This is a genomic window from Streptomyces sp. NBC_00122 (assembly GCF_045160845.1).
In the GTDB taxonomy this organism is placed as follows: Bacteria; Actinomycetota; Actinomycetes; order Streptomycetales; family Streptomycetaceae; genus Streptomyces.
Window position 1 is genome coordinate 1 of the sequence record NZ_CP108191.1, and the last position, 113,421, is coordinate 113,421.

Genomic DNA, 113,421 nt, shown 5'->3' on the forward strand with positions numbered 1-113,421 from the left:
ACGAACGGCCCCGCTTCGCGGGGCCGTGGCCCTTCGGGCCGGTGTCCTTCGCTTCGCTGCGGACTGCTCCGGTTCCGCTTCGCTTCACCGGAGCTGACCTCGTTTCACTCGGTCTGCGCCTTCGGCGTGTTGGGGCCTGCGGGCGCTGCGCGCCCTTGGCGGACAGATCCGCTTCGCTCCTCTGCCTGGCCTTGCGGCTTCGCCTCCAGGCCTGCCCGCTTCGCGGGCGGCTGGCAACAGAGCCGCTGGCTGCGGGGCTTGGGTCGGGTCCGGCCGAAGATGCGCTGGCCCCGGCCGGGGGCCTTGGGCCGGCGTGAGTATCCGGTTCACTCCCCATTGAAATGGCTGGGACTGATCTCCCAAGCTCTGGCCATACGAACACCAAGCCTCAACAATCAGCCCATGGCAGACAACGAAGGCGGATGGCGCCCCCCGGACAGCAAGCACCCCTGGTTACCCCCGCAAAACGGGGGTGAACAGCTCCCACCCCGGAACAACGGCAGTCCCGGCGGGTGGCGACCCCCACAAAACCTCGCCACCTACGTTGCAGTCATCCTCTTCGCCATCTGGACCCTCGGTGCCATCCAATGGAAGAACCAAGACTGTGACCTCATCCCCACCTCCTACCGCCTCGTGATCACCCACGGATACCCAGACATCATGGAGGGATGCGGCACCCAGCACGGAAGCAACGTCGACAACGACTGACCAGCCGCAAGCCGACACCCCGCCAACAACATCCCGCCCCTGCCGAGGCTCCCCCACAAGGGCGCAGCAACCGCAGGGGAGATGACCCCGTGTCACCGGTCCGCGCGTGCGGCCCGTTGGGCGGTCCCGCTCCGCTGCCGCCCTTTCAGTCCTTCCGGCTTCGCCTCCAGGACCACAGCCCGCTCCACGGGCAGCAGCAGCTGAGGTGAGCCGGTCTATCAGCCGGTAGGCAATGTCATGACCGTAGTAACCGGCCAGACGGACCGCGCTCATCCGAGGCCCGGCCGGCAGGTGCAGCAGACTAATGCCGCAGTGGTCACCGCCGACCTGCTTCGCCGACGCTTAAACCAACGAGGAACGGCTGACCAGGCGCCCATTGAGGACGACCTCCAGCCAGGTGTAGCAGTCACCGATCCACAGCCCGACCTCCGCCCCGCATCCCGCGCAAGCCAGGTTCGGCCCCTGGTGCCCGCCTGGCCCGCAGCAGCCGCCCCAGCGGCTCAGGATCTTCGTGGTACCGACCAGGTCGCCTGGGCTCAACAGCAAGTCCACCCCCGGCCCGTGCCCCGCCCGGGACATTCCGAAGCCCTTGGGCAGCGAGCCCCAGGTGATGCGTCCCGGCTGCGGGTCGCGGGCGAACGTGCCTGCCGCCATCCTGGGCGGGCAGGGGGCCACAGGAGAGTCGAGCGGCGTCCAGACCTCGTCCTCCGCCGGCGGATGCACCTCGCGCACCGGCGCGGACAACCGGGCGCCGCACACAGCGCAAGAGAAGACCTCGGCACCAGCGATCTGCATGTCATCCCCCTTGTCCTTCAGTGCCGGTGAAGCTACCCCACGCCGCTGACCCACCCCAGCCGCTACCGATCCCATTGCAAAGAGGAACGGGGTGAGCTACTCCCCCGAAGTCTTTGAAGCTGTCCATAGCGGTCCACGGTTCAGGCGGGTAGGCATCCCGAGGCCTGGGATCCGTCGACGCTACGAGCTCAGCCATACGGAAGAGCCGGTCCCAGTACGCCGGGCAGTCACCATCCCCGAGCACGGTAAGGATCTCGCCGAGCTGGTCCCCACGCCGATGCAGGACCCTGTATCGCCACTCATCCAAAGTGCCGGCATTACTCAGCCACGTATGCACACACCCAGTGATGTCCGAGTCGACCAGGACAAGGTCAAAACCCGCCCGATCAGCACCGGCAAGACCAGGCGGGAAGGGCGCAGAGCGATGCTCCTCCCACAACAAGGTCACAGCGGTTACGGGATCAGTGTCGTGGCTCATCCCCCTGATCCTGACCGAAACCCGCCGAAGAAACACCCGTCTTTCCCTGTTCCCGCAGACCGGCCTCCCTCTGGGGCCTACCCGCTCCGCCTCCAGGACCGCAGCCCGCTCCGCGGGCGGCCGATACCAGAAGGGGTGGCCGTCGTGAACCGGTCCAGCAGTCTGACGGCCATGTCGTGGTTGTAGTAGCGGGCCAGTTCGAGAGGCGTCTCGCCATCGGGCGTAGCCGTCGGGTCTGCACCGTAGGCCAGGAGGATCGCCGTAAGAGCCGAGTCGATCGGCCCGCCCGACTGGAGTGCCCCATCCCCTTCCACATCGATAGCGTGAAGGAGCAGTGTCAGCCCGCAACAGACCTCTTCAGGATCCGCCCCCTCGTCCAGGAGACGGGTCAGCGCCGCATGGTCACCCGACTCGACCGCCTGATGCGCTGGAGTCCACGGGCTCTCGATCATCCAGACTCCCAATCAGAACAGACATGCGAGCAGAAACAGCATGGCAGGGTGTGGGCCATCAAAATCCAGCGCCCAGCCCGGCAGCGTTTCCTGACGCATCCTGTCAGTCAGTTCACCGTCGTCGCCATCCTGATACTCGCTCTCTTCGCGCTGGTCAGCCTCGGAGTGATCTACATGCTCCATGCCATCTTCGGAAGCGCCCGGATGGCACCAACCCTCCGAAGATGACCCCGCTTCACGGAAACGCCGGCTATGGCGTCTTAAGGGGGCGCCTGCTGTACTCCCTGGCCGTCCGGCTTCGCCTCCAGGCCGTGGCCCCGCTGACGCGGGGCCACGCTGGCAGTAGCTAGAGCGCCCTCACCTTGTCGGCCTGAGGGCCGCGCTGCCCCGCGGTGACCTCGAACTCCACCCGCTGGTTCTCCTCCAGGTTCCTGAACCCCGAGCCCTGGATCGCACTGAAGTGAACGAAGACATCCGCACCGCCCTCATCCGGGGAGATGAACCCGAAGCCCTTCTCACCGTTGAACCACTTCACAGTCCCCTGAGCCATACACAACCCCTCGTACGACGGTGCCGAGAACGTGATCCGCATCGGCTGTACGCGCATCCTCCCCGAGCCTCGGGAGGATGAAACCCGGTGTGCATCATTCTATAGTTGATAGACAGCTACTGGCGTCCGGGCTCTCTAGCGCTGCGGCCATCAGGCCGGGACCGGAATCAGGGCCAGCGCCCGGAGCCATGAGAGGCCACGCTTCCAGCGTGCGTGCGTCAGGCTCTGCTGCGCGGAGTCCGGATGGAGATCACCCGCGTGGGTGACCGGAAGGCAGGACGGGACATGGTCCGGATGGAGTTGCGGCCACATCAGCGTGAGGCCGTGGACGCGGTGCTGAAAGCACTGGAGATGCCCGCTTCGGGCCGGGTCCCGGAACAAGGGCTGCGCACCCAGGTGGTCATGGCCACCGGCTCGGGCAAGTCCCTGGTAGCAGCCAGGAGCGCGGCGGAACTGCGGGCCCGCCGGGTACTTGTCCTGGTGCCGTCGCTGGACCTGCTGACCCAGACAGAGGCCGCCTGGCGATCGGGCGGACGCACTGGCGCAGTGCTGGGGGTGTCGTCACTGCGCGAGTCGGAGGCCGGATTCGCGAACACCACCGCCCCGGACGAGCTCGTTCGGTGGACCGCGCACCTGGAACAGACCACGGTCTTCTCCACCTACGCCTCGCTCGGACTCGGCACGCTGGAACGCGCACACTCCGCAGGCCTCCCCGGCTGGGACCTGATCGTGATCGACGAAGCGCACCGTACGTCCGGGCGGATCGGGAAGCCCTGGGCCGTGGTCCACGACAACACCCGCATCCCGGCCGTCCGGCGTCTGTACATGACCGCCACCCCGCGCCTGTGGCAGGACGGGGAGGACGAGCAGGAGCAGGGCGCGCCCGGCGGGCTCGTCGCGTCGATGGAAGACGACGAGAACGAGCCGTTCGGTGCCCGCTGCTACACATTGACGCTGTCGGAGGCCATCGACCGGAAGACCGTCGCCCCTTACCAGGTCATCGCCGTCGACGTCAGCGACCCCGGACTCCAGGTGGCGCAGTTGCTCGGCGTCGAGCAGCGCTCCGACCGGGTCCGCGGAGCCCGGCTCGCCGCCCTGCAGACCGCACTGGTCAAAGCCGCCGCCACGGGAAGATTCCGACGCACCCTGGTCTTCCACCACCAGGTCAAAGAAGCCGAAGCCTTCGCCAGCGGCCTGCCCGACGTCGCCGCCCAGCTCCACACCCTCGACTCCGGGCTGTACCCGGCGTCGGTGTGGGCGGACTGGGTATGCGGCGAACACCCGCCCGCCTACCGGCGGCGAGTCCTGGACGACTTCGCCGCCGGCGTCGCGGCTGATGGCACTGAGGTCGGCAAGACGTTTCTCAGCTCCGTACGCGTCCTCGGCGAAGGCGTCGACACCGCCAACTGCGACTCCGTGTTCTTCGCGGACCTGCGCGGATCGATGCCCGACCTCGTCCAAGCCGTCGGCCGGGCACTACGCATGCAGCCCGGCGAAGGAAAGACCGCATCCCTTGTCGTCCCCGTCCTCCTCGGGCCCGGGGAGACGCCGGACGACATGCTCACGTCTCGCTCCTACGCGGACCTCGTGAAGCTGCTCGAAGCCCTCCGCGCACACGACACCCGCATCGTCGAACGACTCGCCGAACCCCAAGCCCCCAGCCGTTACACCCCCCTCTCCCAGGCGCAGCAGCCCGGTGAGTGGCATCCCGACGCCGATGGCATCAGCGGGCCAGCACACGCCCTCCTGCGGTTCTCCACGCCCCGCAATCCCGCGAAGCTCGCCGCGTTCATCAAGCTGAGGGTGCTGGAGCCGGAGACCACGCACTGGCTGCGGGGGCTGGAAGCCGCCATGGTCTACCGCCACCAGCACGGCGACCTCCGCGTCCCCTTCACCTACCGCGTCCCCACACCCGAACAACAAGACCAGGATCAGGCTCAGGAGCAGCCGGACCGTCGGCGCATCCGCCAGGAGCGGATCGGGCAGGAGCGCATCGAGACGGCACTCGACACACTCGAACAGGCCGTCGCCGACGAGGACCATGACACCGTCGACGACACCCTGCTCGACGCGGCAGAAGACGCCGAGGAACACCCAGTACGGTGGCCGGCCTCACTCGCCCGCTTCCCCCTCGGACAATGGATCGCCGACGCACGCCGCAACCACACCACAGGCCGACTGACCGCAGAGCGGGTCAAGCAGCTCAACGAACTCGACATGGTCTGGTCCGCACGCGACACCGCCTGGGAAGAAGGCCTCACCGCCGCCCACGGCTGGGCCCAGGAACACGGACACCTCCTCGCACCTACCGACGCCACCTGGCACGGCCAGCCCATCGGAATCTGGCTCAAAAACGCGAGAGCCGCCGCACGCCGCACCATCGACAACGAACAACGGGAGGCCGACGGACTGGAGCCGCTGCCGTCGGCGTGGTCGATGCCCCAGGAGCGGCGCGACCAGCTGGAAGAGATCGACCCGGCCTGGTGCCCCGCATGGCCCGTCACCTGGCAACGCTGCTTCACCCTCGTACGCCGCCACATCGAAGCAGGCGGACAGCTACCCGCGGTACCCGGTGACGCCGTAGTCCAAGGCGAAGACCTCGGACAGTGGGTACGCGCGCAGCGCTTCGGCTGGGACAACCTCGCCACCGGGCAGCAGTGGATGCTCGCGAACATCCTCGGACTGGAGCCGGCGAGCGAACGGGAGAAAGCCAAGGCCGTGGGGCACACCAGCCAAGCAGACAAATGGACCATCAACCTCGCCGCCGCTGCCCAGTTCCACCAGCGGGAAGGCCACCTCACCGTCCCCCGCAAACACGTCGAGCCTGTAACCCTCAACGAAGATGGACTACCCGCCGACGAACACGAGCAGGGACGGGTAGAACGCCCGATCAAACTCGGCGCATTCATCGCCAACAGCCGGGCGAGAAGGGCCTCGCTAAGTGACGAACGCGTCGCGCAGCTCGATGCGATCGGCATGAGATGGGCCGGCTGAACCACCCGGAACCTCGGGTCCGCCGTTGCTCCACGGCCCGCGGCCGGATCCTCTCGCCTACCCTCCCTCCCCACGCCTTACGCACTATCGTGGACGGCGCCAACCGGAAGAGGATGCGACCATGACCACCGCCCCGGGGCCCTCCCAAGGAGTCCCTCCGATGCCCGAGCGCAGCATTCCCGCACTGCGCGCAGCAATCGCCGTGCACGCGCCGCAGCTGCTGGCCGACTTCGAGGCCAACTGGCAGGCGAAGATCGCCGACACCTACGACATCGGAGCGGCGCCAGCGTTCCTGGCGCGCTGGTGGGGTGAGTACGCCCTCGCCCGCGATCCCGGGCTCGACCACCACGTTCGTGATCTTGAGCAGCGGGCCGCCGAGAGCGCCGATCCCGACAAGGCCAAGGATCTCCTCGAAGAGGCATCCCGGATCCACCACCAGGTCGCTTCGCTCGGGCCCGGCGAGTGAGCGCAGAGTTCACCGGCCCGCCCTGGGCTGCGGACTGGACCAAGCTGGCCGCCGAGTACCGCGACGCTTTGCCGACCTGCGTGCGAGACCTGATCATCGATGCGGTCACCTAGCTGAAGACCTCCCGCCATCCCTACCGTGACGACCACCTCGACACAGCGAAGGTCAGCATCGAACCGGTCCGCTCCACCGAACCCCGCGGCCCGCACATCCTCTACTTCGACCACGGTCACGGCTGGCTCCGCTACACCTTCACCCACCGCACCACCGACCCACAGATCGTCATCGAACAGATCTTCTGGCAATAACACCCGGCCGCGCTGCCACGCCCCCGCAACCGCTGCGGCCGCCCCGGCGGCACCCGGGCAGCCAGCGCCCCGAGGCCAACCGCCCGGCGGCATTAGGCAGCGAAATACTGGCCGAACCAAGGGACCCCTACACCTCCCGCCCACTTCCTCGGGATCGTTGGCACCCGTACCCCCGGCTCCACCGACGGGGGCACGCTCAGCGGGTCATGACGTAGATGACCAAGGCCAGGGGCCCGGGGCAGGCCAGAGCACCCAGCAGAGTGAAACGGGCCTCGCGCGACAGACGCCGGATGCCAGGAGCGAAGTAGAGCAGAGTGAAGACCGTGCCCGCTCCACCGACGATGCACACCGGCCAGAGCAACAGTTCAGTCATGTCCCCACCCGTCGCCGCACCCAACAGACTGAGCGCGGCCACGACGAAAAAGATCAACCCCACTGCCGACCCGGTGACCGCCCAAAGGACCGCTGCAGCCACCACGAGGGTGCGGTTCGGCACAGCCGTCCTCTGGCGTGCGGATACTGCGAACATGACGGACTCCCTGGCGCTGACCTGTGGTAACGCACCAAGTCTGGAAGGCCGGCGGCGCCACGGGATGAGTGCGGGTACTCAGAACGCGACGGCCGGATGCTCAGCACACCGAGATAAGTACGCCCTCCTCAGCAGGAGACCAACAGCACCTGACACGACGTCACTGCCATCCCTCACTGACACGAACACGGCACATCGCAGTCACACCTTGTAGGGAAACGGGGGGCGGCGGCTACCAGCTCTGCCAGGCCGGGGCGGGGTAGCGGGGTGCGCGCCGCTTGCGGGCTTCGAGCCCGAGGAACATGGCTCCCGAGGCGAGGGTCGCGAGGAACGACACCAGCATGGCTGGCGGCAGCAGGACGCTGGCGGGTTCCCCCAGGCCCAGCCACAGCGCCACCGTACCCATCGCCAGGGCCACCAGCAACGAAACCCTCGCGGTGAGCGACAGCTTGCCGCTCACCGCGACGAAGGCATACCCGACGAGCAGGCCCGGCACGACGGCCGCTATCAGGCCCAGGAACAACAGGAACAAGAAGACGAGCAAGGCGATGAGCGAGACGATGAGCATGTCGTACCGACCTCCGGATCTCACGGCCAACTCGTGCCGAGAGCAGACGGATCCACGTCCCCCTGGTCTGACAGGCCTTTCCGCACGCCATGCTGCCAGATTTTCTGAACACGTTCAACGCCTTCGTGCTCGCCGCGATCCGCAGCACGCCGCTCTCCACCACCACGCGTTCCACCAGCACCGTCACCAGGTGCGGGAACACCAACTCCAGCAAGGTCTCACACGACTGAAGAAGGATCCCCAGGATGACGGAGCGTCACCGGCGCACGGCAGCACGCTCCACTTCACGGAATCCGTGCCTGAACCAAAACACACAGTCGAAAACAGACAGCCCTTAGCAAGCACATGCACCACCCATCGCAGGGGCCATGAAGACGCCGAGCGAGTCATTCCCTTGAGTTCTTAGCGCGGCCGCCCTGCCTCCCTGTAATTCCGCGTCCAGGTGCCAGGCGAGGCGGTCAGGACGCTGCTGGCCATCTCCCGACCAGGTCTGGCAGCCCTCGGGCTCCCGGCACCTGCGGGGATGACCCCCAGTTGTCAGTGCCGGGCAGCTCCACGGTGGCCCGGAACGCGGCCCGTGGGCCGCCCCATGGGTCGGGACCGGTGCCGAGGTAGGCCTGGTCCAGGTCAACGACCCGGGCCGTGTTCGTTTCCTGACCGCCGACCCCGACGCGGAGGCCGCCGGCCCGGCACGCACGCCACGGGTGGTGGCGTTGCTGCCGGGCCGTCAGCCACTCATGTGGTCTCACTTGCCGTGCAAAGCCCTGCGGCGACGTCCGCGAAGCACCAGTGCGACGCCGGCGGCGATGCCCAGCAGGCCACCGAGGGCGCTGTACGTGACGGCTTTGCTCGCCCCGGTGGTAGCCAGGCCGCCGGGCGTGCTGCTCGGGGTCGGCTGGCCGACGCGTGCGCCGATCTCCGCCTGCGCACGGGTGCCGGTCGTGCCGGAGGCAACCGGCGTGGTGGCGGTCGGTGTGGGGACGGGCGTCGGCTTGTCAGCGCCGGCGGTCCCTGACGCGGGCTTCAGCTGAAGGGTCGTGATCGAGTACGGCGGCAGCGTCTGTGCGGCCGCCGTGCCCCGCTCCGCCGTCGTCAGGGCGGTGCCTCCCGTGGCATACGAAACGGTCGTGACCGCCCCTGCGGCCGGGGTAAATCCGGCGTACGAGAGGGACACCTGCGCCGCGTTCTGCGGGTTCTTGTTGATCAGCATGACGTTCAGAGCGCCGTTGGCGCTGCGCACCGCGTGCACGGCAACCGACGGGTCGCCCGAGGACGACTTGACCATGGTGTCGCCGGGCTGCGCCAGTGCGGTCAGCGAGTGGATGCCCCAGTAGGTGGGGAAGGGTGTGTCGCGCGGCGGCTGGCATTTCCCTCCGGCGCAGGTTCCAGCGGAGAGCACGCCCCCGTCCTGGTAGTCGGTCTGGCCGTTGACGGTGGTGGGTGCCTGGTCCGTGCCGTTGTGCAGGTTCCACCAGTCCACGTGGGTGGTGCCGTGCTCGAACCAGCTCATGTAGGTGTCCGGCGCGTACAGGGCTGCGGCCTGGCTGGTCAGGGCTGGCGAGCCGACGGCGTCGGTCTCGGTGACGGCGATCTCCACCGAAGCGGCGCGGGAGCCCGCGTAGGTGGTGATCAGAGAGCGCAGTGAGGACGTGACACCGGCGATCCGGGAGGGGGTGTTCAGCAGGTCGGCCGTGGTGGTGCCGCCCGGATACCAGTGGACGATGACGAAGTCGATCGAGCCTCCCGCGATGGAGAGCACCGTGTGGTTCCAGTCGGCGCTGTCACCGGGAGCCTTCTCCTTGTCCGGCCAGTAGCCTGGGGTGGTGAGCACCGCTCCGATCTTCACCTTCGGGTCCACGGCCTTCATCGCGTTCGCGTAGGCGACCAGGTTCTTCGCGTACGCCGTGGGGCTCTTGTCGGCATGCGTGTCGGTTTCCCAGCCCTTGCCGGTGCCGTAGTGCCCGTTGCCGTAGACCTCGTTGCCGATCTCCCAGTACTTCACGCCGTAGCCTTTTTCGACGTTGGCATACTTGACCCAGTCGGCGGCCTCCTGCGGGGTGCCGGAGCCGTAGTTCGCGGTCAGGATCGGCTGGGCGCCGACCGTCCTCGCGGTGGCCATGAAGTGGTCGAAGTCGGTGTTGGAGGGGATCCAGCCCTTGCCGTCGCCGTAGGTGTGGGTCTTCCAGTGGTACTCGTCCGCGCCGGAGCCGCCGGGAAACCGCAGCTGCCGGACTCCCGCGGCGTTCATCAGCGAGGTGACCTTGGCGTCCCCCATGTGCTCGTCGCCGAAGCCCGTGTTGAGGCCGACACCACTGCTGGGCACCGTGCCCAGGGAGGCACCGGCGTTCACACTGATGTCGACTGTCGGCGCGGCGCCCGCGCTGGGCGCCAGGGCGCCGAGGCCGACCGAGGCGGCGAGCACCGCCACCGCCCCCGCGACGAAGCGCCGGCGCATCCGGCTACAGCGGGGCGTGCGACCGCAGGGCATCGGCTGCTCGGCGGATCTCGGGTCGTCTGGTGACACGTGGGGCTCCGATCGGGTGTTGACACAGAGGGCGCAGCGCCGCTGACCACGGCTCGCCCTCGTCGGTACATCCCTCAGTGGTCGTTAAGTCCGACTTCTCTTCGTTCGTGATCGCTCGATCGTGGTACTGATCGCGGTCCGGCCTGCCCGATGGTCATGTCCATGTTGAGATGCGGGGCGTGAAGAGAGAGCCGTATCTCAGCGACTTGTCGGACGGGCAGTGGGCGTTGATCGAGCCGATGATCACGGCCTGGAAACAGGGCCGGGTGGCGCGGTCGGCGACCGGGGATCCCGGGTCTTGTGACCTGAGGGAGGTCGTGAACGCGATCTTCTATCAGAACCGGACGGGCTGTCAGTGGCGCATGCTGCCGCATGACCTGCCGGCCTGGTCGGCGGTGTTCTACTACTTCGGTTTGTGGCGCGAGGATGGGCTCGACCAGCGGATTCAGGAACTCCTGCGCTGCCAGGTCCGGGAGAAAGCCCGCCGATTAGAGGACCCGTCCCTCGTGATCATCGACACCCAGTCCGTCCGCGCCGCGGCGGGTGTCCCCAGGACCACGACGGGGCTGGACGCGAACAAGAAGGTGTCGGGGCGCAAGCGGGGACTGGCCGTCGACGTGCTGGGGCTGATCATCGGCGTCGTCGTCATGGCCGCCTCGGCGCACGACAACGCCGCCGGCACCGCCCTGCTCGACCAGGCCGCCGAGCGGTGCGGAATGCGCCTGGAGAAAGCCCTGGTCGACCAAGGCTTCAAGGAAGCGGTCATCGTTCACGGCGCACTGCTGGACATCGGCGTCGAGGTCGTCCGCCGCAACCCTGCCGACCAGGGCAAAGGGTTCGTCCCGCAGCCCAAGCGGTGGGTGGTCGAGCAGACGAATGGCACGCTGATGCTCCACCGGCGCCTGACCCGTGAGTACGACCACCGGCCTGACACCTCCGCCTCGCGCGTCTACTGGGCCTCCACCGCGAACATGGCCCGGCGCCTCACCAACCCCGCCCAGGCCTGGCGCGACACCATCGGGCTGGCCGCGTGAACATCACCGAACTCCTGGTGGACCTTCACATCCGGGAGAACGAGGCCACGGCCCGGGCGGACGAACTCCGCAATCAGATCGCGCACTTCACTGCCATTCTCACCGAGACCGAAGCGCATCTTGCGGACCTGGCCACCACCCGCAAGATCATCGCCGAACTCGCACCGACCGGGACCGAACCCGATCCACCTGAGTCGAGCACTGCCTACCAAACCATCGTGAACACTTTCAACCAGCACCCCGACCAGGTGTTCCGGGCCCGCGAGCTGCACGAACTCCTCGGCATGCCCACCGACGAGGCATCCGTCAACATCACCCGCAGCCGCCTCGGACGCCTCACCCGTCAAGGCTTCCTCACCCAACCCGGACGAGGCCGCTACCAGAAACGGACTTAACGCCCACTCAGTGGCCACTCAGAGCGGAAAGGTTGCCGTCTCAATTACTTTTCGCCGAGGCGCGGTCGCACCGTCTCACCGGACCCCGTGACGCGGTGCCCCGGTGACACGCCCGCGCTCCCGGCCAGCCGCTGACCCTGGAACAACTCGCGGCCTCCCCGGGACCCAAGCCGTGGCCGACCTCTCCACCTACCCGGCCGGCTGACGGGCTGCCGCCTGCGTCCCGACCTCGAGAAGCTACGGCTCGCTATGGCCTTACCAACTCCTGTGCAGAGTCCTACCTTTGAGTCATGGACACTCGGCATCCCGGCCCGCTGGCGGAAGTGGTGTTACCTGTGACAGCCGGATGGCGGCTGCTGTTCGTGCCCAACCGGGCCCGCGAGCTGGCCCGCGCGCTCGGCGGGAGCATCGTGATCCCGCCAGTGGTCGCAGCCCCACTTCTGCTGCCCGTTCTAGTCTTCTGAGTCGGGAATTCTGTTCAGATAGCTGGCGAGGCGTTCGAGGATCTCGTCTGCGGTCTTGGTCCAGACGTAGGGCTTGGGGTCGGTGTTCCAGGCGGCGATCCAGTCACGGATGTCCTTCTCGAGGGCCTGGACTGACTTGTGGACGCCTCGCCGTATCTGCTTGTTGGTGAGTTCGGCGAACCATCGCTCGACCAGGTTCAGCCAGGACGACCCGGTCGGGGTGAAGTGCAGGTGGAACCGGGGGTGGCCGAGCAGCCACTTCTTGATGTCCGGGGTCTTGTGGGTGGCGTAGTTGTCGCAGATCAGATGGACGTCCAGGCCTGCCGGCACTTCCTTGTCGAGCTTGACCAGGAACTTCTTGAACTCCTCGGCCCGATGGCGGCGGTGCAGGGAGCCGATCACCTTGCCGGTGGCCACGTTGAGTGCGGCGAACAGGGTGGTCGTGCCGGCCCGGACGTAGTCGTGCGTTGACCGCTCCGGGACCCCGGGCATCATCGGCAGCACCGGCTGGGACCGGTCCAGGGCCTGGATCTGCGACTTCTCGTCCACGCAGAACACCAGCGCCCGCTCGGGCGGGTCCAGATAGAGGCCGACGACATCGTGGACCTTGTCGACGAAGTACGGGTCGGTCGACAGCTTGAAGGTCTCCGAGCGGTGCGGCTGCAGGCCGAACGCCCGCCAGATCCGTGAGACCGAGGACTGGGACAGGCCCATTTCCTTCGCCATCGACCGCGTCGACCAGTGCGTCGCGTTCTTCGGCTTGGACTCCAAGGTCCTGGTGACCACCGCGGCAACCTGCCCGTCCGTCACCGATCTGGGGCCGCCGGAACGCGGCATGTCTCCCAGGCCCGCGATCCGGTACTGCACGAAACGGGCCCGCCAACGGCCGACCGCCTGAGGCGTTGATCCGAGACGGACGGCCACGTCCTTGTTCGAGACACCCTCGGCGCAGGCCAGGATGATCCGGCACCGCAAAGCCCACGCCTGCGGCGTGGAACGACGCCGCACCCACCCCTCCAGTGCGACCCGTTCCTCGTCCGACAGCGTCAACTCGGCCTTCGGCCGCCCCATCCGCGCCATAGGCCAACCCTACACATCTGAACAGAACTCAAGACTCAGAACACTAGGTGCCCTTCCCCTCCTCAGCTCGGGTAGGAGATCGAGCCAAGTGGCGGGCAGGGGATGAGCATGGTGCCGGCGCCGGGACGTTCGACGAAAGCCCGGGCCGCGGCGGCCCGCTCGCGCTGGGATTCCAGCTCGTCGGCGTGCCAGGCGTCGCGCGTGGCGCGGGGGTAGTCCCACGAGTCGTCGATGAGGCTGAGGCTGGTGTTGCCGGAGCTGCGCTGAAAGTCCAATTTCAAGGCGGCCTGTCGGAGTGCGGTCTGGGTCGCGGCCAGGTCGATGCGGGTGATCAGGATGCCGGGGGTGTTCGGTTCGCGGGTCGGCATGGGTGCCTGCGGGAGCAGCGACACCCCGGTGTCGAGGCGGCCGATGTTGTCGACGGTCGCTGTCTCGGCCTCCCTCGACATGATCTGCATTTCCTGGTGCAGCCAGAAGAACTCGTCGAGGTCGGCCTGGGTGATGCGCATCCGCTCATACAGGGCTCGGAAGCGGGGATCGTCGTGCAGCGGACGTATGGGGGCGGCGTGGAGCACCACGCAGTCGTTGAAGCCGGCTGCCACCGCGGCGTCGAGGTGGAAGACGGCCTGGTCCGCCTGTCCGCGTGCGACGGCCAGCACGCTGAGGCTCGCGTGGCCCGCGGCGACGAGCCACGCGCCGTCGGGGCCGAGCGCCGTGGCGCGCGCGACGACGTCGTGGAGGCCCGCGGTGGCGTCGACGCTCTGTGGGGCGCCGCGGAACTCACGCGCGGGCGAGGAGGAGACATCCTGCCCCGGCACCATCGTGGCGGCACCATGGGTCAGGAGCGCCACCAGCAGTTCGTGGACACGGGCGGCCAGTGAGTTGACGGTGTCGACCATGGATCTCCTCGGACTCGGTGCTGAAGAGCGAAAGGGGTGTTACTTCTGTGGCAATCCCCGTGGAAACAACGGGCGGACGGGGTGAGCGGTTCCTGCTCGTCCGCGCCGATCACGTCTTACCGGTCGGGCCGGTAGCCGTCCAGGTCCATGCCCCGGGCCGGGGAGCCGACGACCGCTGCAGGACCTGGGTGACGTGCGGTGGTCAGGTCGCGTAGATCACGGTGGTCACGACGACGATCACGGTGAGCACGGCGCTGACTCCGTGGGTGACGACCGCGGCGACCGGGAAGTTGCGTTCGGCCGCCGCGTCCTCGTCACGGGAGTGGCGGCCGTGGCTCGGCAGCCAGCGGAAGAGCAGGACCGCTCCGAGGGACGCGGCGATCAGGACGAGCGCGGAAGCCGCCCGCCCCGCGGAAGCCACCCGGGCGAAGGTGAACAGCGCCCAGCAGCACAGCCCGGCGACGGCGAGCAGGATGTGCGCGACGATGACGGGCACCGGCAGGCGGGTGATCGCAGCGGCGCGCTGCCGCCGGCCGCCCTCGCGCAGCCAGACCGTCAGCAGATATGCGCCGACGACGGCGGTGAGGATCCAGAAGCCGAGCCCCGGGTACCCCATCCCTCGCTCCTCCCCTGCCCTGCGCCCCTGCCTAATGGCCCATGACAGCAGCCTCCGGTGGCACGTACGGCAACGCGTGAGCCGCCCACCCCTGAAGGGGTGAACTCCGGGGGGCCGACACACCGCTGCGTACTGCTTCTGCTAAGGGCACCGTGGGGGTGGCACCAGCACCACCACCGGAACGGGTCGTAGCGATATCGCGCCAGGACCGGCCGCTCGACGACGCTGGGGACGACCGATCCACCCCAACGGGGAGAACAACACATGCACTTGCTCAGGAAACCGGCGCGCTGGGCCGTGGCCGCCGCTTGCGGGATCCTCGCCGCGACCGCCCTGCCCATGTCCGCCGCGCACGGCGCGACCCCGGCCGGCGCACCTCCCGTACCGGAGCGGTACGCGCACCAGCAGCTCGACTGGCAGCCGTGCAAGGACGGTTCGCTGGAGTGTGCGGCCATGTCGGTGCCGCGCGACTGGTACCACCCCGACGCGGGACCGAGCCTGACGGTGGCGGTGTCCCGGCACCGGGCCGCGGATCCCGCCGCGCGCCGGGGCGTCCTGATGATGGCGGCCGGCGGCCCGGGCGCCTCGGGCCTGGGCCGGCCCGCCGGTCTGGCCTCGTACGCGCCGAAGCTGGCGGCCGCCTACGACATCGTCGGCTTCGACCAGCGCGGCGTCGGGGCCAGCACCAACGTCGTCTGTTCGGACCAGGACACCGTCGACGCCCTGTTCATCAGCGGCGACCTGCGCGACCGGAGCGAGCAGGCCGTCCGCCGCACCCTGGAACGCACCCGGGACTTCGTACGGGACTGCCGGCGCAACTCCGGGGACCTGCTGCCGTACATCACCACCGACCAGGCCGTGCACGACATGGACCTCTACCGCGCCCTCCTCGGCGCCGAGAAGGTCTCCTACTACGGCCCGTCCTACGCCACCTTCCTCGGTGCCTACTACGCGACCGAGTTCCCGCGCCGCGTCGACCGGGTGGTGCTCGACAGCAACATCGGCTTCACCGGCAGCTGGCAGACCTTCATGACCGGCCAGCCGCTCAGCTTCCAGCGCCGGTTCGAGGAGGACTTCCTGCCCTGGCTGGCGAAGAACGACGCCACCTACCACCTGGGCCGGACCCCCCAGGAGACGAAAGCACGCTACGAGGGGCTCCGGACGGCGCTGCGCGAGCACCCTCTGGACCTCGACGGGGCCGTCATCACGCCCAACCACCTCGACGCGGCGGCGACCAGCGCCATATACAGCGGCGGCACCTTCCCCGAGCTCGCGGCCGCCCTCGGTGTCCTGGAGCACCCGGACAGCGCCCCGCCGGCCGCCCGGCAGGCCCTCGCCCGCAAACTCCAGCACCCGCTGGCGGCCGGGTTCGCCGCCGACTTCTTCTCCGTCACCTGCTCGGACACCCCGTGGACCCGCAGCACCGGCTACTGGGTGAGGAAGAGCGAAGCGGACACCCTCAGCCATCCCATGGCCGGAGCCCGGGAGTTGACCTTCGCCTCGGTCTGCGCGGCCTGGCCGCGCTCCACGGCGCCGCACGTCGAGGTGACGGGTGAGGGGCTGCCACCCGTCCTGATGCTCAATTCGGTCAACGACCCGGCGACCCACTACGAGGGCGCCCTGCAGGCCCACCGGGGACTCGCGGGATCGCGTCTGATCACCGTGGGCGGCGGCGACCACGGCGTGTACCAGGCGCACAACGCCTGCGTGGACACCTACGTCGAGGACTTCCTCCTCGAAGGCCGCCTGCCGGCCCAGGACTCCACCTGTGCGGGCAAGCCGCTGCCGGATCCCGCGGCGGGGCCCGCTCCGCGGTTCTGAGGAGTTCGGCGTCGAGCCCCGGTCGGAGTCCCGCGGCCTCGGGTGGATCCGTGGCCGCGGGCCCTGGCGGCTACCCCTCCGCTCCCGTGCGCGTCCGTGTCCATGCACGGGCGAACAGTTCGTGCGGCGGGACCGGGGACAGGAAGCGGGTGAAGGGGCCCTGGGGCTCCGACGCCCCGGCGGACACCAGGTGGGCCGGGAGTTTGGCGGTCTCCACCGGCAGGTGGGGTGCCTTGAACTCCGTCCACGCGCCCGGCACGAAGGCCGTCCGTCCGGCCCGGGCCCGCCTGCCGGTCTGGACGGCGCCCACCGCCACCAGTTCAGCCTGGGCCGCCTTGTGGCGGGCGGGGGTCCAGCCGTTCCAGCGGCGGACGTTCTGGTCGGTGGGCCGGGTCAGGGCCAGGAGCTGGAGGTACAGGGCGGCCGCGTCCGCCCCGACGCCGAGGACGCCCGTGACCTCGGCGACGAGCCCGGGGGTGCTCAGGGCCGGGTTCAGCTCGTGGCCGCCCGGCGGCACCGGGGTCGAGGCCACGCGGTCGACCATCCGGGCGAGCCCCTCGCCGCGCACCGCCTGGATCCGCCGGACGGCCTCCAGCAGACCGAGCAGACCCAGTTCGGCGCACAGCCGCACGGCCCGCTCCACCCGCTCCGGATCGGCCAGTGCGGCCGGCCGCAGGAACACGTCACGACCGGGTACGGAGACCACGAACAGGCCGTCGTCGTAGGCCGTGGACGGCTCCGTGTCCTCCCGGTACAACGGCTCCGGGCAGGGCAGCACGGTTCCCGCATACGGGCTGAAGTCCGGGTCGCCGGCCACCGCGCGGCCCAACGCGAAGTACCAGCCCAGCGGGATCAGCGTCCCGGGGTCGTCCAGCAGCTCCCGCAGCGCGCCGTACAGGCGAACGGCGCCCGCGGCGGCCGGATCACCGACCGGACGCTCCGTCAGCGCCCAGGCCACGACGGACGCGGGCTCGGGGTGGAAGGACCGGCCGGTGATCACCCAGCGGCCGGCCCCGCCGTCCGCCTCGGCGTGGTGCAGGCTGAGCCCACCGCTCCGGTTGCCGACGAGGACGAACCCGGCGCCGGGGAATGCGGCCTCCGCGGGCACCTTGCCGACCGCGAGGGCGCGGGCCCAGCCGTCGCCCAGCCCCAGGTCGGCTTCGAGCGCCCCGGCCAGCCCCTCGTCCACATACGGGGTGGTGCCGAGCAGCTCCGCCCAGACGGCGGCCATCCGCCCGGCCGCCGCGGCCATCCCGCCCGGCGCCCACAGCTCGGCCGGGTCCTCGGGGACGCCCGCCGCGAGCACCGCCCGCCGCCCGGCGTCGCCGAGCCGGTGGCAGAGGTCGCCGTACTCCCTGGCCATGGCCTTGTTCGCCTTGTAGGGGGCGCCCCGCAGCCTCTTCAGGTGCTGGTCGTGGTCCTCCCGGTGGGGCAGCCCGCCGAGTACCAGGGCGGCGATCGACCGCCGGGCGCCCGTACGCCACGAGAAGACGTCCAGCGCGTCGGGCGACAGCGCGAGCGGTCCCCGCTCCGCCACCAGGTGCAGCAGCCGGGGCAGCCGCGCCGCATCGTCCCGGGCGATGGTGAAGGTCGCGCAGTCCTCGGTGCCGGCGCCGGGCGCCGGGTCGGCCGCGGGCTGCACGAAGGGCGCCACGCCGCCGCGTGCGGGGCCGGAGGCCACGAACTGCCCCGCTGCCCGGCACTGTTCCAGTTCCTCCTCGGGTGCCCGGCCGGTGCGCCACTGGCCTCCGCGCTCCGCGAACGGCTGTCCGCTCCAGGTCTCCAGCAGCGCGGCCAGGGCCGCGCGCTCCTCCTCGTCGGTGGTCTCCACGGCGGCCCGCCACGCCACCGCGTCGATCCCGCCGAGCAGCGCGGACCACGCGTCCGGCACCGCGGGCAGGGCCAGGCGGCGTGTCTCGTCGTCGATCCCGCCCCGCAGGTACCGGCCGTCGGCCGCGACCGCCGTCAGTGTTGCGGGCTGCGGCCCGGGTACGTAGGCCTGGTAGGGGCGGACCGGGGGCAGCAGGCCGCCGAGCGCGGGCGCCAGGACGGTGTCCGGGACGGCCGCGCCGAGCTCCACCACCGGCCCCGACCGCATGATGCCCACGCGCCGGGACAACTCCTCGCGCCGCCGCCGGACATCGGCGGCCAGCAGCACGGTGCGCACCACGCCGCCCCCGACGCGCGGCTCGGTCACCTCGGGCAGCACCCGGGCGATCTCCGCGCGTACGGCGGCTTCGGCGTCGGCGGCCGCTCCCCGCGCACCGGCCGCGTCGAGGAGCGCCCGTACGGCGTCGTCGCCGATCGCGCGAAGCGCCTTGGAGGCGTGCTCGTCGCGGGGGGTGAGGAAGTGCCAGTACGCGGGCGGCGGCACGGGGCCCACGCTGTGGGCGGAGGCCCGGTGCCGGCGGTCTGAGCCGGGGAAGCCGTGGACTTCCCACAGGAGCGAGCCGTCCTCGGCGGCATGGCAGCGGATCCTCGACTCGCCCGCGAGTACGGCGTCCTCGCCGCCCTGGGGCATGCGGACGATGCCCCAGGGGCGGCGGCCCGGGCGCCTGCTGCGGTAGCGGGCGCGGCGGCCGTCGATGCCCTCCAGCAGGAAGTCGGTCGGTGAGGGCCCCGCGTACGGCGTGCGGTACAGGACCCGGCAGCCCGTCAGGACGCCGTCCTGGCCCAAGGGTGAGGCCGGCGCGCCGTGCGGCAGGGCCGCGAGGGTCAACTGGTCGCGGAAGAGGGCCGTGCCCGGCGGGGTGTCGGCCGTGCCGTGGACGTCGGGCAGCGTGCCGTCGGTGCCGCGCGCGCCCGTCAACGGGTCGACGCGGGCCCAGCCGCCGTCCGACTGGAAGACCTCCGAGCTCCAGAAGCGGGTGCCGTCGCTCATCTGGAAGTCGTGGTGCCAGATGCCTTCGCGGCCTCCGGGCCGCAGGACCCGCGCGCCGTCGTGCCGGCCGCCGCCGTCCGCCGTCTCGAACTGGTAGCCGAGCCCGCCCTGGATGCTGTCGGCGTACGGCCGCAGCCCGTACCTCTGGTCCGGCTGGAAGACCTCGTCGGGGCTGCCGGACCAGAAGGCGTACGCGCCGAAGGAGTCCGCCGGATCCGTCGTCCAGCTCACCAGGAACTGTCCGCCCGCGAAGTGGACGACATTGCGCGCGGTGTCCTCCGGCAGCCGGTAGGCGCAGGACGCGCGCACGCCCGCGTGGTCGACGGCGACGGCCTTGTGCCGCCCGTACACCGTCAGGACGGGCCAGGTGCACGTCACGCCCGCGATCTCGCCGGGAGCGAAGTCCGCGAGGGCCGCATCGAGGGCCGGCCAGCCCAGCTCCTCCGGCAGCCCCGCCCGCAGGGTCCGCGCGAGCGAACCCGCCAGGTCGAGGGGGGCGAGGACCTCATCGATGCCGTCCAGGGCGGTGGCCGTCGGCCGGTCCAGCAGGTCGCGCAGCTCGTCCACGGCCTCGTCCGCCGCGGCCAGTCCGCCGCCCGCCAGGGCGCCGATCAGGCTCTCGACGCGGCCGTGCACCTCGGCGGCGATGCCCGCGTTCTCGGGGAGCCGGGTGATCGCCGTGCCCGCGCCCCGCAGTGCGGCATGCACGGTGCCTTCCAGACGCGGTCCGAACACCGGGTCCGCCGCGAGGGCCTTGAGGTCGCGCCGCGACCGCTCACCCCAGAAGCTGAGCCTGATCGCCTCTCCCGGGTCCTCCACCGCGAGGCCCTCGGCGAGGCAGAGGTCGAGCAGGTCGGCATCGAGCCCGGGCCAGCGCCAGCGGTCCTCGTGCAGTCTGAGCGGCTGCCCGGCCGCCCGCAGCCGGGGTGCGAACCGGCTCACCAGGTCGAGCAGTTCGGGCGGCATCGGCTGCCGCGACACGCCTCCGTACGGCACCTTGTGGTGGGCGTACGCACACGTGAACCGCCCCAGCCAGGCGGCGATCCCGCCCTCCGGCGTGATGCGCCCGGCGACCACCGCGTCGGCGGCGCCCGAGGCCAGCAGGAGCCGCAGCCAGGCGGCCGCGTCGTTCTTCGACTCCGGGAACACCTCCAGCAGTGCGGCGTACACCTCGTCGTCCTGCGGGTGGTCGGCCAGCAGCGCGGCGACCGCGTCGAGCAGGCGGTCCGGTACGGACTTCCCGCGCGCGGCGCCGATCATCGGGGCGAGCACCCGGGCCTCCTCGGCCGGGTCGAGGCCGGCGGCGCGCACCGAGGCGCGGACCCTGCGGGCCAGATCAGCGGGGAGCTCACCGGGCGAGGCCGCCCAGGTGGTGAGGACCCGTATGTACTCCGTGTGCGCGTCGGCCGGGTCCAGTACGCCGGCCAGCCAGCCCTGGTGGCCGCTCAGCTCCTTGACCGGGAGGGCTCCGGCGCCCGCGAGCAGCAGCACATTCGCCCGGCGCCAGGCGGGGTCCACGGGCAGCGCGTGCTCGCGCTCGGCGGTACGGGCCAGCGTGTACGCCCGCCCGGCGGCCCTCAGGTCCCAGGAGATCAGCCGGTGGGCCATCGTGTCCCAGTACCAGGGCAGGTGGCTCGGCGGCAGCGCACGGGCGAGGAACTCCATCCCGTCCAGGGCCCGGCCCGCCTTCGGGTAGGCCCGGGAGATGCGGTCGCGCACGTCGGCGAGCAGGTCGACCGCGGCGGCTTCCGCCCCGGGGTCATGGGCGCGCGCCCAGTCGGCGTACGCCTCCGACCTGTGGGGTTCCGGCGGAAGGGGGACAGGAAGGTTCATGTGTCCGATCCTGCCACGCACCGCTGACAACGCCGGTCCGAACAGCACCCGTTCGACCACCCGTCGGCCCAGGTCGGGCGTGGTGCGCGCCTTCCCGGCCGCCCGGCGGACCACGACGACCCGGCCCGCCTGGAACACGGGACGAAGAGTCGTCGAACGAGAACGGTTTGTACGTACTCGCGGGTATCGCGACCTGATAGCACCCGGATTTGATACTTCTGGACAGCTCCGGTGTGCGCGCTGTCCGCGGGAAGGACGTGACCGTGCTCGATTTCCTGCGCCCCAAGAACGTCGTCTGCACGTATTGCCAGGCCACCGACAAGGAGGGCGTCGCACGGACCTTGTCCGCGGTGGCCGGCTCGCTGTCGGTGACCTGGCACACCGCGGCCTGCCCGCACTATGCCGCCGACCTGATCCTCGCCGCCGGCTCCGGCTCCGGCACCGGCGAGATCAGGCAGCCCTAGGTGTGGTGTCTCGGGACCTTGGTTACACGAAGTCCTCGAAGGTGAGCTGCTGCGGGATGTCCGCGAGTGGTTCGGGCGGCTGGTCGAAGACGATCCGGTAGTCGCTCCCGGCGGTCCGGCTGATGGGCGGTCGGCCGCCGAGCGCGGTGTGCGGCCGCTCGTGGTTGTAGTAGTTCACGAACTCCGCGAGTGCGACGCGGCGTTCACGCTCGGTTGTGTAGTCGCGGACGTACGCCCACTCGCGGGAGAGCGTCCCGTTATACCTCTCCACCTTCCCGTTCGTGCGCGGCGTGTACGGCCTGGTCCGCTTGTGCTTCGTACCGGTCGCGGCGAGCGCGTCAGCCCAGGTCGCAGACCGGTAGCACGCGCCGTTGTCGGTGAGGCAGCGGCGGATCGGTGTGATGCCGTGGGCGGCGAAGAAGGCAACGGCACGATGCCAGAAGGCGACCGCGGTGAGGGCCTTCTCATCGTCCAGGGCCTCGGCGTAGGCGAGCCGGGAATGGTCGTCGAGCGCCGAATGCAGGTACGTGTATCCGACCTTGCCGGTGCCGGGACCGGTGCGTTTGGAGGCGCGGGCGGACTCGGTGCCGACGCCGTGCATCCGCCAGCCGCCGCCGGTCGGGATACGTCCGAGCTTCTTGACGTCGACGTGGACCAGGTCGCCGACCCGGTCGTGCTCGTAGCGGATGACCGCGCGCAGCTGCTCGCCGGTCGGTGGATCGAGGTCCCGGAGCCGGTTGAGTCCTCGCCTCACCAGGATGCGGTGGATGGTCGCCGGCGCGAGTGTGACGCCGTGCAGCCGCTGTAGGTCGGCGGTGAGCCGGGCTGGCTCGTGCTTGGTCTGCCGCCGCAGCGCCTCCACCAGGTCGGCGATGACCTCGGGGGTGCGGGCGGGGCTCGTAGCGGGGCGGGAGGAGTGGTCGAGCAGTCCGTTCTCGCCGTGCGCGCGCCAGCGGGCGTACCACTTGGCCAGGCAGCGGCGGGAGATCCCGGCTTCCGCAGCCACGTGCGCGATCGGACGTCCGGCGTCGATCCGCAGACACAAGCGCAGACGTCCTTCGGGGGTCAGCGGTGCGTTCCGGTGTCCCCTGCTGGTGGGGCTCCTGGACTCGGCGGCCGCGTTCACCGGGAGCCCTGGGACCTCAGGGCTCCCGCGTGAGCGGCTGTGCGTGGCGTCAGCGTGCGAACTTTTCGATGGCCGCTGGGGTGACGGGCGTGAAAAAGTTGACGAGGTTGCCGTCGGGGTCGCGGAACAGCAGCGACCGGTTGCCCCAGGGCATCGTGGTGGGCTCGGTGACGAAGTCGGTGACGAAGCCGGTCAGGTTCTGGTGAACGCGGTCCACGTCGTCGACGAGGAACTCGGTGATCACGCTGTGGTTGTCCGCCGGGCGGGCAGAGCCCGGGGCGAACAGCGGGACGGTGCGGGTGCCGGCGATCGCGAGGGTGGCGCCCGCGGTGTTGAGTTCGGCGAAGTCCTCGGTGGCCCACGTCGCCCGTGCCCCTGTGGCTCGCTCGTAGAACTCGACGAGGCGCGCTACGTCGCTGGTGATGATGCGGATCGAGACGAACTCCATGGGGATCTCCTTGGCTGTGCTGGAGGTGTGCACGTCGCAGGCTAGGAGAAATAGTGGACAGAATCGGTCCTGTATTCGCGTTAGGTTGTGCACATGCCCCGACCCACTGCCCGCGTGCTGACACTCCTGGAGCTGCTGCAGTCGGGCGGCACCCGGACGGTGGCCGAACTAGCCGACCGGCTCGGCGTCGAGGGGCGCACCGTGCGGCGGTATGTGGACCAGCTGATCGACCTGGATGTGCCCGTGGAATCGGTGCGCGGCCGCTACGGCGGGTACCGGCTCGCCCCCGGGTACCGCTTGCCTCCGCTCATGCTCAGCGACGACGAGGCGCTGGCCGTGCTGCTCGGCCTGGTCGCCGGCCGCCGAGCAGGGCTGACGACGACGGAGCACACGGCAAACGAGACGGCATCGGCGAAGATCCGGCGGGTGCTGCCCAAGCACATCGCCCGCCGGCTCGACACACTCCTGGAATCCCTCGCCTTCACGGAACAGCCCGGAGAGTTCGACACCCCGGACGCCGGGGTCCTGCTCACCATCGCCGATGCGGTGCGCCACCGCCGACCGGTCTCGATCCGCTACACCGACCGCGACGGACGGCGCAGCGAACGCACGCTGCACGCGTACGGGATCGTCGCCCATTCGGGCCGGTGGTACGTCACGGGCAAGGACGCCCAGATCGGCGAGGACCGAACCTTCCGGCTCGATCGCATCGCAGACGCGCGGACCCTGCCCGGCTCATTCGAAGCGCCCCTGGGTCCCGGTCCGGCACAGCGCGTGTTGTCAGCGTTCGCCACGGCCGAGTACCGGCATGAGGTGACCTTGCGGATCCACGGGACAGTTGAGCAGATCCGCGCCCACCTTCCCGCCAGCGTCGCGAGCCTGGAGGAGCACGAGCCCGCGGCAGGCCAGGACCGGGCGACCGAGCGCTGGCTGCGCGTCGAACTGCGGGCGGAGCGGCTCGACTGGTTGCCTCCAGTACTCGCCTCACTCGACCGGCCGTTCGTCATCGAGCGCCCCGATGAACTGCGCGACCTCGTCACCGCGCTCGCCGATCGCCTTGCGTCCTACGCCCGCCAAGCCTGACCGCGAGGAACCAATGTCATGAGATGGCACACCTAGGCGGAGCCGGGGACGAGGCCGTCGGCCACCAGGCCGGCGAGTACCGCCTCCCCCAGGGCGTGCACGGCGGACTGGGGGCGGACCATCACGGTGAACTCCGCGACCCGGCCCGCCTCGTCGAGCTGGAGCAGGTCGATCCCATGGATCTGCTTGCCGTTCGCGACGGCCCGGAAGGGCAGGATCGCCGACGGTGCCTCCGTGCCGTCGGCGCTGGTCTCGGCCACGCCCTCCAGGTGCCCGACGTAGCGGAGCTCCTCGAACACGCGGAACAGCACTCCGAAGAGTCCCAGCACCATCGGCTTGCCCTCGAACGGCGTGAACTTCACCGGGCTGTAGAACCGGATGTCCTCGGTGAACAGGTCGTCCAGCGCGGCGAGATCGCGCTTCTCCACGGCGGCGCGGAAGCGTTCGGCAGTCTCCATGACCCCTCCTGATACTCAAGGATATGACTAGTCGCTTTCTTGAGTATCATGCACCGGACGGACGAGACGGGGAAGGGGCTGCGGCGATGGCCTTGAGACATGCCGTGCTGGCGGCGCTGCTGGACGGCGAGTACAGCGGGTACCAGCTGGCGAAGGTGTTCGACGTCAGCGTCGCGAACTTCTGGCACGCGCTCCCCCAGCAGCTGTACGCCGAGCTGGCCAAGCTGGAGAAGGAAGGCCTGGTCGCAGGGAGGCAGGTGGTCCAGGAGACGCGGCCCAACAAGCGGCTGTTCCAGGTCACCGCCGCCGGCCGCGCCGCGCTGGAGGGGTTCGCCGCGGCGGCGTCGAAGCCGTCGGTCATCCGCGACGACCTGCTCGTCAAGGTGCAGACCGCGGACCGCATCGGCACCGCGCCGGTGATCGGACAGCTCGAAGAGCGGGCGTCCGCCGCCGAGGCCAAGATCGAGCTGCTCGGCAAACTGCTGCGGCAGATGCGGGGCGACATGGACGAGGCGGAGTTCCTGCTGCGCGGCGAGCGGATCGGCGGGTACCTGACGTGCCTGCGCGGCGTGGCCTTCGAGCAGGGCCACCGGGAGTGGTGCCTGCGGACCGCGGCCGTCCTGAGGGAAAGGCAGGCCCCCCGTGCCGAACGGTGACTACCTGCGCTACGTGGCCCTGGGCGACAGCCAGACCGAAGGGATGGGCGACGGGGACGACACGGCCGGCCTGCGGGGCTTCGCCGACCGGCTCGCCGAGCACCTCGCGGCCGTCAACCCCGAGGTCCGCTACGCCAATCTGGCCGTACGGGGACGCAAGGCCGGTCAGGTCCGCGCCGAGCAGCTGGGGCCCGCCCTGGCCCTGCGCCCCGACCTGGCGACCGTCGTCGCCGGGGTCAACGACATGCTCCGGCCCCGGTTCGACGCCGCGGAGGTGGCCGGGCACCTGGAGGAGATGTTCGCGGCGCTGACGGCCGCCGGAACCCACGTGGTGACCGTGACGTTCCCCGACGTGGGAGAGATGGTGCCGCTGGCGCGGCCGCTCGGGTCCCGCGTGTCCGACCTCAACACCCGCATCCGCGCGGCCGCCGCACGCCACGGGGTTACGGTCGCCGAGGTCGGCCGGCATGCGGTCGCCACCGATCCCCGGCTGTGGACCGCGGACCGCCTCCACGCGAGCCCCGTCGGCCACGCGCGGATCGCCGCGGCCCTCGCCCAGGCCATCCGGCTGCCCGGAAGCGACGACAGCTGGACCCTTCCCTTGCCGCCCCGGCCGGTACCGGGCCGCCGGCAGGCCGCGGAAGCCGAACTGCGCTGGGTGGCCGGGTTCCTCGGCCCCTGGATCGGACGCCGCCTGCGCGGCCGCTCCTCCGGCGACGGCCGGACCGCGAAACGCCCCGAACTCCGGCCCCTGGGTTAGCGCGACGCGCCGTCGCGCCGCCGGTCCCACCGGCGCCGTCGGCTATCGTCCGTCACTGCACCGCAGGAACGAACACGGGGGATGTGACGGGTGACCGGGAAAGACGTTCTGGCGCAGCGCTTCGAGGAGCACCGCGGCCATCTGCGGGCCGTGGCCTACCGCATGCTGGGCTCGCTCACCGAAGCGGAGGACGCCGTCCAGGAGGCCTGGCTCAAGCTGAGCCGCTCCGACACCGACGCCGTGGACAACCTGGGCGGCTGGCTGACGACGGTGGTGGGCCGGGTGTGCCTGGACATGCTCCGGTCGCGCACCACACGGCGCGAGGATCCGCTGCACGACCAGGACGGGCAGGTCCGGCTCCCGGACCCGGTCGTCAGCCGAGCGGACGGCCTCGACCCCGAGCAGGAAGTACTCCTGGCGGACTCGGTCGGCATCGCGCTGATGGTCGTACTGGAGACCCTCTCGCCCGCCGAGCGCCTCTCCTTCGTCCTGCACGACATGTTCGCCGTACCGTTCGACGAGATCGCTCCCGTCCTCGGGCGTACCGCGGCCACGACCCGGCAGATGGCCAGCCGCGCCCGCCGCCGCGTCCAGGGCGGGGCTCCCGCTCCCGACACCGATCCGACCCGGCTGCGCGCGGTCGTCAACGCTTTCCTGGCCGCCTCGCGCGGCGGGGACTTCGAGGCCCTCGTCAGCATCCTCGACCCCGACGTCGTGGCGCGCTCCGACGGCGGCACGCTGCGCCCCAGCATCCTGCGCCGCGGCGCGACCGATGTCGCCTCCCAGGCGATCACCTTCGCCCGCTTCGCCGAGGGCGCCCACCCGGTGCTGGTCAACGGCACCCCCGGCGTGGTCGCCGTAGCGCAGGGCCGGCCGGTCTCGGTCATGGCGTTCACCGTCGCCGACGGGAAGATCACCGCCCTCGACATCCTCACCGACCCCGAGCGCCTCGCGCGGATCGACCTGGGCTTCATCGACGGCTGAGCGTCGGCGGACCCTCCCGTGGGCGCGGCGGACCCGACCGGCCCGCCGCACCCACGGATTCCCCCCAGGGCTGTCACCTTCGCCCGGCGGGGCGGGTCAAGGGGGTATGACCACGAAGACATTCGCCCTCGCCCTCCCGCTGGCCGCCGCCCTCGTCGCCGCGACGGCCGCCTCGCCCGCCACCGCCGCCCACCCGGCTCCCTGGCGCAGTGCCTGGAACGCCTCCCAGCAGGCCCCGGCCCACACCACCTGGTACCCCAACTGGTCGGAGGGCGGCTTCGACAACCATTCCGTGCGCCAGACCATCCGCGTGGGCGCCGAGGGCTCCGAGCTGCGCGTCCGCCTCTCCAACGCCTTCGGCACGACCCCGCTGCGGCTGACCGGCGCGACGGTCGCCAGGAGCACCGGAGGTGCCGCCGTACAACCGGACACGGTGCGGCCGCTGCGGTTCAGGGGAGCGGGAGCCGCTACGGTCCCCACCGGCGGGGAGTTGTCGAGCGACCCGGTCGCCCTGCCCGTCCGGGCCTTCGAACAGCTCACCGTGACCTTCTACTTCCAGGGCCCCACCGGTCCGGCCACCTTCCACAACGTCGCGATGACCACGTCCTACCGCGCCGCCGGGGACCACCTGCGCGATCCGGCGGCGGACGCGTTCTCCGAGGCCGGCTTCTCCTGGTACTACCTGGCCGGCGTTGACGTGAAGAACCTCCGCCCCGGCGGCCCGGGCGGGGGCCGGGGCGCGGTCGTCGCCTTCGGGGACTCCCTCACCGACGGCTACGGGGCGACCCCCGGCGCCGACCGCCGCTACCCCGACGAACTCGCCGAGCGCCTCGCCTCGCAGGGCCGTCCGCGGACCGTGCTCAACGCGGGCATCGGCGGGAACAAGGTCCTGGGCGACTCGGAGTGCTTCGGGGAGAGCGCCCTGGCCCGGTTCCGGCGCGACGCCCTCGGCCGTCCTGACGTCGCCACCGTCGTCGTCCTCGAAGGCACCAACGACATCGTGATGCCCGACGGGCCCGCCGACCACTGCACGACGCCCGGCCCCGAGGTGACCGCCGAGCAGATCATCGCCGGGCACCGGCAGCTCATCCGCGAGGCCCGCACCCGTGGCGTCAGGGTCATCGGCGCGACCATTCCGCCGTACTACGGCTTCGAGCACTGGACGGAGCGCGGTGAGAAGGTCCGCAGGGCGGTCAACGAGTGGATCCGTACGAGCGGTGCGTACGACGGGGTCGCGGACTTCGACCGGGTGCTGGCCGCCCCGGTCGACCCCGCCCACCCCGAAGCCGTCGCGATAAAGCAGGAGTACGCCTTCGGCGACCGGATCCACCTCAACGACGCCGGGTACAAGGCGATGGCCGAAGCCGTCGACCTGAACTCTCTGTAGGCCCGGCCGGTCACGAGGCGCTCTCCTCGGAACCGGGCAGGAACTTGCCCGCTTTCAGGGCGAGCTGCCGGGCGAAGTAGGCCGCCGCGTCGGGCCGCATCCGGGCCAGGGCGACCATGCCCGTGATGACGACGTCGCAGACCTCGTCGTGGACGTCCTCCCAGCTGTGGGAGTGCCCCTTGCGGGGGTTGGTGCCCTTGGCGCCGATCACGGCCTGGGCGGCTTCGCCGAACTCCTCGCCGATCTTGAGTACTTGGAGCAGGTGGCTCTCCTCCGGCTCCAGTCCCATCTCGGCGTCGGAGGCGTCGAAGCGGTCGGCGAGGGCGGTGATGGTGTCCCATGTGGCGGTCACGGCGTGCGGTGCCTCCCTGTTCCCGTGCCCGTGCGCGGCGGCGCCGGGCAGGGGCAGCACCCTACCGGCGGCGTGACGGTCCCGATCTCGTTGGAGAACTCTTCGCGACTGCCAGTAAGTTGATCGCATGCGTCTGACGAAGTACGGCCACGCCTGCGTCCGCCTCGAAGCCGGGGACCACGTCCTCGTGATCGACCCGGGAACGCTGTCCGAAGCGGAGTCCCTCGTCGGAGCGGACGCCGTACTCATCACCCATGAGCACGAGGACCACGTCGACGTCGCCGCGCTCAAGGCGGCGCGCGAGCGCAACCCCGCGCTGACCGTCCACACCCACGCCGCCCTGGCCGCGGAGCTCGGCGACGGCGTGACCGCCGTCGAGGCGGGTGACGCCTTCACCGCGGCCGGCTTCTCCGTGCGCGCCGTCGGCGGCGCGCACGCCGAGATCGTCGACGGCCTGCCCGGATGCCCGAACCTCGGTTTCGTCGTCGACGGCGTCTACCACCCGGGCGACTCGCTGTTCGTGCCCGCCGAGACGGTCGAGACCCTGCTGGTACCGGCGTCCGGACCGTGGCTGAAGACGGGTGAGGCGGTCGAGTTCGTGCGTGCGGTGAAACCGGCCCGCGCCTTCCCCATCCACGACGCCCTCGTGAACGAACTCGGCCAGGACAACTTCGACCGGTGGCTGGACTGGAAGGGCGGGACCGACTACTCCCGCGTCCCGCTGGGCGGTTCGGTCGATCTGCCGTAGCCCGCGGTCGTGTACGGGCGCCCGCCGGATCCACTGGGGCGGGCGGCCCCTCGGGGCGGGCGCCTGACGGACCACCGCGGTAGGGACGTCAGACCGATCGCAGGGGCGGGACGTTCCTCGTGAGCGCGGCGGCCGGCAGCAGGATGCTCGGCTCGCCGCCGGGGTCCTCGGCCATCACCACGCCGGCCGCCTGGATGTCGAAGCCCACCGGCCAGAGGGTGAGGTCGCTCGCCAGCGCGCCCTCCAATGCCGCGCGTGTCAGGTCGGCGCCGGTGAGGTCGGTTCCCCGCAGGTCGGCCAGCCTCAGATCCGCACCGGTGAACTTGGCGTCGTGGCACCGCGCCTTGCGCAGGTTCGCCTCCCGCAGGTCGGCGTCGGAGAAGTCGGCGTCACCGAGGTCGGCCCTGACCGTGCGGGCGCCACGCAGGTCGGCTTCGATGCAGCGGATCCGGTGGAGAATCGACGTCCCGAGCTCCACGTGCCGCATGTCGGCCGCGATCAGCGATGCCCCGGTCAGGTTGACCCGGTAGATGCTCGCTGCCTCCATACAGGCTCCGTCGAAGTTCATGTGGTGCAGCCACAGTCCGTCGCAGTCGGCCCGGCGCAGGTCGGTGTAGCTGAGGTTGAGCCAGTCGGGCCGCCGGTCCTGGCACAGGACACCGAGGCCGGTGAGCGCCACCTGGGCATCCGCGGCACGGGTCTCCAGAGGAGGCACGGAGTTGATGGAGGTCTGCGCCGCCGGGGACTCCGGCCCTCGCGGGGGCCACGGCAGATGAGTCCGCAGGAACGCGGCCATGATCGAGACGACCGCCTCACGGTCGTGCGCCGAATGGTCCGCGATCCGCCACAACGCGTAGAGACCGCCGATCCGCACGTCCAGCTTCTCACTGCCGAGCTGGTCGACCGCCCGGCTGAAGCGGTCGGTGATGTGCCCCTCCCGGGTGGCGTTCAACCCCTCCTGGCTGACCCTCAGCTGCCGCCAGGTGGCGTACGCCCCGAAGAGGACGACGGCGCCACCGACGGCCTGCAGGAGCGTCGTGCGCACGTTGTTCACGGCGCCGAGCCGTTCGGCGGCCCCGATCCGGGCACCCGCGAGATCGCGGTCGACCACCGGCCCCGGCAGCACGACGATCACGACGGTCAGCGCGGCGAATACGGCAAGTACCGCCGCCGCAGCGATGAGAACGGCCTTGACCCGACGCCCCCGCGGGGCGACGGGCGTGCGGCGTCCATGAGCAGATCCCCCTGTATCCATGCGCACATGATCGCAAGGGTCGGCGCCACGACAGTCGGCAGAGGCGGTGATTGTCCCGTTGTCGACGGCTACCTGCGGGATGCGGACGGTTCCTCACGGGTCGTGACGAAGGCAATTCGACACGTAGTAATTAGATGAATCCCTGACTGAATTCCCGTCAACAAGCCAATGCCTTATATCTCGATTTGATAACGACTCCCCCGGGAAGGCCTGGACCAATCGCCTGCGACGCGCGTAACTAGCCTTGTTTCATTGACTATTGATGGTTCGTCAAATCTGGTCGACAGGTAACGGAACGATTTCCCGAAGCACCCTCCCCTTTGTCCGAATTCTCCGGCGCATTCGTCTGGCAGGCTTCCGCGCACCCAGTGATCCCGATCCGATTTGAGGTGCCCATGACAGGACGACGCAGACGTCGCGAACACCGCAGGAAACCCCGGCGGTTGATACTCTTCACCGCCGCCACGGCCGCGGCGGGGATGATAGCCGCCGGCATCGCCTACTCCGGGCTCGGCGACGGGGCCCAGGCGGCGGCTCCGGTGGAAGCCGCCGCGGAGTCGTTCTCGCCGGCGGCCGCACCCGCCCGCGACCAGGACCCGGACCCGATCGCCGGCGCGCCCGCCAACGAGAACGACCGCGGCATGGTGTACGACGGCCTCGAGGCCGCGCCGAAGGGCGACCGGTGCGTCGGCGTGTACCGCACGGGCGCCGGACTGTGCAGCCACGGCCCCGACGCCCCGCCCAAGGGCGTGGACATCAAGAAGGACATCGCTCCGGCCGTCCAGGCGAAGGCCCCCGCGGCCGATCCGGCCCGCCCCGCGAGCGACGACCCGTCGACCACGGAAGGCGGCGGACGTCCTCAGGACGCGCCCGCCGCCGACGCCGGGTCCGCCAAGGCCAAGGCCGACGCACCCGCGCCCGCCGCCACGGCGGGCGGTCAGACCGTCGCCGCCGGGCCCGCGGGCCAGACCGTCCAGTGCGACGGCGACGGCAGCACCGGCAACCGCGTCCAGGTCGTGTACGTCCACGGTGCCGGCCGTGACCGCTACTCCGAGTACGTCGCCTCGTTCCGCAAGTGGGCGGCCGACGCCGACGTCATCTACTCGACGAGCGCCCAGGAGACCGGCGGCATCCGCCACATCCGGTACGTCACGGCCGCCGACTGCACCCCGACCGTGCTCAACATCGAGCTCCCGGACTCGGCGCTGTCCGAGTTCAGCGCGACCAACTCCGCGCTCGCCGGCAAGGGCCTCGACCGCCGCGACCGCAAGTACATGATCTTCGCGGACACCCAGGTCTACTGCGGCATCGGCACCTTCAACGGCGACGAGCGGCCCGGCCAGGCCAACCTGAGCAACTTCGGTCCCTCCTACGGGCGCACCGACTCCGGCTGCTGGGGCGGTCACACCGCCGCGCACGAACTCGGTCACAACCTGGGCGCGGTCAACAACAGCGCCCCGAACACCAGCCGAGGCGCGCACTGCACGGACGAGTGGGACGTCATGTGCTACTCGGACACCCCGTACTACCCGCAGATGCGCAACGTCTGCACCAACCAGGCGGCCGAGAACATCCTGGACTGCAACCACGACGACTACTTCCACACCAGTCCGAAGGCCGGCAGCTACCTGGCCACGCACTGGAACATCGCGGACAACCAGTTCCTGATGAAGACCAAGGGCGGCAACCCCGACCCCGGTCCGAACCCGAACCCGACTCCGACGCCGACCAAGAAGCCCACGCCGACGCCGACGAAGAAGCCGACCGGCGGACCGGCCGTGACCGCGGCCCAGATCCAGTCCGACTCCGTCGTGGTGAGCTGGCCCAAGGTCGAGGGCGGCGTCTGGTACCAGGTCCTGCTGAACGGCAAGCACCTGGCCTGGGTCCAGTCCCAGGCGCTGCGCATCTACAACCTCAAGCCCGGTACGGCGTACACGGTCGCCGTCTCGGTCCGTGACGGCGCCGGCCGCGACTCCGGACCCGGCAAGGACGCGTCCTTCCGTACGACGGGCGCGGGCGGCGGTACGACCACGCCCGGTACCCGCTACCTGCTCGGCAACGGCAGCACCGGCATGAACGCGGAGGTGTGGGGCGGCCGCAGCGGCGACGGCACCGTGCTCGTCGGTGCGCGTGCCAACGGATACGCCCAGCAGCAGTGGTACTTCGACGACGCGGGCAGCGGTCAGGTCCGCATCCGGTCCGCGGTCTCCGGCAAGTGCCTGCAGCCGGGCGGTACCCCGGCCGCGGGCATGTGGGTCGCGCAGCAGCCCTGCGGATCCAACGCCGCGCAGGCCTGGAAGCTGACGTCCCGCGGTGGCGCGGTGACCGTCACGGACCCGAGCGGCGGCTTCGCGCTGACCGTGAGCAACCGCCCGTACTACGGGAACTGGCTGCTCGACCTGCAGCGGGCCGACGGCCGCGCGACGCAGGCCTGGACGATGCAGAAGTCCGGCTGACCGACCGGTCGACCGACGGACGGGCATCAGCCCCGACGTCCTGAGCCCACCCCGGCGGACGGCCGCACCACGCGGCCGTCCGCCGACCTCACCCCAGTCACCCGGAGTACCGCCACACATGCGCACAAGAACCGCTTTCCCCACCCTGCTGGCCGCAGTCGGCCTCATGTTCCTGTCCCCCGTCGCGGCCCACGCCCACGGTGACACCGTGAAGGTGGTGGTGACCGGACAGCGGGGCGGCCATGTCACCGCGGAAATCACCTGGGAGAACGACAAGGACGCCGTGGACGAGGCCGTCGCCGCCACGGTGAACGCCGTCAGCGCCGACGGCTCCCGCTCGCTCGGGGCCTGGCGCCTCGTCCGCGACCCCGCCGCGTCACCCGCGGGCTGGACCACGGCCGAGGTACTGCCTCCGGGGGCCTGGAAGGTCACCGTCGACGTGGGCTTCCCCGCCCTCGGACACGGTGAACTCGACGTCGCCGTCCCCGTGGTGGACCCGGCGCCCGCGACCGGCACGCCCGCGACCGGCGCACCGACGCCCAGCGCCCCCGCACCCGGCTCCTCGGCGTCCAGCGCCCCGGATCCCGCAACGACTCCCACGGCCGCTGCCGCACAGCCCGGCTCCGCCTCCGCCTCTCCGGCGCAGGAGCCGCCCGCCAAGGCCTCGGACGACGCCGTCTGGTGGACGACGGCGGGCGTGGCGGCGACGGCACTGGCCGGCGCGGCCGGGGGTCTCCTGATACGCCGCCGACGGGTGCAGCGGGCCCGGTCCGGGAGCCGGACGGCCTGACGGCACAATTCCCGGTATGGACATCACTGCGCAGGCGCTCAACCGGGCCACGCTCGCCCGGCAACTGCTGCTGGAGCGCGAGCCGCTCGACGTCGAGGATGCGGTGCGGCGGGTGGTCGCCCTCCAGGCCCAGCAGCCCGCCTCGCCGTACATCGCGCTGTGGAACCGGCTGAGCGGCTTCGACCCGGCCGGCCTCGACGCGGCCGTGACCGGGCGCCGGACGGTCAAGGCGACGCTGATGCGGCTCACCCTGCACGCGGTCCACGCCGAGGACTACCGGACCTTCCGTGAGGCGATGGAGCCGACGCTGCGCGGCTCCAGGCTCGGCGACCCGCGCTTCACGGCATCCGGGCTCACCGCCGACGACGCCGGCGTCCTGGTCCGGGATCTGCTGCGGTACGCCGACCTGCCGCGGACCGCCGCCGAGATCGGGGACTGGCTCGCGCAGCGGCTGGGCGCACCGATGGAGCCGGGCGCCCAGCGGATGCTGCGGCAGTACGCGCCGCTGTGGCACGCCCGCACGGGAGGGCCCTGGTCCTTCGAGACCCGGCCCTCGTACGTCGCGGCGGGCACGCCGCCCGTGCTCGCCGACCCCGATGTCGCCGCCGGCGGCCTGCAGTGCCTGATCCGCCGCTACCTGGAGGGCTTCGGGCCGGCGTCGGTGGCGGACATGGCGCAGTTCGCGCTGGTCCAGCGGGCCCGGGTCAGAGCGGCGGTGGGCGCGCTCGCCGACGAGCTCGAACAACTGGAAGGCCCCGACGGCACGGTGCTGTACGACGTCCCGGGCGCGCCACGGCCGGCCGGGGACACTCCCGCCCCGCCGCGGCTGATGGCGATGTGGGACAGCATCCTGCTGGCCTACGCCGACCGCGCCCGTGTCATACCTCCCGCCTACCGCAAGCACGTGATCCGCGTGAACGGCGACGTGCTGCCCACGCTGCTGGTCGACGGCTACGTCGCCGGCGTCTGGCGTCCCGTCGACGGCGGAATCGAGGCCGCCGCCTTCCACCCCCTTCCCGGCCGCGTCTGGGAGGGTCTGGCCGCTGAGGCCAGGTCTCTCGTCGCGCTCCTCGCCGCCCGGGACCCCAAGGCCTACGGGCGCTACGGCCATTGGTGGGCCAAGGGGCTGCCGGGCGTCGAAACCCGGCTGCTTCCGGGTGACTGAGCTCGGTCGTACGGCGTGGCGGTGAGGAGAACCCCGATGGCCGTCGGGAGCGTCACCAAGGTCATGAAGGTCAAGACCGCCCCCGCACCGACGGCCCCGCGCGAGCGCCGGTCCCCGCCCCGCGCCCGCCGCTCCGGCCGCCGTGGCCGGATCGTCGCCGCCCTGGCCGTACTGACGTCCCTGTTGATGCTGCTCCACGACTGGATCCCGAACCGGATCGGGAACTTCGGCAGCCTCGTCCAGACCTTCCTGCCCTGGACCGGCGCAGCCGTCGTCCTGCTTCTGGCCGCCGCTCTCCTGCGCCGGTCCCGCGTCGCGCTGATCGCCGTCCTGCTGCCCGCGTTCACCTGGGCGGCGCTCCACGGCGGCACCTTCCTCGACCGGGGCGACGGCGGGGCGGCGGACCTCACCGTCGTCACCCACAACGTGGACGACGTGAACCCCGACCCCGCCGGTACCGCCCGCGCCCTGGCCGCCTGCGGCGCCCAGCTGATCGCCCTGGAAGAGCTGACCGAGCCCGCCGTGCGCGGGTACGAACAGACGCTGGCCGGGACCCACCCGTACCACGTGGTGGAGGGCACGGTCGGGCTGTGGAGCACCTACCCCCTGCGTGACACGGCCCCGGTGGCGATCATGCCGTGGACCCGCGCGCTACGGGCCACCGCCGACACCCCCGCCGGCCCGCTCACCGTTTACGTTGCCCATCTCCCTTCCGTACGCGTGCGCCTGGGCTCGGGTTTCACCACCGAGCGCCGCAATGCGGCCGCGGGACGGCTCGCCGCTGAGCTGGCCGCCGCCCCGGCCGGCCGCACGCTCCTGGTCGGGGACTTCAACGGCACGACCGACGACCGGGCCCTGGCTCCGGTGATGGGCCGCTTCCGCTCCGCCCATGACGCGGCGGGAGCGGGCTTCGGCTTCACCTGGCCCGAGGCGTTTCCCGTCGCCCGCATCGACCAGATCCTGGTCCGGGACCTCACCCCGGTGTCGGCGTGGACCCTGCCGGCCACCCCCAGCGACCACCTGCCCGTGGCGGCCTCATTGCGGTTCTGACGCATTGCGGTTCTGACGGGCGGAGGCGACACGATCGACCCGCTCACGCTCAGGGGCGCTCGGCCGTGCCCGCTCTCCGACCCTCGTGGGGCTGGGCGCCTCCCCGTACGCACGGGACCGGACGAGAGCCCTCAGCATCCCGGCTCCGGCAACCACCGCGGCCAGCTGCAGGGCCATCGCGACGGCGACCTCCTCCGGCGGGACGACACCGTCGGGGTGGGTCAGCCCCACGATCAGCGTGAGCGGAAGTTTCCAGCCGCTCCACGCGAACAGCGAGCCGGAGCCGATCCAGCCGAGTGCCATCGGGACCGCGCGGGGCAGCCGCGCGGGCCGGGCACGGGCGAGCGCCCAGACCGCCGCGGCACCGACGAGCGCCCAGAGCGCGCCCAACCCGGTCAGCATGTACCAGCGGGTGTCCCGGTTGCCGGGCTGCGCGATCCCCAGGGTGCCGCCGGCCGTCCAGTACAGCCAGGCGAGCCCGACCAGGGCCGCGACGACGGCCGCCCACGGCCGCGCGGCGGGCGGCCGGTCGCCGACGCGCCCGGTGAACACGTCCGGCCAGCGACGCCGCATGTGGGCGGGGAACGCGAGGGCGAGGCCCAGCCCCGTGCCTATGAAGCCGAACTCGGCCAGCGCTCCCTGCCAGTCGGGCATCTCGCCGGCGTCCCCCGCGCCGCTCCCGGCCGCGTCGGCCCCACTGTCCAACAGCGTGGACAGCGCGGCGTACGGCAGGACGGACACGAGGAACCCCGCTCCCGCCCAGGCGACGAACGCCACCAGCCATCCCGGTATGCGCATTCCCCAGGGCCGCACCAGCGCGAGCGCGAGGGTGATCCCGATGACCGCCATGCCTATGGTCACGGTGTTCAGGAGTACCCATCCGGCCGGGGTGAAGCCGTCTCCAACCGATATCGCCCCGGCCAGGGAGCCGATCACCCACCACACCTTGATCAGCAGATAGGGCAGCAGTGCGACCGCAGCGCCGTACCCCCCTGCCCGCCCCCATCGCTCCCAGCGGTCCATCCGCTCCCCCTTCCAGGAGAGTTCCAGCATCCGGGAGCACGGCACCCGCCGGCCTCCCCCGCGGGAGCGATCCGCCTCCCCCATGCGGGGGAGCCCGGACCGCCCTCACGGGGGACCGGCGTCCGGACCTGCGTCCGACCCGTGGCTACCCCGCCGGGCCGGCTCCCACCGTCCTGAACGGATCGAGGCGCCGGCGCCGCCGGCTGATCGAGTCGGGGTCCCAGCCGGGACGCGGGACGGACGCCAGCAGCAGCCGGGTGTACGGGTGTTCGGGGCTGGCGAGCAGTTCGGCGACGGGCCGGTGTTCCATGGTCCGCCCCCGGTACATGACGAGCGCCTCGTCGCAGACGTACCGGACCACGGCCAGGTCGTGGCTGACGAAGACCAGCCCGATCCCCGTGTCGCGCCGGATGTCCGCCAGCAGGTTGAGCACCTGCGCCTGCACGGACACGTCCAGGGCGGACACCGCCTCGTCGAGCAGGAGGACGGCCGGTTCGACCGCCAGCGCCCGGGCGATCGCGGCGCGTTGGCGCTGCCCGCCGGAGAGCCGCCGGGGCAGGGCGGCCGCCTCCCGGTCGCCGAGGCCGACCTGGGCCAGCAGCTCCCGGACCCGGTCGGCCCGCACCGCGGGGTCGCGCCAGCCGTGCAGCCGGAGCACGCCGTCGACGGTCGCGCCGATACCGATCCGGGCGTCCAGGGAGAGGTAGGGGTCCTGGAAGACGATCTGCACGGCCTTGGCCCGGGCCAGTCGGGCCGCCCTGCCCCGTACCGACGCGGCGAGCGGCTCGCCCTGTACGAGGATCTCTCCCGCGTCGGGCCGTTCGAGGCCGATCAGCATGCGCGCCGTGGTGGTCTTCCCGGAACCGGACTCGCCGACGATGCCGAGCGCTCCGCCCGCCGGCAGGGAGAACGACAGGTCGTCGACCGCGACGACCTCCGTCCCGCCCGTGCGGTAGGTCTTGCGCAGGCCGGTCACCCGGAGAAGCTCCCCCGTGGTGGTATCGGTGGTCAACTTTCCTCCCTGCTGGACTGGATGGAGCCGACGAGCTCGGCGGCGCGGTGGCAGGCGACCTCGGCCGGCCCCGTTCGTCGCAGCGCCGGCGGAGACTGGTCGCAGCGGCCCGGCTCGGCGAACCGGCAGCGCGGTGCGAAGGCGCAGCCCGGCGCGGACTCCAGCAGCCCCATCGGGGCGCCGGGGATCGGGGTCAGCCGCCCGGTAGGACCGTCGAGGGGCGGCGAAGAGCCGAGCAGCCCCGCGGTGTAGGGGTGCCGGGGGGAGGCGAAGAGTTCCGCGACGGGCGCCGTCTCCACGATCCGGCCGGCGTACATCACGTAGGTCCGGTCGCTGACCGCGGCCGCGAGTTCGATGTCGTGGGTGATGAGGAGCAGCCCGAGTCCGCGTTCGCGCTGCAGTCGCCCCAGGATGGCGAGGATCTCCGCCTGGGTGCTGACGTCGAGGGCGGTGGTGGGTTCGTCGCACAGCAGCAGCCGGGGTTCGGCGGTGAGGGCCGCGGCGATCACGACGCGCTGGAGCATGCCGCCGGAGAGCTCGTGCGGGTACTGCTTCAGGTGCCGGGCGGGGTCGGGCAGGCCCACCGCGCCGAGCAGTTCGACGGCCCTGGCGTCGGCCTGGGTCTTGGACCAGCCGTGGACCAGGCGCAGCGGCTCGGTGAGGAAGTCCCCTATGCGGCGTACCGGGTTGATGGCCGCCCGGGGGTCCTGGTAGATCATCGCCGCCTTGTTCGTCCGTACCTCCCGCAGTCTCGCGGGGTCGGCCCCGACCAGGTCGATGCCGTCGACGCGGACCCGGCCGCCGACCTCGGCGCCCGTGGGGAAGAGACCGAGCGCGGCGCGGGCGGTGACGGACTTCCCCGAGCCGGATTCCCCGACGAGGGCGACGATCTCGCCGGCGGAGACCCGCAGTTCGATGCCGTCCAGGATCGGGCGGGCCATCGAGGGCAGGGTGACGGTGAGTCCGTCGTACGCGAGCAGCGTCGTTTCGGGCACGGTCATCAGGAGTCCCTCCCCGCGAGCCGGTCGCCGAGGTCTTCCCCGACGACGTTGAAGGCGACGACCACCAGGACGACGGCCACGGCCGGCACCACCGCGGACAGCGGCTGGCCCTGGAGTACGGCGGCTTGCCCCTGGTTGATCATGGCGCCCCAGTCGGGGGTCGGCGGCTGTACGCCCAGCCCCAGGAAGGAGAGGGCCGCGAGGTCGAGCAGGGCGTAACCGAAGTTCACCGTCGACTGGGCGAGCAGGGTCGGGGCGATGTTGGGCAGCATCCTGCGCACGGTGACGTACAGGGCGGAGTGGCCCTGTACCTGGTAGGCGGCGACGTAGGGCCGGGCCTTCTCCTGTACGGCGAGGCCGCGTACCAGGCGTGCGGTGTACGGCATGTACGCGATCGCCATGGCGAGCACGGGCGCCGTCATCCCCTTGCCGAACAGGGCCACCGCGAGGATCGCCAGCAGCAGGGCGGGGAAGGCGAACACCACGTCGAGCACGCGGCCGGCCAGGGTGTCGACCCAGCCGCCCCGCCACCCCGTGGACAGGCCGACGGCGATGCCGACGACGGTGGAGAACACCACGACCGCGAGGGGGCCGGCGAGGCTGGTGCGCGCCCCGGCGATCAGCGCCGAGAAGGTGTCGTGGCCGCCCTGGTCGGTGCCCAGCCAATGGTCGGCGCCCGGGCCCAGGAGGCTGTCGCCGAGCTGCCCGAAGGTGGGGTCCTGGGGCGCGAGCCAGGGTGCGAGCAGCGCGACGAGGACGAACAGGACGAGGAGCAGCAGGCAGGCCCGCTGGAGCCGGCTGCCGCCGAGGGTCCGCAGCCGGGCGAGGCTCCCGAGACGCGTGCGGGTGCGGGTGCCGGTGCGGGACCCGGGGCCGGGGCGGGGGCCGCCGGGCGCGGCGGGTGTCAGGATCGGTGCGCTCATCGTGCGCTCCCCGCCGCCGCCATGCGCGGGTCGATCAGCGGATGCACCAGGTCGACGAGTGCGTTGACCACGACGAACGCGGCCACCACGAGCAGCACGATGGCCTGGACGACCTGGAAGTCCAGCTGGTCCACGCACTGGACCAGCAAGGAGCCCACTCCGGACATGCCGAAGGCGGTTTCCACGATGGCGGTGCTCACCAGCATCCCCGAGACCAGCAGCGCGGAGACCGTCACGATCGGCCCGAGCGCGTTGCGCAGCACGTGGCGCCGGATCACCGTGCGCCGCGGTGTTCCGCGGCTGAGGGCGACCTCGACGTGATCGCGGCCCAGTTCGTCGATCATCGCCGAGCGGGTCACGCGGGTGACCAGCGCCATGAAGGTCACGGACAGGGCCGCTGCCGGAAGGATGACGTGGTGCAGCCGGTCCAGTAGGCCGGTGCCGTTCCCGATCGTGGGGAACCAGCCGAGCCGCACGCCCAGGACGGACCGGAACAGGAGCGCGGCGACGAAGGCGGGCGCGGCGGCGCCCACCGTCACCAGGAGCATCAGGGAGCGGTCGGTCCGGGTCCCCCTGCGCAGCGCGCCCGCCATGCCGGCGGCGACGCCGACCACGGCGATCATCAGGGCGGACGTCCCGATGAGCAGCAGGGACGAGGGAAGCCGGGACCAGATGACCGAGCCGACGTCCTGGTGGAAGAGGTAGGAGCGGCCGAAGTCGCCCCGCAGCACCCCTTCGAGCCAGTGTCCGTAGCGGACCAGGAAGGGGTCGTCGAAGCCGTACTGCCTGCGGATCTCGGCGAGTTCCTGCGGGCTGGGGCTGCGCCCCTTCACCAGGAAGCTCGCCGGGTCCCCGGGCGCCAGGAACAGTGAGGAGAACACCAGGAAGGAGGTGACCAGCAGGGTCGCCGCCATTCCGGCGAGCTTGCGCAGGACCCGTACGGCGCGCGCCGCCGCGGCCGTCATCCCTTGGCCCCGATCTCGGCCGCCCACGGGTAGTAGAGGTAGGCGATGGACGGCTGGGCGCCGGTGATCCGCTTGCCGAGGAAGACGCTCACGGGCTGGGTGTACAGGGGCAGCCACGGCAGGTCCCGCATGGCGACGGCCTGGGCCTCGGCGTTGGCCTTGGCGTGCTCGGCCGGGTCGTACGCCGCGATGGCACGGTCCACGGCGGCGTCGAACTGCGGCTCGGACCAGTTGCCGTAGTTGCTGAACGCGCCGGTCTGCAGTGATCCGTACATGTCGAGCGGGTCGGTGATGGACGTGTACCAGAAGGTGAGGAACAGGTCGATGCCCTCGCGTGCGGCCGGGTCGGTGAAGAGGGTCGAGTACTTCTCCGCGGAGACGGAGTCGATCTGCGGCTTCAGTCCGATGGCCGTGGCGGCCTGGGCGACGGCCTGGGTGATGATCGTCGTCTGGGAGTCCAGCGGGCTGGTCGCGATCACGATCTTCTGACCGGAGACTCCGGCCTCGGCGGCGAGCGCCTTGGCCTTGGCCGGGTCATAGGGGTACGCGGGCAGGTCCTTGCGCAGGCCGTCGCGTATCTCGGCGGGCGCGTCGCCCCAGAGGTTGTCGGTGGTGAGGGAGTCCGCGACCTCGCCGACCCCTCCGGCTCCGGCCTTGACGATGCCCTTGCGGTCGATGGCCATGAGCAGGGCGCGGCGCACCCGGGGGTCGCCGAGTGGGCCCTTGAGGTTGCCGACGACCTCGTCGGCGACCGAGGTGTTGCGGCCGAAGTAGAGCGTGCCGGCCTGACTCGCGCGCAGTCCCGCGTACGCGTTGGGCGGGACCATCCAGCCGCCGTCGACCTCGCCGCTCTGGAAGGCGTTGACGCGGGTGGTCGGGTCGGCGAGGAAGACGAACTTCACCTCGCCGGACTTGGCCTTGAGCTCAGGGTTCCAGTAGTCGTCGAACCGCTTGAGGGTGAGCGACTGGCCTGACGTCCAGGAGGCGAAGGAGAAGGGGCCGGTGCAGTTCACGCCGGTCTGCGGATTGCCGTAATTCTTGCCGGCCTTGGCGAGGGTGGCGGCGGACTCGATCGTGCCGGGGCTCGCGGCGAGGTACTTGTTGAAGGTGGAGTCGGGCTTCGCCAGGGTGACGGTGACTTCCATGGCTCCGGTCCGGTCGACCGAGGTGACGTTCCGGAAGGGGTAGGCCCAGACGCTGGCCGTCTGCGGGTCGAGGTTGCGGCGCAGGGAGGCCACGACGTCGTCGGCGGTGAGCTCGGTCCCGTCGTGGAAGCGCACGCCGGGGCGGATCTGGTAGACCCAGGTGGTGGGGGTGGGGTTGGTGTACGAGGCCGCGAGGTTCGGCGAGGTCGTCAGGTCCGGGTCCCAGCGCAGCAGGCTCTCGCAGACGTTGGCGAGGATCTGGTTCGGCGGGTAGTCGAACGAGTAGGCGTAGTCGATGCTGGTCGGCTCGGCGAAGACGGACCAGGTGAACGAGTCGACGGCGCCGGCGGGGGCGGGTGTCCGGTCCGTGAGCCGGTAGGCGGTGGCGCCGTCCGACGGCTTGTTCGCGGTACCGCTGCACGCGCTCGTGAGGAGCACCGCGGCCGCGGCGAGCCCGGCGGCTGCGGCCGAGCGGAGCCGGAGGAGCCGGAGGAGCTGGTGGCGTCGGAGGAGCTGGTGGCGTCGGGGTGATCCTGTTCGCGGCGATCCCGTTCGGGGTGATGACATCGTCTGGCTCCCTGAGGGGTGAGCTGGGTGAGGTACGTGGTGCCCGGCCGGTTGCGGTTCCGGCGGTTCAGCTGGTGGCGGCGAAGACGAGCTCGCCGTCGATGTAGGTGCGGCTCACCCTGGTCTCGGCGATCTCCTCGGAGGGGTGGGCGAAGGGATCCCGGTCGAGGACGACGAGGTCCGCGTACTTGCCCGCCTCGACGGTGCCGGTGACGTCGTCGAGGTGGTTGGCCCAGGCGCTGCCGGCGGTGTAGGCGGTGAGGGCCTGGGAGAGGGTCAGGGCCTGCTCGGGGAAGAACGGCGGGCAGGGCTGGTGGCTCCCGGCGGCGTTGGGCGCCTCGTCGGGTACGGCCCGGTTGACGGCGACGTGGATGCCCCACAGCGGGTTGGGGCTGCTGACCGACCAGTCGCTGCCGGCGACCAGGCGGGCTCCGGCCCGCTGGAGGTCACCGAACGGATACTGCAGGGCGGCACGCTCGGGGCCCAGGAAGGGGATCGTCAGCTCGTCCATCTGCGGTTCGTGCGCGGCCCACAGGGCCTGGATGTTGGCGGCCGCGCCCAGGCTCGCGAAGCGGCTTATGTCGTCGGGGTGGACGATCTGCAGGTGGGCGAGGTGGTGCCGGTTGTCGTTGGCGCCGTTGGCGTCGCGGGCCGCGGTGAGGGCGTCGAGCACCTCGCGGACGGCGCGGTCGCCCAGGGCGTGGAAGTGGATCTGGAAGCCCGAGCGGTCGAGCCGGGACACCGCCTCGGTGAGCAGCTCCGGATCGATGAAGCTGAGTCCGGAGTTCCCGGTGGCGCAGCCGCAGCCGTCGAGGTAGGGCTCCAGCATGCCCGCCGTGAAGTTCTCGGCGATCCCGTCCTGCATGATCTTCACGCTGGTGGCGTTGAAGCGGCCCACCCGGCCGGTGCGGCGGCGCTCCTCCAGGTCGGGGATCTGCTCCAGGCCGCGTTCGCGGTCCCACCACAGGGCGCCGACGACGCGTGCGCGCAGAGCTCCCTCGCGTGCGGCGCGCAGGTAGACGCCGAAGTTGTCGGGGTTGCCGGGGAAGGCGCCGATCATGGCGTCCTGCCAGCTGGTCACGCCGAGGGAGAAGAGGTGCTCCTGCGCGGCGAGCAGGCCGGCGTGCGACTCGTCGGGCGTCGCAATGGGCGCGTGACGGGTGACCAGGTCGACGGCGCCTTCCTGAAGGGTGCCGGCCGGGGTTCCGTCGGCCTCCCGCTCGATCCTGCCGTCCGGCGGATCGGGGGTGGTGCGGTCGACGCCCGCGAGGTGGAAGGCACGGGTGTTGGCCCAGGCTCCGTGGCCGTCGCGGTTGGTGAGTACGACGGGCCGGTCCGGCACGACCGCGTCGAGCATGGCGCGGGTGGGCGTGCCTCCGGGGAAGACGTCCATCGACCAGCCGCCGCCGCGGATCCAGGACGCGTCCGGGTGGTCCTTGGCGTAGGCGGCCACCACGGCCAGGTAGCCGTCGATGGTGCGTTCCTCGGCCAGGTCGCAGCCGAGCATCTGGACACCGGCCACGACGGGGTGGACGTGGGCGTCCTGGAACCCGGGGACGAGGAGGCCGCCGGCCAGGTCGACGACCTCGGTGGAACCGTCCGCGAGCGAGCGCACGGTGCTCGCGTCGGCGACGGCGAGGATCCGGCCGTCGGCCACGGCGACGGCGGCGTCGACCGGGGCGGACGAGGTCCCGGTGAAGACCCGCCCTCCGATGAAGACGGTGTCGGCCCGCTGCTTGACCGGCTGCCTTGTGTTGCCCATCGACGCACCCTCCGGCTCGGCGGGACGGACCCGCACGGCTTGTGTTGAGGAGGAGTGAACGGGAGCGCAACATTGTTGTCAACGGTGTTGCGCTCCCTCTGTTCCAAATCGATACACTGGCCGCACCATGCCGAAGTCATCCGACACACCCGCCCGGTCCAAGCGCGCGGGCAGCCAGCTCACACCCGACGCGATCATCGAAGCCAGCCTGCGCATCGCCGCTCGCGGCAGCGAGGACGCCTTCACCGTCCGCCGTCTCGGCGAGGAACTCGGCGCCGACCCCACAGCGATCTACCGGCACTTCCGCGACAAGGACGAACTGCTGCTCTCCGTCGCCGACCGCACGCTCGGCGAGGTCCTCGACAGCATCCCCGAGGGCCTCGACTGGAAGGACCGGCTGCGCGCCCTCGCGGACGGCTCCCTGGAGGTCGCGCTCAAGTACCCGGTGGTCGGTTCGACCATGGCCAGCCGGACCACCCGCAGACCCAACGAGTTCCGGGTCGTCGAGCTCATCATCGGGGCCGTCACGGAGGCCGGCCTGGACGGGGCGGAAGCGGCCGTCCACTACCGGATGGTCGGCGACTCCCTCCTCGCCTACGTCGGCCAGCGCGCCGCCTACCTGCTGTTCGACGCGGAGATCCGGGAGGCCGACGAGTCCTCCTGGAGCCGCGAGTACCGCCTGGTCGACCCGCAGGGGTTCCCCCACATCACCCGACTGAGCACCCAGCTGGCCGAGGTGACGGACGAGCAGATCTTCCGGGCCCGGGTCGAGGCCCTGATCACCGCGATCGAGACGCGGGTCGAGACGCTGCGCGGCGCGTAGCCCGCCCCCGCGTCGCGCAACGGCGTTGACATCATCGTTGACAGCGCCGTTGCGCGAGCGGTTCACTCCCCCTCAGCCCGAGTGCCATGCCCGCACGCGCTGTTCGGCTTCCTGGTGCCCGGATTCCGAGAAGAGGGGTCACATGCATCACCTGCGCAACGAACCTGCTTCCCCACCCCGTTCGGCCGACCGGGCCGGCATACCCGACCGGATCCGCCTCGCGTTCGCCCTGCACGCCGAAGCGCGCAGGCGCGGCATGCCCGTCGAGGAGGTCGCAGGCGAGCGCGCCGAGGCCGTCCGCCGCGAGAGCGTCCGTCGTGAGACCGTCCGCCACGAGCGCGGCCACGACGAAGAACGGCGAACCGCCCCGCCCGCGGGGACGTTCGGCCGCCGCCGGCTCCTCGGCGCCGCGGGCGCGCTGACCGCCGCCGCGGCACTGCCCGGCGGGCTGCTCACCCCGAACCGGGCGGCGGCGGCCACCGGAGCCGGCGCGCCGCGCGTCGTGGTCGTCGGCGCCGGGCTCGCGGGACTGCGCTGCGCCCACCGATTGTGGAACCGGCCGAACCCGGTCGCCGCCACGGTGTACGAGGCCGACGCCACCCGCATCGGCGGCCGCTGCTGGTCCCTGCGCGGCTTCTTCGACAACGGCGCGGTCCACGAGCACGGCGGGGCCTTCATCAGCTCCACCGACACCGCGGTCCTCGACCTGGCCCGCGGCCTGGGCCTGCGACGGGAGCTCGCAAACGGCGGCGAACTGCACGCCGGGGACTACGCCGCCTGGATCGACGGCGGCTCCTACCCCGGGCTCAGCCAGCAGGACGACTGGACCGCGGAGGCCTACGACGCGTTCAGCGCCTCGTACGCGGCCGTCGGCAGCCCGCGCCACGACAGCCACACCCCGGAGGCGTACCGGCTGGACCAGCTCTCCTGCCTGGACTACCTCGACGAGATCGGGCTGGCCCCCGGCTCCCGGCTCGGCCAGCTGATCCAGTCCCTCCAGCTCCAGTCGGGCGGCGAACCCGCCGAGGCCTCCGCGCTGGGAATGATCGGCTTCCTCGGATCCTCGTCCGTCTTCGCGGGAGGGCGCGGCTTCGACGAGAAGTACCACCTCGTCGGCGGGAACGACCAGCTCGTCAGCGGGATGGCGGCGCAGCTTCCGGCCGGCGCCGTCCGGCAGGGCTACGAGCTCATCGCCCTGCGGCAGAACGGCGACGGCTCGTACACCTGCACCTTCGACCACGACGGCAGCACGGTCTCGGTGCCCGCCGACCACGTCGTGCTGGCCCTGCCCTTCAGCACCCTGCGCGACGTCGATCTCTCCCAGGCCAACCTGTCCGCCCGCAAGCTGACCGCCATCCGGCAGCAGGGCATGGGCCAGAACGCGAAGCTCGTCGCCCAGCTGTCGGCCAAGACCTGGCCGGGGCTCGGCTACAACGGCATCAGCAACACCGGCCCGCTCGGCTACCAGACGGCCTGGGACGGCTCGGTCGCGTCGGGAGCCAACGGGGCACCGGCGCTGCTGGTCAACTTCCCCGGCGGGAACACCGCCCGCGACATGCTCACCGGAGCCGCGCACGGCCCGGCGCCCGAGGCGGACGTGCACTGGTTCCTCTCCCAGATCGAGCACATGTACCCGGGCACCACGGCCGCGTTCACCGGCAAGGCGTACGAGGACCACTGGTCGCGCGCCCCGTGGCAGCGGGGCGCCTACCACTACTACAAGATCGGCCAGTACACCTCGATCGCCGGCTGCGAAGGGATCCAGGAAGGCCGGATCCACTTCGCGGGCGAGCACACCGACGTGGACAACTCCACGCTGAACGCGGCGGTTTCCTCCGGTGAACGCGTCGCGGCCGAGATCGTCTGCCAGATCTGAGCCCTCGCCCGCGAGGACCGGCCGGCCACCTCGGCGGGGTCAGCCCGACGGGGTGAGCCGGTCCCACAGGAAGGTGTGCACCAGGGCCTCGTTGAAGGCGGTCTGCCCGTGGTCGGTGGCGCCCGCGTGGCCGCCGCCGAGGTGCTCGTGGAACAGGACGGGATGCCCGAACTCGCGCAGCCGGGCGGCCATCTTGCGGGCATGGCCGGGGTGGACGCGGTCGTCGCGGGTCGAGGTGAGCAGCAGCAGGGGCGGGTACGGGGCCCCCTCGGCCCGGACCTGGTGGTACGGGGAGATCCGCTCCAGGTGGGGCCGGTCGGCCGGGCTGTCCGGGTCCCCGTACTCGGCGATCCAGCTGGCGCCGGCCAGCAGCTTGTGGAAGCGGAGCATGTCCAGCAGCGGCACGTGGGCGACGACCGCGCCGAACAGCTCGGGGTCGCGGGTGAGCATCGCGCCCATGAGGAGGCCGCCGTTGCTGCCGCCCTCGATGCCCAGCTGGGCAGGGGTGGTGATGTCGCGGGCGACGAGGTCCCGGGCGACGGCGGCGAAGTCCTCGTACGCGCGGACCCGGTTCGCGCCCAGGGCCGCCTTGTGCCAGCTCGGCCCGTACTCGTGCCCGCCGCGGATGCCCGCGACGACGTAGGTGCCGCCGCGCGCGAGCCAGGCCCGGCCGGTGACCGCTCTGTACTGGGGGACCATGGAGATCTCGAAGCCGCCGTACCCGTACAGCAGGGTGGGCCCGGGGCCCGGGCGGTCCTCGGGACCGACGACGAAGTACGGCACCCGCGTGCCGTCCGCGGAGGTCGCGAAATACTGGCGTACGGCCAGACCCGCGGTGTCGAACAGCGCAGGGCCCTGCTTGAGGCTCTCGCTGTCGCCGCCCGCGGTGCCACGGTAGAGGGTGGACGGCTGGAGGAAGCCGGAGACGTTCAGGAAGTACTCGTCGCTCACGTCCGGATCGGTGCAGGTGACGGAGGCCGTCGACAGCGGCGGTACGCCCGGCAGCGGTGCGCGGCTCCAGCCGTCGGGGCCGGGGGTGAGGAGCTCCATCCGGGAGGAGACGTCGGCGCGGGTGGTGAGGACGAGGTGGTGGCGGGTCCAGCTGTAGCTGCCGAGCGCGGTGCGCTCGTCCGGGGTGAACAGCACCTCGGCCTCCCGCTCCCCCGCCAGGAAGGAGTCGAAGCCGAAGGCGAGCAGGGAGCCGGCGGGGTGGCCGAGCCACGGCGACTTCGTGGTGACGGTCAGCCAGTTCCGGTACACGGAGGCGCTCGCGTCGTCCGGTACATCGATCTTCAGCGGCGGGCCGTCGCTGCCGTCGGTCCGCGGCGGGAGGAGGAACAGCTCCTGGTTCCAGAAGTCGATCTGCCGGTGGACGAAGTCCCGCTCGAAGCCGGGCGTGTCGTCGCGCCAGGCAGTGGCGGAGAGGTCCGAGGGGCGGCCCTCGTAGACCGGTTCCGCCTCGGTGAGCGGGGTGCCGCGCCGCCAGCGGCGTACCTGGAGGGGATAACCGGACCCGGACATCGAACCGGGACCGAAGTCCGTCCCGATCCACACCCGGTCGCGGTCGATCCACCCGATCCGGGTCTTGGCCTCCGCGACCTCGAACCCGCCCTCGACGAACTCCAGGGCGGCAAGGTCGAACTCGCGCACGACGCAGGCGTCCGCGCCGTCCCGCGACAGCATGACCAGGGCGTGGCGGTGCTCGGGGGCCAGGACGCTGCTGCCCGCCCAGGCCCACTTCTCCCCCTCCGCCTCGGCCAGGGCGTCCAGGTCCAGGACGGGCTCCCAGGCGGGCCGGTCCTTGCGGTACTCCTCCAGCGTGGTGCGCCGCCAGAGTCCGCGGACGTGCTCGGCGTCCTGCCAGAAGTTGTAGAGGTGGCCGCCACGACGGGTGACGTAGGGGATCCGGCCGTCGTCGTCGAGGACCTCGCGGATCCCGCGCTCCAGCTCCTTGAACCCGGGCACCTCGGCCAGCGCGGCCACGGTTTCACCGTTGCGCTCGCGCACCCAGTCGAGGGCCGTCTCGCCCGAGATGTCTTCCAGCCAGAGGTACGGGTCTTCATCGCTCATCCGCCGATTGTGCAGGACGCGGACCCCTGGTCAGGAAACGTCAGGAAACGTCGACCGCCCCGAGGCGGGCGGCGCGCAGGGCGGTGCGCACCGACCAGATCACCGAGACCAGCGGTACGGCGACGACCGCGCCCACCACTCCGGCCGCGATGGCGCCCGCGCTGACCGAGATCGCCACCACCAAGGGGTGCAGCCGGACCGCCCAGCTCATCACCAGCGGATGCAGCAGGTGCCCCTCGATCTGGCCGATGACCACGATCAGAGCGATCACCACACCCGCGATGAGCGGTCCCTTCGAGGCCAGGGCGACCACCGCGGCGACCGCGAGCGCCACCGGCGAGCCGACCAGGGGGACGAACGCCGCGAGGAACTCCAGCAGTGCCAGCGGAACGGCCAGCGGGACCCCCAGGAGGTACAGGGCCACCCCGACGAGGACGGCGTTCGTCGCCGCGATCAGCACGATCCCGTGGGTGTAGCCGGTGAACGTGGCCCATGCCGCGCGGCCTGCGACCATCACGGGCTCGCGCGCCGCGGCGGGCAGCTGCGCGCAGAACCACGACCACTGGCGGGCTCCGCCGTACAGGAAGAGGACGGCGGAGAAGACGGCGAGGGCCAGGACGGCGAGGACCCGCACCAGCTGTCCGGCTCCGCTGAGCGCCGTACTGAGCAGGGTCGAGCGGTGGCTCGACAGGTACGCGCCGATGCGGGACTCGATGTTCGTCAGCGCTCCGGGATTCAGCCGGAAGGGGGGCCGCTCCAGCCACTCCTCGATGCTGCCGAGGCCCTCGCGGAACTCCCGGACCAGGGTGGTGCTCTCCCCGGCCACCGCCTCGCCCACCAGCGCCAGCCCGCCCAGCAGCAGCACCGCGCCCCCGAGCAGACAGACGGCGACCGCGAGGGACCGGGGCAGTGAGCGCCCCAGCCATCGGGTGGGGGCGCCGAGCAGCGCCGTGATGACGAGGCCCAGGAAGAGCGCCACCGTGATCTCGTGGAACCGCCCCAGCACGACGAAGACCGCGTAGACGGCGGCGCCGACGACCAGCAGGCGCCAGGCGTACGACGCGGCCGTACGCAGGAACGAGGACACCGGCGGCATGACCTCATGGGTGCCACGGCGGAGCCCCGATGGCACGCGCGCTGTCCCGGATTCGCCCGTCCGGGGCGGATAAATCCGTTGCCGAGGCCTGCGCGATCGCCGACGATGACACCTCGTGAGTACATCCCGATGGGCCTCGGTCCTGCCCGATCTCGCCCCCTGGCGGTCCAGCCGGGACTTCCGGCTGCTGTTCGTCCAGGGGACGGTCACGTTCTTCGGCTCGTTCATGGCGATGATCGCGCTGCCGCTGCAGATCAAGCACCTGACGGACTCGCCGCTGGCGGTCGGCGCGATGGGCGCGGTGGAACTGGTTCCGCTGGTGGTCTGCGGGCTGTACGGGGGCGCCCTCGCCGACGCCGTCGACCGGCGCCGGCTGATCCTGCTGACCGAGGCCGGGCTCGGGGTGCTCGCGCTGGTGCTGCTGGTGAACTCGGTTCTGCCGAGCCCGCTGCTGTGGCCGCTGTACGTGGTGGCGGCCGGTGTGTCGGCGCTGACCGGGCTGCAGCGGCCCGCCCTGGACTCGCTGATGGCCCGGATCGTGCCGCACGACCAGCTGACCGCCGCTGCCGCGCTGGGCGGGCTGCGCTACCAGTTCGGCGCGATCGCCGGTCCGGCGCTGGCCGGCCTGGTCGTCGCCTACGCCGGCTACGCCCCGGCCTACTGCGTCACCGTCGCGGGCTTCCTCGTCTCCGTGCTGCTGTGCCTGCGGCTCGCACCGGCTCCGCCCGTGCGGGGCGCCGACCGTCCTTCGCTGCGTGCGATCGCCGAGGGCGCGCGGTACGCGTGGAGCCGTCCGGTGCTGCTCGGCACCTACGCCGTCGACCTGGCGGCGATGTTCTTCGCCTTCCCGAACGCGATCTTCCCGTTCCTCGCGGACGAGCTCGACGCGGTGTGGGCGCTCGGGTTCATGTACGCGGCGGGCGCGGTCGGCTCGCTGGTGCTGGGGCTGACCAGCGGCTGGGTGTCGCGGGTACGCCGGCACGGGCTGCTGGTGGTGTGCGGCGCCGCGGTCTGGGGCCTGGCGATCGCGGCCGCGGGCTGGTCCACCGGCATCTGGCCGGTGCTGGTGTGCCTCGCGGTGGCGGGCGCGGGCGACATGCTGAGCGGGCTGGGCCGGGCCACGATCTGGAACCAGACGATCCCCGAGGAGCTGCGGGGCCGACTCGCCGGCATCGAGGTGCTCTCGTACAGCGTCGGCCCGCAGCTCGGTCAGGTACGGGCCGGCACGATGGCCGGGTGGACCGGCACCCGGGCGGCCTTCTGGAGCGGCGGTCTGGCCTGCGTGGCGTCGGTGGCCGCACTGGCCGCACTGCTGCCGAAGCTGATCTCCTACGACGCGGACACCGACGAGGACGCCCTGCGCCGCCGCAGTGCACAGGAGGCACGGTCCCGGGAGACGGCGTCCGCGGCGTGAGTCCTGATCGTGCGCGAGGCTCTCCGCTACGGCCAGGGCACCTCCGGCGTGCGGGAGTACCGCACGCCCATGGCGTCCAGCCGCGGGCCCTGCGCCGCCAGCCGCTCCCGGTAGGCGTCCCAGTCCAGGGCGGCGGCCGGTGACCAGCCGAGTTCGGCGACGCCGAGGACCCGCTGGAACTGCTCGTACTCCGGTGGCGCCGCCACGCCCAGGACCGCCTGGCGCGGCACGCCGGGCAGGCAGTCGCCCGGGTCCCACTCGTACGCGCGCCGCACGGACAGCGCCCGGTCGGCGGGCGACAGGATCACCCGGGCGCCGGCGCGCACCGCTTGCGCGAGCTTCGCGCGCTCCGCCGGGCTCGCCCCCTCGTGCCTCGCGTACATCACCACGGCGCTCCCCTCGGCCCGGCGCGGCTCCGGGACGACCTCCATGTAGCGGCCGCGCGCGTGGCGGACCAGTTCCCGGTACGCGTCCGCGGTCCAGGCGCCTCGCGTACGCAGCACGTTGATCTTGTAGAGGGCGAGCTGGTCCACGTACGCCTTCAGCCGCGCGACACCGCCGCCCTCGGGACGGACGGCCTCGACCGTCGCGGCCCGGTGGGCGAAGCGGGGTGTGTCGGTGACCGCGCCGCCCGCCACCGTCCACGGCGCGCCGCCCACGGGCAGGAGCTGACGGAGGGTCTGGGTGCCGCGGAACAGTCCTGCCGGCCGGAAGGCGGTGACGATGACCCCGTCCTCGTCGGACTGGAGCCGGTAGCCCTCCTCGCCGAAGCTTCCCGCGTACGGGTCCAGGCGCAGGCGGATGCCGTCCGTGACGGCTTCGGCGGCGGTCTCCTGGACCGGCAGCGGCAGGCGGGCGGTGCGGCGCCAGGCGGCGGCGAGCTGTTCGCCGATGGCACGGACCTCGCCGGAGCCGGCGGTCGTACGGATCACCGTGCGCGGGCCGAGCGTGTAGCCGGGGCCTCCGGGTGCGACGGCGGCCGGCGCCGGGACGATCCGCTGGTACGGAGCCGGTGCGGTCCGCCGAACGGGGGCGGCGGAGCCCAGGAGGTGCCCGGCGGGGGCGGAAGAGGCCGCGACGGCCGCGCAGAGCAGCAGGCCACCGAGAGCGCCGAAGGCGACGGGGAGCTTCATCAGACAAGGAATAGGCCAGTTCGACCCGTTTCGGCGGTATGAGCGCCCGGGACGGGTGGAGCCCATCCGAAAGGACGCCGTCGGCGCCGGGCGCAGGAGTACGCGCGGCCGGTCGCCGGGCGCGGACCCGCCCGCGGCCGCTACCGTCGCCTGATGATGCCGACCCGTCGTGGCGCCCTGGCGCTGCTGGCCGCCGGACTGCCCGCGCTCGCGCCGGCTCCCCCGGTCCCGCTGCGCGTCGTCTCGTACAACATCCACGCGGGCGCCGGTGCCGACGGCGTCTTCGACCTGGACCGGCAGGCAGCAGCCCTGCGCTCCCTGCGGGCCGATGTCATCGGGCTGCAGGAGGTCGACGTCCGGTGGGGCGCCCGCAGCCGGTGGCTCGACGTGGCCCGCGAACTCGGCGGGCGGCTGGGCATGCGAGCCTCTTTCGCCCCGATCTACCGCATCGGCGACCGGGAGTTCGGGGTGGCCGTGCTCTCCGCGTTCCGCGTTCTGGCCGCCGCGAACCACCGCATCACCAGGCTGTCCACGCAGGACCCCGGGCCGGGGCGGCCCACGCCGGCGCCCGCACCGGGCTTCGGGGAGGTCGTCCTGCGGGTACGGGGCGTACCGCTGCGCGTGTTCGTCACCCACCTCGACCACCGCGCCGATCCCTCCGTACGGGCGGTGCAGGTGGCCGAGATGCGGCGGATCATGCGGCGCGGGCCGGAGCCGAAGATCCTCCTGGGAGACTTCAACGCGCCGCCGTCGGCGCCCGAACTGGCCCCGCTGTGGCGCGAGCTGACGGACGCGGACCCGGGCGGGTCCACGTATCCCGCCCACGAGCCGGTCGAGCGGATCGACTACGTGGCCGTGTCGGCGGCCGTGCGGGTGCGCGCCGCGGCGGTCGCCGACACCCTCGCCTCCGACCACCGCCCGGTCGTCGCCGACCTGCTCCTGGGGCTAAGCGGCCTCGGGGAAGTAGGGCACGTCCCCGAGGCCGCTTAGGGCCTCAGGGCAGCGGGACTCCCCTGGCGGTGGTCCAGAGTTCGTACCACTCCTCGTGCGTGAGGTCGGGCTCGCGCACCGCCGCGTCCCGGCAGGCGCGGATCCGGTCGGGCCTGACGGTGCCGATGACCGGCGCGATGCCGGCGGGGTGCCGGCCCAGCCACCACAGCAGGACCGACTCGGGCGTCGTGTCCTTGCGCCGGGCGAGGTCGTCCAGCAGCCCCGCGGTAGCCCGTTCGGCCGGCGTCTGCTGGCGGCCGGTGAAACGTCCCTGCGCCAGCGCTCCCCAGGCCTGGAGGCGGATGCCGTGGTCCCGGCAGTGCTCCAGCGTCCCGAACGGGAACCCGTTGGCCGCGTACTCGGGGGTGTTGAGCACGACCCCGGCTTCGACCCAGTCCCGGTGGTGCAGGCTCATCTCCAGCTGGTTCGCCACCAGCGGCAGGTCGAGCCGGGACTGGAGGTGGGCGATCTGCGCGGCTCCCATGTTGGACACGCCGAAGTGCCGTACGAGGCCCTGCCGGTGCAGGGACATCAGCGCCGACGCGACCGAGTCGACGTCGGCGAGCGGGTCGGGGCGGTGCAGGAGGAGAACGTCGATCACATCGGTCCGCAGCCGGACCAGACTCTCCTCCACGCGCCGCGTGATGCTCTGCCCGCGCAGGTCGTACATGCCCGGACGGTCCTCGCCGGCCAGGCGGATCCCGCATTTGGTCTGGATCGTGACGCGTTCGCGCAGCCCCGGCGTCCGTGCGAGCACCTCGCCGAAGACGGCTTCGGCCTTCCCGTGCCGGTAGATGTCGGCATGGTCGAAGGCGGTGATCCCGCTGTCGAGGGCCGCCTCGATCGCCGCCTCGGCGGCGTCGATGTCCCCGGGCCCGTACGGACCGGGCTCCCAGCTCCCGCCCAGCCCCATGCACCCGTACAGCACCCGGTCACCGCTCACGGCCTCAGCCTCCTTCGTCACCACGCCCCCACCCTATGCATGTGCCGTCGGCGACGAGCCGTTCAGGAGCCCTGCCGGCAACCCCGATGCACCATCTGACCGGCGCATACTCGATGATGTCCGGATGCACAGACACACGGAGGCCGGGACGCGGCCGAGGCGCCGCCGGGCCGGCCGCACGGCGGCGGCCTTGAGTCTGCTGGCCTCCGTGGCGTGTTCGTCCGCCCAGCACTCGCCGGCTTCGGTCACCGCCGCCGGGAAGTCGGCCGAGATCTCCGTCGCGACCTGGAACATGTGCGGCGTGGAGCAGTGGAACTGCGAGGACACCGGGAGCCCGAAGAACAAGTTCCAGCAGATCCGTGACCTGGTGGGGGACTCGGACGTGCGCGTCCTGCTCCTGCAGGAGGTCTGCTCGGAGGAGCTGGTGGCCGCCGCCCTGCGGCTCGGACCGGAGTGGCACAGCGTCTTCCAGCCGTACGCCGAGGTGGACGCGGCGGGCACCAGCAGGCGCGTCGAATGCACCGGGCAGGGCCACGGCCAGGCCGGATACGGGCTGCTGGCCGCGTCCCCGATCACCGATGTGGAGGCGGTCCCGACCGAACAGCCGACGGTGGGTCTGCACCGCGGGATCGTGTGCGCCCGGGTACCTGCTCTGCGCCTGCGGGTGTGCAACGCGCACATAGCGCTGCGCGAGAGCGACGAGGCGCACCTCGACTGGGACTTCCGCGACGACCAGCTCAGCTCGCTGTTCGAGGCCGCGGCGACCGACCCCCGTACGGTCCTCGGTGGCGACTTCAACTCCCCGCCGCCGGTGGGAGACCGGAACACGTCCGCGTGGATCTGGCCGACCGAGGCCTACACCACGTTCCGGGAGTGCGATCAGAAGGGCGGTGCCCGGACGGGGCGCCCCACCCACACGGACGGAACGAAGCTCGACTACCTCTTCACGACGCTGCCCCGTACCGCGTGCAAGGTGGTGGACGCCAAGTCGTCCGACCACCGGGCCCTGGTGATGCGGGTGAGCCGTCCCACCGACACCGACGGGGTCAGAACCTCGGAATGAAGTTGCCCCCCTGCACCGGCACGGTGTAGGCGTTCACCGTGCTGAAGGGGACGGCCGTCCACGCCGACGCGTTGCCGACTCCGTCCACGGCGATGGCCTCGACGAAGTGTCCGCCCTCGTTCCAGGCCCAGCCCGCGTCCCACACCCAGCTGCCATCGGCGCCCACGTTGCAGGTCCCGAGGTTGGCCCCGCCCTCGTGGAAGTCCACGCGCACGGCGCCGGGGGCGAAGCCCATGAAGGTCACGGCGGAGCCCGGCACCTGCTGGTGCGGGACCGGGGCCGTCACCGTCAGCACGAGGGGCTGAGTCCGCACAGGGGCTGGTACGGGGGCTTGCACCGGCGCCTGTACCGGCGCCGCCGCAGGGTCGGGCACCGAGACGTGCTCCACGGCCGTGAAGACCACTTCACTGCGTTCTGACTGGTAGTTGTTCGCGTCCGCCGCGAAGACCTTGACGGCATGCCGTCCCTTGGCCCAGGGCTTCTCCCGCTGCCAGTTCCAGCTGCCGTCCGCCGCAACGGGTGCGGCGCCCTGGTACCTGCCGTCCTCCCAGATGCTGACCCGCACCGCGCTGGGGGGCGCGGTACCCGCGAAGGAGACGGCGTTCCCGGGCACGCGCCCGCCCTCCGCCGGCATCAGGACCGTCGGCCGGGGGAACGAGTCGCCCCTCACCTGGGAGGTCTCCTTGAGGTACGCGTCGATCCCGGACGTGTCGCGGTCCGGCAGCTCGTACCCGTAGCGGACCGCGCCCATGCGGGGGGCGATTCCCTCGACCAGGATATTGAGCAACCCCATGACGGTGGGGAGATTCCGCGGCACCACCTCGTTGTGCGCGCCGACGAGGGAGGAGTCGTTGAAGAGGAAGTTGAAGTTCTCGTATCCCTGGAAGAGTCCGAGGAAGGGTTCGACCTGGCGCGTGTACTGCTCGTCCTGAGGCGAGGAGATCAGATAGATGTTGGCCTGGCGATTCGCGCCGCTGCGCACCAGATCCGGGAGGACCGAGTCGAGGACACGGACATTCTGCTCCGTCACCTCGCCCATCATCAGACGGGCTGCCCCCGGGATGCCCTCCCTCACGTAGGAACCGATCAGGAACTGGGGCACGCTCGTCACGATGTTCCTGCATCCGTACTTCAAGCCGAAGTACAGGGCCGCGCTTCCGCCCTTGGAGCTTCCGATCACGGTGCAGTCGTCGGGCGTCAGGGAAAGCGCGTGCATGACGCGCGAGATGAGCCCGGCGACGGACCGTTCGACGGAGAAGTCCATCCCCTTGCACAGGTAGTAACTGTTCGCGCCGTCGAACAGGTCGCGGATCCACAGGATGTTCGATCGGACCTTGTCAAGAACTCCGTTCGACATCCCGTACTCACCGGGCGCGGTGAAGTTGGCGAAGACCACGACCAGATGGCGGTTCCCGTTCCTCGCGTGAGAGAACCGGTACTCGACGGGCACCTCACCGGAGGAGTCCACGCCGTTGAAGATGCGCCGTCCGCCCTGGCCTGCCTTAGACATGTTCGGAATCCATTCTTCTCACCGGTTGCCGCGGCATCTGGTCAAGGGTGTGTCCGTCCCAGGAGCCCTCCCGCCCGGTGGGGCGGCCGCCGGGCGCGCCTGCGGGCGCCTGCGCCTGCGCGGGGTCGAGGTCTCCCCCTGCGATCAGGATGCGGTCGGTCAGCCTGGCCGAGGCGTAGCCGTCGTCCAGATCGCAGAACTCCTGCTGGAACCAGCGGTAGCGGGCCGCGTAACCCTGCTGGATCCGGTCGATGTTGCGGATCGCCCCGACCAGTTCCGGCGAGGTGAACAGCAGCGGGCCGGGTGCGGACTGCTCGAAGTCGAAGTAGAACCCGCGCAGGGTGTCCCGGTAGTGGTCGAGGTCGTACGTGAAGAAGAGGATGGGCCGCCCGGTGTTGACGAAGTCGAACATCAGGGAGGAGTAGTCCGTGATCATCACGTCGGCGATGAGGGAGAGGTCCGCCATGTCCGGGTAGTCGGACACGTCGAAGACGAACCCGTCACCGGCGCCGGGCACCGGGTCCACCACGTTGGGGTGGCGGCGCACCAGCAGGACGTGGTCGTGGCCCAGCTGCGCGCGGGCGTCCTCCAGGTCGATGCGGAAGTCGAGCTTGTACTTGCCCGGAGCGTAGAACTGGTCGTCGCGCCAGGTCGGTGCGTACATGACGACGCGCTTGCCCGGCGGGAGCCCGATGCGGCGGCGCACCTCCGCCGCCCGCCGTCCCGAGTCGGCGCGGCGCAGGATGTCGTTGCGCGGGTAGCCGCTCTCGACCATCTCGCCGGGGAACTGGAAGGCACGCTGGAGGATCGGGGTGCTGAAGCTGTTCGGGGACACCAGCATGTCCCAGTTCTGCACCTCCTTCTCCACCCGCTCCAGGTACCGCTTGTCCGCGAAGTGCACGGCTTCGATGTCGTGCCCGATCTTCTTGAGCGGCGTGCCGTGCCAGGTCTGCACGACGATCTGCCCGTCGCGCTTTTGGAACCAGTCGGGCAGGTGGTTGTTGGCGACGATGTACCGGGCCCTGCCCATGGCCTCGTACCACTCGGGGGACCACATGCGGACCGGGCGGGCGGTCGGGGGAACCGCGACCTGGTCGTCGCGCACGACCCAGAGGTGTTCGAGGGCGACGCCCCGGCGGACCATCTCCTCGTGCAGCGCGCGCGGGCTGTCGGAGTACTGGGTGCCCTTGAAGGCGTCGAACAGCACCGCCTGCTTCAGCGACTTGCGGCGGGCGTCCGGGTAGGTCTTGGTGCGCATCAGCTTCTGCCGGTACGGGCCGCGCGCCTCGTCCGGCATCGCCGAGTGGACCAGCAGCGAGAGCCGGTCGTACGCCTCCGCCTGCAGTTCGTAGCGCCGCTCGTCGGCGGTGATCTCACTGGGGAACGCGGGGATCAGTTCCTGGGTCATCTTGACCATGAGGTCGCCGGACCGGTTCTCCGGGGTGACCGCGGAGGGGTCCTGACGGCGCAGGAAGAAGTCCCAGCGGCCGGCGGCCAGCGGGATCTCCCCGGCCAGGGTGCGCATCGCGGCGGGAGTGACGACGAAGCTGAAGTCCTGCCCGTACCAAGTGATGGGGACCACGCGCTCGGCACCGTGGGCCCGGGAGCGGACGACGATGTGCGCCGTGGCGTACTCGGCCGCGCTGAGCATGTCCTCCGCCGCGTAGCCGACGACGACTTCGAGGGAGCCGTCCTCGTGCCAGGTGACGGACTTGGCGAGCGGGAGGGTGTCACGCTCGAACAGCACCACGTAGCCGGAGCCGTTGCGGTGCACGAAGACCTCGCGGTCCGCGGCCTCGGTCTGCAGGTCCGCGGGCAGGCGGTAGTGGCCGTCGGTGGCGTCCTCCGCCATGACCGGATAGATGGCCGCCTTGCGGCCCTCGACGTGGAGGGTGGTCTTCCAGCCGTTGCTGCCGGTGTTCCAGGTCTGCGGAACGCCGTCGGTGGAGTTCGTGCGGTGACCGGGAACGAGCGCCTTGACCGGGATGCGCGTGACGAAGGTGTACCAGCCCTCGCCCCCGGGCTTGAAATGGACCCAGGAGTCGTTGCGGCCGGCGCCGCCCATGCTCGTCACCCGGAACTTGCCCCACTCGGGGAGCCGGGGGCCCAGGTAGACGCCGCCGAGCTCGAGCTGGTCGCCGATGATCCGGTGCCGGGTGATACGGCAACGGACCGTCTCCACACGGAGCTTGAGCTTCCCCTGCATGAAGAGCGGCACGACGCGGGTGTTCTTGTCCACGTACCTGTAGGGCGGGTTGGCGGCGCTGCCCGCGCCACCACGGGCAATGCCCTTGTAACGGAAGAGCCCGCGGCTCAGGACGCCGGCGGCGACGTCCCATGTCCCCTCGGTCCACTGGCCCTTGCGCCTCAGCCGGGAGACGTCGAAGCGGACCTGGAACCCGGACCAGTCGTAGCAGTAGCGGCTCTGCTGGGAGTGTTCGGTGGCCTGCGGGTAGTAGGTGGTCTTCGCCTTCGCGACGACGACCCGGCCCTGCTTCTTGTTCCGCAGCGCGATGGCCTTCATCGACATGTGCCGCTTGTGCACGTTGATGAAGCGGACGTACGCGGAGCCCTCCAGGGTCAGGTGTCCGGAGTCGTCCCAGCGTGCGCCGGTCAGCGAACCGTGCAGGGACAGTTCCTTGTCCAGCCGGTAGGCGCTCTTGTCGAGACCGATCGACCGGTCGCCGAGGTAGGGGTAGTTGAGGTACCGGTGCAGGCGCCGCTGGACGGGCAGGGGGCCGCCCTTGCGCTCGAACTCGACGACGTCGAGGAGCTCCTTGAGCCGGCCCTCGCGCACCAGGAGCCACTTGACGCGGGCATCGGCGGGAAGCTCGTCGATGATGTCCTCGTCGGCCTCGTCCAGGAATTCGTTCGCCCACCGCATGAAGGCGTCCCGGTATTCCGAGTCGGCGTCCGGCAGCACCTTCAGATGCAGCATCAGGTCGGACTTCAGGCAGGCGAGGTCGTACTTCCGCTTGTGGTCGCTGTAGGACCTGGCGCGGTGTCCCGCGAGGAACCGGCTGACCGACTGCACGGCGGCGACCCGGTCCTGGAGATTGCTGAACTCGGTGTGCCGCTGCGTGATGGAGGGAGCGGCACCGCCCTCGCGCCGGCGCCAGAAGTAGACGATGTCGGTGAGGATGTCCACCTTGGTCGCGCGGAAGTGCGCGAACATGTTGACCCAGGAATCCTCGTACATGACCCCTTCGGGGAACGCGATGTAGTGGTAATCCCAGAAGGATCGCCGGAACACCTTGTTCCACACGGTCCGGTCGTAGATGAGTTCCGGCAGCTTGGTGATGTGCGTGCCGCGCTTGCTGCGCTGCATGGGCGCCTTGTGCAGCGGAGACTGCCACCTCTTGGTGGAGTTCATCATCTGCACGTTGCCCGAGACGAAGTCGGAACCGGAGGCTTCGAGGGTCTGTACGAGCAACTCGTAGGCGTATTCGGGTATGACGTCGTCGCCGTCGACGAACGCCAGGAATTCGGCCTGGGGATGGGCCGCGCGGATGCCGACGTTACGGGCGTGTCCCGGCCCCATCGACTCCTGGCGCAGGAGCCTGAACCGGGGGTCGCGGCGGGCGAATTCCGCGGCGATCGCGGTCGAGGAGTCGGTCGAGCCGTCGTCGACCATGATGACCTCAAGGCCGCGGAACGTCTGCCTGGCTATCGATTCCAGGCATTCCTCGAGGTAGATCTCGACATCCTGGAAGGGAACGACGACACTCAGGCGGGGCATACCTGCCACTCAGAAAACTCCTCGATCGTCATACTCGTCCCGATGGGCGCCGAGCCTCCGCAAGACGTCACCGGACCCGCCCCTGCCGCCGGCCACACTCCGCTCCCCCGCGCACTCAACCCACCCTGCCCCCGCGCTCCGCACACTTATGCGACCTTCACCAGAGCCTGCGCAGCGTAAGCCAATTGATGAAGGGCGGGCAAGTGTGCAGCAAAGCCACACCCCCTTGAAGCTTCGCTATCGCGAATGGGTGATGGCATTCCGAGTGCGGCGGACTCGTGAACTCCCCCGGTTCGGGATGAGGTGGGCGGAATCTGACGTTCCTCCAGCAGCAGGCCAGCACACCCGGTGAGGAAGGTCACCCCACGCTGCACCAGGCCCCGAACGCGAGACCCGGGTCCCTGAGATCCCGCCGGGCGACACGCAGGCTCCCGTCAGCGTCGATCATCGCGATCGCTACTGCGCCGTGGGCATCGAGGGCCAACGCCGGGAGCCCCGCGCACCGGTCCCCCACGGGCGCCCACCAGGCCCCGTAGTGCTCACCCTCCGTGGGGTAGGCCGCGATCTCCGGGTACCCCTCGGCGCCACGCTGCAACAGGACGGTGCAGTCATAGCCGTTGACCTGCGTACGCACCACGCCCACCGGTCCGACACCGCCGGCGCCACCCAGGGGCATGAGCCTGCTCGGCACCCCGGCGGGGGTCTGCGGGCGGTAGGCGATGACACCGCCGTCAGCCGGGTGACGCCAGAAGTAGGTACCGGAGCCGGGTCCCGTCTCGTGGCAGCTGTACGTCCCTTCGACGGCGTCGGCCTCCATGCGGCCCAGCCACCTGAAGGCGCTTCCCGGCGCGTCCTGGCGCCAGTACGTGGCCCCGCCGCGGAAGGGGGCGAGGAACTCGGCCCGCCCGTGCGAGGTCACCAGCGGGACGACGGGACCGCGCACCCACTTGCCCTGATAGTCCGTCCAGTCGCCCCATACGCCGTCGGCACGCCGGGTCCGCCCGTGGACGCCCGCTCCGAAGCTGGTGGCGACGACGTGGAGGGAGCCCGTCCCGTCGGGCAGGACCATCGGGTCCCCGGGGGGCGGAGCTCCACCCTCCTGCCGCGGGAACGGGCTGCCTATCGCACGCCATTCACTGAGCGGCCGGCCGGTCTGGTACTGGGCGGCTATGACGAACTCGCGGCCGTCCGGGGCGGAGTCGCGCCGACGGCTGCCGGCGAACCAGACGAAGCCGTTGAAGTCCTGGGCCAGCGTGAACCGGCCGGTCCAGCCCTCCACGGGGAACAGGTCGGGGCCCCGCCAGACGTCCGAGCCGGGCGCCGACTCGGTCCAGCGCACCAAGCCCTCGGCGCAGCTCGCGTAGGCGGTCAGCCGGCCGTCCCGCCCCAGGCGGAGCCAACCCGAGGCCGCGTGGCCGCCGTCGGCCGCCGCGGCGATCTCGGAGCCCGGGACCGCGGGCGCGCCGGAGGTCGCACCCAGGCCCGTCTCCGCACGTCCGCGTCGCACCATTTCCTGCCCACTCCCGTCCACGCCTGTCGCTTTTGTCCGGTCTGGCCCGGCGGGCCGTGGGACAATGTACGGCAGCGCGGCGACCGGTCGATGCCTGGGTCAGATGTCCATGACCGCCTCGGCATCCGTGCAACCTAGCCTGATCGGCCGCCCTCCACCACCGGCGGGCCGGGCGGCTCGCAGTCCTGGTCAGGGCGGTCGGCTTCGGCGCCACCGCGAAGGGCTGCCGGCGCTCAAGGCGTTCAGGGCCTTGTCGGAGTTGATGGGCTGCAAGAAGGCCGACCCGGCCCACATCGACACCGGTCTGCCGGGGTGGACACCGGCTCACCAGCCGTCGCCCTCCGCAGGACTGACGGCTCGTGAGCCGCGTCGGTCCGCGTCGGCGTGCGACCGAGATCCTGTCCTTGAAGGTCGCTTACGGGCGCCATTCCCGGCGGTATGCGGGGTGCGTGGCGTACGACTGTGCGAGGACGCAGCAGGTGTCCAGATGAGGATGGCGGCAAGGTGGAGTGGGGCCTGGTACGCGATCGCGAGTTTGCCGCATCGTGTGGCCAGGCCGCGCCAGCTCGAGGGGGTTGATGCACCGCTCGACGGCGTTCCGCTGCTTGTACGCCTCGGCACCGAAGCCGGGCGGACGGCCTCTAATCGGTCTCGGGGAAGTGGGGTGCGTTTCCGCGTCGTCCGGTGCGGTGCATCGCAAGGCGGAGCAGTGCCCTTGTACTGGACGCACTCGGGTACTGCGACAACGCGGCGAGGCGCCGTGCCTGGGGGCACCTCCCAGCGGTAGCTGGGGGAGGCGCGGGGACGTGCCCCGCTTCCCCGAGGCCGCTTAGTTCTGTGCTGTGGGGCGGACGACGATGTCGCCCACGTCGACACCGGCCGGCTGCTCGATGGCGAAGGCGATGGCGCGGGCGATGGCGTCCGGCGGAATCGCGATCTCGCCCATGCTGTCGAGGATATGGGCCTTCATCTCCGGAGCCATGGAATCCGTGAATTCCGTGCGCGTGGCACCTGGCGAGACGACCGTGACGCGCAGGCTGCCGCCGGCTTCCTGGCGCAGGCCCTCGGAGATGGTGCGGACCGCGTTCTTGGTCCCGGCGTACACCGCCTGGAGCGGCACGATGCGCAGCCCGGCCGTGGAGACCGTGTTCACGAAGTGCCCGAAGCCCTGCTCCCGGAAGACGGGCAGCGCTGCGGCGATTCCGTACAGGACTCCTTTGAGGTTGACGTCGATCATCTCCTCCCAGTCCTCGACGCGCAGGTCGTCCAGCGGGGAGATCAGACCGACCCCGGCATTGCTGACGAGGACATCGATCTTGCCGTACCGGTCGCAGGCCAGCCCGACCAAACCGGTCAGGTCCTCCCGGCGCTTCACGTCCGTGCGTGCATAGACGGCCTGGCCGCCGGCCTTCTCGATGCGGGCGGCGAGCGCCTCAAGACGCTCCGGCCGACGTGCACCGAGCACCACCTTCGCCCCCCGCTCGGCCAGCAGCAGCGCAGTCGCCTCGCCGATCCCGCTGCTGGCTCCCGTGATCACAACGACCTTGCCTTCGATTCCCGACACCAGATCCTCCGAAAGTGGAATGAGCGCAGCGCACCAACTAGAGTGAAAGTGGAGGCTCCGCCGGTTAGTTCCACCGTAAGTGGACGCGCCTCCACTTCGCAACTGGGGATGAGGGAGCGAGCCGTCGATGGCACGGGATACGGAACGCCCGCTGAGGGCTGACGCACAGCGCAACCGGGACAAGATCCTGGCCGCCGCGGTGCGTGTGTTCGCCGAAGAGGGACTGGAGGCCCACTTCGAACGCATCGCCAGGGAGGCGGGGGTGGGAACCGGCACGCTCTACCGCAACTTCCCGACGCGGGAGATCCTGATCGAGGCGGCCTACCGCAATGAGGTGGCGCGGCTGTGCGATGCCGTCCCCGACCTCTTGGCGACGATGCCGCCGCGTGAGGCCCTGCGCGCCTGGATGGGTCGTTTCATCGACTACGCCACCGCCAAACTCGGCATGGCCGACGCCCTGCGCGCCGTCGTCGCCTCGGGAGCCGACCCCTACGGCCACAGCCGCGACATGATCCAGACCGCCATCTCCACCCTCATGGCAGCCGGTACCGCTGCCGGCGCCCTGCGCTCCGACATCCGCCCCACCGACGTGTTCGCCGCCCTCGCCGGCATCGCCCTCACTTCGGCGAAGCCCGAGCAACGAGACCAGGCCGAACGGCTTCTCGACCTCACCCTGGACGGGCTGAAACCCGCACCGCCACAGCTCCCCGAAAGCTGACGGTACGAAGTCCTCGCCGACCTGACCCCGGCGGCGGGCCTTGGCCCCGGCCCTACTACCTGGGGAGTACGCCGCGAACGCTACGCCAGGGTGACGCGGGTGACGGCCGGTCCGCACTAGCGTGGCCGTATGGAAGAGCAGCGCGAGCGCCCCGGGCCTCCCTGGCGGTGGTGGGTGGAGCGGACCGGCCGGGGGCCGGGCTGGCGCTCCGCGCTGCTCGTCGCCGTCTTCGCGCAGGCCGGCTCCAGCTGGGCCGCTCAGGCGCAGACCGGTCGGGTACCGCTGGACGCGTTCGCGCGGTTCCTGCTGCTGCTCGGGCCCGCGCTGCTGCTGGTGCGCCACCGCTATCCGGTGGCCGTCGTGTACGGGGTCAGCGCCGTCACCCTCGTGTACATCGGCGCCGGGTATCCGTACGGCCCGGTCTTCGTCAGCCTCGTGCTGGCCTGCTTCAACGCGGTCTGCACCGGTCACCGAAGAGCCGCCTGGGGAGCCGTCGGGCTGCTCTGGGCCGGGCACCTGCTCATCGGCCACTGGCTGTACCGGTGGTTTCCGCCCGCCGGGGACGGGCCGGCGCCCTGGGGGCAGGAACTGGGCATCACCGCGTGGGTGCTGGCGATGCTCGCGGTCTCCGAGCTGGTCCGCGTACGCCGGGAGCAGTGGGCCCGCGACCGGGCCGAGCGGGCGGCGGCCGAGCTCCGCCGGGTGGACGAGGAGCGGCTGCGCATCGCCCGCGAGCTCCACGACGTCCTCGCCCACAGCATCTCGGTGATCAACGTCCAGGCCGGCGTCGGGCTGGCCCTGCTCGACACGGACCCCGAACAGGCCCGTACGGCTCTGACCACCATCAAGGGCGCCAGCAAGGAGGCACTGGGCGAGGTCCGGCAGGTCCTCGACACGCTGCGTACCCCCGGTGACGCGCCGCGCACCCCCGCGCCCGGTCTCGACCGGCTCCCCGAACTCGTCGAGCAGGCCTCGGCGGCCGGGCTCGCCGTGGCCGTGGCCCCGGAAGGGAAGGCGCGGGCTCTGCCCCCGGGTGCCGACCTCGCCGCCTTCCGCATCGTGCAGGAGGCGCTGACCAACGTGGTGCGGCACTCCGGTTCACGCACCGCCCGTGTCCGCCTCGTCTGGCGGCCGGACGCGCTGGAGCTGCGCGTGGACGACGACGGCCCGGCCACCGCAGGCGGCGCGGGCGGCAGTGGAAACGGTCTCGTCGGAATGCGCGAGCGGGCCGCGGCGCTGGGTGGCACGATCGAGGCCGGCCCGCGCCCCGACGGGGGCTTCCGGGTGGTGGCGAGGCTGCCGCTGGGACCCGTCACGTCCAAGGAGGATCCGTGATCCGCGTACTGCTCGCCGACGACCAGCTTCTCGTGCGGGCCGGGTTCCGGGCACTGCTCGACGCGCAGTCCGACATCGAGGTGGCGGGTGAGGCGGCCGACGGCGACGAGGCGGTGCGGCTGGTGCGGGAGCTGCGCCCCGACGTCGTGCTCATGGACATCCGGATGCCGGTGCTCGACGGGCTGGCCGCCACCCGCCTGATCACCGGGGACGGGGAGTTCGCCGCGGTCAAGGTCGTCATGCTCACCACCTTCGAGCTCGACGAGTACGTCTTCGAGGCGATCCGGTCCGGTGCCTCGGGTTTCCTGGTCAAGGACACCGAGCCGGAGGAACTGCTGCGCGCGGTCCGGGCGGTGGTGGAGGGCGACGCGCTGCTGTCCCCGGGAGTGACCCGCCGTCTCATCGCGGAGTTCGCGGCCCGTTCGAAGCAGCCCGCCACCGCCGCGGAGCTGGGGCGGCTGACGGAGCGGGAGCGGGAGGTGATGGCGCTGGTCGGCATGGGCCTGTCCAACGAGGAGATCGCCCGCCGCCTGGTCGTCAGCCCGCTCACCGCGAAGACCCACGTCAGCCGGGCGATGGTCAAGCTCGGCGCCCGGGACCGGGCCCAACTGGTGGTCCTGGCCTACGAGTCCGGGCTGGTCAGGCCCGGCTGGCTCGGCTGACCCGCCCTCCCGCACACTAACCTCCCCCACACCGCGCTCCCGCACACCGCGCTCCCCACACCGCGCTCCGCACACCGCGCCCGCGCCGCCCCCGCGGCCGTGCGCCCGGCCCCGTACTCCCGGTGAAGTACGGACGGTGCAGCCGGCCGTACGACGACCCGCACCCCCTCCCGGAGCCAGTCTCGTCAGTGAGACGAAACGTCCACGCTTCCGAGGAGCTGAACCGAGATGAACACCCTCACCACCCTCGCGTACGACGGGCCCGGCCCATGGATCCTGTTCTTCCCGCTGATCTGGGCGGCGGTCGTGTTCGGCGCCGTGACCGTACTGCGCCGCACCGTGTGGCGCGGGCGCCGCGGGCCGTGGCAGGCCCGCGGGGCGGCGTACGGCGAGCAGTCGCCGATCGCGGTCCTGGGCCGGCGCTTCGCGTCCGGGGAGATCGACGAGGACGAGTACTGGCGGCGGCTTTCCGTGCTGGACGAGCAGTTCGGCCCCGCCTCCAAGGGCGGTGCGGCATGAGCACCGTCAGCGCCCTGCCGGGCGGCGGCGCAGGAGTCGCCGCCGCCCGGGTCGTCAACGCCCGGAAGGTCTACGGCCGGGGCGACACCGAGGTCCGCGCCCTGGACGGGGTGAGCGTCGACTTCCCGGCCGGCCGCTTCACCGCGATCATGGGGCCGTCCGGTTCCGGCAAGTCCACCCTCATGCACTGCGCCGCCGGCCTCGACACGCTCACCTCCGGATCCGCCTTCATCGGCGGCACGGAGCTGGGAGCACTCGACGACCGCGGGCTCACCCTGCTGCGCCGCGAGCGCGTCGGCTTCGTCTTCCAGGCCTTCAACCTGGTCTCCACCCTCACGGTCGCCGAGAACATCACCCTCCCGCAGGACCTCGCGGGAACCCGCGCCGACGGCGCGTGGCTCGACAGCCTCATCGACATCGTCAGCCTGCGCGACCGGCTGCACCACCGGCCCTCCGAACTGTCCGGCGGCCAGCAGCAGCGGGTCGCCGTCGCGCGTGCCCTCGCCGGCAGCCCCGACGTCGTCTTCGCCGACGAGCCGACCGGGAACCTCGACTCCCGCTCGGGCGAAGAAATGCTGGGGCTGCTCGGCCGCGCGGTGCGCGAGATGGGCCGCACGGTCGTGATGGTCACCCACGACCCGGTGGCCGCCGCCCACGCGGACGAGGTCGTCTTCCTCGCCGACGGGCGGCTGGTCGACCGGATGGCGGCCCCGACCGCCGAGCGGGTCCTGGACCGGCTCAAGGCCTTCGATACCCGGTCCCCGAAAGCCGCTTCGGCCCTCGCTCCGTCGGGGGCGGAGTCATGAGCGCCGCCCGTACCACCCTGCGGCTCAGCACCGCTTCGCTGCACGCCCACAAACGGCGCTTCGCCGGGACGTTCACGGCCGTGCTGCTCGGCGTCGCCTTCTTCACCGGGACCCTCGTCATGGGCGACACCCTCCGCGCGAGCTTCGACAGCATGTTCGCGGGCGCGGCGAGCGGGACCGACGCGGTCGTCCGCAGCTCCCGCGTCGTCACCGTCCCGGGCCAGGCCCAGGGCAGCCGGCAGCCCGTGCCCGCGGACCTCGCCGAGCGGATCCGGCGTACGCCGGGGGTGGCCGCGGCGGAGCCGGAGATCAAGGGCGCGGGACAGCTCGTCGGCGCGAACGGCGAACCGATCGGCGGCCAGGGACCGCCCACGCTCGCGGGCAACTGGATCACGGACCCGCGGCTCAACCCGTACCGGCTCGCGGAAGGCCGCCCCCCTCAGGCCTCCGGCGAGGTCGTCGTGAACCGGAGCACCGCCGCCAAGGGCGGGCTGAAGATCGGCGACACGACGGTGCTGCGCACGCCCGACCCGGTCCGGGTGACCGTCGTCGGGCTGGCCACCTTCGGCGGCGCCGACGGCATGGCACAGGTGACGTACACGGGGATGACCCGGGCGGACGCGGAGAAGTACCTGACCTCCGGGCCGGGCCAGGCGGCCTCCATCCAGGTGCGGGCCGGCCCGGGCACCAGCCAGCGGGAGCTCGTGGCCGCGCTGGCCCCGGTGCTGCCGCAGGGCGTCGAGGCGATCACCGGCCAGGAGTCGGCCCAGGAGAACACCGACATGATCTCGGGCCAGTTCCTGTCCCTGTTCACCACCCTCCTCCTCGTCTTCTCGGGCATCGCCCTGCTCGTCGCGACCTTCAGCATCCACAACACCTTCGCGATCGTGGTCGCCCAACGCACCCGCGAAAACGCCCTGTTGCGTGCGCTCGGCGCCTCCCGCCGCCAGGTCGTCGGCGGGACCCTGGCCGAGGCCGCGGTCGTCGCCGTCCTCGCCTCGGCGGCCGGACTGCTCGGCGGCATCGGGATCGCCGCCGGGCTCCAGGCCCTGTTCCCGGCCATCGGATTCCGGTTCCCCGAAGGGGACTTGGTGATCAGCGGCCTGTCGATGCTGCTGCCCCTCACGGTGGGTGTCGCCGTCTGCCTCGGCTCCGCGCTGCTGCCGGCCGTACGGGCAGGACGTACCGCTCCGCTGGCGGCGCTGCGCGAGAACTCCGTGGACGACTCGGGGGCGTCGCGGGCCAGGACGGCCGTCGGCGCCGGGCTGGGCGCGGCCGGCCTCGGGGTGATCCTGACCGGGGCGCTGGCCGTACCGTCGCTGTGGCTGTCCGGGGCGGGTGCGGTGCTGCTGACGGCCTCGTTCGTCGTCCTGGGTCCGGTCGCGTCCTCGTCCGCCGTACGGATCCTCGCGCGCCCGCTGGCCCGGCTGCGCGGGGTGACGGGCGCCCTGGCCGGGCGCAACGCGCGGCGCAGTCCCAAGCGGACGGCGTCGACCGCGACCGCGCTGATGATCGGCGTCGCCGTCGTCTCGCTGTTCACCGTCGTCGGGGCGTCCCTGAGGGAAACGATGGACCGGACCGTGTCGCGGTCCTTCGCCGGTGACGTGGCCATCAGCGCACCCGCGTTCGGGGCCGGCGGCAGCGGCCTCAGCCCGGCGCTGGCACCGGCGGTCGCCGCGCTGCCCGAGGTGGCGAGCGCGGTCGGCCTCGGCAAGGGGGTCGCGGAGGTCGACGGCTTCGGCCGCGCGCTGACGGTCACCGATCCGGCCGCCCTCGCCGTAGGCCTCGACCTCGGGGCCGTCGAGGGCCGGCTCGACTCGCTCGGCGCGGACGGGATCGCCGTGGCCGGCAAGGAGGCCGACCGGCACGGCTGGCGGACGGGCAGCTCGCTGGAACTCGCCTTCGCCGACGGGCAGAAGCAGCGCTTCACGGTCCGCGCGGTGTACGGGCGCTCGGAGCTCGCCGGCGACTACGTCATCACGCGGGCGGCCTGGGCCCCGCACCGGGCGCAAGACTCGGACACGCTGGTGGCCGTCACCTTCAAGGACGGGGTGCCGGTGGCGGACGGGACGGCGGCGGTCGAGCGGACCGCGGAGCGGTTCGGCAGCCCCGAGGTGCAGACGCGCGAGGCGTACGCGCAGTCCTCGGCGGGCGGCATCGACATGATGCTCACCCTCGTCTACGCGCTGCTCGCCCTCGCCGTGCTGATCGCACTGCTGGGCATCGCCAACACGCTCACCCTCGCGGTGTACGAGCGCACCCGCGAGCTGGGCCTGCTGCGGGCGGTCGGCCAGAGCGGGGCGCAGCTGCGGGCCATGGTCCGCTGGGAGTCGGTCCTGGTCGCGGCGTTCGGCACGGCCGGGGGCCTGGCGCTGGGCGGCGTCCTCGGGTGGGTCCTGGTGAAGGCCTCGGACGGGACGAGCGACAGCGCGTTCGCCTTTGCCGTCCCACCGCTGCAACTCGGCGTCGTCGCGCTGGTCGGTGTCGCGGCGGGCGTCCTGGCGGGCTGGCGCCCGGCCCGGCGGGCGGCGCGCCTGGACATCCTGCGTGCCATCGCCGCCGAGTAGCCCGGCCTGCGCCTTCGCGTCCGGTCATCGGCATTGACCGAAGGGGGGACCCTTGACCGTGCTCCCGCGCGGGAACGCCGCCGGATCGTTGCCCTCGTGGCGCGGCGGGCCCGTTTCCTGGACGGTCGGCGGCAGCCAGGGCGGCCGCGGATGCCCTGACCGCCGGGGGCGGAGGCGCGTCGATCCGGCCCGTCGCGGCGTCGGCCGAGCCGGCGGGTGGGTCACGGTCCCGCCCGCGCGGGCACGTGTCGGCGCCGGCCGGGCCGGCCGCGGCCGTCACGGCAGGTCGTCGGTCGGCGGGTCCGCCGTGTATACGTGGGGCGTGTCGGAGTCCCACTCCAGCAGCTCCGCTCCGCCGAGGACCACCTCGTCGGGGTCGGGCATGCCGGCCCGCCGCAGGAACTCGATGACGTCCTCGTCCGAGCGGGCCACGCCGAGGGACTCCTCGCGGCTCGCGGTCCGCAGCGTCACCTGCCGGCCTCCCGACGGGAAGATCCGGTGCACGACGACCGGTGCATGATGCATACCACCAGCGTCGCCCCGGCGGCGGAACCCGGCACCCCGGGGGACCCGCTAGGGCGTACCGGTCGTGGCCGGGCCCGGGATGCGGAACGTCGACGGGTCCGGGTAGGTCGCGGCCTCGGCGCGGACGACCCCCTCGATCTCCTCCTTGAAGGCGGGCTCGAAGAGTTCGACGGCCAGCAGCAGCTCCAGCCCGCGCAGGGTCGGGTCGAGCAGCGGGCGGGCCATGCGGGAGCCGCCGCCGGAGAGGCCCGTGAAGCCCGTCCGGGTGGTCGCCGTCCGCCCGCCCAGCCGGTCCTCCAGGCCCGCGGTCGCGTATCCGGCGAGCAGGGCCAGTTCGGTGAGGAACCTGCGGGTCCCGAGGACCATCTCCTCGGCTCCCTGGAGCGTCTGGACGGCGCCGCCCGCGACCTTGGGGTCGTCGGTCCTCTTGACGCCGCGCGCCTCGTACACGGCGAGCGCCTCCTCGAAGAGCCGTCCCGCCTCGTCGACCGCCTTCATCGCCGCCACCAGCTGGTCGATGTCGATCTCGCGCTCCACGCTGCCTCCTGGTCCGGAACTGTGCTGCACAGACCGTAGGAGGCAAAGCCTCGGCTACGGAACACCCGTGCCGAAGGGTGATCGCGCCGTCACCGGACCGTCACCACACCCGACACCGGGGCGCGTGCCGCCGAACCCCGGCTCCTCCCCCGGACCGGATCCCAACCCCCCACGCCCTCTTGCGGGTTGACCCTCGGATACCAACAATGCGCATGACAACCGAAGGATCTTCGGTTGCATCGTCCTCTGAGGGGAACCCCCACATGAACAAGCCTCTCGCCGGCGCCTTATTCTCCCTGCTCCTCGTGGGAGCGGCGGGCGCCCCCGCCGTGGCCGCACCGGCCGTCGCGGTCACCTTCGCGGGAACGGTCGCGCTCAGCAACTGCTCCGGCTCCGTCGTCCGCGCACCCGGCTCCCAGCCGAACGACCCCGCCCTCGTCCTGTCCAACGGTCACTGTCTGGAGACCGGCTTCCCCGCGGCCGGCGAGGTCATCAAGGACCAGCCGTCCTCCCGCTCCTTCTCCCTCCTCAACGCGTCGGGCTCCAAGGCCGGGACGCTGCGCGCCAGCAAGGTCGCGTACGCGACCATGACCGACACCGACGTGTCCGTCTACCAGCTGACCAAGACGTACGCCCAGATCCAGAGCCAGTACGGCATCACGGCGCTGACCCTCAACGACGTCCGCCCCACGCAGGGCTCGGCCATCAAGGTCGTCTCCGGCTACTGGAAGCGGACCTACAGCTGCAACGTCGACGGCTTCGCCTACCGCCTCAAGGAGGGCGCCTGGACCTGGAAGGACTCCGTCCGCTACACCTCGTCCTGCAACACCATCGGCGGCACCTCCGGTTCACCGGTGATCGACACGACGACTGGCAAGGTCGTCGCCGTCAACAACACGGGCAACGAGGACGGCGGCCGCTGCACGGACAACAACCCGTGCGAGGTCGACGAGAACGGCAACGTGACGGTCCGCCAGGGCATCAACTACGCGCAGGAGACGTACACCATCGTCCCCTGCATAGCCCCGGGCAACAAGATCGACCTGAACCGCCCCGGCTGCACGCTCCCCAAGCCGTAGCCGCCGTGCCGTAACCTCCGTGCCGTAACCTCCGGGCCACAGCCGCCGGACCCGCACACCGGCCCGTGGATCGCGCGCCGCCCGGCTCCCCCGAGCCGGGCGGCGTCGGGGCACGTGCGACCTCGCGCTTCGCGAACAGCCCCCCGCCCGGAGCCCGGACGGGGATACTCGGACGCGTGGAACTGCACATCGATCACCGCTGGCTGCTGGAGCGGCAGGAGTCACTGTTCAAGGACGTGGCGGTGGCCGACCACTCCGCGCTGGTCGCCGCCGTCGCCCGGCACCGGGTGAACACGCCCAGCCTGGACGCGGACGACCCCGACGCCTACTGGCGCGCGGCCGCCCTCCTCGACGCGATCGTCCTGCTCCGCCCGCTTCCCGACTCGAACGAGTACTTCGGCTACGGGGTCGCCGTCGCCTACATCGAGGCGTCCGGCAAGGCGGTGGACGCCTCGTACGAGCAGTGGCGCGACCTCATCACGGACATCCGCACGCTCCGCGTCACCGTCTTCGACGTGGCCGCCCGCCTGCGCTCCTGGCAGTCAGCGTAGGACCGAGTGGAACCGTGGGACGCGTTCCGGCCGGTCAGCGCCTGCGCTGGGCGGGGGTGCCCACGAGGAGGGCGTCGGAGACGAGTCGCGCGCCGCGGGAAAGGCGTCCGAGCTGCTCCAGCTCCACGGCGTACATCCTGATCGTGTTCTCGATGACCGACTCGGCTATGCCCAGCATGGGCAGTTCGGCGCGGCTGGTCTGCAGGGCCGCCCGCACCGCGCGCATCTCGTGCTGGAGCTGGAGCTGGACGTGCCGGCCCAGCAGCGCGTGGTGACGGGTCAGCGTGAGGTAGCCGCCGTAACGGGCCGGAAGCAGATCCCGCAGCCAGCGTGTGGCCGAGCGTTCCCAGTCATGGGTGCCGGGGGCCTTGACCTGCATGGGCCAGTCCGGACTGCGCGTGATGGTGGCCGTCTGGGGCATTCTCGTCACTTCCGAGTGGTGTCGAACTCTGATCGAGATGGTGCGTGGGGGGCGGCCTCGGCCCAGGGGTTGACCGAGGCCGCCATGGGCGCTCAGCGGGATCCAAAGCCTTGACTCGACGGGCGGTCGCGACGTGAGGAGGTTCGTCGTGCCGCGCGTCCGTTCAGGAGGGGGTCCTCCTCCTTGGCATCTGGTGGATCCGGAGCGCCGCCGTCAGTAAACATATATACCGTCGAGTAAGCAAGCGCATGAAAAATTTCATGCACCTCGTTGGCTGAATATCCCCCTGGCCAGCAGCGCGAAAATCCGCCCCGATCGGCCCTTAGAGGAAGAATCCGTGCTGGTCGGCGACCTGCTCGTAATCCTCCAGGCGCGCCTGCGTGCGCTCGGGGTCCGCGTCGGCCATGGCCTGAAGCAGTGCGGCGGAGAGCATTCCGGGGGCCGCGTACGAGTCGAAGACGAGCCGCGATCCGGTCCCCGACGTCAGGGCCACGTCCGCCTCGTCCACGAGCGGCCCCAGGGTGGGATCGGTGATCAGGACGACCCGCAGCCCCGTGCTGCGGGCGGCCCGGATCGCGGCCAGGGTCTCCTTGGCGTGCCGCGGCATGGCGAAGGCGAGGACCCAGGTTCCGCCGGCCGCCTTGGACTGGAGCAGCGCGTCGTAGGCGACGCTGCCACCGCGGGTCACCAGGCGTACGTCGGGGTGGATGCGCCGGGCCGCGTAGGCGAAGTACTCGGCCAGGGACACCGAGATGCGCAGTCCGAGGACGGTCAGGGGCACCGACTTCGCCAGTTCGCGGCCGATGTCGAGCACCTGGTTGGTGTCGGCGAGCAGCCTGCGCACGTTCTCCAGGTTCTCGATCTCCGCGTCCACGGCCGCCTGCAGTTCGTTGCGGCGGATCTGCTCACGGGTGTCCGGGGACCCGGCCACCGCACTCAGGGCGATCGGCTGGAGCACGTCGCGCAGGGCGGGGTAGCCGCTGAATCCGAGGGAGGCGGCGAAGCGAGTCACGGAGGGCTGGCTGACGCCGACCCGTTCGGCGAGTTCGGTGATCGACAGGAACGCGGCCTCGGTGAGGTGGTCGATAAGGTACTGGGCGATCCGGCGCTGGCCGGGGGACAGTCGACGGCCGTCGAAGAGCGCGAGGAGCCGGTCGGCCGGGGGGCGGACCTCCTCCGGCGACTGGCCGCTCGGCTTGATCGCGGCCGCCTGCGCGCGTGCGTGCTGCCCCGATGACACCGGAGGGCCTCCTTCTCATGTCACTCGCGTTCAAACATAGCTCACGCCCTGTGGTCGTCGATGATCAGTCCTGGGCGCGGGCGGTCACCGGCGCGTCCGTGCGGTCGCCGAGGAACTCGTACCAGCGGCGCTGCAGGCACAGATAGCGGGTGTCCGCCTCGACCAGGTCGAGGAAGGAGCCGATCGTCGCGGTCAGCCGCTCGCCCAGGCCCGGGTCGGTGAGCGCGCCGTCCTCGCCGAAGGCCTGGTGGGCCATGGCGAGGCTGAACATGTCGGGGTAGACCCGCGCGCCGAGGTGCTCCAGCGGGACGCGCAGGGCCCACAGGCCCCGGTTGCCGCCGACCATCGACGGTGAGGCCGAGACCAGCAGGGACTGCTTGTCCTTGAAGGGCTGCGGGCGGACGCGGGAGACCCAGTCGACGGCGTTCTTCACCACGCCCGGAACGGAGGCGTTGTACTCGGGAGAGGCGATCACCAGCGCCTGCGCCGCCTCGATCCGCTCGCGCAGTGCCAGCGCGCCCTTCGGCGGTCCTTCGTCGGCCTCCACGTCGCCGTCGTACGGCGGCATGGGGAAGTCTCCGAGCGTCGCGAGGTCCGCCACGGCCCCTGCCCCGGTCACCAGACGGGCGACGAGGGAGGCCAGGCGGGTGTTGACCGAGCCGGTGCGGGAGGACCCGGACAGCACGAGCACGCGCAGGGAGGTACGGGCGGGCCCGGCGCCGTCGTGGGGGTGGGCCGGATCCACCGGGAAGTGGTCCTGGTCGGTCGGGTTCATGGCCGTCTCCTGCTCTCGGGTCCCCGGACCCCGGACGGGCCCGGGACGGGTGGGCCGCGCGCGGCGGGACCCGCACACACCGGTGTGCGGGTCCCGTCCGGGCCGCTCGGGTCACTTCGCGGCGGGGTTCTCCCAGCGGTAGAACTCGTGGGCCATCGCGTCCTTCGGACTGCGCCACGTGTCCGGGTTGTGCGGGCTGATGTAGGCGGTGAGCCGCTCGCTGAGCTGCCGGAACTCCGGGTGTTCGGTGACCTGCGCGATCGCGGGGCCCGGCGGCCGGTCCGCCTCGATCAGGTGCATGTACACGTCGCCGAACTGGAACAGGCTGCGACGCGTGACGCCGACCAGGTGCGGCAGTTCACCCGCGTCCGAGCCGGCGAACAGCTCGGCGATGTCGGGGGCCGATCCCGGCGCCATGCGGGCGACGATGAGGGCGCGGTGCATCCGGTGGTGCTCCTTTCGTTTCGGGGACGGCGTCAGATGCGGCTGACTGCGGGGGCGTGGTTCTCCCGCTCGCGCTGCTCGATCTTGTCCCGGATGAGCGCCATCTGGATGGGCGAGTTGCGGTTGATGTTGTCGGTCATCCACGCGTCGTCCACCGGCGCGTCCGGCTTCATCGCGAAGTCCTGCGTCCACTTCATCCGGGTGCCGCCCGGCACCGCGAAGTACTGCCAGTGGATGTCCATGTGCGCGAACGGGCCGGTCTCCACGCGCCGCGCCCGGACGGAGAGGCCCTTGCGGTCCACGGTCCGCTCCGAGACCCAGCTCCACACCTTGCCGTTCTCGTCGGGGTGCATGGTCAGGCGGAAGCGGGTGGTGTCCCCCTTCTGCTCCAGGATCTCCAGCGAGGCGTACTCGCTGAACAGGTGCGGCCAGTTGGGGAGGTCGTTGGTCATCTCCCACACGACGTCCACGGGCGCGTTGACGGTGATCTCGTTCTCGGTGTGTCCCGGCATGTCAGGCTCCTGTCATGAGGCTGTTGTTGACGAGGTCGAGGAATTCCCCGGGGGTCTTGCAGCGTTCGGCGTCGGTGGGCAGTGCCCGGCCGCGCCGGTTCTCCAGCTCGCCGACGATGCCCAGCAGGCCCAGCGAGTCCAGGCCGTAGTCGTCGAAGGCGGAGTCGGGGCGACGCGCCATCTCGGCGGGGTCGACGGTGATGCCGGCGGTCTTCATCAGGGCCGCCAGCTCCTCCAGGGTCAGTCGGTCGGACATGTGGCTTCTCTCTTCTTCCTACGAGGGGACGGGGGTCCTGTTTCACGACCTGGGCACGGCCGGGCCCTTGCGCAGGACGAGCGCGGAGTTCGAGCCCATCCGGCCGCGGCTCAGCACGAGCGCGGTGCGCAGGTCCGCGGAGCGGGCGGTGCCCGTCACCACGTCGAGGTCGTGGCAGACGTCGAAGACGTTCGGGGTCGGCGGCACGATGCCGTGCTGCAGTGCCAGGGCCGCCGCGGCGGTGTCCAGGGCGGGCGCCGCGCAGTACGCCCTGCCCGTACCGGTCTTCGGCGCCGTGACCGGCACCTTGCGCCCGTGTCCGCCGAGGGCGGCGGCGATGGCCGCCGCCTCGGCGGCGTCGGCCGCCGGCGTCCCGAGGGCGTCGGCGAAGACCACGTCGATCTCCTCGGGGGCGCAGCCGGCCTCCCGGAGCGCGCCCCGGATCGCGTGGGCCAGTCCTTCGCCCGCCACGTCCGGCCGTCGGGTCCCGCTGAAGGTGGCGGCGTGGCCGGCCAGTTCGGCTCGTACGGTGGCGCCCCTGCGCAGGGCCGCGGTCTCGTCCTCGACGAGGAACATCGCGCCGCCCTCGGCGGGGACGTACCCGCAGGCCCTGGCGGTGAACGGCCGGTAGGCCCGCTCGGGCTCGTCCTGGGTGCTGAGCCCCTCGTACTCCAGCTGGCAGACGATGGAGTACGGGGCGAGGGGCGCCTCCGTGGCCCCGACGAGCATCGCCCGGCTGCCCTGGCGGATCGCCCTGGCGGCGTGCGCGAAGGCGTCCAGACCGCCCGCCTCGTCGCTGGCGACGACCCCGCACGGGCCCTTGAGGCCGCGGCGGATGGAGATCTGGCCGGTGCTCGCGGCGTAGAACCAGGCGATGGACTGGTACGGGCCCACGTAGCGGGGACCCTGGTCCCAGAGCCGTTGCAGCTCGCGCTGGCCGAACTCGCCGCCGCCGGACCCGGCCGCCGTGACCACGCCCACCGAGTAGGGGTCCGCCTCGTAGTCGGCCCGGCCCAGGCGGGCGTCCTCCAGGGCCAGGTCGGCCGCGGCGAGGGCGTGGTGGGTGAAGCGGTCGGTCTGGACGAGGAAACGGTCCTCGACCATCGCGCCGGGGTCGAAGCCCCGTACCTCGCCGGCGACGCGCAGCGGGAGGTGCTCGCACCCCGCCCGGGTGACGCGGTCCAGCACGCTGAGCCCGGACTGGGTCGCCTTCCAGAAGGCGTCGGCGCCGACGCCGTTGGGCGCGACGACCCCGATGCCCGTGATGACCGTACGGGTGGTCACGAGACCTCCTCCTCCGACCGGGTCATGACGACGGCGGACTGGAATCCGCCGAAGCCGCTGCCGACCGAGAGCACGTTGCGCAGCTTGCGGCCGCGTGCCGTGCGGGGCACGTAGTCCAGGTCGCACTCGGGGTCCGGCGTCTCGTAGTTCGCCGTCGGCGGTACCACCTGGTGGGTCATGGCGAGCACGCAGGCCGCCAGTTCTATCGCCCCGATGGCGCCGAGGGAGTGACCGACCATCGACTTGATGGAGGTCATCGGCGTCTTGTAGGCGTGGTCGCCCAGGACCCGCTTGACGGCCGCCGTCTCGTGGCGGTCGTTCTGCTTGGTGCCGGATCCGTGCGCGTTGACGTAGTCGACGTCGGACGGGGATATCCGGGCCTGGTCCAGGGCGGTTTGGATGGCCCGGGCCATCTCCAGTCCTTCGGCGGTCAGCCCGGTCATGTGGTGGGCGTTGCCGAAGGTGGCGTAGCCACCGATCTCGCAGTAGACGGTCGCACCGCGGGCGCGGGCGTGTTCCAGCTCTTCGAGTACGAGGACGGCTCCGCCCTCGCCGAGGACGAATCCGTCCCGGTCGGCGTCGAACGGCCGGGACGCGTGGGCCGGGTCGTCGTTGTTCGGCGAGGTCGCCTTGATGGCGTCGAAGCAGGCCACGGTGATCGGCGATATGGGCGAGTCCGAGGCCCCGGCGATGCACACGTCCATCCGGCCCTCCGCGATGGAGTGGACGGCGTACCCGACGGCGTCCAGTCCCGAGGTGCAGCCGGTGGACACGGTCTGCACCGGGCCGCGCGCGCCCGTCTGCTCCGCGACCGCGGAGGCGAGCGTGGCGGGCGTGAACGCCCGGTGCAGGTGGGGCCCGGCGAACTTCTCGTCCACGTCCCACCAGGCACCGTTCTGGCTCACGGCTACGTAGTCGTGCTCCAGGCGGGTGGTCCCGCCGACGGCGGTGCCGAGTGAGACGCCGGTGCGCCAGGCGTCGTCGGAGGTGAGGTCGAGTCCGGCGTCGAGCAGGGCTTCTCGGGCGGCGACGAGGGCGAACTGGATGTACCGGTCCGCCCGCGCCGCCTCGCTGTCGTCGAGGCCGTGCGCGGCGGGGTCGAAGTCGACCTCCGCGGCTATCCGGGAGCGGAAGCCGTCCGGGTCGAAAAGGGTGATGCCGCGGGTCGCCGTACGGCCCTTGGACAGCAGGTCCCAGAAGGCGGAGACGCCGATCCCACCGGGCGCGACGACGCCGACTCCGGTGACCGCCACCCGGCGGCGGGTCACGAGACCGCTCCCGTGCGGTCCGGGGGCTGCTCCCAGGCGGTGCCCTCCGGGTGCGGGGCTTCCTCGGTGTCGACGTGGCCCAGTTCGGGGCGCGGGGCGAGCGGGCCGAGGTGGAAGACCATGCGGGCCTCTGTGTCGCCGACGTTGCGGAACCGGTGGCGCATGTTGAGCGGGACCAGCAGTCCCTGGTCGGTGCGCAGCGGGTGGGCCTCGCCGTCGAGGTCGACCTCCAGCCGGCCGGCGACCACGTACACGAACTCCTCGGAGTACGGGTGGTAGTGCTCGGCGATGGACTCCCCGGGGGCCATGATCGCCATGCCCATGAAGCCGCTGGTGGAACCCACCGAGGTCGGGGTGAGCACGGCCCTCAGGTCGCCACCGCGCCGGCGGTTGGGCGGCGTCTCGCTGAGGTCGACGATGCGTGGACGCTGTCTGGTCATGGCGGGGTCCTCCTGGCGTATGGGGAGCCTGAACGGGCTGGGGTGGGGGCGGGGATGGGCGGGATGGGTGGGCGGGGCGAGGGTCAGGACTGCGCGGGCGCCCGGCGGTCGGTGATCAGGTTCATGGTGTGGCGAGCGGCGCGGGTCCGCTTGCCGGCGGGGACCGTCAGGCGGTCCAGTACGGCGGCCTTGCGCGCGCCGCGCACCCCGAGGACGGCCTCGGGATCGGCGTCGAGCGGGCCGCGCACGTCGATGAGGCGGACCACGATGTCGTCGCGCTGGAAGATGCTGCTGCTCCGTACGGGGCTGTCCGCCAGGTTCGCGGCGGCCTCGTCCTGGAGGGCGAGGAAGCGGGCAAGTACTTGTCCGCAGCCGGGCTTGGCCGGGTAGAACAGCGCGTGGCGCGTGACGTCGGCGGCGTCCGGTTCCCCGGCCTCGATGTGGTGGACGGCGGGGAGCGCGGCCCGCATGAAGAACATCCGGGCGGACTCGGGGTCGTTCAGGTTCCGGTCCTGCTCCAGGTAGGGGTTGATGGCCTCTTCGACGGCGCGCACCTCGGGCTGCTCGGAGACGTGCCGCAGGGCCGCCATCAGGTCGCCCTTGACCTCGACCGTACGGACGACGCGGTTGCCGTGCATGAAGAGGGACGTGCGGCAGAGCCGCGTGTGGTCGTCGACGCGGGCGGCCGGGGAGGCGTAGCTGGACAGGATGGAGGCGACCTCCTTCACACTGCCCGGCTTGACGGTGAAGGTGAGGGCGTGGCGGACGATGCCGGCGCCGAGGCGGGGCACCGGCTGCAGCCGGGCGGTCGCCGGGCGGGAGGCCTGGTCGTAGCCGCGGCCGGTCTCGCGCAGGACGGTGAACTTGAGCGGTCGCATGGCGCGGGCGCAGGCACCGAGCGGCTTGACCTGCTCGGCGTGGTGCTCGCTGTTGACCCATGCGAGGTACTGCGTCGCGCTCTCCCACTCGCTGGTGATGAGCCACTGCGAGGGGTTCTCGAAGGACTGGCACAGCTGGTCGCTGATGTGGCCCGGGACCGACGCGATGTCGCTGCGGAGCTTTTCGTACGCCTCGAAGAACCGCTGCTGGGTCCCCTCGTGGAGGTCCATCAAAAGGACGACCCGGATCATGGAGCCGTCGAAGGCTGACTGCGACACCCGATCGGACTGGGTGGTTGTCATCTACTCACTCCTTCATGAGGGGGTGGAGATCCATCGCGTACGGACCCCTCGTCCGTCACCGGTGGCGTCCGCCCGGGCCGGCGGCCGTCTCGGTCGGGAACGGCAGGCCGGCGCATCTCAGGGGGAGCCGCTGTCGCTCATCGTCATCCGGGTGGGGACGTACCGCTACATGTCCGGATCAAGCGGGTGACAAGGGGCGAATCAACCGGGCCTGATCGAGGATCGGGGGCATAAAGAGTGCACTCCCCCACACAGAAAACAGGAGCCCGCAGCTGATGGAAGACAACGCCGATGTTCGCGTACCGGTTCTCGTCGTGGGCGGCTCCCTCGTGGGCCTGTCCGCCTCGCTTTTCCTGAGCCGCCACGGAGTGAGGCACCTTCTGGTCGAGAAGCACTCCGACACCTCCGCGCACCCGCGCGGCCGCGGGATCAACGCCCGGACCATGGAGCTCTTCCGTACGGCGGGGGCGGAACCGGCGATCCGCCGGGCGGCGTCCGCGCTGGAGGGCGTTCAGGGCATTCTGCAGGCCCGGTCGCTGATCGGCGGCGACCACACGTGGCTGGTCAAGTCCGTCGACCCGTCGGGGGCACTGCGCAAGTTCAGCCCGACCGGCTGGTGCCTGTGCAGCCAGAACAACATCGAGCCGGTGCTGGCGGCGCAGAGCCGCGCGCAGGGCGCCGAGATCCGGTTCTCCTCGGAGCTGATGACCTTCGACCAGGACGCGACGGGGGTGAGCGCGGTGGTGAAGGACCACCGGACGGGCGAGCACCACACCGTGCGCGCCGACTTCGTGATCGCCGCGGACGGACCGCGCAGCCCCGTGCGGGAGCAGCTGCGGATTCCGCAGACGGGCAACGGCGAGCTGTTCCACAACGTGAGCGTCACCTTCCGCTCGGAGCGGCTCGCCGAGGTGCTGGGCGATCTGCGCTTCATCGTCTGCTACCTGATGCGCGAAGGCGCGGACGGGGCGCTGCTGCCGGTGGACAACGCGACGCAGTGGGTCTTCCACGCGCCCTGGCACCCCGATCGGGGCGAGACGCTGGAGGACTTCACCGACGAGCGGTGCGTGGAGCAGATCCGCAACGCGATCGGTGTCCCCGACCTGGATGTGGAGATCGGCGGCAAGGCTCCCTGGCACGCGGCCGAACGGGTGGCGACGCGGTATTCGTCCGGCCGGGTGTTCCTGGCCGGGGACGCGGCCCACGAGATGTCCCCGACCGGAGCCTTCGGCTCGAACACCGGCATCCAGGACGCGCACAACCTGGCGTGGAAGATCGCCGCGGTGCTGGACGGGTCGGCGGGCATCGGGCTCCTCGACACCTACGAGGCGGAGCGGCTGCCGGTGGCCAAGGCCACGAGCGAACGGGCCTCGGCCCGTTCGGCGGAGCACAGCCACCCGGGGTACGCGCCGCCGCCCACCATGGGCGGCGGACCGGGCAGCGGGGTCCTGACCACGGCGATGGGCTACTGCTACCCGCGCGGCGCGCTCATCGGCGGCGATCCGCAGCGCCCGGTCATCCCCGAGGCGCTGCGCCTGATGGGTGACACCGGCACCCGGGCACCGCACATGTGGCTGGCCAGGGGCCGGGAGCGGATCTCGACGCTGGACCTGTACGAGCGCTCGTTCGTGCTGCTCAGCGGCGTGGGGACGCCGTGGCAGAAGGCAGCGGAGAAGGTGGCCGAGCAGCTGCCCGCGCGGCTGGACGCCTACACCATCGGCTCGGGACCGGACGCCGACCTGATCCAGGAGACGGGCGCCGACTGGGCCGAGGTCCACGGGATGGAGGCCGGGGGCGCGGTTCTCGTGCGCCCGGACGGATTCGTGGCCTGGCGCTCGGAGGGCGCCGTGGCCGATCCCCGGGCGACCCTGCTCGAGGTCCTCTCCACGGTGCTGCGGCGGAGGTGACCACTTCACCCTCCCGTCCGCCGACCGTGCGCGCGGCCGGCGGACGGGGATCAGCGGCAGGCCCAGCAGCCCGCCCAGCAGCCGACGGGCAGCCGGGCTGGGCGCCGGCGGCCGGTTTCCCTCCGGGCGCGCTTCACCGCGTCGCGGGCGCGGGCGGTACGGCTCGCGCAGCAGGCGACCACGACCGTGATCGCGGCCAGTTCCTCGGGTGCGGCCAGGCCCTTCTCGACACGGAGCAGACTCGATATCGGGGCATCGTTCGGCATCTGCACGGCCTCTCGTACGGGGGCTGCGCGTGTACCCTGCCGCGGCGCGAGGGGCGGGCCGTCTCGGCGCCGGCGCGGGCTGCGCTCGGATGGTCCGGCGCGCCCATGAGGCGTGTTCCGCGTACTCAGCGGTCGCGCACCGGCCGGCGGAGTCCTGTCGGGTCACCAGGACTCCTGACGCGAACGACGCTACAAGCGCGCGGCGGACCCGGCACGTTGGGCCGGCCCGGCCGGCGCCGCTCCCCCGCGGCCGCGGCGCCGCCGTGCGGGTCGTGGCCGTCACCGGCGGTCCGGCCGTGACCGGCCGCGAGGCCCTGCTCTGCCGGGGTTGCGCCGGCCGCCTGTACGCCGTGTGCACCACCGACGGCCGCAAGGGCCGCGGGAGTGCCGTCGGCGAGTGGGAGGTCGACCACGAGATGCCCGGGCTCTGCCCGCTCTCCGGGCTGCTGCCGCTCACCGGGAAGGCCGCCTCCGTCCACGACCTGCCCGGCGCGGCGGAGGTCCTCGGTCCGCCGGACTGAGTGCGGGGCGTTGGGCCTTACGGGTGACTGCGGTCATCACGGCCGGTTCTGCCGGGACTTCGCGGACGCGCCGCCCCCACCGCCCGCGCGTCCCGAGCGCCCGAGCGTCCCGAGCGCCCGGACCCCCAGCGTTCACTGGTTGAACTCCCCCAGCCCTGAGGCCTTTTGCCGGTTCAATGTCTTGACGCCCGAACCGGCGGGGAGCACAGTGTCCAGCGCGCCGCTTGAGAGCGCTCTCAAGCCGGTGAGCTCCGTCGGCTCTTCCCCCCGCACCGCGCCTCACGGCGCCTCAGAGAGGGCACCCATGCGTCAGATATCCGCCAGGAAACGGCCTACGGCCCGGCGGGCCGTCCTGGCCGCGCTCAGCACGATCGCAGTGGTCGCGGCCGCCTCGGCGGCGGTCGTCCTGCCCGCCGGCGCCGCCGCTCCCCCCACCCCCGCAGGCTGGTCACAGGTGTTCCTGGACGACTTCGACGGGGCCGCGGGCTCCGGCGTGAACACCGCCGACTGGCAGTACACGACCGGTACGAGCTACCCCGGCGGGCCCGGTGGCTTCGGCACCGGTGAGATCGAGACGATGACGGCCGACCCGGCGAACGTCTCCCTCGACGGGGCGGGCAACCTGCGCATCACCCCGCGGCGGGACGCGGCCGGCAACTGGACCTCCGGCCGCGTCGAGACCAGGCGCTCGGACTTCCAGCCCCCGGCGGGCGGCACGCTGCGCACCGAGGCCCGCATCCAGATGCCGAACGTCACCGGCCCCGCGGCCAAGGGCTATTGGCCGGCCTTCTGGATGCTCGGCGCGCCCTACCGGGGCAACTGGTGGAACTGGCCCGGCGTCGGTGAGCTCGACATCCTGGAGAACGTCCAGGGCATCAACAACGTCTGGGCCACCATGCACTGCGGCACCAGCCCGGGCGGCCCCTGCAACGAGAAGTCCGGCATCGGCGGTCAGCGCGTCTGCCCCGGCACCAGCTGCCAGGGCGGCTTCCACACGTACGCCGTGGAGTGGGACCGCGGGGCCGCGGTCGAGCAGATGCGCTTCTACGTCGACGGGATCAACTTCCATACGGTACGGGCCGATCAGGTGGACGCCACCACCTGGACCAATGCCACGAACCACGGCTACTTCATCATCCTGAACGTCGCGATGGGCGGCGAGTTCCCCGCGGCCTTCGGCGGCGGACCCGACGCGGGTACCGAGCCCGGCCATCCCATGGTCGTCGACTACGTGTCCGTCCTCAGTTCGGCCGGCACCACCCCGCCCACCACACCTCCCACGACTCCTCCGACGACGCCTCCCACCACCCCGCCAGCCGGCGACCGCGACGCGTACTCCGCGATCCAGGCCGAGTCGTACGACTCCCAGGCGGGGGTGGCGAAGGAGACCACCGCGGACACCGGCGGCGGCCAGGACCTCACCACCCTCGGCAACGGCGACTGGGCCCTCTACAAGGGCGTCAGCTTCGGCCCGACGGCCGCCCGGCAGTTCTACGGACGCGTCGCCTCGGGCGCGGCCGGCGGGGTCAGCGGTCTCGTGGAGGTACGGCTCGACAGCCGCACCAGCGCTCCGATCGGCAGCTTCTCCGTCGCGAACACCGGTGGCTGGCAGAGCTGGCGCACGGTGCCGGCGAACATCAGCGGCGTCACGGGCACGCACGACGTCTACCTGACCTTCACCAGCGGTCAGGGCGCCGACTTCGTGAACGTCAACTGGTTCGACTTCGGCCACTGAGGACCGGACCGAGGAGAGCACCCATGAAGACCACCCACGCACCACCCCACCGGGGCCGGATACGTCTGATCCCGCTGATCCTGCTGGCCGCCCTGCTCACCCTGTCGGGGTCCCTCCTGTTCGCGCCGACGACGACTCGGGCCGCCGCCGCCGACTACACGCAGGGCGTCACCGCTGAGGGCTCCGGGGCCGTACGGATCTGGTTCACGCCGGCCACCCCGGCCGCGCTGGTGGACGTCCACTACCTGCCGGGCGGGGGCCTGGGCCAGCAGAACGTCCGGATGGCCGCCGGCGCCGGCACCTGGCAGCAGAACATCAGCGGCCTGGCTCCCGGGTCCACCCTCGAGTACTGGTTCACCTACGAGAAGGGCGGCCCGCTCCACGACACTCCCCACTTCACCCACACGGTCGGCGGAGGCGGAGATGGAGGTGGCGGCGGAGGCGGTACCGGCAGCTTCCCGATCACCTTCGTGAACAACACCCGTGGCACGTACGCCGATTCACAGATCTTCGTCACCGTCCTCGGCCAGGTGACCCCGGGCCAGTGGTCGTACATGAAGCCCGACGGCACCATGGCCCACATCAGCCACCTCGATGCCACGACCCCCGGCCACCTGGTCAAACGAGGCGTGAACTACCCCGACATGTCCTTCACCCTCGCGCAGGTGGGTGGCACCGTCCCCTCCCCGCCCGCGATCCGCGGGGGCCGGATCTACCTCTCCCTCGGCTCCCCGGTGTACATCCCCGTCTCCCCCGACGACCAGGGCTGGGGCGGGCCGGACCTGCGCAACCCGAACGACCCCAACAGCGACGTGTACTACGACTGGTACGAGTACACCTACGTGCACGGACAGGTCGCGTTCGGCGGGAACACCACCCAGGTCGACCAGTTCGGCTTCCCGATCACCTCGCGGCTGCGCCAGAGCTCCAGCGGCTACGACACCACCCAGGGCATCACCCGCACCCGCGCCGAGGTGATGCAGCAGTACGCGGCCTCCGTCGGCCCCGCCTTCACACCGCTGCGGACGCCCTACCGGATCGTGGCGCCCCGGTCCTCGGACCTCTTCCTCCCCGGCGGCGCCCAGCAGAACCACCTCACCGCCGCGATCGACCAGGCCTGGGCCTACTACACCACCCACCCCTTCACCCTGAACCGTCTCGGTGAGACGTTTTCCGGACGCGTCACGGGTTCCACCCTCACCTTCGGCAAGAACGGCGCGGGCTCCTTCACCCTGCACAAACCCACCTCGGCCGACGTCATGGCCTGCGCCGGCGCGATGGCCTCGGGCAACGACACCGAGAAGCAACTCGGCGCGGAGTTCTGCGCCGCGTTCAACCGGGGCGTCGCACTCGACACCACCGCCTGGTACCGGCCGGCGGCGTACTACACGGGCCCGGCGAAGAACGACTACGCCGGCTTCTTCCACACCGTCGGCCTGGACCGGCGGGCCTACGGCTTCCCCTACGACGACGTCAACGACCAGTCCTCCGTGCAGATCCTCGGCAACTCCGAACCGCCGACCGGGCTGACCCTCGGCGTCGGCTGGTAATGGCCCGTGCCGCCGGGAGCCCGCCCTGGTTCCCGGCGGCACGGGTTACCCTGCTGATCAGCGAGGCGACAGGCCCGCGAACACCAGGAGGAGCGCCCGTGCCAGAACAGCGTCCCGGGGACCGCCCGACCCTGGAGGCGGTGGCGGCACGCGCCGGGGTGTCCCGGGCCACCGCGTCCCGCGTGGTCAACGGCGGCGACGGGGTCCGCACCCACCTGGCGGACCGGGTCCGCGCGGCCATCCAGGAACTGGGCTACGTGCCCAACCCCGCGGCGCGCACCCTGGTCACCCGGCGCACCGGCGCCGTGGCGGTGATCATCCCCGAGCCGGAGATCCGGATCTTCTCCGATCCCTTCTTCTCCCGCCAGGTGCGCGGCATCAGCAGGGAACTGACCGCGCACGACACGCAGTTGGTACTGCTGTTGGTGGAGGACCGCGGCGACTACGACCGGATCGAGCGCTATCTGGCGGGCGGCCACGTCGACGGCGCGCTCGCCTTCTCACTGCACACCGACGATCCGCTGCCCGCCATCACCCGCCGGGTCGGCGTGCCCACGGTCTACGGCGGCAGGCCGGGCTGGATCTCCGGGCCCGGGGAGCCCGGTGGCGGCGTGACGTTCGTGGACGCGGACAACCGCGGGGGCGCCCGGGAGGCCGTACGGTACCTGCTGGCGCGGGGGCGCGAGCGGATCGCGCACATCGCCGGTCCGCTCGACCAGACATCGGCGGCCGACCGGCTGAGCGGCTACCGCGACGTGCTGCCGGACGCCGATCCGGCGCTGGTCGCCGAGGGAGACTTCACCGTGGCGGGCGGGGCCCGCGCGATGGCCGAACTGCTGGACCGCCAGGCCGGCATCGACGCCGTGTTCGCCGCGAACGACCTGATGGCGACGGGCGCACTGCGGGTGCTGCGGGAGCGCGGCCACAGCGTTCCGGCGGATGTGGCGCTGGTCGGGTTCGACGACGCCGAGCTGGTCGCGGAGAGCGCCGATCCGCCGCTGACGACCGTGCGCCAGGACATCGAGGGCATGGGGCGGCTGATGGCGCGCCTGCTGCTGGAAACGCTGGACGCGGGCCGGGGCGCGGGGATCGCGGTCGGCCCGGTGATCACCGACACGGTGCTGGTGCGGCGCGACTCGGCCTGAGAGGCCGGGGCCCGCGCCGACGGGCCCCGGCCGGTGCGGCCGAGGTGAGCGCGGCCGCGGCTGCCACTTCGGGGTCAGCGCACCGGGCACCGCTTCCACGAGAAGTGGTAGATGCTGTTGATGCTGCCGTCGGTCGAGTCGAGCGCCATGAAGCTGGTCTGCGACGGATCGGAGGTTCCGACCTCGGCGCGCAGCTCGGTGTTGATGTTGAAGTTGCGCTGCTCGCCGCAGGGCGCGAAGACCAGGGCCTGGACGCCCGTGGTGTCGGTGGCCTGCCAGTTGTCGTCGAAGGCGCCGTTGAACTTGTGGGTGCGCTGGGCGGTCTGGCTCATGCCCTGGAAGTAGTAGCTGGCCTTCTGCGTTCCGATCGCGCCCTCCTGCAGGCTGCCGAAGCCCCGGTAGTCGACCTGGGCCACGGCGTAGGTGTAGCCCTGGGGGACGTGGACGACGAGGGAGAGGAGACAGTTCTTGCGGCCTTCGACGGCGGGGACGCCGCCGCCGGCCTGGGCCAGGTACTCGCTGTAGGTGACGGTGAAGGCCGTGTTGTCCGGCGAGACGGCGACGGCGGCGCTGCCTGGACGGCAGCCCGATCCGTTGACGGAGGCGACGTCCACGGTCACCTGGTCGGAGGGAGCCTTGACGGCGGGAGCCGAGGCGGAGGCCCCGGCCGAGGGGGAGAGCGTGACGAGAGATGCGGTCACGACGGCTGCGGTGAATCCGGTACGGAGCGACTTGATCACGTGGAAATGGATAGCGGTCCGCGGGGGCTCCGGGCGGACGGCGGGGACGGGGGCTCACCTCTATGGCCGCAGCAGTTCACCGAAGAAACGTTAATTCACGACAAATCGGACGGCCGATCAGCTCCACGCCGAGCCGCCTCGGTGCGATTCACCCTATTTCTCCTAATATCAGCGCAATGAGGAGCCCCCTGTCCCGCGTCCACCGGTCCGCCCTCGTGTCCGCTTGGGTGATCGCCGCCGCCCTGACCGTCACAGCGGCGGCGCCCGCCCCGGCACCGAAGCCGGAACCCAGGCCGAAGCCGGACGAGGCCGCCGTGATCGGCGAGGACCACGCCCGGGCGCACGCGCGGCTGCGCGAGGCGGCCAAGGGCCCCCAGGGGTACCCGCAGTCGAAGCGCACGGCGAGCCTGGCCAGGCTCCAGGAGTCCCAGCGCGCGACCAACGCGGGCTTCGCGGCGGCGGAGTTCGGCCGGTTCACCGAGTTCTTCCCCTCGCCCGACTTCGGCGTCCACGTGGCCCTGCTGCCCACGGGCAAGGTGCTGCTCTTCTCCTTCGAGCGCGTGGAGTCCGATCCCACCAAGGAGACCGGGCCCACGAACACGGTCGGCCGGACGAACGCGGGCCGCGCCTACCTCTGGGACCCGGCCAGGGGCACCGGGGCGCGGGCCTTCAAGAAGGTGGCACCGCCCGTGGTGCTGATGCCCGACGGCACCTACGCCCCGCGCCCGGCGCCCTTCTTCTGCGCCGGACACTCCTTCCTGCCCAACGGGATGGTCGGCGTCTTCGGCGGCAACGTCGGCGGAAAGGGCGGCAGCGGCGCCAAGCTGTCCTTCGTGTTCGACCCGTGGACCGAGACCTGGTTCCGCAACCAGGACATGTCCGTGGGCCGTTGGTACCCCTCGGTCGTCACCGGGGCGGACGGCCGCCAGATCATCATGTCCGGCCAGTCCGAGCGCGGGACGGGCACACCCACCCCGGTGGTGGAGCGCTTCCCGGCACTGCGCCATCCCGTGCCCTGGCGCCCGTACGACATCCCGGTGAACGTCGCCTCGCAGCGACTGCGGTCGGACGCCCCCTTCCGCAACGACTATCCGCACCTCTTCTCGCTGCGGGACGGGATGATCTACGGACTGGGCCGCGACGCCGACCAGCAATGGCTGTTCGACCCGCTCAAGGAAGTCCGTACGGACCTGCCGCGGCGGCCCGCCGACTTCCGGGGGTACGGCTCGGCCGTGCCGCTGCCGGCAGGTTTCCGCGGTCCGGACTCCGTCCTGGTGCTCGGCGGCGACCCGCGCGACCCGCACACCTACCGGCTCTCCGGCGGCCGCTGGAGCACCGAGGAGCCGCGGGCCTTCGGCCGCACGCAGGACGACACCCTGATCCTGCCGGACGGCACGCTGCTCACCGTCAACGGCGCCCTCGACACCCGCGACTACGGCAACGGCCCGTTCAACCCGAAGGCGGACCTGAAGTACCGGCAGATCGAACTGCGCGACGCAGGCGGCCACTGGCGGCTCGGCCCGGCCCAGCGGCTGCCCCGCGGCTACCACTCCAACGCCCTGGTCATGCCGGACGGCCGCATGATGGTCACCGGGGACGAGCTCCAGCAGATCGCCAACGACCCCGACATCAGGGACGGGATGGACGGCAGCATCGAGCTCTACGAGCCCGCCTACCTGCACCGGGGTCCCGGGCCGGCCCTGGACCGGGCACCGGCTGGCGAGCTCGGCCACGACAAGGACTTCGAGGTGGTGAGCTCGACGCCGAAGGAGGTCACGCGCGCCGTGCTGCTGGCACCGACGACCGTCACCCACTCGGTGAACACCAGCCAGCGCCACCTGGAGCTCCGGCTCACCGGCGTCCGCGGCACCACGATCGGGCTCCGGACGCCGCCGACCGCGGCCGACGCGCCGCCCGGTTACTACATGCTGTTCCTGCTCAACGCGAAGGGCGTCCCCAGCACGGCGAAGTGGGTGAAGCTGGGCGTCCGCTGAGAGCTCGGCATGGGCAGCGGCCTACCGGAAACGCACCACGGCCGCGCGCCCGGAGGTCCGCACGACGCCCGCGAAGGGGCCCTGCGCGAGGACCGCGTCGTACGGGTCCAGCGCGACGGTGCGGCGGTCCGCGTCGAGCACCGCCGCCCCCTCCAGGGCCACCACCAGCAAGGTCTCGTCCGGCGGGGCGACGAGGGTGAGCCGGCCGCGCACGACGGCGGTCTCCACCGTCGCGGCGCCCCTGCGGTACATCACGTTGAAGTTCACGACGGGGCCGTCGAGGAGCCTGCAGTCGGTCGGCTCGTCCCCTGCGAAGTCCTGGGGCGCGTACCGCTCGTCCACGAGGCGGCGTACGCCCCCGACGGTGAGGTCCATGCCCGCGCCCTCGGCGAGGGTGAGGGTGCGGTCGATCCCGGGGAAGGCCGAGAAGGGGCCGTCGGAGCCGACCTCGGCGAGGCTCGCGCGCCACACGAAGTCGTCCATGCCCGCCCCCTCGGGCCGGACCGCGATCTCGCGGGTGACTCCCCCGCCGTTCTTCCACACGGTGGCGCCGCGGTCGGCCGCCCGCAGGATCCGGAGCTCGGCGCCGCCGCGCGTACGGTCGCTCGTACGGCCGCTCATGCCGCGGGCCCGGTCAGCCGCTCCCGCAGTTCCCCGAGGTCGGCGAGGAACCAGGTCTGGCGTCCGCGATTGCACTCGCGGACGAAGTCCCGGAGCGCCGGGCTGGCCGCCGTGTGGGGGGTGATGTCACCGAGGACGACGATCCCCACCCGGTACTGGACGAACTTCTGGATGATCTCACCGGCGACGCGGGTGCTCAGCCGGAAGAACTTCTCATCGAACCGCTCGGAGGGGATCACGACCCACTGGGCACCCTGGTAGCCGGCATCGCCGATGCAGTCCAGGGCTTCGCGTTCACTCGCGATGGTCTCGCCCTCGGCCTCGCACACCAGGACGGGCACGTCGTTGATCGTCTGCAGGGAACTCATGAAGGTCGACCCTAGTTCCGGACGCGCGCGACGTCGACGCGATATGGACCCGAGCGCCGCTCAGGCGTTCTTCTCCATCCTGGGGCGCAGGCGTTCCAGGAGGGCGTAGAGCGTCGCGCTCTCGGATTCGTCGAGGGTGTCGAGCGCGCTGTGCGTCGCCTGCATCTCCTCCCGCACCCGGCGGATGATCTCCCGGCCGGCGTCGGTGGCCACCACGTTCTTGACGCGGCGGTCGGTGGGGGCGGGCTCGCGGCGCACCAGCTCACGGGCCTCCAGACGGTCGACGATGCCGGTCACGTTCGACGCGTCGCACACCAGCAGCGTGGCGAGGCCGCGCATCGGCACGGGGCCGTCGAGCTGGGCGAGCACCCGGGCCTGGGTGGAGGTGAGGCCGTAGCGGGAGGCGGCGGCGGCGAAATCGCGCCACTGGGCGGTGCCGATGGCGGCGAGCAGTTCCAGCAGCTGGAGCTTGGTGGGGGCGGCGTAGGCGGCGGTGTCGCTCATACCTGGAGCGTACTCAGGATGCTTGACATTATCAATTGTTTACTTGACCACCTGAACTATTGAGGTCTAACGTCGACGGAGTTACTTGATGACATCAAACATCTGCACCCTGAAGCTCTGAAGCCCGAAGAAGGTCCTGACAGCCATGAGCACCCCCTCCCCCGCCGCCGCCCCGGCCGCCGGGCGACGGAACGAGACGGTCATCGTCTTCGCCCTGAGCCTCGCCGCCATGGTCGTGTCGATGATGCAGACCCTGCCGGTCCCGATCCTCGGCCTCATCCGCAACGACCTGGGCACGTCGACGGCCAACGTGAGCTGGGTCACCACCGCCACCCTGCTGTCGGCGGCCGTCTTCACCCCGCTCCTCGGCCGCTTCGGCGACCAGCACGGCAAGAAGCCCACCCTGGTGGCCGTACTCGGCGTCATGGTCGCCGGCTCCGTGATCGCCGCTCTGGCCACCTCACTCCCGCTGCTCATCCTGGGCCGGGTGCTCCAGGGAGCCGCCACCGCGATCTTCCCGCTGGCCCTCTCCGTCCTGCGCGAGGAGGTCCGGCCGCAGAAGCTGCCCGGCGCCATGGCACTGGTCAGCGGCACGCTCGCGTTCGGCAGCGGCCTGGCGCTCGTCGCCACCGGGCTGCTCACCTCCGGGTCCGGCGCGGACTACCGCAACGCCTTCTGGATGGCGACCGGCTTCGCGGCCCTCGCCCTGCTCGCGGTCGTCTTCCTGGTCCCCGCGACCCGCCACAAGACCGGCGGGCGCACCGACTTCCTCGGCGCGCTGACCCTCGGCATCGCGCTGCTGCTGCTCCTGCTGCCGATCTCCCAGGGCCACGAGTGGGGCTGGGCCTCCGCCCGTACGCTGGGCAGCTTCGCCGGCGCCGCCGTCATGACGGCCGTCTGGGTGCTCGTCGAGCGCAAGGTCCGCGAGCCCCTCGTCGACATGCGGATGTTCGTCCACCGCCCGGTGCTGATGGCCAACCTGGCCGGCATCCTCGTCGGCTTCGGCATGTTCGCGAACTTCCTGGGCGTCTCGTACCTCGTCCAGATGCCGAAGGCGCTCACCGGCTACGGCTTCGACGCGTCGATCCTGCGCGCCTCCGTGCAGTTCCTGCTGCCCGGCGCGATCGTCTCGCTGCTCGCCTCGCCCGTCGGCGGCCAGCTGGTCCGCCACCGCGGCCCGCGCGTGGCCCTGGGCCTGGCCGCCGCGCTCGGCGCCGCCGGCTTCGGCTGGCTCGCCCTGGACCACCAGCACAGCGCCTCGGTGATCGGCGCGGGCCTCGTCGTCGGCGCGGCCGTCAGCTTCGGCTACGCGGCCATGCCCGCCGTGATCATGTCCAGCGTGCCGCACCACCAGAGCGGCATCGCCAACGGCATCAACTCGATCTCCCGCTCCACGGGCAGCGCGATCGGCAGCGCCATCGTGACCACCATCCTGGCGTCCAAGACCATCGAGCACCTGCCCGCGGGCGTCCCCGCGCTGCCCGCCGAGTCCGGGTTCACCCTCACCTTCGGGATCGGCGCCGCGGCCTTCGCCCTGGTCGCCGTCATCAGCCGGTTCGGCCTTCGGGGCGGGCACGCGACCGTGGCCGCCGCAGCGACCCCGGCCGCAGCGCCGGCCGGTTCGAAGGAGCCGGTGGCGGCGGAGAAGGCCGACGCCGCCCGCTGACCCGCGTGTCGCACTCACCATGCGGGCCGCGCCGCCCCGCATGGTGAGTGCATGAAGGCTACGGACGTCATCGCCGACGGATTCGGACGCATCCGGGAGATCGTGCACGAGGCCGTCGAAGGGCTCCCCGCGGAGCGGCTCAACGCCCGCGTCGACCCTGCGGCCAATTCGATCACCTGGCTCGTCTGGCACCTCACCCGGATCCAGGACGACCACGTGGCGGACGCCGCGGATCTCGGACAGGTCTGGCGGACACAGGACTGGGCGGCCCGGTTCGCCCTCCCCCTGCCCGCCGGGTCGACCGGCTACGGCCACACCGCCCGGCAGGCCGGCTCGGTCGAGGTCGACTCCGGCGAGCTGCTGCTGGGGTACTACGACGCGGTCCACGAGCAGACGCTGCGGTTCGTCCGGCAGCTCGCCGCCACGGACCTGGACCGGGTGGTGGACGAGCGCTGGGACCCGCCGGTCACCCTGGGGGTGCGCCTGGTCAGTGTGCTGAGCGACGATCTCCAGCACGCGGGCCAGGCCGCCTTCGTACGGGGCCTGCTGGAGCGGAGCCAGGGGAACAGCGGGTAGAGGGGGGTCAGGAGGTCCCGTCCGTGCCGCTGCGGTCGTCGGGCGGCGGCAACTGCCCTCCGGTGGCCTGGTGGTAGTGGAGGTTGCCGCCCTGCACGGCGAAGAGGGTGGAGTGCTCCCGGGCCGTGTTCGACTGCACCCATACCCGGTGCTCGGCCGGCAGTCCGCTCTGCACGTGCGCGACCAGCTCGCGCAACTCGCTTTCGGAGTCGGGGTGTTCCTCCAGCAGCAGGAGCAGCCTGCGGCGCCACACGGGCTGCAGTTCCTCCCGGATCTCGTCCCCGCCGCCCGGTTCGGCGCGCAGGACGAGGACGGCGTCGTCGTCGAGCTGCGCCCCGATCGCGTGGCCGCGCGCCTCGCCGCCCCTCCCGAAGAGCCGGACGGCCCCGTCCCGGGCCCCCTGCCACATGTCGGTGGCCATGGCTCCGATCAGCGCGGTGGCCCCCGCCGTGGCGAGCGCCGTCACAGACTCGGCCAGCATCCGTCCTCCTGGGTTCGGCTCCGGGGGCGCGGCGCTGCCCGCGGTGGTCACCGGAACTCCCCACGCCCACAGCCAGGTTAACCCCATGCGGGCCGCCGGGCGCCGGCCGTGCGGGCCGCGGGAGCGGCGCCGCCGGCCGGATCCGCGCCCGGCGTGCGGCCGTCAGCCGCGGAAGGCCGCCTTGCGTTCCGGGGAGGCTTCGGCGAGGGCCTTGGTGACGCCTTCGACACCCTCCCGGAGCCCGTAGACGGGGGTGTCGGGCTGCTGGCGCCAGGAGTCGTCGAGGCCGCCGGCGTCGACGGTGTCGAAGCCGAGTTCCTCGATGAGGGCGCGGACGGCCTTCTTCCCCGCCTCGTCGTCGCCCGCGACCGGCAGCGCGATCCGGTCCGGGTCGCCCGCCGGGCGGTGCCGGTCGAGGATGTCCTGGGCGTAGGTGCCGTTGAAGGCCTTGATCACCGGGTGGCCGAGCGCGCGCTCGGTCCAGCGGCTCTCGGTGAGGCCCTCGTCCTCGACGCCGGCGATCCGGCCGTCGCGCTGCTGGGGGTAGTAGTTGCCGGTGTCGATGACGGTGAAGCCGTCGGCGGCCTCGTCGAAGAGGCCGGAGGGCAGGTCCGGCACGTTTTTGAAGGGGATGGTGACCACGACGATCTCGGCGCCGCGGGCCGCTTCGGCGACGGTGACGGGGGTGGCGCCGGTCTCCTCGGCGAGGGCGGTCAGGGTCTCGGGTCCGCGCGAGTTCGCCACGGACACGTCGTGTCCGAGGGCCGTGAGGCGGCGGGTGAGGTTGCCGCCGATGTTGCCCGCGCCGATGATGCCGATCTTCATGAGCTCTCCAGTGCATACGGGATCAGGTCTCGCGTCGGTGCGAACTCCCCCGATCGGCGCGGCATTCCACCGGGTGGCCCTTGTCCTCCGGACGAGCGACGTGATCTGGCCGTCGTACGGGGACGGGACGGAGCGCGGCGGCCCGTGCGGCATACCCGTCGCGCCCACCGGCATGACTTTTCGGCCATTTCCCGCATTCCGAGAACCGCACGCTTTCGTCGCCGGCACCTCCGCGTCCGGGACCGACCCGCGTACGCGAGGGGGCCGGGACCCCGTCCGGGTCCCGGCCCCCTCGTCCGCGCTATTGCCGCTTAGGCTCCGCTGGCCTTCAGCATGTCCTCGCGCTCGACGATCTTCACGCGCTCGCGGCCCTGGGGCTCTCCGAGCGCCTTCTCGGCGGCGTCCAGCCGGTGCCAGCCTTCCCACGTCGTCCAGCGGACGCCGCGCTCGGCGAGGAAGGCCTCGACGGCCTCCGGCGCGGGCGCGGCGGGGGTGAGCAGACGGCCGTCCGCGTGGTCGGCCAGCAGGTTCGCGACGGTCTCGTTCGCGTCGCCCTTGGTGTGGCCGATCAGGCCGATCGGACCGCGCCGGATCCACCCGGTCACGTACGTCGAGGACAGGTGGCCGCCGGCCTCGATCACGCGGCCGCCCTCGTCCGGGACCGTGCCCGACTCGACGTCCCAGGGGAGCTTGGGCAGCTCGTCGGAGAGGTAGCCGACGGCCCGGTACACGGACTGGACGTCCCAGTCGGTGAACTGTCCCGTGCCCTTGACGTTGCCGGTGCCGTCGAGCTCGGTGCGCTCGGTGCGCAGCCCGACCACCTTGCCGTCCTCGCCGAGCACCTCGGTGGGCGACTCGAAGAAGTGCAGGAACAGCTTGTGCGGCCGGTCACCGATGTCCCGGATCGCCCAGTTCTCCAGGGTCTTGGCGACCATGTCGGCCTGCTTGTTGGAGCGGCGGGTCGTGATCGAGCCCTCGTCGTAGTCGATGTCCTCGGGGTTGACGATGACCTCGATGTTGGGCGAGTGGTCCAGCTCCCGCAGCTCCATGGGGCTGAACTTGGCCTGGGCCGGGCCGCGGCGCCCGAAGACGTGCACTTCGAGGGCCTTGTTGGCCTTGAGGCCGTCGTAGACGTTCGGCGGGATCTCCGTCGGCAGCAGTTCGTCGGCCGTCTTGGCGAGGATGCGCGCGACGTCGAGGGCTACGTTGCCGACGCCGAGCACGGCGACCTTCTCCGCCTCCAGCGGCCAGGTGCGCGGGACGTCCGGGTGGCCGTCGTACCAGGAGACGAAGTCGGCGGCGCCGTAGGAGCCGTCGAGCTCGACGCCCGGGATGGTGAGGGCGCGGTCCGCCGTGGCGCCGGTGGAGAAGATCACGGCGTCGTAGAAGGAGTGCAGCTCGTCGAGGCCGATGTCGTTCGGGTAGTCGACGTTCCCGAAGAGGCGGACCTGCGGCTTGTCGAGCACCTGGTGAAGGGCCGTGATGATGCCCTTGATCCGCGGGTGGTCCGGGGCCACGCCGTAGCGGATCAGGCCGAAGGGCGCGGGCATCCTCTCGAAGAGGTCTATGGACACACCGGGCTCGGCGGCGGCCTCGGACTTCAGCAGCGCGTCGGCGGCGTAGATTCCGGCGGGGCCGGCGCCGACGATCGCTATTCGCAGAGGTCGAGGCATGGCAATGGTTCCCTTCGAGCGACAGCACGGTGGATCACAGGGGGATCAAAGGGAACCTTAAACTAAGGCAATCCTTACCCAGCACCCGGCATCGGCTTATGACCCCATAATCACAACTTATGGCCTCTCCAAGAGATCCTTGGACCCGGGAAGGCTGCCACCGCGTGCGCCGCTCCGGCACTGGTCCGCTGCTTCGGCGCCTGATGTCGGCCGGACCGGGGAGCGGGAGCTGCTCGCCGCCTGCGTCCTGACCGACCCGGAGATCTCCGGCGGGCACGACGAGGTCGGCGACCTCGGCAACGCTGGTCTCCCCGCACCTGCCCGAGGAGCTCGTCAAACGGAACTCGCTGGTCAGCGGTCACGCCAGCTGACAGACTGAAACCGCTTGATCACCCCAGGAGGACACATGGCAGACGAGACAGACACCCCGCAGGACGAATCCCCGGCCGAGGCGGCCAAGCGCAAGTTCCGGGAGGCGCTGGAGCGCAACGCCGCGAATGCCCAGTCCCAGCAGGCGCATCAGAGTCGCGCGAAGGTCCAGGGTGCGAGCAGCGGTCCCGGCGGCAAGAACAAGAAGGTCCGCCGCAAGACCGGCTGACCCTCGGACACGAGGAGCTCAGTCTCGCCGTCACGGGCGGCGGGACCGGGCCACTCCGTGACATTGGGCCACTCGGGTGAGTGGGGATAACCAGGAGCGCCTACAGCAGTTGATCAGCTCGCCCGCCGAGGGCGGCTATCTCATGCGACAGTGCGACAGAAGGATCCCCCACATGTTCAAGAAGTTCATGGCCACCGCCGCGGTCACCGCCTCCGTGCTGGGAGCGGGCGCCGCAGTAGCCACCCCGGCGATGGCCATCGGCAACGACAACGGCGTCAACACCGTCAACGGCAACGGCTCCGCGCAGATCTACGGCAACCAGGAGACCGAGGGCAAGATGAGCCCGCAGCTCAGCGCTGTCCAGGGCTCCCTTAACAAGCTCTGCATCGGCCTGCCGGCCAAGGTCAACGCCCAGTCCCTGTTCGCGGTGCTCGCCAACGTCGGCGTCCAGGACGTCAACGTGCTGTCCAACCCGCAGAACCAGCAGTGCGCCGAGAACTCCACCCAGGCCAAGGGCGACGAGTCGGCCTCGCACATCCTCAGCAACATCCCGGTGCTCTCCGGCAACCTCTCCGCGGGCAGCTGATCCGCTGACCGAGCGCCGGCGTGGCAGACCACGCCGGCGCTGCGTCGTTTTCAGCGGGAGGAGCGCAGTGCGGTGGCCAGCGCGGTGGCGAGCTGGGCCCGGGAGCGTACGTCGAGCTTCTGGTAGATACGGGTCAGCCGTGCCTCCACGGTCTTCACGCTAAGGAACAGCTTCGCCGCGGCCTCCTGGTTGCTGGCCCCCTGGCTGACGAGCAGCGCGAGGCGGGTCTCGGCCTCCGTCAGGGCAGCGACCGCCGCCGTCTTGGCACCGCCCCCCTCGCCCGGAGCCGGCTCCCTGGAGAGTTCAGTCCACGGGGCCGCCCCGGCCTGCTGGAACACCTGGGCCGCGGCCTGGAGTGCGGCGCGCGCGGGTGCGCGGCGCCGGCGGCGGCGTTCCACGCGGGCGAGCGCGAGCAGCGTACGGCCCCGCTCCAACGGCAGCCGCAGGGTCGCGAACCGCTGCGCCGTCGCCTCCAGCAACTGCACGGCGCCGTCGGCCTCGCCCTGTGCGGACAGGCACAGGCCCCGGGCCCGGTCCATCGCGGCGACGACCCCGGTGCGGCCGAGGCCGCGGGCGACGGGACGGACGGAGTCGATCAGCCGGGTGGCCTCCTCGGTCGCGTCGGCGGCGACCAGGGCCTCGGCGAGCTCCCCGTGCCAGCGCAGGATCGAGGGGTCCACCACCTTCTGCGCGGCTTCGAGTTCGGCGACCCGGCGCAGGGTGGCGACGGCCTTCGCCGCCTCTCCCGTGGCCAGTTCGACGAGGCCGAGCGCGTGCAGGTTCCGGGAGAGGAAGACCTGGTCGTGCTCCTCCTGCGAGGCCTGGATGCCGCGCCGGGCGTAGCTGGCGGCGCGTGCGAAGCTCCCGCCGGTGGCCTCGGCCATCGCGGAGACGTACCAGGCGGGGCCGGGCGAAAGGCCCGCCTCGATCGTCAGCTCCAGCGCCTGGCGGGCGCGGGCGGAGGCGGCCGCGCACCGGCCGCTGCGCAGTTCGACCTCGGTGAGGCTGCGCAGGACCTCGAAGACGTCCTCGGCGGATCCGGTGCGCTGGACGGCGGGCAGCAGGGCCATCAGCTGGCGGCGGGCGTCGTCGAGGCGGTCGTCGAACAGGGCGTGCCGTACGGCGAGGTACTGGGGCGCGTTGCGCATGCCGAGCGGCACTTCGGGGGCGGGCAGGGCGAGCGCCTCGGCGAGGATCGCCTCGGCGCCCGGGTCCCCGAGGATGCGGCCCATGCGGGCCCGTACGGTCAGTGCCATGGCCTCGGCCACCTGGTCGCCGCCGAGCGCGGCGAGGGCCCCGGCCCGGGCCGCGGCGTCGCGCGAGCGGACGGGGTCGCCGTCGCTGAGGTTGTGCTTCGTGGCGATCCGCAGCTGGACGGCGGCCTGGAGCGAGGGGTCCCCGGCGGCGTCGTCCATGGCGCACGCGAAGGTCTCGTCGAGGGCTCCGAGTGCCTGGCCGGCGGCGTCGATGACGGCGAGCCGGGCACGGACCCGGTCGGCGGGTGAGGCGTCGCGGGCCAGGACGGCGCGGGTGGCGCGGCGCGCGAGGTCGGCGCGGCCGGCCCAGCCGGCGTCCTCGGCGGCGGTGACGAGGCGGACGAGCTGTTCCCCGGCCAGGTGGGAGGGCGTACGTTCGGCGGCGAGCAGGCCGAGTTCGGCGGCGAGGGCCCGCTGGCCGCGGCGCCTGCAGACCGCGGCGGCCCCGGTGATCTCCGAGGCGAGCCACTGGTCGGGGGTGTCCACGGCCAACGCGCGGTGGCGTACGGCCTGGACGGGGTCGTCGACGGCGGCGGCCAGCGCGGCGTGCCCGGCGGCGCGCTCGGGCCAGCCCGCGTCCGCGGCGAGCGCGGTGGGCAGGGCGCCGGCGGTGAACTCGACGGTCCCGTCCTCCCCGACCCTGACCAGCGCGGCCCGTTCCGCCTCGGCCAGCTCGGCCTCCGCGTCGGGGCGCCCGGCCCGGCGCAGCAGGGCGGTGGTCGGGCGGGCGGCGAGGGCGGCGAGCAGCAGGGTGCGGCGGGCCTGGGCGGGGGCCTCGGCGAGCAGGCGGCGGGCCACCTCGCGGGCCTGGCCGGAGACGGGCAGGGTGTCGGCGTGGTGGGCGCCGGTGTCGCGGGATCCGGCGGCCTCGGCGAGGGAGTGCCCGAGGGCCAGGGCGAGGCGGGGGTTGCCTCCGCTGGCCTGGTGGATGCGTCCGGCGAGGCGGGCGGGGAGGCCGTGGCGGACGAGGAGTTCGGCGATCTCGTCGGCGCCGAGCGGTGGTACCCGGATCGCGGGTGTACCGGCGCCGCAGAGGGGTTCGCCGACGGACGTGCCGCCCTGGACACATTCGGCGACGAGGACCCGGACGCGCGGCGGGGTGAGGCGCAGGGCGAAGCGGAGCAGGTCGGTGCTCTCGGCGTCGAGCCACTGGGCGTTGTCGAGGACGAGCAGGACGGGGTGGCGGGCGGCGAGCGTCCGGAGCACCTCGACGACGGCGAGGCGCAGGGCGACGTGGTCGCGGCCGTCGCGGGGGGCGTCCGCCTCGCGGCGCAGGAGGGCGATCGCGGTGCGCTGGGGGCCGGAGAGGCGTTCCAGGGCGGCGGCGGGGACGGTGGCCAGGAGGGCCGCGGCGGAGGCTTCGGGGATCCATTGGTCGGCGGCCTCGGGTGCGAGGCGCAGCACGGTCTCGCGGCGCGATTCGGCGGCCGCCGCGACGGCGCGTACGACCTCGGTCTTGCCCGCGCCGGCCGGACCGGTGAGCAGCGCCCGGCCGTGCGCGGTGAGCGCGCGGTCGACCGCTTTGACCAGTTCGCCCTGTCCGACACTTGTGTCAGCGTGCCCCGTCGCCGCCACCACGCACAGCCACCAGCCTCTCGGTCCCCAGCCCCTGTGCCTTCCCTGTGACGCGACAATACGAGGTCGGATGCCGGGTGAACACGGATTGTGACGCAGAAATCAGTCAGGCGGCTGGAAAAGCCGGCGGGCCTGCCGATACGAGGTGTATCGGCAGGCCCGCTGGTTCACTTGGTCCGTACTTTCGGCCCGTCAGGCCGGGTGGAGAACCGGATCAGAAGCCGAGGCCCCAGGAGTCGATGTAACCGGTGTCGGCGGAGTACACGTCCTGGACGCGCAGCTGCCAGGTGCCGTTGGCGGGCAGCGCCGAGGCGTTGACCGTGTAGGTGTCGGAGACGTTCGCGGCGCTGTCGCTCGACGAGGAGTTCTTCAGGCGCTGGACGACCGCACCGCCGGGACCGACCAGGTCGATCACGACGTCACCGCGGTAGCTGTGCTTGACGTCGACGTACACCTTGAGCGCGGCCGGGGCGTTGCCGGCGCGGCCCGAGACGGTGATGGAGGAGGAGACGGCTCCGCCGTTGTCCGGGATCGCCACGTCGGTGGTGTTCTCGTACGTGGGGGCGGGCCCGGAGGTCACGGCGGCGACGGTCGCGGCCGCGTCGGCGAGGCCGGTGCCGCAGCCACCGGTGCAGATGCCGGCCAGCGGGCGGGCGTTGGCCTTGATGGCCGACTCGACCTGCGCCGGGGTCAGCGAGGGCTTGGCGGCGACGAGGAGCGCGGCGAGGCCCGCGATGTGCGGGGCGGCCATGCTGGTGCCCTGGTAGGGCTTGTAGATCTCGGCGCCGGGGGTGGTGGTGCCGGCGTTGAGGCTGGAGAGGATGCCGTTCTCGGGGGTGGTGACGGTGCCGGGGGTGTCCGTGGCGCGTCGGGTCTCACCGCCCGGGGCGGCGACGTCGATGATCGCGCCGTAGTTGGAGTAGAAGGAGCGGTCGCCGGTGCGGTTGGTGGCGGCCACGTTGATCACGTTGTTGCAGCTGGCGGGCGAGAAGCCTGCCGCGTCGGCGTTGCTGTTGCCGGCGGCCACGACGACGGTCGTGCCGCGGCCGACGGCGGCGTTGATGGCGTTCTGGTAGGTGGCGGTGCAGGCACCCGAGCCACCGAGGCTCATGTTGATGACCTTGGCGGGGGTGGCGTTCGCCGGGACGCCCGCGACGGTGCCGCCGGACGCCCAGGTGATGGCGTCGACGATGTCCGAGGTGGCGCCACCGCACTTGCCGAGCACGCGGACGGGCTGGATCTTCGCGTTGTACGCGATGCCCGCGACGCCCTTGGCGTTGTTGGTGGCCGCGGCGATGGTGCCCGCGACGTGGGTGCCGTGCCAGGAGGAGTTGCTGGCGGTGGAGCCGGTGCCGCACTCGCCGGCGGCGCTCCAGTCACCCTGGTCGGCGGGGTTGTTGTCGCGGCCGTTGCCGTCACGGGCGGCGGTGGCGTTGCTGATGAAGTCGTAGCCCGCGACGATGTTCGGGGCGACGTCCGAGTGGGCGACGTAGCCGGTGTCGATCACGGCGACGGTGACGCCGGAGCCGGTGGTCTTGTCCCAGGCGGCCGGGACGTTCATGCCGGCGGTGGGCTCGAAGAGGTCCCACTGCTTGGCGTACTCGGTGTCGTTCGGGGTGGCCAGCGCGTAGGCGCGGGAGTCCGGCTCGACGTAGGCGACGTCCGGGTCGGCTCGGAACTGGTCCATCACCTTGGCGGCGTCGGCGGGAGAGCCGAGGCTGACCAGGGCGGCACCGGTGCCGAGGCGGCGGTCGAACTTGGCCTTCTTGCCGGCCTTCTTGCCCTTGGCGGCGGCGTCGTCCGCGGCCGCGGTGTTGGAACTGGCCTCGGAGGCGGAGGCCTTGTATCCGACGATGAGGTTCTCGACCGGAGCGGCGGACGCGGTGGCGGCCGGAGCGGCGGCGGGGTCCGAGGTGGCCAGCGCCATGGAGGTGGTGGCGGAGCCGGCGAGCAGCGTGACGGAGATCGCCACCACGGATATGAGCCTACGTCTGGATGCGTGCACGGTGTTCCCTTCGCGGGCCGATTCCGGGCAGGCCGGAGCGGCCGGTCGGTGCAGTGTGGGAGGTGACTGGCGGCTGCGGGGCCGGGAGCGAGCTGGTCAAACTCGTCCCGGCCGCCGCGCGCCACGTTGCCCCGGCCTCGACGGCGGGGCAGGGCAACGGCGGTACCGGCGATTCCCCCTGGTTGAACGGCATCATGCCATGTGGGGTTGGCGTGTCGACCGCTGGGTCAGGAAGATCGCCGGTGGGCAGACAGTAGGCAACACGGGGATGAACTGGATACGGGGAAAACCCTTGTCCGCGCCCTGCCCCTCCCCCGCGGGTCCCTCGGCGGGCGCCGGGCTCCCCCCGGCGGCCGGTCCCGCGTCATTCCCCTGCCGCCTCCCGGCGGGGCGGGAAGAGCTTGCGGAAGTACGTCCAGCTCGTTTCGTTCGGCTCGGTCCACTTGTCCGGGGCGTGGGCGAACTCGGGATGCCGGGCGGCGATGTAGTCGCGGGTCCGCTCGGGGACCTCCGCGTAGGAGCCGAGCTTGCGGCCGCGGCAGTGGAAGGTGAGGCCGCCGGGGCGAGCGCCCTGTTCCATCCAGGGCAGCCACGGGGACATCCGGGTCCAGGACATCGTCGAGGGGACGCTCGGCTCCTCGGTGGTGAGGACGGTGGCGGGCGCGAAGAACTGGAAGAGCTCCAGCGCCCGATAGGTGTCGTCGGCCGAATTGTCCGGGTATTCCTCGACCGGCAGCGGCGAGGGATAGGCCAGCGGGATCTCCAGGCTGAAGCAGATCTGGTCGCCCAGCTCCGTCATGGGGACCGGGAAGGGCCGCCACTTCTGGTTCGCCGGATCGTTCCAGACGTGCACCACCGGCTTGCCGCCCCAGCTCTCCAGGATCTCCCGGGTCCGGGGGTCGAGGTAGAAGGCGGCTTCCCTGGACAGCAGCTGGTAGCCGCCGCTCTCCTCGTCCGGGACGAGCCGGGCGACATTGAGCCCTTCGAAGCCGAAGAGGCGCTGGTAGGGCTCGCCGGGGGCCCAGGAGTGGACGTCGCCGGACCACCAGAAGGTCACCTCCTCGCCGTCGAGCGAGGCGCGGGTGCGGGCGAGGGCGTGCAGCAGCTCGACGGGTGTCATGGCGGATGTCATACGCCGTACTGTGCGCGGCCGCCGCGCGGACCGGCAAGCGGCCGCACGGACAAATCCCCCGCCGGTTCGGCCGGTTCGCCCGGGACGGCCCTCCGGCCGGGGCCGCCCGGTCTCCCGGGAAGGCGGATCTTGTGCACATAAATCGCCATCCAGGGCGAATCATTGCGCTTGGTGCCCGCCCTGCGGATGCAAGGTTGACGACGCTCTCGCCACGGGCGACGGTGACCGCCATGGGGAACGAACGCCGACTTCTCGCTCTCGTCATCTGCCTGGTCCTGGGCAGCGGGCTCACCGCCGCCGTGCTCGGGGCCTCGCGAGCGGCCGGACCCCACGCGGGGATGACGACGGCCGGTCCGGCCCCTTCCGACTACGTGGACATATCGGAGGTTCCACGCACCCCCGGCCCGGCGGCCGCCGCGGGCCCCGACGCCTCGGCCGGCTCGGTGGTCGTGCAATGCGGCCGAAACGAGCAGGGCCACTACAACGAGGACAACCTGGTGGTCTCGCCCGGGCTGCGGGCGGGCGCCCACCACACGCACGCGTACGTGGGGAACCTCTCCACGGACGCGATGTCGACCGACGCCTCCCTGGACGCGGCCGCCACCAGTTGCCCGGGCGGCGACCGGTCGACGTACTACTGGCCGGTCCTGCGCCGTCCGGACCGGCCGGGCACGCGTCCGCACGAGAGCTCGGCCAGCCACGGCAACACCGGCGAGATCCTGCCGGAGGCCTCGGTACGGGTGGAATTCCGCGGCAGTCCCGTGAGCAAAGTGGTGGCGATGCCCCGGTTCCTGCGGGCGATCACCGGCGACGCCGTCGCGTACACGGCGGACAGCGACGCCGACGTCCGGGCCCGCTGGGGCTGTTCCGGCTCCCCCGACCGGCCCACCACCCGCTATCCGCGCTGCCCCGCGGGAGAGCGCGTCACCCGCACCCTCACCTTCCCGAGCTGCTGGAACGGCCTCGACACCATCAGCGCCGGACACCGCTCGCACCTGCGGTTCCCCTCGGCGAAGGGCGTATGCCCGCAGGACACCTTCCCCGTGCCCGAGCTCCGGATCTCCCTGGCCTACGAGGTCCCCGCGGGGGTGCCCGTCGCGCTCGACTCCTTCCCCGAGCAGCGGCACAGCCCGAAGACGGACCACGCGATGTTCGTGAACGCGATGACCGACCCGCAGATGGGCGCCGTCGTCGACTGCCTCAACTCGGGCCGTACCTGCCGGATGTGACCGGCCCACGGGAGCGGCGCCACAGGAGCGTCGCACCCGAGTGACGCACGCCACATGAACCGCAGGGGCCCGGGCAGCGTGTTCCGACCGCATCACGTAAGCGAGGAAGACGGAGAGGGTGAGATGGCCGGACCACTGTGGCCCCGCACTCGGCGGGGCTCGACCGATGAGGCACTGATCAAGTCGGTGTACGAGGAGCACGGCCACGCCCTGCTCGCGTACGCCACCCGGCTGACCGGGGACCGGGCCGCCGCCGAGGATGTCGTCCAGGAGACGCTCATCCGGGCCTGGCGGCACTCCGAGGTCCTGGTCAATGGAAAGGGCTCGGTGCGCGGCTGGCTGCTGACGGTGGCCCGCAACATCATCACGGACCGGTACCGGGCCAAGGCGGCCCGGCCGCCGGAGGTCTCCGGGGCTTCGGCCGCTCCCCCGGTGGAGGCGGACCACGCCGACTCCGTGGTGGACACGATGACGGTCCTCGGGGCTCTCGACCAGCTCTCTCCGGAACACCGGGACGTCCTGAAGGAGTTGTACTACCGGCAACTCAGCGTCGCGGAGGCCGCGGACAGCCTCGGTATCCCGGCGGGGACGGTCAAGTCTCGTTCGCACTACGCGCTCAAGGCGCTGCGCGACGTCTTCCGGGACAGCGGCATCAAGGACAACGGCGATGGCAGACGAGCGGGCAGGCCGCCCCAGCAGCCCGCCGGACTGCGTGAGGTGGTGGCATGAACCGGCAGCGGCACGAGGAGGAACTGCTCGGTCCGTACGTGCTCGGCGTCCTGGACGCGGAGGAGCTCCGCCGGGTCGAGGAACACATGAGCGGATGCGTGCAGTGCCGGGAGGAGGTGGCCGCGTTGCGCGAGATGGAAGCGGCACTGGGTGAGGTGCCCGACGAGGCGTTCTTCGACGGACCGCCGCAGGGCGGGGACCTGTTGCTCCAGCGCACGCTGCGGGAGATGCGCGGCGAGCGCGACCGCGCGCGCCGGCGCGGCCTGGGAATCGCCGGGCTGGCCGCGGCGGCCTCACTGGCCGCCGTGTTCTGGGCCGGTACGCAGATGGGGGCGGGAGATCCGGATGTGGTGGCCCTGCCTCCGCAGCCTTCCGTGACGGCGTCGGCGGACCCCTCGCAAGGCCCCGGGACCAAGAACCTCTCGGCGACCGATCCGGCCACGGGCACGCGGATGACCGTACGGATGACTCCCGCCATGAAGTGGGTACGGGTGCACGCCGCGGTCACCGGGCTGCCACCGGGCGAGCGGTGCCGGCTGGTCGTCGTCGCCAAGGACGGTACGCGCTCCACCGCCGGCAGCTGGGTCGTGGGCAGCGCGGAGAACGGCGAGGGCAAGGGCGCGTCCCTGGACGGCTCGGCGGCCGTCGCCCCGGCGGACGTCAAGGCGATCATGGTCGAGAACGAGGCGGGCAGGGCATTCGTGTCCGTACCGGTCTGACCGGAGCGCGGCGCGGACCGCAGCGGACCGCGGCGCGCCTGACGGCGTGACGGAGCCCGGGAGCATATCCAGCTCCCGGGCTCCTGTTTGCCACCCAATTGCGCACACCGGCGGCGTTTAAGAGTCGCGGATCATTCTTAGATCGACGTGTTCTGCCTTTGAACTACCGCGCCACGAGGAGAGGCGCAGAGGGGACTTGAACCCCCATCCATCGATGATCGTCCGCGCTCGGTCGATCCGGTGTTCGGCGGCGAATACTGAGACTGGAGCAAGAATCTGAGATTAAGGGGCCGCCTCTACCAGCTTGGGCCACCCCGGCTCGCAATGCCGGGGGAGGGATTCGAACCCCCAACTGACACCCCTGTTCAGCTTCAACATCAGTTTCAGCTTGCGCTCTCGCGCACCCCCCGCGCTCGCGGGGGGCGATCTCGGGGCTACCTGAACAGGTAGCCGAACACCGCGTCCCCGACCCGCTGGTCGGTGACCTCGGCGCTGTTGGCCTCCTCGCGGGCGAACTTGACGGCCTGCTGGAGCTTCTCCACGCGGTCGAGCAGCTCGTTCACCCGCCGGGCCGGGAGCGCGCCGGAGAACTTCACCGTCGTCCAGTAACCGACCGGGACGTCCTCGTAGTAGACCTCGACCTGCGCCGGGTGCTTCTCGGTCGCCTCGGCCTTGACGTGGTTGCGCGGCACCTTCTTGGTGCGGATCGTGCGCACCGGGTCCGTCTTCCAGGAGTCCGTGGAGGGGTCCAGGTTCCAGGACTCGGACGCGTCCAGTACCGGCAGCTTCCGGACGAAGGTGTGCATGTCCGTGAGCTGCTTCTCCAGGAAGAGCAGGTAGGGCACGGGCACCTGCGCCAGCAGGACGGTGCCGTCCACGACGACGTCGGCTGCCGCGGTGCGGTTCGCCCAGTCCTTGGTCGCCGTCACGTCGAACAGCCGCGTCAGGGTGCCGGCCGTGGCCCGCAGCACGTCCTCCGCCTTGACCTGGACCCGCGTGGACTCGGGCGGCAGCTGCTCGCCCTCCTCGTCCTTGGGCTGGTAGGTCCGCGAGATGCCGGCCAGCAGGGCGGGCTTCTGGACGTCGTGGTGAGCCTGCGAAAGCTCCTGGAGGGACTTGGACTTGACGCCCTTTTCCACTGCGATGATCTGATTCAGCTTCGGCACGCGCTGAACCTAACAGGCGGCGGTGCCGCCCGTATATTCGAATATCGCCCGTGCGTCCCGGCGGACCGGGGCGACCGGCTTCCGACGCAGGACGATCATCACATTGCGGTCCATGACATCCTGTGACGTCACAACTCGCCGGACGGGATCGGCGGACGTCCGGGGAATATGGGGAAGGTCCATGAGGCTCTGCTTCCTGGTGGAGGAGCACTACCGCCACGACGGCATGCCGAACGAGGTGATCGGGCAGCTCAGCGCGTGGGGGCACCAGGTCGACGTGGTGCGGCCGGGGGGCTCGCTGCTGCGCATGACGGAGGCGGTGCGGGCGGGCGCGCACGACGCCTGGGTGCTCAAGACGGTCTCCGGCGGCCCGGGGCTGACCCTGCTCGAAGCCGCGGCGGCGACCGGGATGACCACCGTCAACGACGCCCGGTCGATCCGGGGCGTACGGGACAAGGCGCTGGCCGCCGCCATCGGCCGCGCCCTGGGCCTTCCGCTGCCCCCGACGTACGCGGCGGCATGCCCCGAGCTGCTGAGGGAGATACCGGAGGCGGAGTACCCCCTCGTCGTCAAGCCGGCCGACGGGAGTTCCGGGCGGGCCGTGCACCTGGTGTCCTCACCGGAGCGGCTGGAGTCGCTGCTCCCCGTCCTCGCGGGCGAGGGCCTGCTCATCGCCCAGCCGTACGTGCCCAACTCGGGCACCGACATCAAGGTGTACGGGGTCGGCGGGGAACTGTTCGCCACCGAGCGATGCTCCCCGCTGAACCCGGACCCGTCGGTGCGCGAGCGCCGCGTGCCGCTGTCGGCGGAGGTCGCGGCGATCGCCGAACAGGTGGGAGCGGTGTACGGGCTCGACCTGTACGGGGTGGACGTACTGCTGGGTCCCGACGGGCCCGTGGTCGTCGACGTGAACGACTTCCCGAGCTTCCGTCAGGTGCCCGACGCGGCGGCGCGGGTGGCCCGGGCGGTGCTGGAGCTGGCGCGCACGGGCGGCTCCGCGCCTCCGCCCGCGGCGCCGGCGCCCCCCTACGCGCTGCCCGTCTCGATACCGGCGCAGATGTCCGCCCGGGCGGGGGACGGCGCGTGAGGATCGGACTGATCACGCCGGAACCGGAGCATCCGCTGCTTGCGGCGACGTCCGCGCTGCTGGCGAAGGAGCACGTCGTCGATGCGCTCGACCCGGCCGGGACGGACCCCGCCGCGGCCTTGGCCGGCACGCCGCCTGCCGACGTGTACCTGCTGAAGTCGCGTACCGGGCGGGCACTGGACCTGGCGCGGGACCTGGAGCGGCGGGGCGTCCCCGTCGTCAACACCGCGGCGGCGACCGCACTGTGCCAGGACCGTACGGCGATGGCGGAACTCGCCCTGCGGGCCGGACTGCCGTTCGCCGCCACCCGCACCGTCGGCGCCCTCTCCGCATGGGCCGCCTCGGACACCGCGCTCTCCTCCCCCGTGGTGGTCAAGAGCCGGTACAGCCGCCGGGGTGACCTGGTGGCCCGGGTGGACGACCCGGCGCGGCTGCGGGAGTTGGCGGCGGCCTGGCCGCAGGAGCCGGTGGTGGTGCAGGAGTTCGCGCCCAACAGCGGCTGGGACCACAAGCTGTGGGTGATCGGGGACCAGGTCTTCGCGGCCCTGCGCCGTTCCGAGCTCTCGCCCGGCGGGCGGGGCCCCAGCCTGCCGCTGGCCGCCCACGAACTGCCCGCCGGGTGGGCCGGTCTGGTCCGGGCCGTCGGCGCGGCGTTCGCGCTGGACGTCTACGGCGTGGACATCATCGACGCCGGCGGCGGCACACCGCTGATCGTGGACGTGAACGCCTTCCCCGGTATCCGCGGCCAGTCGGGCGCCCCCGAGGCCCTGGCGGCCCTGGCCCTGCGACGGGCCGCCGGCGGGCCCGGCTAGCGCGACTGGGGTGTCGCGCCGCCCACGGCCCGGCGCATCGGGGCCGACGTGAACCTGGTGGCCGTGCCCGGGGAGTTGTCGTACGCGACGGCGGCGGGGCTCGGCTGCCGGTTCGCGACGGCCTTCCGCGCGGTGGTCGCGCGCGGACGGGTGGCGGCGGGCGAGTGGGTCGCCGTGCACGGCTGCGGCGGGGTGGGGCTCTCGGCGGTGATGATCGCGGCGGCGGCCGGGGCGCGGGTGGTGGCGGTGGACACGGCGCCCGAAGCGCTGGAGCTGGCGCGTCGGTTCGGCGCCGCGCACTGCGTGGCCGCGGGCGTGGACACGGCGCAGGCCGTGCGGGAGCTGACCGGCGGGGGCGCGCATCTCTCCCTCGACGCCCTGGGCTCGCCCGCGACGGCCGTGGCCTCGGTGGGCGGGTTGCGCCGACGGGGCCGGCACGTGCAGGTCGGGCTGCTGCCGGGGGTGGCCGGGGCGGCGGCCCTGCCGATGGACCGGGTGATCGGATGGGAGCTGGAGATCCTCGGCAGTCACGGGATGGCGGCGCACGCCTACCCGCCGATGCTGGAGCTGGTCCGGGCCGGAGTGCTCCGCCCGGACCTGCTGGTCACCTCGACGATCCCGCTCGACGCGGCCCCGGCGGCGCTCGCCGCGATGGGCACGGCCCCGGGGCGCGGGGTCACGGTCATCCTGCCGCGATCGGGCGCGGCGCGCTGAGCCACGATCCCCGCGTCGAACACAGGAACGTGGCGGGGACGGTCGGATGGCGGGCGTGAGGTCCAGCGGCAGGGCGACGGCCGCGCCGCGCGCCTCGGAGATTCCGCAGAACCCCAACCGGGGCCCAACCCGCCGCCGACCGGCTCACGTCCCGACGATGGACCGGAAGCCGACGCCGTTCGACCCGAAGGACCCGTCGATCCCGAAGGTCACCCTGCCGCCGCTGCGGGCTCGCGATCCAACCGCCATAAAACAACGGCATTGCGGCTAAGCGGCCGGCAGGCCCGTCACGTCCTGGACATGGCGCAGGCTCGGTTCCAGCAGGACCGTGTGGAGCTGCTGGAAGACCTGGCGGGCCGCCACCGCGTTCCAGTCCGCCGGCAGGAGTTCGGTCGGCAGGCCGGGGTCGAGGTACGGAAGGCGGCGCCACTGGGTGAGCAGCGGCACGTAGTGGCGGAACGCCCGCGCGGGGTCCGGCTGCGCACCGGCGCTCAGCAGCGCCTGGGCCACGGGCGCGTAGGCGTCGGTGAAGGCCGCGTACTGCTTCTGGATCGCGGGGAAGTCCCACCACGAGCTCACCGTCTCGGGCAGGTCGCTGAAGGCGGCGTACTCGGCGGCGGCGAACAGGTGGACGTAGTCGCTGAGTCCGAGGCGTTCGAGCATGCCGCGCGCGTCGTCGAGCAGCCGTCCGGGCGCCAGCCACACCCCGGGGGCGATGTTGCCGAAGCCGAGCCAGGTCAGCCGGGTGCGCAGCTGGTAGCGGTGGGAGCGCTCGGACTCCGGTACGGAGAAGACCGCCATGGCCCAGCCGTCGGCCAGGTCGGCGGGTTCGAGGCTGGCGAAGATCCGGCGGTCGCCCTCGTCGAAGACGGGGTGGGCGGCCGGGCTGAGGCGGTACCCGGTGGCGCCCCGGCGCTCCGGTTCGAGGACTCCGCGCTTCTTGAGGCGGGAGATCGCCGAGCGTACCGCCGGGCCGTCGACGTCCAGTTCTCCCATCAGCGTGATCAGGTCCGCGATGGAGATCCAGCCGCCGAGGCGGCGCAGGAACGCCCCGTAGACCGTGTTGATCAACGAGCTGGGCCGAAGGGGGCTGTCCGACATGATCGCCTTCCGTTGTACGCGGTCGCGATCATATCGGGGCCCCCTTCGGACTACGCGGGCAGCGGCGAGCGCGCGTACGCGCCGGAGAGCAGGTGCCCTGCCCCCGGGGCCACCGCCTCCAGGTCCAGGGAGCGCAGCATCTGGTGGGCGGTGCAGACGGCCGCGGACACGACCGGCTTGCCCAGGAGCTGTTCGGCCTCCTCGATGGCTCCCAAGGACGGCATCTGCACGCACGCGGAGAGCACGACCGCGTCCGCGTCGGCGTACTCCAGCGCCCGGGCGAGTCCGGGCAGCCGGGCCGGGTCGTGGGCGGC

At 71.7% G+C, this 113,421-nt stretch carries 104 protein-coding genes and 1 pseudogene (1 of these 105 only partly in view); 47 read left to right on the top strand and 58 right to left on the bottom strand.

Features of this window, described 5'->3' with window-relative positions:
* Window positions 1-402 precede the first annotated feature (402 nt).
* Window positions 403-708 (top strand): hypothetical protein, encoded by a 306-nt coding sequence (locus OG737_RS00005; protein ID WP_405676282.1) that lies wholly within the window; start codon window positions 403-405, stop codon window positions 706-708.
* A gap of 342 nt (window positions 709-1,050) precedes the next feature.
* On the opposite strand, the gene OG737_RS00010 is transcribed toward OG737_RS00005, so the two are convergent.
* The 4 genes from OG737_RS00010 to OG737_RS00025 form a co-directional block, all read right to left on the bottom strand.
* Window positions 1,051-1,503 carry a hypothetical protein gene (locus tag OG737_RS00010; RefSeq protein WP_405676284.1) on the bottom strand — a complete coding sequence of 151 codons (453 nt, stop codon included), beginning with the start codon at window positions 1,501-1,503 and terminating at the stop codon, window positions 1,051-1,053.
* A gap of 555 nt (window positions 1,504-2,058) precedes the next feature.
* The gene (locus OG737_RS00015) at window positions 2,059-2,433 is read right to left on the bottom strand and encodes an ankyrin repeat domain-containing protein (protein ID WP_405676286.1); all 375 of its coding nucleotides are present in this window, start codon (window positions 2,431-2,433) and stop codon (window positions 2,059-2,061) included.
* A 12-nt stretch (window positions 2,434-2,445) separates the two neighbouring features.
* The gene (locus OG737_RS00020) at window positions 2,446-2,616 is read right to left on the bottom strand and encodes a hypothetical protein (protein ID WP_405676288.1); all 171 of its coding nucleotides are present in this window, start codon (window positions 2,614-2,616) and stop codon (window positions 2,446-2,448) included.
* A gap of 163 nt (window positions 2,617-2,779) precedes the next feature.
* A complete protein-coding gene (locus tag OG737_RS00025; protein WP_405676290.1) occupies window positions 2,780-2,983 on the bottom strand; it encodes a cold-shock protein in 204 nt (67 codons plus the stop codon).
* A gap of 285 nt (window positions 2,984-3,268) precedes the next feature.
* Here OG737_RS00025 and OG737_RS00030 point away from each other — a divergent pair, with 285 nt between their 5' ends.
* Both OG737_RS00030 and OG737_RS00035 read left to right on the top strand, forming a co-directional pair.
* Entirely contained in the window at window positions 3,269-5,977 is a 2,709-nt protein-coding gene (locus OG737_RS00030; RefSeq protein ID WP_405681268.1) for a Helicase associated domain protein, read from the top strand.
* A gap of 160 nt (window positions 5,978-6,137) precedes the next feature.
* Window positions 6,138-6,443 (top strand): hypothetical protein, encoded by a 306-nt coding sequence (locus tag OG737_RS00035; RefSeq protein ID WP_405676292.1) that lies wholly within the window; start codon window positions 6,138-6,140, stop codon window positions 6,441-6,443.
* Window positions 6,444-6,947: 504 nt separating this feature from the next.
* Here the strand turns inward: OG737_RS00035 and OG737_RS00040 are convergent.
* The gene (locus tag OG737_RS00040; protein ID WP_405676294.1) at window positions 6,948-7,280 is read right to left on the bottom strand and encodes a hypothetical protein; all 333 of its coding nucleotides are present in this window, start codon (window positions 7,278-7,280) and stop codon (window positions 6,948-6,950) included.
* A 232-nt stretch (window positions 7,281-7,512) separates the two neighbouring features.
* The gene (locus tag OG737_RS00045; protein ID WP_405921067.1) at window positions 7,513-7,872 is read right to left on the bottom strand and encodes a hypothetical protein; all 360 of its coding nucleotides are present in this window, start codon (window positions 7,870-7,872) and stop codon (window positions 7,513-7,515) included.
* Window positions 7,873-7,937: 65 nt separating this feature from the next.
* Here OG737_RS00045 and OG737_RS00050 point away from each other — a divergent pair, with 65 nt between their 5' ends.
* Window positions 7,938-8,078: a hypothetical protein gene (locus OG737_RS00050; protein ID WP_405676298.1), complete on the top strand. Its 141-nt coding sequence runs from the start codon at window positions 7,938-7,940 to the stop codon at window positions 8,076-8,078.
* Window positions 8,079-8,593: 515 nt separating this feature from the next.
* On the opposite strand, the gene OG737_RS00055 is transcribed toward OG737_RS00050, so the two are convergent.
* Window positions 8,594-10,303 (bottom strand): cellulose-binding protein, encoded by a 1,710-nt coding sequence (locus tag OG737_RS00055; RefSeq protein ID WP_405676300.1) that lies wholly within the window; start codon window positions 10,301-10,303, stop codon window positions 8,594-8,596.
* A 248-nt stretch (window positions 10,304-10,551) separates the two neighbouring features.
* Here OG737_RS00055 and OG737_RS00060 point away from each other — a divergent pair, with 248 nt between their 5' ends.
* Window positions 10,552-11,406 (top strand): IS5 family transposase, encoded by an 855-nt coding sequence (locus tag OG737_RS00060; protein WP_405921068.1) that lies wholly within the window; start codon window positions 10,552-10,554, stop codon window positions 11,404-11,406.
* Window positions 11,403-11,801, top strand: coding sequence for a hypothetical protein (locus OG737_RS00065; protein ID WP_405921069.1), 399 nt, complete (start codon window positions 11,403-11,405; stop codon window positions 11,799-11,801). The genes OG737_RS00060 and OG737_RS00065 overlap by 4 nt, the downstream gene beginning before the upstream one ends.
* A gap of 452 nt (window positions 11,802-12,253) precedes the next feature.
* On the opposite strand, the gene OG737_RS00070 is transcribed toward OG737_RS00065, so the two are convergent.
* The 3 genes from OG737_RS00070 to OG737_RS00080 form a co-directional block, all read right to left on the bottom strand.
* Window positions 12,254-13,336, bottom strand: a complete 1,083-nt coding sequence (locus OG737_RS00070) for an IS630 family transposase (RefSeq protein WP_328930254.1) — start codon at window positions 13,334-13,336, stop codon at window positions 12,254-12,256.
* Between the two features lie 71 nt (window positions 13,337-13,407).
* On the bottom strand, window positions 13,408-14,244 hold the full coding sequence (locus OG737_RS00075; RefSeq protein ID WP_328924041.1) for a hypothetical protein: 837 nt from the start codon (window positions 14,242-14,244) through the stop codon (window positions 13,408-13,410).
* Between the two features lie 202 nt (window positions 14,245-14,446).
* A complete protein-coding gene (locus OG737_RS00080; RefSeq protein WP_328924042.1) occupies window positions 14,447-14,860 on the bottom strand; it encodes a hypothetical protein in 414 nt (137 codons plus the stop codon).
* A 264-nt stretch (window positions 14,861-15,124) separates the two neighbouring features.
* On the opposite strand from OG737_RS00080, the gene OG737_RS00085 reads away from it, so the two are divergent.
* A complete protein-coding gene (locus OG737_RS00085; protein ID WP_328924043.1) occupies window positions 15,125-16,681 on the top strand; it encodes an alpha/beta hydrolase in 1,557 nt (518 codons plus the stop codon).
* A 70-nt stretch (window positions 16,682-16,751) separates the two neighbouring features.
* On the opposite strand, the gene OG737_RS00090 is transcribed toward OG737_RS00085, so the two are convergent.
* Window positions 16,752-21,395, bottom strand: a complete 4,644-nt coding sequence (locus OG737_RS00090; protein WP_405680484.1) for a hypothetical protein — start codon at window positions 21,393-21,395, stop codon at window positions 16,752-16,754.
* 263 nt (window positions 21,396-21,658) lie between these two features.
* Between OG737_RS00090 and OG737_RS00095 the strand changes: the two genes are divergently transcribed.
* Complete coding sequence (locus tag OG737_RS00095; protein WP_328924045.1) at window positions 21,659-21,859, top strand: hypothetical protein; 201 nt, start codon at window positions 21,659-21,661, stop codon at window positions 21,857-21,859.
* Between the two features lie 22 nt (window positions 21,860-21,881).
* Here OG737_RS00095 and OG737_RS00100 read toward each other — a convergent pair whose 3' ends face one another.
* Entirely contained in the window at window positions 21,882-22,985 is a 1,104-nt protein-coding gene (locus tag OG737_RS00100; RefSeq protein WP_328924046.1) for an IS481 family transposase, read from the bottom strand.
* Window positions 22,986-23,034: 49 nt separating this feature from the next.
* On the bottom strand, window positions 23,035-23,433 hold the full coding sequence (locus tag OG737_RS00105; RefSeq protein WP_328924047.1) for a VOC family protein: 399 nt from the start codon (window positions 23,431-23,433) through the stop codon (window positions 23,035-23,037).
* Between the two features lie 93 nt (window positions 23,434-23,526).
* Between OG737_RS00105 and OG737_RS00110 the strand changes: the two genes are divergently transcribed.
* Window positions 23,527-24,516 carry a YafY family protein gene (locus OG737_RS00110; RefSeq protein WP_328924048.1) on the top strand — a complete coding sequence of 330 codons (990 nt, stop codon included), beginning with the start codon at window positions 23,527-23,529 and terminating at the stop codon, window positions 24,514-24,516.
* 32 nt (window positions 24,517-24,548) lie between these two features.
* Here the strand turns inward: OG737_RS00110 and OG737_RS00115 are convergent, their stop codons facing one another.
* Window positions 24,549-24,974, bottom strand: coding sequence for a nuclear transport factor 2 family protein (locus OG737_RS00115; protein ID WP_328924049.1), 426 nt, complete (start codon window positions 24,972-24,974; stop codon window positions 24,549-24,551).
* Between the two features lie 86 nt (window positions 24,975-25,060).
* On the opposite strand from OG737_RS00115, the gene OG737_RS00120 reads away from it, so the two are divergent.
* From OG737_RS00120 to OG737_RS00135, 4 genes are all read left to right on the top strand, one after another.
* Window positions 25,061-25,630: a PadR family transcriptional regulator gene (locus tag OG737_RS00120; protein WP_328924050.1), complete on the top strand. Its 570-nt coding sequence runs from the start codon at window positions 25,061-25,063 to the stop codon at window positions 25,628-25,630.
* Window positions 25,617-26,390: an SGNH/GDSL hydrolase family protein gene (locus tag OG737_RS00125; RefSeq protein ID WP_328924051.1), complete on the top strand. Its 774-nt coding sequence runs from the start codon at window positions 25,617-25,619 to the stop codon at window positions 26,388-26,390. The genes OG737_RS00120 and OG737_RS00125 overlap by 14 nt, the downstream gene beginning before the upstream one ends.
* Before the next feature lie 90 nt (window positions 26,391-26,480).
* Entirely contained in the window at window positions 26,481-27,374 is an 894-nt protein-coding gene (locus OG737_RS00130) for a sigma-70 family RNA polymerase sigma factor (RefSeq protein WP_328924052.1), read from the top strand.
* A 106-nt stretch (window positions 27,375-27,480) separates the two neighbouring features.
* Window positions 27,481-28,761 carry an SGNH/GDSL hydrolase family protein gene (locus OG737_RS00135; protein ID WP_328924053.1) on the top strand — a complete coding sequence of 427 codons (1,281 nt, stop codon included), beginning with the start codon at window positions 27,481-27,483 and terminating at the stop codon, window positions 28,759-28,761.
* Between the two features lie 10 nt (window positions 28,762-28,771).
* Here OG737_RS00135 and OG737_RS00140 read toward each other — a convergent pair whose 3' ends face one another.
* On the bottom strand, window positions 28,772-29,113 hold the full coding sequence (locus OG737_RS00140; protein WP_328924054.1) for a MazG-like family protein: 342 nt from the start codon (window positions 29,111-29,113) through the stop codon (window positions 28,772-28,774).
* A gap of 127 nt (window positions 29,114-29,240) precedes the next feature.
* On the opposite strand from OG737_RS00140, the gene OG737_RS00145 reads away from it, so the two are divergent.
* Window positions 29,241-29,861 (top strand): MBL fold metallo-hydrolase, encoded by a 621-nt coding sequence (locus OG737_RS00145; protein WP_328924055.1) that lies wholly within the window; start codon window positions 29,241-29,243, stop codon window positions 29,859-29,861.
* A gap of 88 nt (window positions 29,862-29,949) precedes the next feature.
* On the opposite strand, the gene OG737_RS00150 is transcribed toward OG737_RS00145, so the two are convergent.
* Complete coding sequence (locus tag OG737_RS00150) at window positions 29,950-31,116, bottom strand: pentapeptide repeat-containing protein (protein ID WP_405921070.1); 1,167 nt, start codon at window positions 31,114-31,116, stop codon at window positions 29,950-29,952.
* A gap of 443 nt (window positions 31,117-31,559) precedes the next feature.
* On the opposite strand from OG737_RS00150, the gene OG737_RS00155 reads away from it, so the two are divergent.
* The 4 genes from OG737_RS00155 (at window position 31,560) to OG737_RS00170 (ending at window position 36,577) form a co-directional block, all read left to right on the top strand.
* The gene (locus tag OG737_RS00155) at window positions 31,560-33,572 is read left to right on the top strand and encodes an RICIN domain-containing protein (protein ID WP_328924057.1); all 2,013 of its coding nucleotides are present in this window, start codon (window positions 31,560-31,562) and stop codon (window positions 33,570-33,572) included.
* Between the two features lie 118 nt (window positions 33,573-33,690).
* Window positions 33,691-34,362, top strand: a complete 672-nt coding sequence (locus OG737_RS00160) for a hypothetical protein (RefSeq protein WP_328924058.1) — start codon at window positions 33,691-33,693, stop codon at window positions 34,360-34,362.
* Window positions 34,363-34,378: 16 nt separating this feature from the next.
* On the top strand, window positions 34,379-35,527 hold the full coding sequence (locus OG737_RS00165) for a winged helix DNA-binding domain-containing protein (protein WP_328924059.1): 1,149 nt from the start codon (window positions 34,379-34,381) through the stop codon (window positions 35,525-35,527).
* Between the two features lie 36 nt (window positions 35,528-35,563).
* The gene (locus tag OG737_RS00170) at window positions 35,564-36,577 is read left to right on the top strand and encodes an endonuclease/exonuclease/phosphatase family protein (RefSeq protein WP_328924060.1); all 1,014 of its coding nucleotides are present in this window, start codon (window positions 35,564-35,566) and stop codon (window positions 36,575-36,577) included.
* On the opposite strand, the gene OG737_RS00175 is transcribed toward OG737_RS00170, so the two are convergent.
* The 7 genes from OG737_RS00175 to OG737_RS00205 all read right to left on the bottom strand — a co-directional run bounded on the left by OG737_RS00175 (window position 36,563) and on the right by OG737_RS00205 (window position 44,975).
* Complete coding sequence (locus OG737_RS00175) at window positions 36,563-37,645, bottom strand: hypothetical protein (protein WP_328924061.1); 1,083 nt, start codon at window positions 37,643-37,645, stop codon at window positions 36,563-36,565. The genes OG737_RS00170 and OG737_RS00175 overlap by 15 nt on opposite strands.
* A gap of 100 nt (window positions 37,646-37,745) precedes the next feature.
* The gene (locus OG737_RS00180; protein ID WP_328924062.1) at window positions 37,746-38,612 is read right to left on the bottom strand and encodes an ATP-binding cassette domain-containing protein; all 867 of its coding nucleotides are present in this window, start codon (window positions 38,610-38,612) and stop codon (window positions 37,746-37,748) included.
* Window positions 38,609-39,613, bottom strand: coding sequence for an ABC transporter ATP-binding protein (locus tag OG737_RS00185; protein WP_328924063.1), 1,005 nt, complete (start codon window positions 39,611-39,613; stop codon window positions 38,609-38,611). The genes OG737_RS00180 and OG737_RS00185 overlap by 4 nt, the downstream gene beginning before the upstream one ends.
* On the bottom strand, window positions 39,613-40,536 hold the full coding sequence (locus OG737_RS00190; protein WP_328924064.1) for an ABC transporter permease: 924 nt from the start codon (window positions 40,534-40,536) through the stop codon (window positions 39,613-39,615). The genes OG737_RS00185 and OG737_RS00190 overlap by 1 nt, the downstream gene beginning before the upstream one ends.
* Entirely contained in the window at window positions 40,533-41,501 is a 969-nt protein-coding gene (locus OG737_RS00195; RefSeq protein WP_328924065.1) for an ABC transporter permease, read from the bottom strand. The genes OG737_RS00190 and OG737_RS00195 overlap by 4 nt, the downstream gene beginning before the upstream one ends.
* Window positions 41,498-43,213 carry an ABC transporter substrate-binding protein gene (locus tag OG737_RS00200; protein ID WP_328924066.1) on the bottom strand — a complete coding sequence of 572 codons (1,716 nt, stop codon included), beginning with the start codon at window positions 43,211-43,213 and terminating at the stop codon, window positions 41,498-41,500. The genes OG737_RS00195 and OG737_RS00200 overlap by 4 nt, the downstream gene beginning before the upstream one ends.
* 67 nt (window positions 43,214-43,280) lie before the next feature.
* On the bottom strand, window positions 43,281-44,975 hold the full coding sequence (locus tag OG737_RS00205) for an amidohydrolase (RefSeq protein ID WP_328924067.1): 1,695 nt from the start codon (window positions 44,973-44,975) through the stop codon (window positions 43,281-43,283).
* A gap of 127 nt (window positions 44,976-45,102) precedes the next feature.
* Between OG737_RS00205 and OG737_RS00210 the strand changes: the two genes are divergently transcribed.
* A complete protein-coding gene (locus OG737_RS00210; protein WP_328924068.1) occupies window positions 45,103-45,798 on the top strand; it encodes a helix-turn-helix domain-containing protein in 696 nt (231 codons plus the stop codon).
* Between the two features lie 142 nt (window positions 45,799-45,940).
* On the top strand, window positions 45,941-47,674 hold the full coding sequence (locus OG737_RS00215) for an NAD(P)/FAD-dependent oxidoreductase (RefSeq protein WP_328924069.1): 1,734 nt from the start codon (window positions 45,941-45,943) through the stop codon (window positions 47,672-47,674).
* 39 nt (window positions 47,675-47,713) lie between these two features.
* Here the strand turns inward: OG737_RS00215 and OG737_RS00220 are convergent, their stop codons facing one another.
* Both OG737_RS00220 and OG737_RS00225 read right to left on the bottom strand, forming a co-directional pair.
* On the bottom strand, window positions 47,714-49,744 hold the full coding sequence (locus OG737_RS00220) for a prolyl oligopeptidase family serine peptidase (RefSeq protein ID WP_328924070.1): 2,031 nt from the start codon (window positions 49,742-49,744) through the stop codon (window positions 47,714-47,716).
* A gap of 40 nt (window positions 49,745-49,784) precedes the next feature.
* Window positions 49,785-50,840, bottom strand: coding sequence for an AI-2E family transporter (locus tag OG737_RS00225; protein ID WP_328924071.1), 1,056 nt, complete (start codon window positions 50,838-50,840; stop codon window positions 49,785-49,787).
* Between the two features lie 115 nt (window positions 50,841-50,955).
* Between OG737_RS00225 and OG737_RS00230 the strand changes: the two genes are divergently transcribed.
* Window positions 50,956-52,254 (top strand): MFS transporter, encoded by a 1,299-nt coding sequence (locus tag OG737_RS00230; RefSeq protein ID WP_328924072.1) that lies wholly within the window; start codon window positions 50,956-50,958, stop codon window positions 52,252-52,254.
* Window positions 52,255-52,280: 26 nt separating this feature from the next.
* Here OG737_RS00230 and OG737_RS00235 read toward each other — a convergent pair whose 3' ends face one another.
* Entirely contained in the window at window positions 52,281-53,387 is a 1,107-nt protein-coding gene (locus OG737_RS00235) for a beta-N-acetylhexosaminidase (RefSeq protein ID WP_328924073.1), read from the bottom strand.
* Between the two features lie 153 nt (window positions 53,388-53,540).
* On the opposite strand from OG737_RS00235, the gene OG737_RS00240 reads away from it, so the two are divergent.
* Window positions 53,541-54,377 (top strand): endonuclease/exonuclease/phosphatase family protein, encoded by an 837-nt coding sequence (locus OG737_RS00240; protein ID WP_328924074.1) that lies wholly within the window; start codon window positions 53,541-53,543, stop codon window positions 54,375-54,377.
* Between the two features lie 4 nt (window positions 54,378-54,381).
* On the opposite strand, the gene OG737_RS00245 is transcribed toward OG737_RS00240, so the two are convergent.
* Window positions 54,382-55,344, bottom strand: a complete 963-nt coding sequence (locus OG737_RS00245; protein WP_328924075.1) for an aldo/keto reductase — start codon at window positions 55,342-55,344, stop codon at window positions 54,382-54,384.
* A gap of 100 nt (window positions 55,345-55,444) precedes the next feature.
* On the opposite strand from OG737_RS00245, the gene OG737_RS00250 reads away from it, so the two are divergent.
* Window positions 55,445-56,383 (top strand): endonuclease/exonuclease/phosphatase family protein, encoded by a 939-nt coding sequence (locus OG737_RS00250; RefSeq protein WP_328924076.1) that lies wholly within the window; start codon window positions 55,445-55,447, stop codon window positions 56,381-56,383.
* Here OG737_RS00250 and OG737_RS00255 read toward each other — a convergent pair.
* The 5 genes from OG737_RS00255 to OG737_RS00275 all read right to left on the bottom strand — a co-directional run bounded on the left by OG737_RS00255 (window position 56,367) and on the right by OG737_RS00275 (window position 64,706).
* The gene (locus OG737_RS00255; RefSeq protein ID WP_328924077.1) at window positions 56,367-57,893 is read right to left on the bottom strand and encodes a hypothetical protein; all 1,527 of its coding nucleotides are present in this window, start codon (window positions 57,891-57,893) and stop codon (window positions 56,367-56,369) included. The two genes, OG737_RS00250 and OG737_RS00255, sit on opposite strands and share 17 nt — an antisense overlap.
* Entirely contained in the window at window positions 57,886-61,632 is a 3,747-nt protein-coding gene (locus OG737_RS00260) for a bifunctional glycosyltransferase family 2 protein/CDP-glycerol:glycerophosphate glycerophosphotransferase (RefSeq protein WP_328924078.1), read from the bottom strand. The genes OG737_RS00255 and OG737_RS00260 overlap by 8 nt, the downstream gene beginning before the upstream one ends.
* A 358-nt stretch (window positions 61,633-61,990) precedes the next feature.
* Window positions 61,991-63,142, bottom strand: a complete 1,152-nt coding sequence (locus tag OG737_RS00265; protein ID WP_328924079.1) for a hypothetical protein — start codon at window positions 63,140-63,142, stop codon at window positions 61,991-61,993.
* A gap of 415 nt (window positions 63,143-63,557) precedes the next feature.
* Window positions 63,558-63,872: a DUF6221 family protein gene (locus tag OG737_RS00270; protein WP_405680476.1), complete on the bottom strand. Its 315-nt coding sequence runs from the start codon at window positions 63,870-63,872 to the stop codon at window positions 63,558-63,560.
* A 99-nt stretch (window positions 63,873-63,971) separates the two neighbouring features.
* Window positions 63,972-64,706, bottom strand: a complete 735-nt coding sequence (locus tag OG737_RS00275) for an SDR family oxidoreductase (RefSeq protein ID WP_328924080.1) — start codon at window positions 64,704-64,706, stop codon at window positions 63,972-63,974.
* A 127-nt stretch (window positions 64,707-64,833) separates the two neighbouring features.
* Here OG737_RS00275 and OG737_RS00280 point away from each other — a divergent pair, with 127 nt between their 5' ends.
* The 6 genes from OG737_RS00280 to OG737_RS00305 all read left to right on the top strand — a co-directional run bounded on the left by OG737_RS00280 (window position 64,834) and on the right by OG737_RS00305 (window position 71,313).
* The gene (locus OG737_RS00280) at window positions 64,834-65,424 is read left to right on the top strand and encodes a helix-turn-helix domain-containing protein (RefSeq protein WP_328924081.1); all 591 of its coding nucleotides are present in this window, start codon (window positions 64,834-64,836) and stop codon (window positions 65,422-65,424) included.
* Window positions 65,425-65,553: 129 nt separating this feature from the next.
* Window positions 65,554-66,759 carry a sensor histidine kinase gene (locus tag OG737_RS00285; RefSeq protein WP_328924082.1) on the top strand — a complete coding sequence of 402 codons (1,206 nt, stop codon included), beginning with the start codon at window positions 65,554-65,556 and terminating at the stop codon, window positions 66,757-66,759.
* Window positions 66,756-67,421, top strand: coding sequence for a response regulator transcription factor (locus tag OG737_RS00290; protein WP_328924083.1), 666 nt, complete (start codon window positions 66,756-66,758; stop codon window positions 67,419-67,421). The genes OG737_RS00285 and OG737_RS00290 overlap by 4 nt, the downstream gene beginning before the upstream one ends.
* 228 nt (window positions 67,422-67,649) lie before the next feature.
* Window positions 67,650-67,940 carry an SHOCT domain-containing protein gene (locus OG737_RS00295; RefSeq protein ID WP_328924084.1) on the top strand — a complete coding sequence of 97 codons (291 nt, stop codon included), beginning with the start codon at window positions 67,650-67,652 and terminating at the stop codon, window positions 67,938-67,940.
* Window positions 67,937-68,746 carry an ABC transporter ATP-binding protein gene (locus OG737_RS00300; RefSeq protein ID WP_328924085.1) on the top strand — a complete coding sequence of 270 codons (810 nt, stop codon included), beginning with the start codon at window positions 67,937-67,939 and terminating at the stop codon, window positions 68,744-68,746. Before OG737_RS00295 ends, OG737_RS00300 begins: the two co-directional genes overlap by 4 nt.
* The gene (locus tag OG737_RS00305) at window positions 68,743-71,313 is read left to right on the top strand and encodes an FtsX-like permease family protein (RefSeq protein ID WP_328924086.1); all 2,571 of its coding nucleotides are present in this window, start codon (window positions 68,743-68,745) and stop codon (window positions 71,311-71,313) included. The genes OG737_RS00300 and OG737_RS00305 overlap by 4 nt, the downstream gene beginning before the upstream one ends.
* A 276-nt stretch (window positions 71,314-71,589) precedes the next feature.
* On the opposite strand, the gene OG737_RS00310 is transcribed toward OG737_RS00305, so the two are convergent.
* Window positions 71,590-71,838, bottom strand: a complete 249-nt coding sequence (locus tag OG737_RS00310; protein ID WP_328924087.1) for a hypothetical protein — start codon at window positions 71,836-71,838, stop codon at window positions 71,590-71,592.
* Between the two features lie 48 nt (window positions 71,839-71,886).
* Window positions 71,887-72,375 carry a hypothetical protein gene (locus OG737_RS00315; protein ID WP_328924088.1) on the bottom strand — a complete coding sequence of 163 codons (489 nt, stop codon included), beginning with the start codon at window positions 72,373-72,375 and terminating at the stop codon, window positions 71,887-71,889.
* A gap of 263 nt (window positions 72,376-72,638) precedes the next feature.
* On the opposite strand from OG737_RS00315, the gene OG737_RS00320 reads away from it, so the two are divergent.
* The gene (locus tag OG737_RS00320; RefSeq protein WP_328924089.1) at window positions 72,639-73,454 is read left to right on the top strand and encodes a serine protease; all 816 of its coding nucleotides are present in this window, start codon (window positions 72,639-72,641) and stop codon (window positions 73,452-73,454) included.
* Window positions 73,455-73,630: 176 nt separating this feature from the next.
* Window positions 73,631-74,005, top strand: a complete 375-nt coding sequence (locus OG737_RS00325) for a toxin Doc (RefSeq protein WP_328924090.1) — start codon at window positions 73,631-73,633, stop codon at window positions 74,003-74,005.
* A gap of 34 nt (window positions 74,006-74,039) precedes the next feature.
* On the opposite strand, the gene OG737_RS00330 is transcribed toward OG737_RS00325, so the two are convergent.
* The 10 genes from OG737_RS00330 to OG737_RS00375 all read right to left on the bottom strand — a co-directional run bounded on the left by OG737_RS00330 (window position 74,040) and on the right by OG737_RS00375 (window position 81,826).
* On the bottom strand, window positions 74,040-74,426 hold the full coding sequence (locus OG737_RS00330) for a hypothetical protein (RefSeq protein ID WP_328930157.1): 387 nt from the start codon (window positions 74,424-74,426) through the stop codon (window positions 74,040-74,042).
* Window positions 74,427-74,748: 322 nt separating this feature from the next.
* Entirely contained in the window at window positions 74,749-75,666 is a 918-nt protein-coding gene (locus OG737_RS00335) for a MurR/RpiR family transcriptional regulator (protein WP_328924091.1), read from the bottom strand.
* Between the two features lie 64 nt (window positions 75,667-75,730).
* Window positions 75,731-76,363, bottom strand: a complete 633-nt coding sequence (locus OG737_RS00340) for an NAD(P)H-dependent oxidoreductase (protein WP_328930158.1) — start codon at window positions 76,361-76,363, stop codon at window positions 75,731-75,733.
* A 189-nt stretch (window positions 76,364-76,552) separates the two neighbouring features.
* Window positions 76,553-76,885: a TcmI family type II polyketide cyclase gene (locus tag OG737_RS00345; RefSeq protein WP_328924092.1), complete on the bottom strand. Its 333-nt coding sequence runs from the start codon at window positions 76,883-76,885 to the stop codon at window positions 76,553-76,555.
* Window positions 76,886-76,917: 32 nt separating this feature from the next.
* Entirely contained in the window at window positions 76,918-77,397 is a 480-nt protein-coding gene (locus tag OG737_RS00350; RefSeq protein WP_328924093.1) for an SRPBCC family protein, read from the bottom strand.
* A 1-nt stretch (window position 77,398) separates the two neighbouring features.
* The gene (locus OG737_RS00355; protein ID WP_328924094.1) at window positions 77,399-77,653 is read right to left on the bottom strand and encodes an acyl carrier protein; all 255 of its coding nucleotides are present in this window, start codon (window positions 77,651-77,653) and stop codon (window positions 77,399-77,401) included.
* Window positions 77,654-77,695: 42 nt separating this feature from the next.
* Entirely contained in the window at window positions 77,696-78,937 is a 1,242-nt protein-coding gene (locus tag OG737_RS00360) for a beta-ketoacyl synthase N-terminal-like domain-containing protein (RefSeq protein ID WP_328924095.1), read from the bottom strand.
* On the bottom strand, window positions 78,934-80,205 hold the full coding sequence (locus OG737_RS00365; protein WP_328924096.1) for a beta-ketoacyl-[acyl-carrier-protein] synthase family protein: 1,272 nt from the start codon (window positions 80,203-80,205) through the stop codon (window positions 78,934-78,936). The genes OG737_RS00360 and OG737_RS00365 overlap by 4 nt, the downstream gene beginning before the upstream one ends.
* Complete coding sequence (locus tag OG737_RS00370) at window positions 80,202-80,645, bottom strand: cupin domain-containing protein (protein WP_328924097.1); 444 nt, start codon at window positions 80,643-80,645, stop codon at window positions 80,202-80,204. The genes OG737_RS00365 and OG737_RS00370 overlap by 4 nt, the downstream gene beginning before the upstream one ends.
* Window positions 80,646-80,728: 83 nt before the next feature.
* A complete protein-coding gene (locus OG737_RS00375; RefSeq protein WP_328924098.1) occupies window positions 80,729-81,826 on the bottom strand; it encodes a SchA/CurD-like domain-containing protein in 1,098 nt (365 codons plus the stop codon).
* A gap of 275 nt (window positions 81,827-82,101) precedes the next feature.
* Between OG737_RS00375 and OG737_RS00380 the strand changes: the two genes are divergently transcribed.
* A complete protein-coding gene (locus OG737_RS00380; protein ID WP_328924099.1) occupies window positions 82,102-83,733 on the top strand; it encodes an FAD-dependent monooxygenase in 1,632 nt (543 codons plus the stop codon).
* A gap of 50 nt (window positions 83,734-83,783) precedes the next feature.
* Here the strand turns inward: OG737_RS00380 and OG737_RS00385 are convergent, their stop codons facing one another.
* The gene (locus OG737_RS00385; RefSeq protein ID WP_328924100.1) at window positions 83,784-83,999 is read right to left on the bottom strand and encodes an acyl-CoA carboxylase subunit epsilon; all 216 of its coding nucleotides are present in this window, start codon (window positions 83,997-83,999) and stop codon (window positions 83,784-83,786) included.
* A 263-nt stretch (window positions 84,000-84,262) separates the two neighbouring features.
* On the opposite strand from OG737_RS00385, the gene OG737_RS00390 reads away from it, so the two are divergent.
* The 4 genes from OG737_RS00390 to OG737_RS00405 all read left to right on the top strand — a co-directional run bounded on the left by OG737_RS00390 (window position 84,263) and on the right by OG737_RS00405 (window position 88,950).
* Complete coding sequence (locus OG737_RS00390) at window positions 84,263-84,520, top strand: hypothetical protein (protein WP_328924101.1); 258 nt, start codon at window positions 84,263-84,265, stop codon at window positions 84,518-84,520.
* Between the two features lie 304 nt (window positions 84,521-84,824).
* A complete protein-coding gene (locus OG737_RS00395; protein WP_405680473.1) occupies window positions 84,825-86,255 on the top strand; it encodes a glycoside hydrolase family 16 protein in 1,431 nt (476 codons plus the stop codon).
* Between the two features lie 23 nt (window positions 86,256-86,278).
* The gene (locus OG737_RS00400; protein WP_405680471.1) at window positions 86,279-87,805 is read left to right on the top strand and encodes a glycoside hydrolase family 64 protein; all 1,527 of its coding nucleotides are present in this window, start codon (window positions 86,279-86,281) and stop codon (window positions 87,803-87,805) included.
* 98 nt (window positions 87,806-87,903) lie between these two features.
* Window positions 87,904-88,950, top strand: a complete 1,047-nt coding sequence (locus OG737_RS00405) for a LacI family DNA-binding transcriptional regulator (protein ID WP_405680470.1) — start codon at window positions 87,904-87,906, stop codon at window positions 88,948-88,950.
* Between the two features lie 74 nt (window positions 88,951-89,024).
* On the opposite strand, the gene OG737_RS00410 is transcribed toward OG737_RS00405, so the two are convergent.
* Complete coding sequence (locus OG737_RS00410; protein ID WP_328924105.1) at window positions 89,025-89,690, bottom strand: DUF4360 domain-containing protein; 666 nt, start codon at window positions 89,688-89,690, stop codon at window positions 89,025-89,027.
* Window positions 89,691-89,866: 176 nt separating this feature from the next.
* On the opposite strand from OG737_RS00410, the gene OG737_RS00415 reads away from it, so the two are divergent.
* On the top strand, window positions 89,867-91,684 hold the full coding sequence (locus OG737_RS00415) for a galactose oxidase-like domain-containing protein (RefSeq protein WP_328924106.1): 1,818 nt from the start codon (window positions 89,867-89,869) through the stop codon (window positions 91,682-91,684).
* Between the two features lie 21 nt (window positions 91,685-91,705).
* On the opposite strand, the gene OG737_RS00420 is transcribed toward OG737_RS00415, so the two are convergent.
* The 3 genes from OG737_RS00420 to OG737_RS00430 are packed head-to-tail and all read right to left on the bottom strand — an operon-like array spanning window position 91,706 to window position 93,177.
* Window positions 91,706-92,305, bottom strand: a complete 600-nt coding sequence (locus OG737_RS00420; protein ID WP_328924107.1) for a HutD family protein — start codon at window positions 92,303-92,305, stop codon at window positions 91,706-91,708.
* Window positions 92,302-92,673: a DUF4180 domain-containing protein gene (locus tag OG737_RS00425; protein WP_328924108.1), complete on the bottom strand. Its 372-nt coding sequence runs from the start codon at window positions 92,671-92,673 to the stop codon at window positions 92,302-92,304. The genes OG737_RS00420 and OG737_RS00425 overlap by 4 nt, the downstream gene beginning before the upstream one ends.
* A gap of 60 nt (window positions 92,674-92,733) precedes the next feature.
* Entirely contained in the window at window positions 92,734-93,177 is a 444-nt protein-coding gene (locus OG737_RS00430) for a MarR family transcriptional regulator (RefSeq protein WP_328924109.1), read from the bottom strand.
* A 145-nt stretch (window positions 93,178-93,322) separates the two neighbouring features.
* Between OG737_RS00430 and OG737_RS00435 the strand changes: the two genes are divergently transcribed.
* Together OG737_RS00435 and OG737_RS00440 are read left to right on the top strand one after the other, a co-directional pair.
* The gene (locus OG737_RS00435) at window positions 93,323-94,843 is read left to right on the top strand and encodes an MFS transporter (protein ID WP_328924110.1); all 1,521 of its coding nucleotides are present in this window, start codon (window positions 93,323-93,325) and stop codon (window positions 94,841-94,843) included.
* A 51-nt stretch (window positions 94,844-94,894) separates the two neighbouring features.
* Window positions 94,895-95,419 carry a mycothiol transferase gene (locus OG737_RS00440; protein WP_328924111.1) on the top strand — a complete coding sequence of 175 codons (525 nt, stop codon included), beginning with the start codon at window positions 94,895-94,897 and terminating at the stop codon, window positions 95,417-95,419.
* A 7-nt stretch (window positions 95,420-95,426) separates the two neighbouring features.
* On the opposite strand, the gene OG737_RS00445 is transcribed toward OG737_RS00440, so the two are convergent.
* The 3 genes from OG737_RS00445 to OG737_RS00455 form a co-directional block, all read right to left on the bottom strand.
* Window positions 95,427-95,900 carry a hypothetical protein gene (locus OG737_RS00445; RefSeq protein WP_328924112.1) on the bottom strand — a complete coding sequence of 158 codons (474 nt, stop codon included), beginning with the start codon at window positions 95,898-95,900 and terminating at the stop codon, window positions 95,427-95,429.
* Window positions 95,901-96,062: 162 nt separating this feature from the next.
* Entirely contained in the window at window positions 96,063-96,725 is a 663-nt protein-coding gene (locus OG737_RS00450; protein ID WP_328924113.1) for an NAD(P)-binding domain-containing protein, read from the bottom strand.
* A gap of 311 nt (window positions 96,726-97,036) precedes the next feature.
* Entirely contained in the window at window positions 97,037-98,398 is a 1,362-nt protein-coding gene (locus OG737_RS00455; protein ID WP_328924114.1) for an FAD-dependent oxidoreductase, read from the bottom strand.
* 406 nt (window positions 98,399-98,804) lie between these two features.
* On the opposite strand from OG737_RS00455, the gene OG737_RS00460 reads away from it, so the two are divergent.
* The gene (locus OG737_RS00460; protein ID WP_266600505.1) at window positions 98,805-98,996 is read left to right on the top strand and encodes a DUF5302 domain-containing protein; all 192 of its coding nucleotides are present in this window, start codon (window positions 98,805-98,807) and stop codon (window positions 98,994-98,996) included.
* 172 nt (window positions 98,997-99,168) lie between these two features.
* Window positions 99,169-99,582, top strand: a complete 414-nt coding sequence (locus OG737_RS00465) for a rodlin (RefSeq protein WP_405680464.1) — start codon at window positions 99,169-99,171, stop codon at window positions 99,580-99,582.
* 50 nt (window positions 99,583-99,632) lie between these two features.
* Here OG737_RS00465 and OG737_RS00470 read toward each other — a convergent pair whose 3' ends face one another.
* From OG737_RS00470 to OG737_RS00480, 3 genes are all read right to left on the bottom strand, one after another.
* Entirely contained in the window at window positions 99,633-102,416 is a 2,784-nt protein-coding gene (locus OG737_RS00470) for a LuxR family transcriptional regulator (protein WP_328924116.1), read from the bottom strand.
* A gap of 211 nt (window positions 102,417-102,627) precedes the next feature.
* A complete protein-coding gene (locus OG737_RS00475; protein WP_328930159.1) occupies window positions 102,628-104,340 on the bottom strand; it encodes a S8 family serine peptidase in 1,713 nt (570 codons plus the stop codon).
* A gap of 442 nt (window positions 104,341-104,782) precedes the next feature.
* Window positions 104,783-105,538: a DUF1838 family protein gene (locus tag OG737_RS00480; RefSeq protein WP_328930160.1), complete on the bottom strand. Its 756-nt coding sequence runs from the start codon at window positions 105,536-105,538 to the stop codon at window positions 104,783-104,785.
* Window positions 105,539-105,780: 242 nt separating this feature from the next.
* On the opposite strand from OG737_RS00480, the gene OG737_RS00485 reads away from it, so the two are divergent.
* From OG737_RS00485 to OG737_RS00495, 3 genes are all read left to right on the top strand, one after another.
* Window positions 105,781-106,779, top strand: coding sequence for a DUF1996 domain-containing protein (locus tag OG737_RS00485; protein WP_328924117.1), 999 nt, complete (start codon window positions 105,781-105,783; stop codon window positions 106,777-106,779).
* A gap of 123 nt (window positions 106,780-106,902) precedes the next feature.
* Window positions 106,903-107,508: a sigma-70 family RNA polymerase sigma factor gene (locus tag OG737_RS00490; RefSeq protein WP_328924118.1), complete on the top strand. Its 606-nt coding sequence runs from the start codon at window positions 106,903-106,905 to the stop codon at window positions 107,506-107,508.
* A complete protein-coding gene (locus OG737_RS00495; protein ID WP_405680462.1) occupies window positions 107,505-108,227 on the top strand; it encodes an anti-sigma factor family protein in 723 nt (240 codons plus the stop codon). The genes OG737_RS00490 and OG737_RS00495 overlap by 4 nt, the downstream gene beginning before the upstream one ends.
* A gap of 434 nt (window positions 108,228-108,661) precedes the next feature.
* Here the strand turns inward: OG737_RS00495 and OG737_RS00500 are convergent, their stop codons facing one another.
* A complete protein-coding gene (locus OG737_RS00500) occupies window positions 108,662-109,393 on the bottom strand; it encodes a hypothetical protein (protein ID WP_328924120.1) in 732 nt (243 codons plus the stop codon).
* A gap of 181 nt (window positions 109,394-109,574) precedes the next feature.
* Here OG737_RS00500 and OG737_RS00505 point away from each other — a divergent pair, with 181 nt between their 5' ends.
* The 3 genes and pseudogenes from OG737_RS00505 to OG737_RS00515 form a co-directional block, all read left to right on the top strand.
* A complete protein-coding gene (locus OG737_RS00505; protein WP_328924121.1) occupies window positions 109,575-110,480 on the top strand; it encodes a hypothetical protein in 906 nt (301 codons plus the stop codon).
* Window positions 110,477-111,292, top strand: a complete 816-nt coding sequence (locus tag OG737_RS00510) for an alpha-L-glutamate ligase (protein ID WP_328924122.1) — start codon at window positions 110,477-110,479, stop codon at window positions 111,290-111,292. Before OG737_RS00505 ends, OG737_RS00510 begins: the two co-directional genes overlap by 4 nt.
* Before the next feature lie 39 nt (window positions 111,293-111,331).
* Window positions 111,332-112,006: pseudogene (locus OG737_RS00515) on the top strand (zinc-binding dehydrogenase); the annotation flags it as partial.
* Window positions 112,007-112,273: 267 nt separating this feature from the next.
* Here OG737_RS00515 and OG737_RS00520 read toward each other — a convergent pair.
* Both OG737_RS00520 and OG737_RS00525 read right to left on the bottom strand, forming a co-directional pair.
* Window positions 112,274-113,107: a PaaX family transcriptional regulator C-terminal domain-containing protein gene (locus OG737_RS00520; protein WP_328924123.1), complete on the bottom strand. Its 834-nt coding sequence runs from the start codon at window positions 113,105-113,107 to the stop codon at window positions 112,274-112,276.
* 50 nt (window positions 113,108-113,157) lie between these two features.
* Window positions 113,158-113,421, bottom strand: partial view of an Asp/Glu racemase gene (locus OG737_RS00525; RefSeq protein ID WP_328930161.1) — the end only. The gene runs 462 nt beyond the window's last position; only the last 264 of its 726 coding nucleotides appear in the window; its start codon lies beyond the right edge, outside the window — the gene reads right to left on this strand; it ends in the stop codon at window positions 113,158-113,160.

Coding starts and splice junctions, on each gene's coding strand:
- OG737_RS00005 (WP_405676282.1), top strand. CDS start 403: ATGGCAGACAACGAAGGCGGATGGCGCCCCCCGGACAGCAAGCACCCC.
- OG737_RS00010 (WP_405676284.1), bottom strand. CDS start 1,503: ATGCAGATCGCTGGTGCCGAGGTCTTCTCTTGCGCTGTGTGCGGCGCC.
- OG737_RS00015 (WP_405676286.1), bottom strand. CDS start 2,433: ATGATCGAGAGCCCGTGGACTCCAGCGCATCAGGCGGTCGAGTCGGGT.
- OG737_RS00020 (WP_405676288.1), bottom strand. CDS start 2,616: ATGGAGCATGTAGATCACTCCGAGGCTGACCAGCGCGAAGAGAGCGAG.
- OG737_RS00025 (WP_405676290.1), bottom strand. CDS start 2,983: ATGGCTCAGGGGACTGTGAAGTGGTTCAACGGTGAGAAGGGCTTCGGG.
- OG737_RS00030 (WP_405681268.1), top strand. CDS start 3,269: ATGGTCCGGATGGAGTTGCGGCCACATCAGCGTGAGGCCGTGGACGCG.
- OG737_RS00035 (WP_405676292.1), top strand. CDS start 6,138: ATGCCCGAGCGCAGCATTCCCGCACTGCGCGCAGCAATCGCCGTGCAC.
- OG737_RS00040 (WP_405676294.1), bottom strand. CDS start 7,280: ATGTTCGCAGTATCCGCACGCCAGAGGACGGCTGTGCCGAACCGCACC.
- OG737_RS00050 (WP_405676298.1), top strand. CDS start 7,938: ATGCTGCCAGATTTTCTGAACACGTTCAACGCCTTCGTGCTCGCCGCG.
- OG737_RS00055 (WP_405676300.1), bottom strand. CDS start 10,303: ATGCGCCGGCGCTTCGTCGCGGGGGCGGTGGCGGTGCTCGCCGCCTCG.
- OG737_RS00070 (WP_328930254.1), bottom strand. CDS start 13,336: ATGGGGCGGCCGAAGGCCGAGTTGACGCTGTCGGACGAGGAACGGGTC.
- OG737_RS00075 (WP_328924041.1), bottom strand. CDS start 14,244: ATGGTCGACACCGTCAACTCACTGGCCGCCCGTGTCCACGAACTGCTG.
- OG737_RS00080 (WP_328924042.1), bottom strand. CDS start 14,860: ATGGGGTACCCGGGGCTCGGCTTCTGGATCCTCACCGCCGTCGTCGGC.
- OG737_RS00085 (WP_328924043.1), top strand. CDS start 15,125: ATGCACTTGCTCAGGAAACCGGCGCGCTGGGCCGTGGCCGCCGCTTGC.
- OG737_RS00090 (WP_405680484.1), bottom strand. CDS start 21,395: ATGAACCTTCCTGTCCCCCTTCCGCCGGAACCCCACAGGTCGGAGGCG.
- OG737_RS00105 (WP_328924047.1), bottom strand. CDS start 23,433: ATGGAGTTCGTCTCGATCCGCATCATCACCAGCGACGTAGCGCGCCTC.
- OG737_RS00110 (WP_328924048.1), top strand. CDS start 23,527: ATGCCCCGACCCACTGCCCGCGTGCTGACACTCCTGGAGCTGCTGCAG.
- OG737_RS00115 (WP_328924049.1), bottom strand. CDS start 24,974: ATGGAGACTGCCGAACGCTTCCGCGCCGCCGTGGAGAAGCGCGATCTC.
- OG737_RS00120 (WP_328924050.1), top strand. CDS start 25,061: ATGGCCTTGAGACATGCCGTGCTGGCGGCGCTGCTGGACGGCGAGTAC.
- OG737_RS00135 (WP_328924053.1), top strand. CDS start 27,481: ATGACCACGAAGACATTCGCCCTCGCCCTCCCGCTGGCCGCCGCCCTC.
- OG737_RS00145 (WP_328924055.1), top strand. CDS start 29,241: ATGCGTCTGACGAAGTACGGCCACGCCTGCGTCCGCCTCGAAGCCGGG.
- OG737_RS00150 (WP_405921070.1), bottom strand. CDS start 31,116: ATGGATACAGGGGGATCTGCTCATGGACGCCGCACGCCCGTCGCCCCG.
- OG737_RS00160 (WP_328924058.1), top strand. CDS start 33,691: ATGCGCACAAGAACCGCTTTCCCCACCCTGCTGGCCGCAGTCGGCCTC.
- OG737_RS00165 (WP_328924059.1), top strand. CDS start 34,379: ATGGACATCACTGCGCAGGCGCTCAACCGGGCCACGCTCGCCCGGCAA.
- OG737_RS00170 (WP_328924060.1), top strand. CDS start 35,564: ATGGCCGTCGGGAGCGTCACCAAGGTCATGAAGGTCAAGACCGCCCCC.
- OG737_RS00185 (WP_328924063.1), bottom strand. CDS start 39,613: ATGACCGTGCCCGAAACGACGCTGCTCGCGTACGACGGACTCACCGTC.
- OG737_RS00190 (WP_328924064.1), bottom strand. CDS start 40,536: ATGAGCGCACCGATCCTGACACCCGCCGCGCCCGGCGGCCCCCGCCCC.
- OG737_RS00195 (WP_328924065.1), bottom strand. CDS start 41,501: ATGACGGCCGCGGCGGCGCGCGCCGTACGGGTCCTGCGCAAGCTCGCC.
- OG737_RS00200 (WP_328924066.1), bottom strand. CDS start 43,213: ATGTCATCACCCCGAACGGGATCGCCGCGAACAGGATCACCCCGACGC.
- OG737_RS00205 (WP_328924067.1), bottom strand. CDS start 44,975: ATGGGCAACACAAGGCAGCCGGTCAAGCAGCGGGCCGACACCGTCTTC.
- OG737_RS00210 (WP_328924068.1), top strand. CDS start 45,103: ATGCCGAAGTCATCCGACACACCCGCCCGGTCCAAGCGCGCGGGCAGC.
- OG737_RS00215 (WP_328924069.1), top strand. CDS start 45,941: ATGCATCACCTGCGCAACGAACCTGCTTCCCCACCCCGTTCGGCCGAC.
- OG737_RS00220 (WP_328924070.1), bottom strand. CDS start 49,744: ATGAGCGATGAAGACCCGTACCTCTGGCTGGAAGACATCTCGGGCGAG.
- OG737_RS00225 (WP_328924071.1), bottom strand. CDS start 50,840: ATGCCGCCGGTGTCCTCGTTCCTGCGTACGGCCGCGTCGTACGCCTGG.
- OG737_RS00235 (WP_328924073.1), bottom strand. CDS start 53,387: ATGAAGCTCCCCGTCGCCTTCGGCGCTCTCGGTGGCCTGCTGCTCTGC.
- OG737_RS00240 (WP_328924074.1), top strand. CDS start 53,541: ATGATGCCGACCCGTCGTGGCGCCCTGGCGCTGCTGGCCGCCGGACTG.
- OG737_RS00250 (WP_328924076.1), top strand. CDS start 55,445: ATGCACAGACACACGGAGGCCGGGACGCGGCCGAGGCGCCGCCGGGCC.
- OG737_RS00255 (WP_328924077.1), bottom strand. CDS start 57,893: ATGTCTAAGGCAGGCCAGGGCGGACGGCGCATCTTCAACGGCGTGGAC.
- OG737_RS00260 (WP_328924078.1), bottom strand. CDS start 61,632: ATGCCCCGCCTGAGTGTCGTCGTTCCCTTCCAGGATGTCGAGATCTAC.
- OG737_RS00265 (WP_328924079.1), bottom strand. CDS start 63,142: ATGGTGCGACGCGGACGTGCGGAGACGGGCCTGGGTGCGACCTCCGGC.
- OG737_RS00280 (WP_328924081.1), top strand. CDS start 64,834: ATGGCACGGGATACGGAACGCCCGCTGAGGGCTGACGCACAGCGCAAC.
- OG737_RS00285 (WP_328924082.1), top strand. CDS start 65,554: ATGGAAGAGCAGCGCGAGCGCCCCGGGCCTCCCTGGCGGTGGTGGGTG.
- OG737_RS00295 (WP_328924084.1), top strand. CDS start 67,650: ATGAACACCCTCACCACCCTCGCGTACGACGGGCCCGGCCCATGGATC.
- OG737_RS00300 (WP_328924085.1), top strand. CDS start 67,937: ATGAGCACCGTCAGCGCCCTGCCGGGCGGCGGCGCAGGAGTCGCCGCC.
- OG737_RS00305 (WP_328924086.1), top strand. CDS start 68,743: ATGAGCGCCGCCCGTACCACCCTGCGGCTCAGCACCGCTTCGCTGCAC.
- OG737_RS00310 (WP_328924087.1), bottom strand. CDS start 71,838: ATGCATCATGCACCGGTCGTCGTGCACCGGATCTTCCCGTCGGGAGGC.
- OG737_RS00320 (WP_328924089.1), top strand. CDS start 72,639: ATGAACAAGCCTCTCGCCGGCGCCTTATTCTCCCTGCTCCTCGTGGGA.
- OG737_RS00330 (WP_328930157.1), bottom strand. CDS start 74,426: ATGCCCCAGACGGCCACCATCACGCGCAGTCCGGACTGGCCCATGCAG.
- OG737_RS00345 (WP_328924092.1), bottom strand. CDS start 76,885: ATGCACCGCGCCCTCATCGTCGCCCGCATGGCGCCGGGATCGGCCCCC.
- OG737_RS00350 (WP_328924093.1), bottom strand. CDS start 77,397: ATGCCGGGACACACCGAGAACGAGATCACCGTCAACGCGCCCGTGGAC.
- OG737_RS00355 (WP_328924094.1), bottom strand. CDS start 77,653: ATGTCCGACCGACTGACCCTGGAGGAGCTGGCGGCCCTGATGAAGACC.
- OG737_RS00370 (WP_328924097.1), bottom strand. CDS start 80,645: ATGACCAGACAGCGTCCACGCATCGTCGACCTCAGCGAGACGCCGCCC.
- OG737_RS00375 (WP_328924098.1), bottom strand. CDS start 81,826: ATGACAACCACCCAGTCCGATCGGGTGTCGCAGTCAGCCTTCGACGGC.
- OG737_RS00380 (WP_328924099.1), top strand. CDS start 82,102: ATGGAAGACAACGCCGATGTTCGCGTACCGGTTCTCGTCGTGGGCGGC.
- OG737_RS00385 (WP_328924100.1), bottom strand. CDS start 83,999: ATGCCGAACGATGCCCCGATATCGAGTCTGCTCCGTGTCGAGAAGGGC.
- OG737_RS00395 (WP_405680473.1), top strand. CDS start 84,825: ATGCGTCAGATATCCGCCAGGAAACGGCCTACGGCCCGGCGGGCCGTC.
- OG737_RS00400 (WP_405680471.1), top strand. CDS start 86,279: ATGAAGACCACCCACGCACCACCCCACCGGGGCCGGATACGTCTGATC.
- OG737_RS00415 (WP_328924106.1), top strand. CDS start 89,867: ATGAGGAGCCCCCTGTCCCGCGTCCACCGGTCCGCCCTCGTGTCCGCT.
- OG737_RS00420 (WP_328924107.1), bottom strand. CDS start 92,305: ATGAGCGGCCGTACGAGCGACCGTACGCGCGGCGGCGCCGAGCTCCGG.
- OG737_RS00425 (WP_328924108.1), bottom strand. CDS start 92,673: ATGAGTTCCCTGCAGACGATCAACGACGTGCCCGTCCTGGTGTGCGAG.
- OG737_RS00430 (WP_328924109.1), bottom strand. CDS start 93,177: ATGAGCGACACCGCCGCCTACGCCGCCCCCACCAAGCTCCAGCTGCTG.
- OG737_RS00435 (WP_328924110.1), top strand. CDS start 93,323: ATGAGCACCCCCTCCCCCGCCGCCGCCCCGGCCGCCGGGCGACGGAAC.
- OG737_RS00440 (WP_328924111.1), top strand. CDS start 94,895: ATGAAGGCTACGGACGTCATCGCCGACGGATTCGGACGCATCCGGGAG.
- OG737_RS00445 (WP_328924112.1), bottom strand. CDS start 95,900: ATGCTGGCCGAGTCTGTGACGGCGCTCGCCACGGCGGGGGCCACCGCG.
- OG737_RS00450 (WP_328924113.1), bottom strand. CDS start 96,725: ATGAAGATCGGCATCATCGGCGCGGGCAACATCGGCGGCAACCTCACC.
- OG737_RS00455 (WP_328924114.1), bottom strand. CDS start 98,398: ATGCCTCGACCTCTGCGAATAGCGATCGTCGGCGCCGGCCCCGCCGGA.
- OG737_RS00460 (WP_266600505.1), top strand. CDS start 98,805: ATGGCAGACGAGACAGACACCCCGCAGGACGAATCCCCGGCCGAGGCG.
- OG737_RS00465 (WP_405680464.1), top strand. CDS start 99,169: ATGTTCAAGAAGTTCATGGCCACCGCCGCGGTCACCGCCTCCGTGCTG.
- OG737_RS00475 (WP_328930159.1), bottom strand. CDS start 104,340: ATGGCGCTGGCCACCTCGGACCCCGCCGCCGCTCCGGCCGCCACCGCG.
- OG737_RS00480 (WP_328930160.1), bottom strand. CDS start 105,538: ATGACACCCGTCGAGCTGCTGCACGCCCTCGCCCGCACCCGCGCCTCG.
- OG737_RS00485 (WP_328924117.1), top strand. CDS start 105,781: ATGGGGAACGAACGCCGACTTCTCGCTCTCGTCATCTGCCTGGTCCTG.
- OG737_RS00490 (WP_328924118.1), top strand. CDS start 106,903: ATGGCCGGACCACTGTGGCCCCGCACTCGGCGGGGCTCGACCGATGAG.
- OG737_RS00495 (WP_405680462.1), top strand. CDS start 107,505: ATGAACCGGCAGCGGCACGAGGAGGAACTGCTCGGTCCGTACGTGCTC.
- OG737_RS00505 (WP_328924121.1), top strand. CDS start 109,575: ATGAGGCTCTGCTTCCTGGTGGAGGAGCACTACCGCCACGACGGCATG.
- OG737_RS00520 (WP_328924123.1), bottom strand. CDS start 113,107: ATGTCGGACAGCCCCCTTCGGCCCAGCTCGTTGATCAACACGGTCTAC.